Source organism: Laspinema sp. D2d, assembly GCF_025370755.1.
Classification (GTDB): Bacteria; Cyanobacteriota; Cyanobacteriia; order Cyanobacteriales; family Laspinemataceae; genus Laspinema.
On sequence record NZ_JAMXFC010000012.1, the window covers coordinates 1 to 115343 of the forward strand.

Annotated in this window: 76 protein-coding genes and 1 CRISPR repeat array (1 of these 77 running past the window's edge); of the genes, 35 read left to right on the forward strand and 41 right to left on the reverse strand. The window is 48.0% G+C overall.

The annotated features are described in order from the left end of the window. Positions 1–2561, reverse strand: a 2561-nt coding sequence (locus NG796_RS10350; RefSeq protein ID WP_261206485.1) for an NB-ARC domain-containing protein, incomplete at its 3' end; no start/stop codon positions are given. 242 nt (positions 2562–2803) lie between these two features. On the opposite strand from NG796_RS10350, the gene NG796_RS10355 reads away from it, so the two are divergent. The 5 genes from NG796_RS10355 to NG796_RS10375 all read left to right on the forward strand — a co-directional run bounded on the left by NG796_RS10355 (position 2804) and on the right by NG796_RS10375 (position 7264). Next, complete coding sequence (locus NG796_RS10355; protein ID WP_261206487.1) at positions 2804–3007, forward strand: hypothetical protein; 204 nt, start codon at positions 2804–2806, stop codon at positions 3005–3007. Positions 3008–3097: 90 nt separating this feature from the next. Beyond that, the gene (locus NG796_RS10360; RefSeq protein ID WP_261206489.1) at positions 3098–3328 is read left to right on the forward strand and encodes an addiction module protein; all 231 of its coding nucleotides are present in this window, start codon (positions 3098–3100) and stop codon (positions 3326–3328) included. A gap of 33 nt (positions 3329–3361) precedes the next feature. Next, positions 3362–3622, forward strand: a complete 261-nt coding sequence (locus tag NG796_RS10365) for a type II toxin-antitoxin system RelE/ParE family toxin (protein ID WP_261206491.1) — start codon at positions 3362–3364, stop codon at positions 3620–3622. Between the two features lie 233 nt (positions 3623–3855). Next, positions 3856–5586, forward strand: coding sequence for a DUF4157 domain-containing protein (locus NG796_RS10370; RefSeq protein ID WP_261206493.1), 1731 nt, complete (start codon positions 3856–3858; stop codon positions 5584–5586). A gap of 67 nt (positions 5587–5653) precedes the next feature. Further along, positions 5654–7264, forward strand: coding sequence for a phytoene desaturase family protein (locus tag NG796_RS10375; protein WP_261206495.1), 1611 nt, complete (start codon positions 5654–5656; stop codon positions 7262–7264). Between the two features lie 84 nt (positions 7265–7348). On the opposite strand, the gene NG796_RS10380 is transcribed toward NG796_RS10375, so the two are convergent. After that, positions 7349–8404: a glutathione S-transferase family protein gene (locus NG796_RS10380; protein WP_261206496.1), complete on the reverse strand. Its 1056-nt coding sequence runs from the start codon at positions 8402–8404 to the stop codon at positions 7349–7351. Between the two features lie 91 nt (positions 8405–8495). Next, a complete protein-coding gene (locus NG796_RS10385) occupies positions 8496–9002 on the reverse strand; it encodes a hypothetical protein (RefSeq protein WP_261206497.1) in 507 nt (168 codons plus the stop codon). A gap of 351 nt (positions 9003–9353) precedes the next feature. Here NG796_RS10385 and NG796_RS10390 point away from each other — a divergent pair, with 351 nt between their 5' ends. The 6 genes from NG796_RS10390 (at position 9354) to NG796_RS10415 (ending at position 16508) form a co-directional block, all read left to right on the forward strand. Continuing rightward, a complete protein-coding gene (locus NG796_RS10390; protein ID WP_261206498.1) occupies positions 9354–10196 on the forward strand; it encodes a transglutaminase-like domain-containing protein in 843 nt (280 codons plus the stop codon). A gap of 138 nt (positions 10197–10334) precedes the next feature. Continuing rightward, a complete protein-coding gene (locus NG796_RS10395; RefSeq protein WP_261206499.1) occupies positions 10335–11066 on the forward strand; it encodes a 4'-phosphopantetheinyl transferase family protein in 732 nt (243 codons plus the stop codon). 106 nt (positions 11067–11172) lie between these two features. Next, entirely contained in the window at positions 11173–12963 is a 1791-nt protein-coding gene (locus tag NG796_RS10400; RefSeq protein ID WP_261206500.1) for a glycoside hydrolase family 55 protein, read from the forward strand. Positions 12964–13028: 65 nt separating this feature from the next. Beyond that, positions 13029–13628 (forward strand): recombination mediator RecR, encoded by a 600-nt coding sequence (gene recR, locus NG796_RS10405; protein ID WP_261206624.1) that lies wholly within the window; start codon positions 13029–13031, stop codon positions 13626–13628. A 304-nt stretch (positions 13629–13932) separates the two neighbouring features. Continuing rightward, on the forward strand, positions 13933–15522 hold the full coding sequence (locus tag NG796_RS10410; protein WP_261206502.1) for a hypothetical protein: 1590 nt from the start codon (positions 13933–13935) through the stop codon (positions 15520–15522). Between the two features lie 164 nt (positions 15523–15686). Next, the gene (locus NG796_RS10415; protein WP_261206503.1) at positions 15687–16508 is read left to right on the forward strand and encodes a hypothetical protein; all 822 of its coding nucleotides are present in this window, start codon (positions 15687–15689) and stop codon (positions 16506–16508) included. A 72-nt stretch (positions 16509–16580) separates the two neighbouring features. Here the strand turns inward: NG796_RS10415 and NG796_RS10420 are convergent, their stop codons facing one another. Beyond that, complete coding sequence (locus NG796_RS10420; RefSeq protein WP_261206504.1) at positions 16581–18740, reverse strand: energy transducer TonB; 2160 nt, start codon at positions 18738–18740, stop codon at positions 16581–16583. A 199-nt stretch (positions 18741–18939) separates the two neighbouring features. After that, positions 18940–19686: a precorrin-2 C(20)-methyltransferase gene (locus NG796_RS10425; RefSeq protein WP_261206505.1), complete on the reverse strand. Its 747-nt coding sequence runs from the start codon at positions 19684–19686 to the stop codon at positions 18940–18942. Positions 19687–19791: 105 nt separating this feature from the next. On the opposite strand from NG796_RS10425, the gene NG796_RS10430 reads away from it, so the two are divergent. Beyond that, entirely contained in the window at positions 19792–20493 is a 702-nt protein-coding gene (locus NG796_RS10430; RefSeq protein ID WP_261206506.1) for an esterase/lipase family protein, read from the forward strand. Positions 20494–20533: 40 nt separating this feature from the next. On the opposite strand, the gene NG796_RS10435 is transcribed toward NG796_RS10430, so the two are convergent. After that, the gene (locus NG796_RS10435) at positions 20534–22459 is read right to left on the reverse strand and encodes a cation:proton antiporter (protein ID WP_261206507.1); all 1926 of its coding nucleotides are present in this window, start codon (positions 22457–22459) and stop codon (positions 20534–20536) included. 553 nt (positions 22460–23012) lie between these two features. Further along, positions 23013–23276 carry a hypothetical protein gene (locus tag NG796_RS10440; RefSeq protein WP_207090547.1) on the reverse strand — a complete coding sequence of 88 codons (264 nt, stop codon included), beginning with the start codon at positions 23274–23276 and terminating at the stop codon, positions 23013–23015. A gap of 633 nt (positions 23277–23909) precedes the next feature. On the opposite strand from NG796_RS10440, the gene NG796_RS10445 reads away from it, so the two are divergent. Continuing rightward, on the forward strand, positions 23910–24227 hold the full coding sequence (locus tag NG796_RS10445; RefSeq protein ID WP_317619293.1) for a hypothetical protein: 318 nt from the start codon (positions 23910–23912) through the stop codon (positions 24225–24227). Between the two features lie 232 nt (positions 24228–24459). On the opposite strand, the gene cruG is transcribed toward NG796_RS10445, so the two are convergent. The 5 genes from cruG to cruF form a co-directional block, all read right to left on the reverse strand. Beyond that, positions 24460–25638 carry a 2'-O-glycosyltransferase CruG gene (cruG, locus tag NG796_RS10450; protein WP_261206511.1) on the reverse strand — a complete coding sequence of 393 codons (1179 nt, stop codon included), beginning with the start codon at positions 25636–25638 and terminating at the stop codon, positions 24460–24462. Positions 25639–25777: 139 nt separating this feature from the next. Continuing rightward, on the reverse strand, positions 25778–26425 hold the full coding sequence (locus NG796_RS10455) for a DUF3226 domain-containing protein (protein ID WP_261206513.1): 648 nt from the start codon (positions 26423–26425) through the stop codon (positions 25778–25780). A 2-nt stretch (positions 26426–26427) separates the two neighbouring features. Continuing rightward, positions 26428–27591, reverse strand: coding sequence for an AAA family ATPase (locus tag NG796_RS10460; protein WP_261206515.1), 1164 nt, complete (start codon positions 27589–27591; stop codon positions 26428–26430). A gap of 98 nt (positions 27592–27689) precedes the next feature. Continuing rightward, entirely contained in the window at positions 27690–27905 is a 216-nt protein-coding gene (locus tag NG796_RS10465) for a DUF6887 family protein (protein WP_261206517.1), read from the reverse strand. Positions 27906–28011: 106 nt separating this feature from the next. Continuing rightward, positions 28012–28950: a gamma-carotene 1'-hydroxylase CruF gene (gene cruF, locus NG796_RS10470; RefSeq protein ID WP_261206519.1), complete on the reverse strand. Its 939-nt coding sequence runs from the start codon at positions 28948–28950 to the stop codon at positions 28012–28014. A 406-nt stretch (positions 28951–29356) separates the two neighbouring features. Here cruF and NG796_RS10475 point away from each other — a divergent pair, with 406 nt between their 5' ends. From NG796_RS10475 to ruvX, 3 genes are all read left to right on the forward strand, one after another. Further along, positions 29357–30550, forward strand: coding sequence for a F420-0:Gamma-glutamyl ligase (locus NG796_RS10475; RefSeq protein WP_411268799.1), 1194 nt, complete (start codon positions 29357–29359; stop codon positions 30548–30550). Between the two features lie 177 nt (positions 30551–30727). Then, entirely contained in the window at positions 30728–31978 is a 1251-nt protein-coding gene (locus tag NG796_RS10480) for a GNAT family N-acetyltransferase (RefSeq protein WP_261206522.1), read from the forward strand. A gap of 102 nt (positions 31979–32080) precedes the next feature. Beyond that, entirely contained in the window at positions 32081–32545 is a 465-nt protein-coding gene (gene ruvX, locus NG796_RS10485) for a Holliday junction resolvase RuvX (RefSeq protein ID WP_261206523.1), read from the forward strand. A 47-nt stretch (positions 32546–32592) separates the two neighbouring features. Here ruvX and NG796_RS10490 read toward each other — a convergent pair whose 3' ends face one another. Then, the gene (locus tag NG796_RS10490) at positions 32593–32850 is read right to left on the reverse strand and encodes an HU family DNA-binding protein (RefSeq protein ID WP_261206524.1); all 258 of its coding nucleotides are present in this window, start codon (positions 32848–32850) and stop codon (positions 32593–32595) included. A gap of 121 nt (positions 32851–32971) precedes the next feature. On the opposite strand from NG796_RS10490, the gene NG796_RS10495 reads away from it, so the two are divergent. After that, entirely contained in the window at positions 32972–34246 is a 1275-nt protein-coding gene (locus tag NG796_RS10495) for an MFS transporter (RefSeq protein WP_261206526.1), read from the forward strand. Between the two features lie 90 nt (positions 34247–34336). Here the strand turns inward: NG796_RS10495 and hisIE are convergent, their stop codons facing one another. Then, positions 34337–34972 (reverse strand): bifunctional phosphoribosyl-AMP cyclohydrolase/phosphoribosyl-ATP diphosphatase HisIE, encoded by a 636-nt coding sequence (gene hisIE / locus NG796_RS10500; RefSeq protein WP_261206528.1) that lies wholly within the window; start codon positions 34970–34972, stop codon positions 34337–34339. A 20-nt stretch (positions 34973–34992) separates the two neighbouring features. Beyond that, positions 34993–35865 carry a calcium-binding protein gene (locus tag NG796_RS10505; protein WP_261206530.1) on the reverse strand — a complete coding sequence of 291 codons (873 nt, stop codon included), beginning with the start codon at positions 35863–35865 and terminating at the stop codon, positions 34993–34995. Between the two features lie 389 nt (positions 35866–36254). Here NG796_RS10505 and hemL point away from each other — a divergent pair, with 389 nt between their 5' ends. From hemL to NG796_RS10525, 4 genes are all read left to right on the forward strand, one after another. Next, entirely contained in the window at positions 36255–37553 is a 1299-nt protein-coding gene (gene hemL / locus NG796_RS10510) for a glutamate-1-semialdehyde 2,1-aminomutase (protein WP_261206532.1), read from the forward strand. Positions 37554–37730: 177 nt separating this feature from the next. Further along, the gene (locus NG796_RS10515; RefSeq protein WP_261206534.1) at positions 37731–38348 is read left to right on the forward strand and encodes a YybH family protein; all 618 of its coding nucleotides are present in this window, start codon (positions 37731–37733) and stop codon (positions 38346–38348) included. A gap of 195 nt (positions 38349–38543) precedes the next feature. After that, the gene (locus NG796_RS10520; RefSeq protein WP_261206536.1) at positions 38544–40256 is read left to right on the forward strand and encodes an N-acyl-D-amino-acid deacylase family protein; all 1713 of its coding nucleotides are present in this window, start codon (positions 38544–38546) and stop codon (positions 40254–40256) included. A 17-nt stretch (positions 40257–40273) separates the two neighbouring features. After that, positions 40274–40684, forward strand: coding sequence for a DUF962 domain-containing protein (locus tag NG796_RS10525; protein ID WP_261206538.1), 411 nt, complete (start codon positions 40274–40276; stop codon positions 40682–40684). 10 nt (positions 40685–40694) lie between these two features. Here the strand turns inward: NG796_RS10525 and NG796_RS10530 are convergent, their stop codons facing one another. The 6 genes from NG796_RS10530 to NG796_RS10555 all read right to left on the reverse strand — a co-directional run bounded on the left by NG796_RS10530 (position 40695) and on the right by NG796_RS10555 (position 61348). Further along, a complete protein-coding gene (locus NG796_RS10530; protein ID WP_261206539.1) occupies positions 40695–41840 on the reverse strand; it encodes a response regulator in 1146 nt (381 codons plus the stop codon). Beyond that, positions 41837–45586, reverse strand: coding sequence for a PAS domain S-box protein (locus NG796_RS10535; RefSeq protein ID WP_261206541.1), 3750 nt, complete (start codon positions 45584–45586; stop codon positions 41837–41839). Before NG796_RS10535 ends, NG796_RS10530 begins: the two co-directional genes overlap by 4 nt. A gap of 228 nt (positions 45587–45814) precedes the next feature. Next, entirely contained in the window at positions 45815–54595 is an 8781-nt protein-coding gene (locus tag NG796_RS10540) for a PAS domain S-box protein (protein WP_261206542.1), read from the reverse strand. Between the two features lie 1197 nt (positions 54596–55792). Continuing rightward, a complete protein-coding gene (locus NG796_RS10545) occupies positions 55793–56170 on the reverse strand; it encodes a response regulator (RefSeq protein WP_261206543.1) in 378 nt (125 codons plus the stop codon). 466 nt (positions 56171–56636) lie between these two features. Beyond that, a complete protein-coding gene (locus tag NG796_RS10550) occupies positions 56637–59447 on the reverse strand; it encodes a PAS domain S-box protein (protein ID WP_261206544.1) in 2811 nt (936 codons plus the stop codon). Further along, positions 59444–61348, reverse strand: a complete 1905-nt coding sequence (locus NG796_RS10555) for a response regulator (protein WP_261206545.1) — start codon at positions 61346–61348, stop codon at positions 59444–59446. The genes NG796_RS10550 and NG796_RS10555 overlap by 4 nt, the downstream gene beginning before the upstream one ends. A 256-nt stretch (positions 61349–61604) precedes the next feature. Between NG796_RS10555 and NG796_RS10560 the strand changes: the two genes are divergently transcribed. Next, entirely contained in the window at positions 61605–62228 is a 624-nt protein-coding gene (locus NG796_RS10560; protein WP_261206546.1) for a Coq4 family protein, read from the forward strand. A gap of 473 nt (positions 62229–62701) precedes the next feature. Beyond that, positions 62702–62902: a hypothetical protein gene (locus NG796_RS10565; protein WP_261206548.1), complete on the forward strand. Its 201-nt coding sequence runs from the start codon at positions 62702–62704 to the stop codon at positions 62900–62902. A 142-nt stretch (positions 62903–63044) separates the two neighbouring features. Here the strand turns inward: NG796_RS10565 and NG796_RS10570 are convergent, their stop codons facing one another. The 7 genes from NG796_RS10570 to NG796_RS10600 all read right to left on the reverse strand — a co-directional run bounded on the left by NG796_RS10570 (position 63045) and on the right by NG796_RS10600 (position 75500). Beyond that, positions 63045–64529 carry a glutamate synthase subunit beta gene (locus tag NG796_RS10570; protein ID WP_261206549.1) on the reverse strand — a complete coding sequence of 495 codons (1485 nt, stop codon included), beginning with the start codon at positions 64527–64529 and terminating at the stop codon, positions 63045–63047. A gap of 465 nt (positions 64530–64994) precedes the next feature. Next, positions 64995–65642, reverse strand: a complete 648-nt coding sequence (locus NG796_RS10575) for a Uma2 family endonuclease (protein WP_261206551.1) — start codon at positions 65640–65642, stop codon at positions 64995–64997. 114 nt (positions 65643–65756) lie between these two features. Beyond that, a complete protein-coding gene (locus NG796_RS10580) occupies positions 65757–66269 on the reverse strand; it encodes a hypothetical protein (RefSeq protein ID WP_261206553.1) in 513 nt (170 codons plus the stop codon). A gap of 92 nt (positions 66270–66361) precedes the next feature. Then, positions 66362–66595 carry a YgiT-type zinc finger protein gene (locus NG796_RS10585; RefSeq protein ID WP_261206555.1) on the reverse strand — a complete coding sequence of 78 codons (234 nt, stop codon included), beginning with the start codon at positions 66593–66595 and terminating at the stop codon, positions 66362–66364. Positions 66596–66734: 139 nt separating this feature from the next. Beyond that, the gene (locus NG796_RS10590; RefSeq protein ID WP_261206557.1) at positions 66735–68117 is read right to left on the reverse strand and encodes a GTPase; all 1383 of its coding nucleotides are present in this window, start codon (positions 68115–68117) and stop codon (positions 66735–66737) included. Between the two features lie 143 nt (positions 68118–68260). Next, complete coding sequence (gltB, locus tag NG796_RS10595) at positions 68261–72850, reverse strand: glutamate synthase large subunit (RefSeq protein ID WP_261206558.1); 4590 nt, start codon at positions 72848–72850, stop codon at positions 68261–68263. An 860-nt stretch (positions 72851–73710) separates the two neighbouring features. Next, a CRISPR array of direct repeats spans positions 73711–74925; the repeat unit is 37 nt; unit sequence GTCTCAATGACCCCTAATCCCTTTCAGGGATTGAAAC. 53 nt (positions 74926–74978) lie between these two features. Continuing rightward, positions 74979–75500, reverse strand: coding sequence for a DinB family protein (locus NG796_RS10600; protein ID WP_261206559.1), 522 nt, complete (start codon positions 75498–75500; stop codon positions 74979–74981). Between the two features lie 590 nt (positions 75501–76090). Between NG796_RS10600 and NG796_RS10605 the strand changes: the two genes are divergently transcribed. Both NG796_RS10605 and NG796_RS10610 read left to right on the forward strand, forming a co-directional pair. Further along, positions 76091–81583: a PAS domain S-box protein gene (locus tag NG796_RS10605; protein ID WP_261206560.1), complete on the forward strand. Its 5493-nt coding sequence runs from the start codon at positions 76091–76093 to the stop codon at positions 81581–81583. Further along, entirely contained in the window at positions 81580–83415 is a 1836-nt protein-coding gene (locus NG796_RS10610; RefSeq protein WP_261206561.1) for an EAL domain-containing protein, read from the forward strand. Before NG796_RS10605 ends, NG796_RS10610 begins: the two co-directional genes overlap by 4 nt. 134 nt (positions 83416–83549) lie before the next feature. On the opposite strand, the gene NG796_RS10615 is transcribed toward NG796_RS10610, so the two are convergent. Together NG796_RS10615 and NG796_RS10620 are read right to left on the reverse strand one after the other, a co-directional pair. Then, positions 83550–84098 carry a peroxiredoxin family protein gene (locus NG796_RS10615; protein ID WP_261206563.1) on the reverse strand — a complete coding sequence of 183 codons (549 nt, stop codon included), beginning with the start codon at positions 84096–84098 and terminating at the stop codon, positions 83550–83552. 172 nt (positions 84099–84270) lie between these two features. After that, complete coding sequence (locus tag NG796_RS10620; protein ID WP_261206565.1) at positions 84271–84867, reverse strand: peroxiredoxin; 597 nt, start codon at positions 84865–84867, stop codon at positions 84271–84273. Between the two features lie 692 nt (positions 84868–85559). On the opposite strand from NG796_RS10620, the gene NG796_RS10625 reads away from it, so the two are divergent. Continuing rightward, a complete protein-coding gene (locus NG796_RS10625) occupies positions 85560–85988 on the forward strand; it encodes a hypothetical protein (RefSeq protein ID WP_261206566.1) in 429 nt (142 codons plus the stop codon). Here NG796_RS10625 and NG796_RS10630 read toward each other — a convergent pair. From NG796_RS10630 to NG796_RS10645, 4 genes are all read right to left on the reverse strand, one after another. Further along, entirely contained in the window at positions 85985–90298 is a 4314-nt protein-coding gene (locus NG796_RS10630; protein ID WP_261206567.1) for a response regulator, read from the reverse strand. The genes NG796_RS10625 and NG796_RS10630 overlap by 4 nt on opposite strands. Positions 90299–90903: 605 nt before the next feature. Continuing rightward, complete coding sequence (locus tag NG796_RS10635; protein WP_261206568.1) at positions 90904–92415, reverse strand: phytoene desaturase family protein; 1512 nt, start codon at positions 92413–92415, stop codon at positions 90904–90906. 53 nt (positions 92416–92468) lie between these two features. Further along, complete coding sequence (locus NG796_RS10640) at positions 92469–93464, reverse strand: pentapeptide repeat-containing protein (protein ID WP_261206570.1); 996 nt, start codon at positions 93462–93464, stop codon at positions 92469–92471. A gap of 82 nt (positions 93465–93546) precedes the next feature. Continuing rightward, positions 93547–94833: a hypothetical protein gene (locus NG796_RS10645; RefSeq protein ID WP_261206572.1), complete on the reverse strand. Its 1287-nt coding sequence runs from the start codon at positions 94831–94833 to the stop codon at positions 93547–93549. A gap of 818 nt (positions 94834–95651) precedes the next feature. On the opposite strand from NG796_RS10645, the gene NG796_RS10650 reads away from it, so the two are divergent. From NG796_RS10650 to NG796_RS10660, 3 genes are all read left to right on the forward strand, one after another. After that, positions 95652–96413: a glutathione S-transferase N-terminal domain-containing protein gene (locus tag NG796_RS10650; RefSeq protein WP_261206574.1), complete on the forward strand. Its 762-nt coding sequence runs from the start codon at positions 95652–95654 to the stop codon at positions 96411–96413. Positions 96414–96617: 204 nt separating this feature from the next. Continuing rightward, entirely contained in the window at positions 96618–97469 is an 852-nt protein-coding gene (locus NG796_RS10655; protein ID WP_261206576.1) for a metallophosphoesterase, read from the forward strand. Positions 97470–97567: 98 nt separating this feature from the next. Beyond that, a complete protein-coding gene (locus NG796_RS10660) occupies positions 97568–98881 on the forward strand; it encodes a serpin family protein (protein ID WP_261206578.1) in 1314 nt (437 codons plus the stop codon). A 151-nt stretch (positions 98882–99032) separates the two neighbouring features. Here the strand turns inward: NG796_RS10660 and NG796_RS10665 are convergent, their stop codons facing one another. After that, positions 99033–99680 carry a hypothetical protein gene (locus NG796_RS10665; RefSeq protein WP_261206580.1) on the reverse strand — a complete coding sequence of 216 codons (648 nt, stop codon included), beginning with the start codon at positions 99678–99680 and terminating at the stop codon, positions 99033–99035. Positions 99681–99798: 118 nt separating this feature from the next. Further along, positions 99799–100512 (reverse strand): response regulator transcription factor, encoded by a 714-nt coding sequence (locus tag NG796_RS10670; RefSeq protein WP_261206582.1) that lies wholly within the window; start codon positions 100510–100512, stop codon positions 99799–99801. Between the two features lie 124 nt (positions 100513–100636). Here NG796_RS10670 and hisG point away from each other — a divergent pair, with 124 nt between their 5' ends. Both hisG and NG796_RS10680 read left to right on the forward strand, forming a co-directional pair. Beyond that, on the forward strand, positions 100637–101281 hold the full coding sequence (hisG, locus tag NG796_RS10675) for an ATP phosphoribosyltransferase (protein WP_261199970.1): 645 nt from the start codon (positions 100637–100639) through the stop codon (positions 101279–101281). A gap of 85 nt (positions 101282–101366) precedes the next feature. Then, positions 101367–103244 carry an ABC transporter ATP-binding protein gene (locus NG796_RS10680; protein WP_261206583.1) on the forward strand — a complete coding sequence of 626 codons (1878 nt, stop codon included), beginning with the start codon at positions 101367–101369 and terminating at the stop codon, positions 103242–103244. A gap of 240 nt (positions 103245–103484) precedes the next feature. Here NG796_RS10680 and NG796_RS10685 read toward each other — a convergent pair whose 3' ends face one another. Both NG796_RS10685 and NG796_RS10690 read right to left on the reverse strand, forming a co-directional pair. Then, positions 103485–104393: a tetratricopeptide repeat protein gene (locus NG796_RS10685; protein ID WP_261206584.1), complete on the reverse strand. Its 909-nt coding sequence runs from the start codon at positions 104391–104393 to the stop codon at positions 103485–103487. Positions 104394–104811: 418 nt separating this feature from the next. Next, positions 104812–105993, reverse strand: a complete 1182-nt coding sequence (locus tag NG796_RS10690; protein WP_261206585.1) for a tetratricopeptide repeat protein — start codon at positions 105991–105993, stop codon at positions 104812–104814. A 134-nt stretch (positions 105994–106127) separates the two neighbouring features. Here NG796_RS10690 and NG796_RS10695 point away from each other — a divergent pair, with 134 nt between their 5' ends. The 3 genes from NG796_RS10695 (at position 106128) to NG796_RS10705 (ending at position 109332) form a co-directional block, all read left to right on the forward strand. Next, positions 106128–107537, forward strand: coding sequence for an aspartate ammonia-lyase (locus NG796_RS10695; protein WP_261206586.1), 1410 nt, complete (start codon positions 106128–106130; stop codon positions 107535–107537). Positions 107538–107916: 379 nt separating this feature from the next. Then, on the forward strand, positions 107917–108237 hold the full coding sequence (locus NG796_RS10700; protein ID WP_261206587.1) for a hypothetical protein: 321 nt from the start codon (positions 107917–107919) through the stop codon (positions 108235–108237). 135 nt (positions 108238–108372) lie between these two features. Next, positions 108373–109332, forward strand: coding sequence for a DUF362 domain-containing protein (locus NG796_RS10705; protein WP_261206588.1), 960 nt, complete (start codon positions 108373–108375; stop codon positions 109330–109332). A gap of 162 nt (positions 109333–109494) precedes the next feature. On the opposite strand, the gene NG796_RS10710 is transcribed toward NG796_RS10705, so the two are convergent. The 3 genes from NG796_RS10710 to ribD form a co-directional block, all read right to left on the reverse strand. Continuing rightward, on the reverse strand, positions 109495–110895 hold the full coding sequence (locus NG796_RS10710) for a CHAT domain-containing protein (protein ID WP_261206589.1): 1401 nt from the start codon (positions 110893–110895) through the stop codon (positions 109495–109497). 494 nt (positions 110896–111389) lie between these two features. Further along, complete coding sequence (locus NG796_RS10715) at positions 111390–112115, reverse strand: hypothetical protein (RefSeq protein WP_261206590.1); 726 nt, start codon at positions 112113–112115, stop codon at positions 111390–111392. 259 nt (positions 112116–112374) lie between these two features. Continuing rightward, positions 112375–113442, reverse strand: a complete 1068-nt coding sequence (ribD, locus tag NG796_RS10720) for a bifunctional diaminohydroxyphosphoribosylaminopyrimidine deaminase/5-amino-6-(5-phosphoribosylamino)uracil reductase RibD (RefSeq protein WP_261206628.1) — start codon at positions 113440–113442, stop codon at positions 112375–112377. 116 nt (positions 113443–113558) lie between these two features. Here ribD and NG796_RS10725 point away from each other — a divergent pair, with 116 nt between their 5' ends. After that, positions 113559–115343 carry the 5' portion of a mechanosensitive ion channel family protein gene (locus tag NG796_RS10725; RefSeq protein ID WP_261206591.1) on the forward strand. 357 nt of this gene lie beyond the right edge of the window, so the window shows 1785 of its 2142 coding nt (coding positions 1–1785); it begins with the start codon at positions 113559–113561; its stop codon lies beyond the right edge, outside the window.

Below are 115343 nucleotides of genomic sequence, written 5' to 3' on the forward strand. Positions count from 1 at the left end.
GCCAGATTCCACACTTTCAGGGTGTTATCGTTTGAACCGGAAACCACCCGTTGCCCATCGCCGCTGATGGCTACGGCCCCTACCCAGTCACTATGCCCGGTGAGGGTGCGTTCCTCCTCCCCGGTGGCCAGATTCCACACTTTCAGGGTGTTATCGTTTGAACCGGAAACCACCCGTTGCCCATCGCCGCTGATGGCTACGGCATTTACCTCGCCACTATGCCCCGTGAGGGTGCGAATTAAGGGCCCGCCGGGAGGGGCGAGGTTAGGAAAAAGAGGACGAATCCAGGGTTTTCTTTGACATTGTTGCGCCTGGGTCAGCAGTTGGGTGATGGCGGGGAACGTCTCCCTTTGGGGAGTCGCCGGATACTTAGGTAAATGCGGACCAATGCCCGGAATCCGCTCCCAGAAATAGCGATAGGGAGGTTGAGGGGGGGTCATCTCTGCAAAAGACAACAACCGCCCCCAGAGTTGCCCCGCCAGTTGGCTGGTATCCTGCTGCACCACATGGGCGGACAACCGCACCGCCTCCCCCACTAGCCCCAGGGCCCGACTTGCCACAGCCTCTGGAACTGCCTCAAAATCCGCCAACACCGCCCCTACTCCTAGGCGCTCTATCTTCCCCTGCAACCAGGGAAAATCCAGTAACAGCGGTGGGATGTGGTGTGGGCAAACTTGGAGATGGTGACGAATGGCGTAGCGAGCAAAATACTCATCCGCCGTCGCCTCGTGATAGCCTTCGGGATAGCGTTGACCATAAGCGGCGAAAAACTGCTCCTGACGCGCCGTCAAATCCCCCGCCTGTTGGCGCACATAATCCACCTGCAAATCGTGCAGACTCAGCCGATCCGACTCATCCCGCAATAGCAACGACTTCGCCACCAAATCATTCACCACCTCCGACACCGCCGAGGCATTCAGCCCGATCGCCCCCCAGAAAATTTCCAGCACTCCCTCGGGAATCGGCGTATCCTCCGGGAAAATCGCCAAATCCAGATACCGAGTCGCCTTATCTGACGGCAACGCATCTACACTCACTTGCAGCACCTTCAGCAAATCGGGATGAGGATAATTCGGGAACTCGAAGGCAATCCGGGCTAAATCCGCTGCTCTCAATTTTTCCAGCACATTGCGCCAACGGTTTGGCCCGTTCCCACAAACCATCGCCCCGGCGATTGCTACCGCCAAAGGCAAATAGCCACATTCCCGCACCACCTTCACCGCCTCCGATGGCAATCCTCCCCGGTCTTCCCCCGCCCACTCCGCTACCAACTCTAACCCCTGCTCCTCCGACAATAGCCCCACCTCATGACCTTGGTTCGTCAACCCCGTCACTAACTTCCCATCCCGGGTCGTCAATAACAATTGACACCGTGGCCCCAACCCGTAAAACGCCTCCGCGTGGGACTTCTGCCAAACATCATCCAACACCAATAAACAAGCGCGCCCCTCCAACTGTTGCGCCAGTGCCGCTTTCCCCTGGGGCAAATCCTCAAAATAGGGAAGCGTCCCGGTAAAATAGCCCACACAGTCCACCAATCGCGCTTTCACGTTCGGTTCTTGCCCCAAGGTCACCCACAGCACCCCATCGGGAAACCGTTCTCCCACCGCTTCATCCCGCGCCACCGCCGCCGCCAGCACCGACTTACCAATGCCGCCCATCCCCTGCACACCCACCCGCTGGGCCACCCCCGTCATCACCAAAGTTTGGGACTCCGTTCCCAGCAGCTTGGCTTTAATCGCCTCAACCTCCTCTGATCGCGGCAAAAACTTCAGAGGCAAGGACGGCACATTAAACAACCGGGAACGGGGTGCAGCAGTTGCCCCTTCACCCCCTGCCATTCGGTCAATCTTGCCTTCCATGCGCTCTAACTGTCGCGTCTGGCGCAAGAAATTCTCATCTAAGCTACTCAGCACCCGCTCCACATCTTCCCGGTGCGCCAACTTCGGCAAATACTGCTGAATTTCCTGAAGCTGCGCCAAAGTTGCCCCATGCAAATCCAATATCATCCCGGCAAACCCTTTCGGGTCATCCTTCAACACCTGACGCAAATACTTGCCAAAATTCGCCGCCAACTCCCCCGCCAACTCCGCCACCACATCCCCATACTCCGCCCTTTCCCCAGGCAAAATCCCCCGCTCACAGCCCCACGCCACCAAATCCTCACTCAACTCCTGCCACTCGTCCCCCGTCAAAACCTGGTAATTGCTGAACCCTTCCGGTGCTTGGCTAAACAGGTGATAAAGCTGCTCCTCCTGCAACGTTTCAAACACATTGATGCGCTGCACCCGCTCCAACCAATAGTCTTCCACCCTATCCGCTAACCCATGCAATCCGGCGCGCAACTTCGGAAACTGGGGGATGATGTGCTTCTCTAAGGTTTTCCCCACCGTCCGTCCCGCCGCCTTCGCTAAATCCTCATTCCGCAACACCTCCCCATGATTGCGAAACCCCTCTAGCAACGACGTGATCCCATTTGTCACCAAGGTGCCGAGAATCTCACTCGTCACAGTCAATACCACTTTTGTCTCAGGATTCACCGCCTCTACTAGAGCCCACACAGCCCCCAACCCCAGTAGCGCCGTTTTACCCAATAAGCTTCGATTTATCTTGAGCCTCTGCTTCGGATCCATACCCTCTCCCTCCACCACTGCACCTATTTTACTGAAGGTTCATCAACTTGGACACGATTTGTCAGCAAGAAGTAGGTACGAACAGCGCTATCCCGGTTCATGAATTTCACCGCAACGGAGGGAACCCATTAAAATAGAAACTTGAATCTGACTTAACCGGAGTGTGTGACATGGTGTCATCAGAATTAATCTCGACCTTGAGATCGCTGAGTCGTTCAGATCAGTTCTATATCATGCAGATTCTGCTCTCAGAATTAGCCCAGCAGGAAACCAGTCTGATTCAGTCTGAGCAATCTTATCCCGTGTGGTCGCCTTATAGTGCGGATGAGGCAGCAGATACAATGTTAAAAGTGATAGAGAAGGAAATGGGGTAGATAAAAAACTGGAGAAATACTACACCCTACTGAACTCGACCGAAATCTGTTACAATGTCGATTTTAAAGTTCAATGTTCTGGAAAAAATTATGCGGTCAATTGAGCAACTGACTGAGGAAATATTATCCCTGCCTAGTGAAGTGAGAACAGTTCTCGCTGATAAATTAGTGGAGAGTTTGGAGTTCAGTGCTGACTCAGCAATTCAGGCAGCTTGGGTGACTGAAGCCCAGCGCCGGAGAGATGAGGTCCGAAATGGCTCGGTTCAGCCCATTTCCGGTGAAGAGGCTTTAGCGCAAGTCAGACGGCTGATTGAGTCATGAAGTATATTTTTCCTCCTGAAGCTCTGGCTGAATATGCTGAAGCGGTTCAATATTACAACGAACGAGCAGGGGGTTGAGGTCGCGCAAGCATTCATCAGCGCGATCAAAAATACAGTCTATCGGATCAGGGAGTCTCCAACCCGCTATGCTGTAGTTGATGACGAAGATGTTCGGCGATGTATGGCGCGCAGATTTCCGTATAGTGTTCTCTACACAATTGAGCCAGACTACCTCCTAATTTTGGCAGTCATGCATTGTAGTCGTGAGCCTGGATATTGGAAAAGCCGCAAGTAATTAAAGCTCACTTGCCTATTTCCCCTGGAAATAGATTGCAGTAATTAGTCGCCGATCGCCACAGTCAATCCAAAATCAATATTCGCGTCCCCCTCACCGCAGACTTTTGTATAACCTACTCGGTCTCTGCCTCTCTAAAAAATATGCCTTTTGGGGGAGGACATCGGCCTAGGGAATGGGCTAACTTTATAAAATTCTTCTCCTAGAGTGTATTCACTCCGAGAGGCTGGCTTATGATTTACCATCGCGTCCACCACTCCTCCTCCGGAACTGCGGCGGGTCCAAAAAAAGAATTGCCTTGGACTGCCCGTGGTTTTACAGTACAGGCAAAACCAGTCGCCCCCTCTGAACATGAGCAGGCGATCGCCCGTCGTCTCCCTAGTCCCAATGATGAAGGGAGGGCTGATTCTTCCCGGCTGCGCTATCTCATCCCCGATTACGGGATGGCATCTGCTGCTACAGCGATGTCACCAAGGAAAACCGGATTCAGTCAAATCCGAGATCTCCGGATCCAAGCCAAACCGACCCCAGAACATCTACCCGAATTTGTGAGAGAGCAGGGAATCCCCGGACTTCAGCCCCCTCAGATTCAACCTCAGCCGACCGTAGATGCAGTCCCTTTGGTGAATCGAGCCTCATTGAGTTCCGAGGCGATCGCTGGTGGGAACGAGGCTTCAGTGGATCAGGGGGTAGAACAGACTATCGAGCGATCGCGCAGTAGCGGACAACCCCTAGATAACCGGGTTCGTGAGTCAATGGAACAAGCCTTTGGCGCAGACTTTCAAGGGGTCAAGATTCATGCAGATTCCACCGCTGAACGCCTCAGCGGTTCTCTGAACGCCCGCGCTTTTACCACCGGCAGAGACATTTTTTTTAATACGGGACAATATAATCCCCAAACCCAAAGCGGGCAAACTTTACTCGCACACGAGTTAACTCACGTTGTGCAACAAACCGGAAACAGAAACTCCACACCGATTCGGCGATCGCTGATCCAACGCGACCCTCTGCCCCCAGACAATGCCCTTTCCGCCCCCGTTGTCCCCTCCGGTGAGGACGATTGGGAATCGATGATTACCCAACAACTCGAAAGCTTCCTCCAACGCTTCTCTAATATTACTATCATTGTGCGATGGGTGGAAGATACGGGAACCCAATGCCGAGAACGAATGGAACCCGTCACGGTACATCCACCCTATTTTATCAATAAAGATGCGGAGGGCGTGGAACGCAAGCAAACAGCCTTGGACAATCGCCAGAATGCCCGCACAGAAGTCAAGAGTTTGCTTGATGAAATTAGACGCCCAACCACTCATCGCCGGGGTGGAATGGGGAGACGGCGAGCATTAGTGGGGAAATCGACCCCCGAAGACATCCAAGTGATTTTACAGCAAGCGGTCGATCGCGGTTTAGTGGAAGCTCAAGAGGGTTCCAGCCATCCCACCTCGGAGGATTTACGCAACTGGTTAGTTCGCTATGGCATCGGAATTGATTGTTCTGGTTTTGTCGCACAAGCCCTTAATCAGGTCATGGAACAAGTGAGATCTGCACCCTTGTCATCGGCGGAAACTCTCAATCCGTCTAATACGGGTTCGATTTCCCTACGGGGTGGAAACCGTCGTTTTTCCAGGGTCTCACGTCCACAGGACCTCCGTCCGGGAGATACGATGCACAAACCGGGTCATATCCGCATTGTTACCCGAGTGACGACGAATAGTCAAGGGCATATCGAGTTTACAACGGCTGAATCGAGTTCCGTTGATGATGTTGGTCCAACTCGTAACGTTTGGCGGTATGAAAACCCAGAAGTCTTTGAGAATTTGAAACGCTGGAACGGGAGTGACTGGGTTGCTGGAGACGTTGGTAAACAGGTTACATTTGGACGTTATCGGATTTTAGAGGAAGCAACTCAACCGGCAACCCCAGCGGAGACTCCCGTGCCTGCTGCCGCTGCTTCCGGATAGGTAAGCGGAACATCCCCGTTGCTGATATCATGGGTAAATCCTGTCCTGACTGTCTGATTAAGTAACTGTGACGCCTGTTTCTAAACCCTTAGATTCTGTTACTCCTCCGTCTGAAGAAGAACTCACTGATGTTGTGGTGATCGGGAGTGGAATTGGCGGATTGTGCTGTGCTGCATTGTTGGCACATTATGGATTTGCGGTGACGGTTTGTGAGAGTCATAGTATTCCGGGGGGTGCAGCGCATGGGTTTTCTCGCCAGGGATATACGTTTGATTCGGGTCCATCGTTGCATTCGGGCTTGTGTGACTCTGCCTCGGCTCACCCACTTAAGCAAGTGTTGGATGCAATCGGGGAGACTGTACCTTGTCTAACTTATGATACTTGGGGCTGCTATCTTCCGGAAGGAGAGTTGAAGATTGCCGTGGGTGCAGACCCGTTTTGTGAGGTGCTGCAACAGGTGCGAGGTAGTGGCGCGGTTCAGGAATGGCGGAGGCTGCAACAAGTTATGGAACCGTTATCGGCAGCAGCGAAGGCGATTCCTCCGACTGCTTTGCGTTGGGATTGGGGGGCGGCGATCGCCACGGCACGTTTTGCACCGGCTGCGGTCTCACATTTAGGGAACATCGTCAAACTTACCGGGCCCTTTAGTCGAGTCATGGATGAGGTGATTCAGGACCCGTTCATCCGCAACTGGTTGGATTTGCTCTGTTTTCTGCTCTCTGGACTGCCTGCATCGGGGACTAGCGCCGCTGAAATGGCGTTTATGTTTGCGGAATGGTACCGACCCGGGGTTGTGCTAGAGTACCCGATAGGCGGCAGTGGGGCGATCGCAGATGCTTTGGTCCGGGGACTGGAAAAACACGGGGGACGGTTGCGCCTGAATGCTCATGTAGAACAAGTGCTAGTGTCAGGCGATTCCCTTCGGGATAGCTTCGCCTCACGCGCGGTTGGTGTGCGTCTGCGTGGGGGGAAGGTGATTAAAGCGAGTCAAGCGGTGGTGTCTAATGCGTCGGTATGGGATACGTTGAAATTGTTACCCCAGGAGGCGGTTCCCAAATCATTTCGCAGTCGTCGTCAAGCGACTCCGGCTTGTGAGAGTTTTATGCACCTCCACCTCGGCATTGATGCCGCTGGATTACCGGCGGATTTAGCCTGTCATTATATCATTGTTAACGATTGGAGTCAAGGAGTGACAGCCCCGCAAAATGTCGTTTTAGTCTCCATTCCCTCAGTGTTAGACCCGTCCCTCGCCCCACCGGGAAAGCACGCCATTCATGTTTATACACCGGGGAATGAACCTTATCACTTATGGGCGGGACTTGAGCGCAATAGTGCAGCGTATCAAAACTTGAAGCAAGAACGGGCGGAGGTGATGTGGCAAGGATTAGAACGGATTATTCCGGATATTCGTCAGCGATGTGAGGTAACTTTGGTGGGAACCCCATTGACCCATGAGCGGTTTTTACGTCGCGATCGCGGTTCTTATGGTCCTGCCATTGCTGCGGGAAGCGGCTTTTTTCCGGGTCCAACGACGCCGTTATCGGGGTTGTTCTGCTGTGGGGATTCCACCTTTCCCGGAATTGGGTTACCTGCTGTTGCCGCCAGTGGGGCGATCGCTGCCAATACGATCGCACCCTTGAACAAGCATCTAGCAATGTTGAAGGCGATCGGTTTTTAAAATCCCGAGAACCCTAGTATTCAAGGTTCATAAAAACCATTTCAATGATTACTATGAACCTTGAGAAATTACAATTCAAAGTCGTTAGGACGAACTTACAGAATGGCTTAAAACTTCACGATTGTGGGGTTCTTGTAAGTTAGTGATAGTTGGTCCCAAGGGAATAATTCCCCCAGGATTTAAGGGGAAGAGATTGCCGTAATAGTCTCGTTTAATACTATCAAGGTCGCAGGTGTCAGCTACGCCGGGGAGTTGATAGATATCTCGCAGATATCCTCCGAGATTTTGATAGTCTTGGATGCGGCGTTTATTGCACTTAAAGAGTCCGTGATAGACGATATCAAAGCGAAATAAAGTAGTAAATAGCCGCACATCGGCTAGGGTTAATTGGTTTCCACATAAGTATCGATGGGTTGACAAAACAGCATCGATTTCATCTAAGGTATTAAACAGTTCAGTGCAGGCGCTGTCATAGGCAGTTTGACTTTGAGCAAATCCGCAGCGATAGACGCCATTGTTAATGGCGGGGTAAATTTTATCGTTCCAATATTCTATTTTATCTCGCAAGGGTTCGGGATATAAATCGAGTTCAGGATGGGTGCTAAATTCATTAAATTCTGAGTTTAGCATGATGATAATTTCCGCACTTTCATTATTGACAATCGTCTGAGTTTGCGTATCAAACAGGACTGGAACCGTGCAGCGTCCTTGATATCCGGGACGGGCGATCGCATAGAGTTCAGGGAGGGTTTGACAGCCATATTCGGGTTGATCAAGGACCCAGATTCCAGCATCGGGAGAGGGGGAGACGATCGCAACAGAAATGGCCGATTCTAATCCTTTAAGCGATCGTACCACGAGGGTTCGATGAGCCCAAGGACAGCCTAATCCCACATACAGGCGATACCGTTCGTTTGCTGGGGGATAGGGGTTATCCGGTTGGGTTCCTACGGAATTTCTAAACTCGCTCGTAGGGCGAATATATTCCCCCGTCCGATTGCGCGGTGCAAGTTTAGACATCATCTGTTGCCATAGGGTTTCCCAGACAAACTTTCCTAATTTAATAATAACTTTTGACGGCAGTTTTTTCCCTTTTTTCGGGGATTGCTCAGTTTTTACCATTGTAGTTTCTAAAGACATTAATGAATGGTTTACATGGAACAAAGATAGGGAATTTCTTTAGCTGGGTTACAAATTGTTGTTCGTAGATACACCGGGGGTTTTGATGTTTTTATTCTAGTAATTGTTCTTTCAAACCCGAAATAATGTCAGAATTCAGCTTAAGCTTAACCTCGATTAATCGAGTTGTATCTCGTAGAATTAAAGTTTCCTTATCTTCTACAAAAATTTCTGGATCTTTCAAAGTTAAGGTTTGATATTTTAACGCAGCGAGTCCTATTTGCATGACCAAGGTAGGTTGGGACTGGGGATAAATATAGAATTGCTGCCGTTTGGAGTCGAGTTGCAGTTGTCGGACTGTGGTATTGCGTCCATCTGGCATTCCCGGTTTTTGCCAATAGAGAGTAATCCCACGCACATCGGGATTGGCGATCGCAAAAGTTTCGTCAAAGCGTTGGGGTTCCCAATCTAATTCCCGAACATCGCCATTTTCCGATAGAATGCGCTGGCGCAAGGTGATCTCTTTGCCATTGAGATTGCGCCACCATTGCCGGATTGTCTCGAAATTTTCAACCATCATGGGATTACTATTCCCAGACTGCCACGTGATGAATTGCACGATCGCCCTCCTGATTGCTACCAATAATTACCATTTTAGAGTTTAAACCCATATTTCGCTTTGTAAAAACCCTAATTTCCAATTTTGTCCCCAAAACCAACCCCTTAAAATTATCTTCTTAGTTGGGTTTAACCCACTTAAGCTATTAGGTGAGTATTTAAACTCGCACCGGATCTGATGATTTACAAAGATCCATCGGGAGCATATTCGCCTAGGCTACTATAGATATCATATCTTGCTCGCTATTGTCGATGCTCCCCCTCCAAAAAGCCAAAAACCTCCAGACTTCCGCTTCCCTCCCGATTATGCTAAAATTAAACCCAACTCTACCCCATCCCCCCGTTAAAAAATATGAAATTTAAACTAGGGTGTACGCTCAATTATAATGTAGAATCCCTGAGTACCTTTGTCTTTAATATCCGGGTCGTTGAAACCCATTGTCAGAAAATCCTCAGTGAACAATTAATTATCGACCCAGATATTCCCATCGATGAATATGTTACCCCCATCGTAGAGAACCGCTATTTTCGAGTGAATGTCCCTGCGGGCAAAAATTTGAATATTTTCTATCAAGCAACGGTAGAAATGACGCACTTTTATGGGGATGCCACTACCATTGCTGAAGTGCCGCCAGCAGATTTACCCGTGGAAACGTTCCACTATCTTTATCCAAGTCGGTATTGCGAGTCCGATCGCCTCCATTATTTGGCGCTTTCTGAATTTGGAGAGTTGGCACCCGGGTATTCTAGGGTAACAGCGATTTGTAATTGGATTTATGAAAAGGTGATTTATGAGTATGGAACGAGTAATTCTCATACTTCCGCATTTGATACAGCAACCGAACGGATTGGGGTTTGTCGGGATTTTGCTCATTTAGCGATCGCTTATTGTCGTGCCTTGAATATTCCAGCGCGATGTGTAGCAGGATATGCTTATGGGTTAAATCCGCCTGATTTTCATGCGTGTTTTGAGGCATATTTAGGAGGGCGTTGGTATCTGTTTGATGCCACGCGGTTAGCGCCTCAAAATGGCATTGTTAGAATTGGAACGGGACGGGATGCTTCCGATGTGGCCTTCGCGACGATTTTTGGGAATATTGCTTTGAATAAGATGGAGATTTTAATGGAACATATTCCTGAAGAAAACAGTTCAGAGGTTCCGGTATTGACGACTGAAGCAATTTCTATCTCTTGACATTTATCCAGCCATAAAATCACAAACGTCTGGTGCGTTAAATAAAAGGCAGATGAGATTTTTGCGAAAAGAATAACGACTCAAAGTATTTCTAGGAAATAAAAGAAATAGCGGCTCCAATCATTACTACAAACTTGCATGATTATAGAATGGAAACTCTCCCCAGAAAAGATAAAATTATCGCCGCAACAGGTTCATGTTTGGCGGGTTAGACTCGATCGCAATTCTGAAGAAATCCACCAATTTCGAGCCATGTTGTCGGAGGATGAACGGAAAAGGGCCGATCGCTTTCATTTTGAATCTGATCGCAATCGGTTTATTGTGGGACGAGGGAGGTTGCGATCGCTATTAGCAGATTATTTACAGGTTGCACCGGAAGGGATAGAATTTCAGTACAGTGCCAAGGGGAAACCGATGTTGGCAAATGTTGAACAGAATCTGCATTTTAATCTGTCTCATTCGGGGGGATTAGCGCTATATGCGATCGCCTCCGAACCTGTGGGAATTGATTTAGAGCAAATTCGTTCTTTATCCGATGCGGAACAGTTAGCAAAACGGTTTTTTACTCCAGCAGAAGCAGAGGCAATCGCCGCTTTGCCATTGGCACAAAAACAAGCGGCTTTTTTGAATGCTTGGACTCGTAAAGAAGCTTATTTAAAGGCAACAGGTGATGGATTAGCAGGATTGGACGAAGTGGAGGTCTCTCTAATCCCGGGGATGCCTGCCAAATTACTGAGAATTAAGGAGAATTCCGAGTTAGCATCCCAGTGGTTTATCAGTGAACTGCACCTGCATCCCGACTATGTAGCAGCAGTGGCGATCGCGGGTCAAAATTGGCAGTTATGTTATTTTAAAGATGAGACTCAATAAGCCATTTTTACCCTACCCGGCAGCAAATTTTAAAACCTTCATAACATGGCGGTAATTCTATTAAAAGCATCTCCGCTCATCTCCCTAATTTTAATCACAAAATATTATGAATCAACCCAAACATCGCCTCAGTCCTCGGTGGAAAAAATTCTGGCAATTTGTCTGCCTTGCTGGTTGCACGTTGAGTCTGATTTTCGGCGGTTATGCTATCTCTAGTTATAGCAAAAATATCAGCAATTCCCCCGAAAATTCTCCCCCAATTTTGCCGAATTCAGTAGCAGATAATTCAGCAAACTCCTCGGAATCCATCACTGTTGCAACTCAAGCAGCAACCCCAACATCAACGCCACAACCGCCAATTAACCCGAGACAGGTTGCCTCAAATTGTGGCAGTCCCCAGGGAGGACCGACAGATAATCCCATTGCTGAACAGTATTCTAATTCCTCCTATTCCTGGACTAATCAAATTAAGTGGAATTGCGTCTATAATATCCAAGACTTCGATGGAGGGACGATGGTATCCCGGTTTAATGCCGCGCGCGATGCAGCAGCGGAAAATGGGGGAGGGGTGGTTTATTTTCCTGCTGGGACTTATTCTTTTGAAGATAGTATCAGCCTAAAGAATGGCGTAATTCTTCGAGGTGCGATTCCCTCAGTCCCCGATGCCAAAAACTCTGAATTTAATCCCCCCTCTAAACTGCAATTCCCAAAATATGAACCGCAACTTTCTGGCAATGGCACTCCCAATGACACTGCCTTTAAAACCATCACCACTACTGCGGGAGATACGGATAGTAATATTGGATTAGTTCATTTGGATATCAATCGCGCCGCCATTTCCTTGCGGGGAGATTTGGATAATGGCAATAATCAAAATATTGTCATTTTTGGCATTCGCAGTAACAATGTGGCAGAACCTGACCCGCGAGTTCCTGACCCTTCTTTTCAAAGTCCTTGGTTACGGTATAGTTATCGATTTGCTGCCAATATTACAGTTAATGCCAAGGCTAATATTTTAATTAGTCATAATCGGATAAATGACCAAATAACCGACAACTATGGCCAACCGGGGTATCAAGTAAAACCTCTGCAAGGAGAACAAATTCTCACCTACTCAGAAGGGAATAAAGTTCCTTTCCACTATGGTAATCACTATGGAATTGTTGTGAATCGATCAAAATCTGAGGGATTCCAAAAGAATGCCAATCCCAATACAGAACCGGGTCTATTTCGACCGGGAATTGTAATTCGAGATAACTGGGTTTACCACACCATGCGAGTCGCCATTTCTGCCTCGGGAGATGGGTTAGTTATTCAAGATAATCAAGTTCGCGACGAACAGGGAAAACAATGGTGGACGGACCCGACGGGATTAAAAGAAGCAAAAGGTGCAGTCACTTTAGAAAATCGGGCTATTGATTGGTCCGGGTCCAATGTTTTGGTTGAAGGAAATCAGTATGAAGTGTATCGCCATAAAATCAGAAATACTCAATATTTGAGTGTAGATGGAGAGGGTATTTTGATTCAAGAATGTTGCGGGGGAACCGAAGTGAATGGGGCGATTCTCCGGAATAATCAGGGTAATACTTATATTGGACTGTACAAAATCCCCTCTATTAAAAAGGTGGAAATTGTCGGAAATCGAGTCAATGCTGAACTGACGGACATTGAGCTAATTTATGTAAATGCCGACACCAATAATGCTCCTGGGGTGATGGAAGATGTCACCATTGCTAATAATATTGTCAATGGCGGAATATTAGCCAAAGGGACAGGGGGAGGAAAGGGAAATACCTTGGAAAATAATCAGGGAAATAACTCCGCTTCTTTGACGTATTCCTGCCATGTTGCCGCGAAGGGAAATACGGGGTTTCAGGAACCTCCTTGTTTGCCCTAAATTCCGGCTCATTGGGGAACCAAAATGGGTAAAATGGAAGAGTATCTTTTGGAGTCTACAGGAGACTGACCGTTTATACTCGTCCTTTAGCTCGTTTAATCGAGCAACTGCAACGTTTGCCAGGAATTGGCCCTAAATCCGCCCAAAGACTGGCCCTCCATTTACTGAAGCGACCCGATGATGAAATTCAGGCATTGGCGAAAGCGTTAGTGGAAGCAAAACAACAAGTGGGATTTTGTAAAGAGTGCTTTCACTTGAGTGCAGAACCCATTTGTGAAATCTGTCGTGCACCCAATCGCGATCGCGATGTGATTTGCGTAGTTTCCGACTCTCGGGACTTAATTGCCTTAGAAAAAACTCGGGAATTTAGAGGTAAATATCATGTCCTGGGTGGGGTGATTTCGCCTATGGATGGCATTGGACCCGAACAACTGAATATCCAAGCATTAGTGAGGCGCGTAAGTCAACAACAAATCAAAGAAGTGATTATCGCCATTAGTCCCAGCGTGGAGGGAGAAACCACGACCCTTTATGTGGGACAATTACTCAAACCGTTTACCAGAGTCACTCGCATTGCCTTTGGGTTGCCAATGGGAGGAGATTTGGAATATGCCGATGAAGTCACCTTAGCGCGTGCATTGGAGGGTCGTCGAGATTTAGACTAGAATGATGCGCCAGTACCGCAGAGATAAGAAACCGGGTTTCTGTGCAAAATTTCTGCCAATCTGGAGCAAATTTGAGCGGTGAAACCCGGTTTCTTGTCCCCCTCATCTCATCCCTCACCGGAGATTTTAAGCAATCGCTGATACCCCACTGATCCGGGTTTGAGTTAGGATGGATTGAAATTATGACGAATCCAGTGCCAGAAACTTGACTGTTTCTATTTCTTTCGGGCAAATTCCGCCCGGTTAGCCTGTAGAGTCAATGCTACCACAGGCTTTGCAATTATCAACCCAGTATTAATCCGTCATGAGTCAATTCCTCTCTCCCGTTAAAGGACCGTTTGTATTGGGGCTCATCGAGTCATTCAATTCTGTCCTGTTGCCTCCCTACTTACTCGGATTTGTTCTAAGCCTCATTGTCTTGACATTTATCACGATATTTCTACGGTGGGGAGTTTATCAACATTTAATTTATTTAGCCTCTCGGGTTAGAGGGTTAATTTATGACACGAATCCCCCTAAAAAACCAAGAATTGTTGAAGAAATAGAGCTAAGATGCAAGGAGTCTAATCCTGCCTTAGAACACATGAATACCGGGGCATTAATCGACCAGGTTTATAGTAAATATCTCCTCAAAAATGAACAAATCGATTATTTCTGCCGGTTTTTACCCAATCTTTTACTCTCCTTGGGTCTGTTGGGAACGTTCCTAGGAATTACCATGAACCTGGCCGAACTTAGCCAAACTATTAATGAGTTTGGTGTAGGGAGTATTGATGCCTTGGTCCAACAAGTTCAACGACCCTTGCAAGGGATGGGGGTAGCGTTTATTAGTAGCTTAACCGCTGTCGCTTGTAGTGCGTTGTTGACCGTGGTTAATTTACTTAGAAATACCAGTATTGCCAAATATCAACTCATCAGCGCGTTAGAAGATTATATTGATAATATTTATGGCCCTGCGTTAAATCGCCGATCGCCTTTAGATAAAGCAGTCGATCGCCTTGAAACTCTCTTCTCTAGCTTTGTCAATCAGTTCTCTGTCTCCGTCAAAGAAGCGGTTTCCTCCTCATTAGGGGAAAGCGTAGACCAAATTACTGAAGGCAGCCGACAAGCCAATCATCTCGCGACTCAAGTTTATAATCGCCTGATGGAATCCTCTAGTTCTATGATGTCCGGTGCAACCATGTTTCGGGAGTCGGCACAAATCTTTGAAAAGAGCCAATTTGCCAATAAACTGGCGAGTTCCACGGATAATTTAGCCAATACCCAACGGGATTTAGCGCGTTCCGCCTCGGTATTAAATCAATCTACCCAGGCATTGCAACTGGCGATCGCCTCTTTGCAAACTACCAGTCAGGAAACGATTCATCTATCGGAAGAAATCGCCGGATTAAGCAAGAATTCAGGTCAAGTTTTGAATCTCACTCAAAACAATCAAAAAGCATTAGCCGATGTGGTGGGAGAAATGCAGCAAAGCGCTCAAATTTTCCATTCAGTCATCAAAACCTTAGATACCTTACAAAAGCGGTTAGCGACCCGAACCGATCGCTTTGTCGAAGTTCATACCGAACTTTATAAATTAGTCGAAACCCTGAAACTGTTTACTGAAGAAATGAGAGGAGGAATGCAAACTTTAGGCGATCGCCTCATCGCCTCCCTCGGCGATCGTAATGCAATTAATCCCGCCACTGATCCTGTTACCACTCGCATTTCCAAACTCGGTAATGACCTCAATGCGGTACAATCACAACTTGCCCAAGTTGTCAAACATTTAGAATCCGAAGAACAATCCGCAATGGCACCCACTCGGTTGAGTCCTCCTCCTGCCAACAATTCCCATGACCCCTTTAACCCACAACTGGTTAACTGGGAGGAAGAAGAAAATCCTGAAAAATGAATAAAAACCCACACCCTAAAGGGTGGGGCTACAGGGACAAACCCTGCCTACGCAGGCTCAAACAAAATTGAATGTTACCCCCCCCCATTTTTATCATAAAATCTCACCCCCAAAGCAAATTTAAACCCGCACCAATTCACCCTGATTAACGGAGAAAATACCCCATGAAATCCCGGTCTAGGCGGCATGAAATGCCACCAGAATTTGATATTTGGCCCGCATTTACGGACTTGATGTCAAATGCTTTTATGATTCTCAGCTTCTTGCTGCTGCTGGCGATTATCAAACCCTTAGTCTCCATTTCCAGTATGCGAGAAACCGAAGAAGCCCTCCGCCAACAGCTTCTGAGAACCCAAATTGACCTCACCAGTGCCCAAAACCGCGCCACCTTAGCGGAATCCCAACTTGCCCCCTTAGCGGCCCAAAATCGCGCCTTAGCCGCTCAAACCCAAACCTTACAAGGGCAATTGCAACAAGAAATGGCGACGCCAAAAGCCCCGCCAATTATTGTGATTCGGGATACCGGGGCTTATCAATTTTCCTCGGGGAGTGCGGAACTCCCCAATGCTTTAGAAACTTATGTCCGCAGTCAATTAGTCCCCCAAATTGAAGCCAACGCCGCAGCTTATAACATCAATGTTATCGAAATCATTGGACATACGGACGGACAACCGAATAATGCCAGTTCCAGTAATTTAGACCGTTCTTTAGCACAAGTTGCTGTGGGGACAACCCAAGTTGAACAGTTAGTTCCGGGTTCAAATGCGGATTTAGGATTAATGAGGGCGTTAGCTGTGGTGCAAATTTTACAAACCATTCAACGCACCGAAGGTAAGCTGCAAGGATTACAATTTCGCCCCTATTCGGCGGCGCAATTGGTGTCTCCCACAGGAGATTTTGGGAATGCCAATCCCAACCCGGATGAAAGCAGAAGACGGATTGAAATTCGGTTTACCCGCTTAGGTGAAGAAACGAACGTGCAATAAAAAAGCCCTGCACCCTTCAGGGTGGGGCTATAGTTATAAAGCCCGCCTGCGCGGGCTAAAACAGAATTCGGGTTAAATTTCAGAGTCACTTTCACCTTCTTCCTGCTCAGATTCTCCCTCCATCTGTGCCCCATCTTCTGTCGGTTCTGACTCTTCCGGTTCTGACTCCAGGTTATCCACATCCACAGGTGCCTCGGGTTCTGCTTCAGATGCCTCCGGAGTGGGCAACTCCTCAGAGTCTTCCGTTGGGGGATTCTCTACTCCTTCTGGAGTCAATCCCTCTTCTTCCCCTGTTTCTGGCGTTTCTACAGGTGGGGTTGGCTCATTTTGGGGTTCAACCTGTTCCGGAACCGACTCTTGCACAGGTTCCGGTTCTACCGCTTCCACAGGGGCAGCCGGTTCCTGGCGGGTTTCACTGGGTACAGGCCCTGGGGCGGGTTTAGGTTGGGGTGCGACATTCACCGGCTTGGGGGGTTCAGCTTCCGGTGATGGAGCCCGCAGTTGTTGGGGTCTACTTGCCGGGGGCTGTTGGATCTGCAAGGGGGAATTGTCTCGTGGGGATTCGGCATCCAATACCGGCGGGACATTTTCTCGCGGGGATTCGGCATCCAATACCGGCGGGACATTTTCTCGTGGGGATTCGGCATCCAATACCGGCGGGGCATTTCCTGCCGGGGGTTGGGGATTACTCAACTGCGGTTGGCGAGTTTCTACCGGAGGGGTGGGGTTTGTCCCTGGGGACGGCGCATTGGTACAGCGTTGAGGATCATGCTGAAACTCAAAGGCATACTGGTGTACCGTCGGTTCACTCACGGGGGCAAACCTCATGTCTTGGACAAATTTTCGAGCAAAGCTATCGAGAATGTCCTGTCCACTTCCCAGTAAACGCCGGGGCCCATCGATAATTTGTCCGTCAGGATTGACCAACACGCCAAACAGAGCACGCCCTTGTAACTGTTGGGAACAAGCTTCTAGGGGATATTCCGTGGATACCGCGATCGCCTTGTTGGTCCTGACTTCACCGTATTCTGATTCTAAGTTCTCAACCCACTTAGCATAAGCCTCTACCCCTTCTAACATGGCATTTTGCCGATCGCTCACTAACCCCGTGGGATTCTCCGGTTTGTTTTGGGCTAAAATTCGGTCCCAAACATTTCGGGTTTTTTCCACCAAGGCATCATTCTCCGTCCCCGACTCACCGGGAACCGCAGAACCTTCTCCAGGGCGATCGCCCCCCGTGGGAGCATTAGAAGGACCCACAGCTTGAGCACCCGGGTCAATCCCCTCTGGTTGACTGTTTCTGGGTTCAGTCTGCAAATCGACTGCACGTCCAATTTGCTCGGATTGAGGGCGAGAGGGATTTGGTCCCATCCCCGGATTAACCCCAGCAGGTAAATTACCGGAGGGATTGTTAAACTCTGGAGGGGGTGAGGGATTGGCATTCTCTGCACGCGCGATCGCTTCTGGCCCTGGGACATTTTCAGGGATAGGAAGGTCCAAAAACTCCGAGGCATCCACCGCTTCGTTCATTCCACTGAAAGGCCGTTGCGCCTCTCCAGAAGCCGGGAAACTCCCCTGGGGAGGGGGGGGAACATCTTGTAATTGAAATTCTTGCTGGGGCGGTGGCGGGATCTGACGATTTTGTTCCGCTAACAGCCGTTGTTGCCGTTCTCGTTGCTCAATTTCTCGCTCGATTTGGGCCCGTTCTAATCGTTCTAAAGCCAGTAACTGCTCGATCGCCATACTATTAGACGACCCTGAAGACTGACCATTGGTTAACCCCTCACGAAACCCGCTGGGGGATTGATAATCCTGCAAGGAGGGTAGGGGCGTTTTCAGATCGCTCAAAGAGGGTGCAGGGGGCAGATCTAACGGCAGATCATATAACGGATTACCGGGCGGTAGCGTCAGGGGTTCAAGCCCCAATTTGCCGGGGGAAGGGGGCAGAGGTCCCAATTCGGGCAACGCGGCGACATCTTCCGAAGAGGAATTCAGACTGCCGGACCCGGTAGCTTGTGGCGATGAAAAATCCGGGAGGCGGCTGATTTCTTCCGGAGTCAGGTTGACCAAATCTACCGTCGTCCAGGGATTGGGTTCCTTCCCGCTGCTAAAGGGCAAGCGGTCCCAGCTAATCCCAACCAGTCCGTGGATGCCCACAGAGGCCAAAACTGCCACGACGGTTGGCTGAGATAAGAAGTCAATCAGGGAGTTTTTCGGCAAAGAATAAGACATGGCAGGTAAGCTTAGGTCTAGACGGGCAGACTGCGATTGTGATGCAGCAGTTTCACACCGCCTGCCGCGTTAATTCAGACATTCGATGCCCCCATCAACCCGGATATGATAGCACTAATGACTGAGATTCGTGTGCGGCAAGACAAGAGAAATTGCCAAAAGAAGTGAGCACTTGATTGGTACAGATCCTGATTACGCCTTAAAAGTTGCAGGCTGATTCTGGAGGGAAAGTCGGGGGTGCAACTTGGATAATCGCCAAGGAAAAATAAGGGAGTTTCAAATCGCGGCGATCGCGCAGTTGGCGATGAATTTTTTGCTCAGATCCCGTGACTCGTTCGACAATTTGGGTGCGATCGAGTAATCCCCGGTCCTGTAACAGGTCCCAAACGCGATCGTAAACCGAACTCACTTTCATTAACACCACCACATCCGCCCAGTTTAGCGCGTTTTCCAACTCTTCGACCCGATATAAGGCGGGCAGAACCGCTAACCGTTGAGACCCAATGGTTAAGGGAATTCCTAGTTCTGCTGCTGCCGCTAAGGGTGAACAAATCCCAGGAATCGAGTGAACCTGGACCTCGGGATGCTGCCGTTGTAGGGTCTGGGTTAAATAAGTAAAGGTACTATAAAAACTAATATCTCCTTCTGAGACAAAAGCCACATCTTGGCCCAATTTTAGATAGTCCCAAACGCGATCGCTCGCTTGTTGCCATGCCTGATTTAGCAATGCCTCATCTCGCACAAAGGCAAACTCTAACGGCAATTGCACCTGTTCCAGACGCATCCATTGGCTGATAATCCCTTCCGCCATCCCCGGTTTACCGCTGGGTCCTACAGGGAAAGCCACTACGGGTACAGCTTGCAAAACTTTTAATCCCTTAATCGTCATCAGTTCCGGGTCTCCCGGTCCCACCCCAATTCCATATAACCTGCCAACGGGCGTCATTCCTTGTTTTCCTTCTGTTATGGCTTGATTCTCTTAGCAATTCAGATTTGCCGGTACAATCTAATCGTTAAAACTTGTTAAATCTGGTTCCATCCCCCCTGCATCATGCCCTTACCGACCGTCATTTTACCGGGTTTTTTCGCGGCTGCATCGGAATATCGGGAGTTTGAACGCTTACTCAACGAACAGGGATTTCCCGCCCGCTTAGTCCCCCTGCGCAAGCGCGATTGGGTCCCGACCATTGGCGGACGCTCGATCGCCCCGATTCTCCGCCAACTCCATGCCACCGTTCAGCAAGCCTTACAGGAATTTAACGCAGAGAAAGTTAACTTAGTCGCCCATTCTGCCGGGGGATGGATTGCCCGAATTTACCTGGGAGAAAAGCCTTATATCATTCATGGAGATGTTGACGAATCGGCTCAATTGTGGTATGCAAATCCCGTCGTCAGTACCTTAATTACCCTTGGCAGTCCCCATATTAGCCAGGAACGGTGGACCCTCAAAAATTTGGATTTTGTCAATACCGTTTATCCCGGGGCCTTTTATCCCCATGTGCGTTATGTCTGTTTGGCAGGAAAGGCCGTTTATGGTGCTCGCAAACGGGGACAATGGTTAGCCCATAATAGCTATCGGATCACCTGTGGCATTGGGGAAACTTGGGGAGATGGGATTACCCCGATAGAAGCGGCGCATCTGGTGGGGGCGGAAAATATTATCCTAGAGGGGGTAATGCATTCCCCGCGATCGCCCCTGAACTGGTACGGGTCCCCGGAAATTTTACCCAGTTGGGTCTCCTATTTAGAATAAAACTGGATTCACACCGCCCGCACCCAAGGCGCACCCTGATTTATTCCACCGAAACTTTTTCCAGAGTTTCTTCCAACGCCAGGGACGAAATCGGCACTTCCTCCACCGTGGGCAACTTTTCCACCGTCAGCCGAGACTGACTCGACCCCGAAAGTCGCTTCAAGAGCTTGGGTTTCGGGTCATAGAGGAGATAAATAATCAAATCTCCCGGTTGCCATGCATCAGTTGCGGAGACGACCAAAAGCTGTTTCTCTCGTTCAATTAATAAGGGGACTAACTCCCCAGAACGAATCAAAGCTTGTAAATGAGCCTGTTGAAAGGCACAGCTAGGCTCCTTGAGTACGGTTTCTCCCAGCTTTACTTGAGAATCGCTCAGATAGTCGTTCCAAGTCTTGAGTTGTAGTTCGGGGATAAAGGCGTGCTGAATTTTACTGGTTTTATTCCCCGTCTTGTTCCCTTGCGGGTCGGTGGGAAACAAGGCTAAAACCCGAGGCGGGGAAAACTCCTCAGCGGTGCGTTGTGCTAAAACTCGATTCACCTCCCCATTACTGGTCATCGCGAGGAAAGTCCCCATCGAAGCCAGTCCCGCTTCTTCTAGGACTTCCGTATCCAGGGCGGAACTTAAAAAGACGGGTAAATTTTCCCGTTCTGCTTCCTGACAGGCTTCGGGATTAGTATCCAGAATGACCACGGATTCCCCCCGTTCTTGGAACAGTCGGGCAATTAAGCGGCTTAAGGGATTAGAACCGACAATCACCGCGCCTGTGGCTTTAGTGGACATCAGACCCAGGATTTTGGCGACGGAACGGGCGGTGAGCCCTTGTAAAACTACGGTCAAAATAATCGTGAGGAAGACGAGGGCTTTGATGGAGTCTCCCCCGTTAATTCCGCGATCGGTGAGTAAAATTGCAAACAAAGAGGCGATCGAGGCGGAAACAATTCCTTTGGGTGCAATCCAACTCACGAACAATTTCTGACGCCAGTTAAGCCCACTATTAATCGTACAAAGCCAGACATTAATTGGACGCACGACTAACATCAAAACCGCCACAGTAACAAGACTCCCCCAACCCAGAGCGACGACACTAGCTAGGGACAAATCGGCGGCTAAGAGGATGAATAAAACAGACACTGCTAAAATAGTCAACTGACCTTTAAACCGCCGCAGGAGTCTTTCATCAGGCACTGCGGAAGCTCGCAAGACAATCCCAGCAACTACGGTTGCCATCAGTCCAGACTCCCCTCGGATCTCTTGAGCGAGGCCAAATAAGCCCCAGAGTCCAGCTAATACGACTAAATTTTTCAGGTCCTCGGAGAGAAACTGAGCCCGTTTGAGGAAATAGCCCAGAGTCCAACCGCCCACAGCCCCGATCGCACTGCCAATCCCCAGGCGAAGGGACAATCCGGCAATCAGTCGCAGGGGGTCGGCATCGCCATTTAAAATTACATCCAGGACTAAGACAGCCAGAATTGCCCCAACGGGATCGATGAGTACCCCTTCCCCTTCGAGCAATGCGGCCACGGAACGCTCGACCTGGACTTGTTTAAGTAAGGGTCCGATGACGGTGGGTCCGGTGACGACGACTAAAGCTGCATATAAAAATGAGATGGACCAGGGAAATTCACTGAAGGCATGAGCGGCAATGCCTCCCCCAATTAGGGTAATTAGGGTACCAATGGTGACGAGGTTTCGTAGGCTACCTGAGACTTTATCGAGTTCTTTCAGTTCGAGATTCAAACCGCCCTCAAACAAGATTAAGGCAACGGAAAGGCTGACAATGACTTCGAGTCCATCTCCTAGGAGGCTGGGATGCAGTAAGCCAAAACCATCCGGACCTAAGAGAATGCCGAACAGCAGCAAAAAGACGATCCCTGGAATTTTCAGGTAGTCCGCCAGAACTTGAGCTCCGATCCCTGCAATGACTGTTAAGACAATCAGCAGGGTAATATCAAAAGGCATTTCCATAGGCTTGTGTGATAAGAGCGAACGAGCTTTCGGTGATTTGGCCCGATCGTCAAATGAGGATGATATGGGTTGTCCTTGAAGGGGCAAGCTTTCAACGGGGCGATCGCACCGCATAAAACAGCGATATCCAGCTATTCAAGGGACAACGTTTGGCTCAATTCTGTTTGTAGGCACCTAGGGGGCAACCTTCTATCCTCAAAGCCGGTTACAAAGGAGGGGAATTGATTTGAGTCGAGTTGAGGGCAACCTTCAAACCGGCGGATGGGATGGGCTTTTTGCTCAGGAAAAACCCTGAGATTGGATTTTGAGTTAGATATTGACCACCAGGATATCACATCTGTTGGAGTTTCTAGCAAGGGATTAGGATCCTGGGTTAATGGAGCCTCGGTTGGGGGCGATCGCGCTTCTGAGTCTTTGGGGGTGAGTTCCCACCCACAGCGATCGCCCCCTCACCAGAGACTAAGGGGGCAAGGAAAGAGGCTACGGCTGAGTTGAGTGGGTAGCAGTCGCCCAACTCCACCGGGCATCATAAAGACTCGTAATTTCCGGGTCTTTATTCTTCGGTAAAGCTGCGATCGACACTCGACAGAAAGACGGGTTCCACCCGAATGCCCAAGATCGTAGCGGGTCGCACGACCATATACTCTCCTTGAGCAGTTTTGATGGGCACGTTGATAAACTCTTTTCCGTCGGAGTTGGGGACCAATACCCCTTGATACCATTTCTGGAACTCTTGGATCGTGGAAAAACGCACCTGTTCCTTGTGTCCACCCTCGATCAGGAGGGAAACGCCTATATAATCTGGGGTTCTCGGCATACGGCAAGAATTATCCTCAAAGCACCGAGATTATTATGAGCGTTCAAGGGGGCAATTTCATCGGTGTTTTCAGAAACTATCCGGATCCCTCAAATTCTTTAGACACCCTCAACCCCTGCGATCGTCTATTCTCAGTCCGAGTCAGGAACGCTAAAAGCCGAAAGATTCACAACTTGAGTTAACCCTCTTGATGTTCCCTGTCAAGAGTTGCTGTCGTTCTCCTCAGAACCAATTTAAAACCAACCCTTCAAATCGCTGTTGCTTAAAATGTTCGCCAAATATAATCCCATTTCATCCCTTACTTGGTGAGTTATTTCCTCTTTTGTACAACGGTCTAGGGTCGCTTGAAGAGATCGCCTGTTCCAGACAATAAAGACTTCTGGGAAAATTCTAAAAGCCTCCATCCCTGACACCTTACTGGTAGCCAATATTAATCAAATGGCTATAAGTCCCCGCCGTTCGATCGGCCAGAGACTTTTTATTGGTTTAACTTATCCCTTTGATTAGGATTCCTTTTAAAATCAAGATTTCCTAACAAAACTTTCCCCCTGGGCACAGGTAGATTTACCCAAGCTGGTAAAGGCGCTAGAATGAACCCAAAGTTCTGACCTTCTGACCTCGGAGTTGGCTTATATGGACACAACTGCCCATTCCAATACTGAATCCCTTGACAACTTACCCCGTGAGGTGAGGGTCACTCAACTCCAGTATCTGATGCAAACCTTGGAAATCGCCGATCGCATTGCCACCAAAGGCTATTTGATCACGAGTTCCGAACTAGCAGACCTCATGGATGTCAATGCCAGCGCCGTCACCAGTCGCGGTGATAACTGGCCCTGGCGTAACTGGATCGTCTCCCGGGTGCGACGAGAAGGAAACCAAATTCTCTGGCAACTAGAACGAATCGATTTATTTAATGGATCGGGTGAGGATGAGGGAGATGGAGAATAACTCCGAATCAATGATTCAATAGGGTTTCTCAGTCATTGCTCTACTGTCCGGGGTCCTTTGTTCCGGCTTTAGAGTCAAAGGTCAAACCTCTTTTTCTTTCTTTCGTTTGATCATGCCATATCCTCAACCGAAGCAGACCCTGAAGGCCCAGCCTTCGGGGAACCTCTTCCACGACTTGAGATCAACCACCGGGACCCAGCAGGCAACGGCTCATTCAGCAGTCAAATTCCTGCTATTTTGGTCTATATTGTCGTCCGCGCCACTGAGTCGGGGTGTGAATCGCGGACAGAATAATTCTCAAAACAGCCAGAGGGTCGGCGACGGGAGACAGCCAGAACAACCAAGCCGCCGTTTTTGGGGCCTGAGTTCGGTCATAAGAAGGGGCGATCGCCAAATTCAAAGCACAGCGAATCCCCAACAACAATAAATTTAACCCCAACAGCAACCGCGACCCTTCCCACCCCAATAATAAATACCCCAACACCACCAGCAGCGGGAACCCTTGTACGGATAGCAAAAACCAAACATCTCCCCAAGTTTGACCCCATGACGCCGCATCCTTGAGGTCCAAACTGCGCCCCCACTCACGCCAAGTTTCTGCCGCCCCCTCATACATCCGAACCTTAATCACCTTCGCCCCATCCATAAACCCGACCTTAAACCCAGACTGGGCAATATTTCGAGCCAAAGTCACGTCATCACAAAACGACTGACGGGCGCTGCGATACCCCTCCACTGCCGCCAATACCGATCGCCGACAGAGGAAACATTGACCATTCGCCATCACCCGTTCCGCCGAACTCGCCTCGGTATTCGTCGGACCAAAGCGATACACCAGAGTCATTAATAGCGCCGGTTGTAGCACCATTTCCCCCGCCTCCTTGAGAATAAACTGCGGGGAAAACGACACCAAATCATACCCTTTTGCCTCTGCCGCCTGCACCACTGCCGCCACTAAACCCGGGTGAGGTTGAGTATCCGCATCGATGCCTAAAAACCAGCGACTACCGGAGGAACTGGACAAAAATCCATAATTCAAAGCCCAAGGACGGCCCACCCAATCCCCCGGCAAAGGGTCATCAGTCACCAACCGAATCCGGGGGTCCGTTTCTGCCGCCGCCTTGACTAACTCTTGAGTACCATCGGTGGAGTTGCTATCCACAATAATGATTTCCCGGACTTCATAACTTTGCCGAGTCAATCCAGCGAGACAGGGCCCGAGGCGATCGCGTTCATTTAAAGTCGGCACCACCACACTCACTGCACCATACATCTTCTGAGTTGGTGTAGTCGGTTCAATCGGAGGCTGCCGAAACGCCCCTTTAATCAGCCGAGAAAGCAGAATCGCCGTCGCAGGCAACTGCAACAGTAACAGAATGGTCGATAAAATAGAGAGTGACAAATCAGACAAAATATGGTAAAGAAGCAATTCAGATACAAGGGAAGGAATCGAGAGTTACCAGCGATCGGGATATCTCGAACAATCCTTACAGGGTATCACTTTACTGCAATTTGCCGATTATCGCTGAGAGATTGATTAAATTCATCCCTTACAAATTATATAAATTTTTAAACCAATTAATAAATACAGTAGACCGGGGATGGGTGGGATTAAGAATTCGCTCCATAATGGCATTATGTAATTGTCGTCCGGGGGGATGTTGCCAAGCCAACCAGGTATAAATATTAGCCTTATCAATATGAGACTCAATCAATGGAGCACCTTTTGTTTTAGCTTGTTGGACCACCGATTGAGCATACTCCCATAAGAATTCACTCTCCTCGGGAATCAAATAGGATAAAAACGTTTCTAACATCCCTTGCATTTTGTTATCCGGCATAATCCAAACCCCCAACTTTTTATCATCGGGTAGGGGATGAATTAATCCAGATTCTGGAAGTTCATCAGGTAGATCCGGGATAATTTCCAGACAATTTGTGCGGATACTCTGCCACCGTCCTGCTGGATTATCATCGGCATCGACCATGATGCCTAAAGCCTCCAAACCAGAACTTTTCAATGCCGTGGAAATTTCGTCTTTATTAATTAATTGTTGCCACCCATCGTAAGCTTCAATCTGAACAATTGGATTTCTAGTCGTCCCCCAATCGATGCCATTAGCTTCGATGAGGTAAGGAATCACCCGTTTATCTTGCTCTCCTTCAACCAGCAGCAGATTTTTGTGAATCGTTGCCATACCTAACGAACCTCAAATCCTCGTTCTGCTGCCACTACAATTTCCCGGTCTGTAAAGACTACACTGGTGTTTTTACCTCGTTCTATGCGGTGAATCCTAATTCCATTTTCATCGGCTGATTTCTGATTAGCAATCGTGGCAAGACTCATCCAACAATCACTATTATGGGTGGTGGCGAAAACCTGCACATTCAATCGAATAGCGGTTTTCCAAATCATTTCCCACATTTTAGAAAGCGCAGTAAAGTGAAGTCCTGTATCGATTTCATCAATTAATAAAACACCTCCTTCTGCACAGATAGTTGCTAAGGCAATTCCTAAAATCCGCCAGATACCATCTCCCATACTCCCAATCGGTATCCGGCGATCGCTATCCGAAAGACGCACCACAAATCCCCCCCGTGAGTCTGAGTTTCTATTAATTCGAGACCTCACTGATGCAATGCGCTCAATTCGCGGTTCAACAATTTGGAGGGCTTCCTGTACCAGTTTTTCTTCAGGATTTAATACAATTTTTTCAAATAAATCAATCATCTTTTCTTTGGTTAAAGATGATGAGTTTACAAATTGGATTCGGCTTTTTGGGGGTCCTGAATCACTCAGTCTGCTGGTCTCATAGTGAATAGAATTAACAGGAAGCCCCCCAGAAAATAATAAACTAATTTTGCGTTGTTCCCTTTCTTCTCCCCGATGCCATTTAAGTTGAAACTCTAGTTCATTCCCCTCATCGATTAATAACGCCAACTTATCTAATAACGCCAAATCATCAAGAGGATACCCTTGATAGCCACCAGGAGGTTCAGGCTCCCTTGGGCCATTTTTGAATTGAACTAATCCTGACAAGGTTTCCGTACTATCTTCCGTAGTTCCAGAAATTGAAAAAACCTGATTGGGTTCAATTTCATGTCCATAAAATAGATGGCGAATTTCAAAAACCCGTTCTCGCTGATTCAAGCCACCCTCTTCCCCTTCTAAATATTCCCCTCTTCTGTTCATCACTTTCATCAGGGTCTCGACTGTCCCGCGAGAGCAGAGCGCTTCAACCGCTTCTAGGATAGAGGTTTTACCGCTGTTATTTTCCCCAACTAATAAATTGATTCTACCCAGGTTTTCTAGTTTAAAGGATTGGAATCCTCTAAAATTTTCAATGGCTATGGTTTTAAACATAAATTATAGACAAGGGTCATTTGTCATTTGTTAGTCAAGAAAGCTAGTTTGTATTACTGTTGTTGGAACGACGCTCTCTCATCTCTTGCGTTAATCGTTTATGAATCGGTTAAATTGATTTTTGCTTTCAAAATAGCGGTGATTTCACGTTCAGGATTGGCTAAATCGAAAGGATGAGGGTAGCGAACTGTTTCCGAACTACGCCGACTGATTAACACTTGTAATGCTTCGCGGAATGCCTTTTCTTCATTTCGATGCTGAGACAGGTATTGTTTGAGTTCAGCATTGGTCATTTGATGCAAATTTTCACTCATAGAACAAGCTACCAAATCTTCGGTCAATCTACCGCTATCACTGGACTAAAAAAGGCGCGCTATGGTCGGACCATAACACACCTTAAATTCTACAAGCAATGGAGGGTTATTTGGCGGCGACTTCTACGGGAGGTAGGGAGACTTGAGAGAGGGTAGTTGCTGGAATTGGCTCGATCGCCTCCTCGGTTTCTGCTGCTTCTAAAGGAGAGGCAATCCACCATAACACCACCGCCGGAACCACTCCCAGAACCATGCTGAGTAAGGTGGGGATAACGAAGCGTGAATCTAATGCAACTAAGGTGATCACGGCACCAAAGGCAAAGTTAACAATGTAGGTGATTAATGGTAATCCTAATTGTGAACGGGATAATCTAATCGGTGCTTTCCCCCAAAAGAAGGCGGCAACACTCATGAAGATTGCGCCGGTTCCCATCCATCCGCTGAGGTTGCGGTAAGGCATTCCGAAAAAGGCTCCTTCTTCTTGGAATTGCCAGAAGGGGAAGGCGGTTTGACTCATGGCGGGGTCGAGTACGAAGTCCCAGGCGGTAAGCAGGAGTGCACCCAGTGCGATCGCCCCAATCTGTCTAACCCACGTTGGTAGTTGAATCGATTCTAATCCCGCACGGGCTAAAACATAGCAGACGAGTCCCATATAAAACCAGGACAGAGGAATCGTAAACGGCACTAATCCGGCAATTTTATAGCCTAAGCCACTCAAATATTGATAGTGTCCGAAGGGGAAGCCGGTACTGGTCCCCAGCAGTTCACTCCCGAGGGAGAGAACCACTGCCGGGACCATAAAGGTTAACCACAATCGCGTTCCTAGTTCTCTATAGGCATAAAGGGCGACTGCGGCAGCCCCTAAGATGATATAGGAGACTCCCCCTCCAGCCATGCTCCATTGAAATACTTTCTGGCCGAATTCGGACAGGTTGATGATGAATTCTGGATTGGGTAATACCAGCAGCAGTCCGGCAAGTCCAAAGGCCATTGATACGGTATGGCTAATCAGGCACAGACGTTCAGCAGTTACAAGTTGCTTCATGGGAATCTAAAATATTCTGATATTCAGAAAACGCTTCATATTAGTTTACAAATGTTTAGGAAAAATAGGGTTATGACATTTCCAAGGGATCAGGTCCGGTAGGGGGCAGATTTCTAGCAAACGGGTTGCTTCATCCTAAATATAGGACAAGTCCAGAGAAAAAACGCTAAATGTAGAGAAATTGAGTAAAATTGATCCCTTGTCTGGAAATCATTACGGTTTTTGTGGGGAAGGGTGGGGCGTCGGTGGCGGATCCGGAATTAAGCCGATCGCCAGGGAAATATCCGTGGTAAACATTTTTTAGCTTACTTCAGCATGGGATTGCCCGGAATGGACCGGCTGCCTGGTTGAGGTGGAGTCAGCTACCTGCGCGATTTTTGTACATTTTGAGAACAGGGGGAAACTTGTGGCGATCGCAACCACCATCGGAATCACACTCGGCGCGGCAGCATTGGTCCTGGGAACCGCTGCGGCTGCCATCGAATACCAATACCGCAGAAGACCGGGAAATCAACTGGATTTGACCCCGGGAGAATGGCGCGAGGAAGTGTTATCTCCTGAACGGCATCAACTCATTGGGGAAATGGAACTGATCAACCGCACCTCCACCCTAGAAATTATGGTGCCGGAAGTCCATACGGAGGTTAAACTTCTCTCAGGCAGTAGCTTAGAAGGAATCACCACCCGGACAGAAGTGATTCCCATGCACCCGGATGAAAAATCCCGGGATGATAACTATTGGTTTGGCTATATTGTCAAAATTGGCAAAAAAACTCGCATGAAAGTGGCGGTTGATATTCAGGGACCGAATCTCGATCGCCTAAAAGCGGCCTGGATTGCCGTCACTTATGTGACTTATGGACCCGAGGGCCGGATTCCCAAAACCCGCCATGTCGTGGTGCCTTTCAAATATCCCGACCCCTCGGAATCTACCAATTGGCGCAAAATTCCTGAAGCCAATTCGGAAATTTTACCGATTAAAACCCATTTATTGACCAACTTGGATGATCCCGTTGATATCGTTAAGCGGTATGTGATGCCTCATGCTCAACCGGGGGATATCGTAACCATTGGGGAAACCCCCGTGGCGATTATGCAGGACCGCTGGCATCATCCGAGTACCGTTAAGCCCGGATTTGTGGCAAAACGCCTCTGTTATTTCTTCCTGCCGACCTCTAGTTTAGCCACCGCCTGCGGATTGCAGACCTTGGTGGATATCGAGGGACCTGTACGGGTCGCCTTGGCCTTTTTCATTGGGGCGATCGCCAAAGTCTTTGGGAAACCTGGGGTCTTTTACCAATTAGCCGGAGAACAAGCCAGGTTGATTGATGACGTCACCGGGACCTTGCCTCCCTACGATCAATTTATTGTCCTCGGTCCCGATAATCCCCAGCAAGTCGTCGATACCATCAAACAACAGACGGGATTATCTGCTGCTATCGTAGACGTGAACGATTTAAAAGCGGTTAAGATATTAGCAGCCTCCTCCGAGCTTTCTACTGATATCCTAGAGCAATCCTTACGGAGCAATCCTGCCGGGAATGCCGACGAACAAACCCCTGTGGTGTTGATTCGTCCAGGCCGGAAATCTCAATCCTAAAACAGCGATAGATGATTACGGAGGAAGGAACAGCGCCGATCTTCTGCCTTCCTCCGTCAGGGGGGCGATCGGGCAGGGTGAACGATAGCCACCTGTGCTGTTCCACGAGGGTTGCAAAGCCTAAAAAGCTGTTTGCACGGTGCTGTCAAGCTATGTTGAATAAACAGTCCCTCCAAAATGACCTCACACCTGCCCCAAAATCAAACTCTGACGATCCGCCCCCTGCAATACCGCGACCTGGAAACGGTGGCGGAACTTGCCAATGCAACTGAAATTGAGGCGGGCAGTCCCAGCAGTTCTATAGACAATGGGTCCCTGGATATTGGGACTCAAATTGATACGGTTCGCCGCTGGTATTGGCCCCTGAAGTTGCTGAGTGTGTTTCCCAATCCACTCCAAAATCGGTTGTGCGTTCGGGTCGCCCAAGACGATCGCAAAATTCGTGGTGCCATTCAGATTTCTCCGTTTAACCATACCCGCAGCACTTGGCGCGTAGATCGGGTAGTCGTTCCCCCCAGTTCGGAAAAATTGGGGATTGGGTCCCAACTGATCCGCCATTGCTTAGAGTCTATCTGGGAAGCGCGGATGTGGCTGCTAGAAGTGGATGTCAATGAAAAAGATGAACTAGCGCTGTATCGGCATAATGGGTTTCAGCCGTTGGCGCAGATGACCTATTGGGCGATCGCCCCGGAATTGTTGGAACAGTTGGCCCAACGGGAACCGGATTTACCCAATTTGATGCCGGTGAGTAATGCCGATGCTCAACTGCTGTATCAATTGGATACTGCTGCGATGCCGCCTTTAGTGCGTCAAGTGTTTGATCGCCATATCCAAGATTTTCATACCAGTCTGATGGGTGCGATCGCCCAAGGCATCCGCCAATGGCTGCATAAAACCGAAACCGTGAGTGGGTATGTGTTTGAAACCCAGCGCAAAGCGGCGATCGGCTATTTTCAAGTCCGTCTCAGTCGCAATGGGTCTCAACCCCATGTGGCGGAATTAACGGTTCATCCCGCTTACACCTGGTTATATCCCGAACTGCTGGCCCAAATGGCCCGGATTGTGCAAGAATTACCGGCCCAATCCCTGCTGTTAGCCTCCGCCGACTATCAACCAGAACGGGAAGAATATTTGCAACAAGTGGGTGCACAGCGGATTTCCCACAGCTTGCTCATGTCGCGATCGGTGTGGCACAAGCTGCGCGAATCTAAGCCGGTGTCTTTGGAATTGCAATTATCCGAGGTCCTGCAAGGGTTACAAGGCACTCGCAAACCCATTCCCAGCCGGATGTCTTGGCTATCCAAGCCCCCCTCTCCCTCCACCAGTTCTGGGAAACAAGAACCCTCCCAATCCTCGATGGAGGATATCGGTTCTTTGTTACCGAGTGAGCAATTGGATATGACCTTGGATGATGATACCCTGAGTTAGAGTCTGGGTCATTAGTCAGAATCTGGCTAATGACTCGACGGCTAACCCTTGAGCATTCATGAGTATGAATGAACGCTCAAGTCTGTCAGGTTTGATGAGGGAATGACACAGAAAATTTCAGCACTTGGATTAGATATTGGTCGCAAACGGATTGGCGTCGCCGGTTGCGATGGAACAGGTTTAATTGCCACAGGAATTACCACCATTGAAGGGAAATCTTTTGCCGATACTCTCAGTCAACTTCAGGCGATTATTGAAGAACGCAGAGTCGAGGTGTTAGTCGTAGGGTTGCCTTATTCAATGGATGGTTCCATCGGCTTTCAAGCGCGCCAAGTTCAGAAATTCAGCAAACGTCTCTCGGCAGCCCTCAATTTACCCATCGAGTTTGTAGATGAGCGCCTCACTTCCTATTATGCCGAGCAAATGATGATTGAACAAAATGTTTCTCCCTCTCGTAACAAAGGATTAATTGACCGGAAAGCGGCGGCTTTGATTTTGCAACAATGGTTAGAGGACCGGCGCAAAACTATTAAGGCTGAAACTGGAGAACCACCCAAAAACAGTTAATCAAGTGGGGCGGTTGGGTCAGATAATTAGCCCGGATAAAATGGGTTTTAAAGGTCTCCGCGATAGGTTGACGCCCAACCGAAGAGTTTTCTTAAGCGTTGAGAAGGGTTGAATTTAAAAACGCTCGTTTCTCCTTCAGGACGAATGTAAAACGTGCCAAAATTCTTGAGAGAAACACTTTGTCCTTGTTTGAGAGATTCGTAGATTTCAACTAAGGTTGCCTCTAGTATTGCCTCGACAGCATCGGGGTCTTTCTGGACTCGTTGAGCTATTTTAACAATCAGTTCTTTTTTGTCAATCGACATTTTTGTAGATTTAGTTCAGGGGATAATCGGTTAAACTGAAAGAAAAATTAAAAGATTTATCGGCGATCGCCATCAGGAAATCGTCGATTAAAGCATCCTATCCCCTTTTTTTAACTCCTGTATGAAACGTTTATTTAAGCGTCTGTTGGATTGGTTGCCTACACTTCCCCTACAAGTTTGGGTTTTAATTTCCGGTCGGTTGTTGTCGGGAATTGGGAGTGGATTTACGTTGTTTTATGCCCCGATATTTTTCGTTAATGAGGTCGGATTAACTAAAACTGCCGTGGGGTTTGCTTTAGGCATTGGTTCGATCGCCGGAATTCTGGGGCGGATTATCAGTGGTTCCTGTCTGGATTCCCCGCATTGGGGCCGCAAACGGACCTTACTAGCAGCCGCGATTATTTCGGCGATCGCCTCTGCGGTATTAGCGGTTGCCAATGGCTTTAACATCCTCGTCTTAGGGAATATTCTCATGGGGTTTGGGATTGGCTTATATTGGCCCGCTACTGAGTCCGTGGTGGCGGATTTAACCAGTGGAGGACAACGCCATGAAGCCTACGCAATGGCCCGATTGGGAGATAGTTTGGGGTTACAAGTAGGGGTAATTTGGGGCGGTTTTTTGATTTCAGTAACCGGGGAATATCGGTTACTGTTTATCATTGATTCTGCTTCATTTGTACTATTTTTCGGATTGATTTGGATGGCGATTACAGAACCTCAGCGCCAGGGGGGTGCTTCTAAACCTCCCTTGCAAGGATGGATGAGTGCCTTGCGCGATCGCACCTTAATGGTGTATGCCTTGGTGAATATTATTTTTACCACCTATATCGCCCAAATTCAAACCACGTTACCGCTATATCTGAGTGATTTTGTGGAATCAGAAGACAGCGGCAGGGGATTTTCTGCTGGAACCATTGGGGGATTATTTACTTGGCATTTAGCCCTTTGTATCTTGATGCAATTGCCCGTTTCCCGAGTCTTCAAAGACTTGCGACATTCCAAAGTTTTGGCAATTTCTGGCATTTTATGGGCAGCCGGATTTATCTTTATTGGCATTACGGGAACGATTTCAAATTCACCTTTAGTCACCGCCACGATCGCCCTGGGTATTCTGGCGATCGCGATCGTGGTTTACAATCCCGCTGCCTCCTCTTTAGTGGCAGAAATGGCCCCGGCTTCTCTGCGGGGAGTCTATTTATCTCTGAACTCTCAATGTTGGGCGATCGGTTATTTTATCGGCCCTATTTTAGGGGGATGGGTGTTAGATTTACCCCGTCCCCTCTCGGATGGATTATGGCCTGGATTAGTCGTCAGTGTGGGGGTTGTGATCTGGATTTTACAAGTTCTTGACCGGATGTTGGTTCAGAGAAAACGGCTGAGTGAATCGCAAATTTGATGAATCCGGAAACGCCTGAAGGCGTTACTAAAACAAGAAAAATTATCATCTTTATTAGTTCTTAGTAACGCCTTCAGATGTTATTATTTTTTATCGCCGACGTTGTTGCAACTTACGATAAACCTCTCGTAAATCTACATTGTGTTTCGCTAAAGCAACCATTGAATGGTAGAATAAATCAGCGACTTCCCCGGCGATCGCATCGGCATCATCATCTTTACAAGCCATCACCACTTCGGCCGATTCTTCCCCAATCTTCTTGAGAATTTTATTATCCCCACCCGCGATTAATCTAGCCGTATAAGAATCTTCTGAGGGATTGTCCCGGCGATCGCAAATCACCGCAAATACCTGAGATAGCGTATCTGCCGGAGGCGCAGCAATTTGGCCCTCAACTTGATGAAAACAACTGCGTTCCCCCGTATGGCAGGCAATATCACCCACTTGTTCAATGCCGATTAATAGACAGTCACTATCGCAGTCATAGCGTAGCGATCGCACCTTTTGGAGATGTCCCGATGTTGCCCCTTTGTGCCACAATTCTTGACGCGATCGACTCCAATACCAGCATTCCCCAGTCTCCAGGGTTTTTTGCAACGATTCCGCATTCATCCAGGCCATCATCAACACGGTTCCATCCAGATAATCCTGGGCGATCGCCGGAACTAGACCCTGTTCATTATAGCGAATCCGATCCACCGGAATCGCCGTTTTACTGCTTACCATTTCAGTCTCCGACATAACAGTTATGTAAACTTAACATCTTTGATTTTCTGACTCCAAGCATCACCGTAATGCTGAACTTCTAAAAAATTTGCATTTTGCGGCGCAGGCTTGTAAACTCGAAAAGTTCGGGCAATGCCCAAAGTCGCTGCACTTTCCAAGGGTCCAAAAAAGCGCGAATCCTGGTCCAAAAAGTACGGTTGATTGGCCCATTGTTCCATTTGATGCCGATTCAGAAAAAAACAGCCCGAATGGGGATTTTCTGCCCGCTTAATGGTAATCGGTTGACCCAGAACTTTACCCGTTAGCACTAGATTATCACTAAAATAGTGAGCAAAATTATCTTGTTTGCCCGTTTTAAATTCTAACTCGGGGTCAATGTAAAATTTTTTAACTGGCTGTTTTTTCACCCGTTCAAAGCGATTGGGTTGTAGCACAGCATGATTGCCGATGTAACCCGTAAACCAGGATAATTTTTGAAAAAAATCCGGGTCACTTAAAATAATATCATCTTCTAAATAACAATAATAATCATAGCGGCCTAACTGTTGTTTTAATACCCCGTGACATTCAAACCCCAACAACATGGGATGACAAGCAAAAGACTGATGGGTATAGGAATCCGCAGTCACCGGCAATTGTTCCAGCAGATGTAACCCTTGAGTCGTGCAGATGATAATCGAGAGTTCTACAGAAGTTTCCCCATTTGCCGGGAGGGTATATAACTGCTGATTGTACTGAAAATAGAACTGCGATCGCTGATTATAAGTACCCTGTAACGATTCAATGCACTGAGTCAGGGCTTGAATCCTAGGCTGGGAGTCTGGGCTTAACGATGCATAACCGCCCCCTCCATTGGGATTGAAAACATGAGGAATGGTCACTAAAACCCGCATAGTCGCTGTCTGTAAAACTCTGTTAACACTGGGTAATCAGATTTCTGGGTAGGGAGGAGATCAAGGGGAGAAGAAAACGGATTTCATCGCCCCAATTGGGTGAAAAGCCGATAAAGATTGTGTCAATAAACCCAGTTTCTAACCGCTCTCTAGCGAGGTTAAATCCGTTGATCATAAAACCCCCAGCAAGAGGCTTGCACTACAAGACTATCAGCCTTGGAGCCCTTGTCAGAATGATTTAGACTCGCGTTAAGAGCGCACTAGCCCTCGGGACTGCGATCGGGGTAGGATTAAACATTATAACTTGGACGCTCCTCTTAAACACTTCCCACCCAAAAGCCGTATTCTAAACAAAGTCAACCGTTAAGCCTCTGGCAAAGGAGACCCCTTTGGTTACAACTACCTTCAATACCACAAAATCCGAAGAAATTTTCGCAGCCGCCCAAAAACTGATGCCCGGAGGGGTCAGTTCTCCCGTGCGTGCCTTCAAATCCGTAGGGGGACAACCCATCGTTTTTGATAGAGTCGAAGGCGCGTATGTTTGGGACGTAGACGGAAACCACTACATCGACTATGTGGGAACTTGGGGACCCGCCATCTGTGGACACGCGCATCCCGAAGTAATTGCGGCCCTCCATGATGCCTTAAATAAAGGGACTAGCTTTGGTGCACCCTGTTACCAAGAGAACGTCCTCGCTGAAATGGTGATTGATGCGGTTCCCTGCATCGAAATGGTGAGATTTGTCAACTCGGGAACCGAAGCTTGTATGGCGGTTTTACGCCTGATGCGTGCCTTCACCGGACGAGAGAAATTAATCAAATTTGAAGGCTGTTATCACGGGCACGCCGATATGTTCCTGGTGAAAGCGGGTTCCGGCGTTGCCACCTTGGGACTGCCCGACTCTCCCGGCGTTCCCAAATCCACCACCGCCAATACCCTCACCGCACCTTACAACGACTTAGAAGCGGTTAAAACCTTATTTGCGCAAAATCCTGGGGAGATTGCGGGGGTAATTTTAGAACCCGTTGTCGGCAATGCGGGATTTATTCCCCCCGATGCTGGATTCCTCGAAGGATTGCGGGTCCTCACTCAGGAACATGGTGCATTACTGGTGTTTGATGAAGTCATGACGGGATTCCGGATTGCATATGGTGGTGCCCAGGAAAAATTCGGCGTCACCCCTGACTTAACTACCTTGGGTAAAGTGATTGGCGGGGGATTACCCGTAGGGGCTTATGGTGGACGCCGCGACATCATGGAAATGGTGGCCCCCGCTGGTCCAATGTATCAAGCCGGGACCCTTTCAGGAAATCCGTTAGCCATGACGGCAGGAATTAAAACCCTAGAATTGCTCAACAAACCCGGAACTTACGAGTATCTGGACAAGGTTACCCAAAAGTTGAGCGAGGGACTGCTGAAAATTGCTAAAGAAACGGGCAATGAAGCTTGTGGCGGTCAAATTAGCGCGATGTTTGGCTTATTTTTCAATCCCGGACCTGTGCATAGTTATGAAGATGCCAAAAAATCCGACTTGAGCAAATTTGCCCGCTTCCATCGTGGAATGTTAGAACGGGGAGTTTATTTAGCGCCTTCTCAATTTGAAGCCGGATTTACCTCGTTGGCTCATACGGATGAAGATATTGATCGCACCTTGGCGATCGCCCATGAGGTCATGTCTAGTCTATAGCTAATCCCACCCAACCGGATTTTCTCTAGCCGTTGAGAATCAAGACAATCAGGATGAGTAAACGTCCTGATTGTCTTGATTCTCATTGTCTTTTTTTTGTGTTAATTTATAGCAAATTTCAATTTCCTGGACTGGAACACTAAAGATAACCATTACTCACTTAAAACAGCAAACTCCATGAAAACCCCACAACAGCCACGCCAATTCCGAGGCAGTTCGCTTTTTTGGTCTGCATTACTGACCCTCCCCATCGCCTTCACCCTGCCGGAATCTGCCTTGGGACAACCCGTGAATGAACAGGAACTCCAAAACATTCTCGAAACCCGACAGATTGCTCTCGATGCCTTAAATAACCGGGATTTTACCAGTATTCAACCCTATCTACATCCCGCTTTTACGATTACAACGGTAGATAACCAGGTGTTTCATACCGTCAGCGAATTTGAAACCTATTGGAATGAACAATTTAACGGACCGATTGAACGGCTGACCATGAGTTTGGAAGGAGAAACCATCCGAACTTTTTTATCTCCCCAAATAGAAGTCGCCTCGGGAGAAGCTCTCTCTACCTTTTATTTCCGAGATGGAAACGAGGAAACAATGCCCCTGCGCTGGACTGCGGTTCTCCAAAAAGTGCAGAATACCTGGACTATTCAATCCCTCCATTTTTCCGCTAATTTATTAGATAATCCCGTTTTAAACTACACTGAAAAACGAGGGAATTTGATGGCAGTTGGAACCTCAGTGGCGGGAGTTTTAGTGGGGGCTCTGTTGATGTTTGTACTCCGGCGGTAAAGGGCATTATTAACTCATTATACTCCTGACGTGGTTTAAGCTCCTCGTGACGCGCTTAAGCCACATCACAAGACACTCATTTAAGGGCGATTGACGCGGTATCTAGCGGTGGCGATAAACCCGACTAATCACACGTGAGTTTTTTACTTACACAACCCTAAGCAAGGCATTTTTTATTTCAAATATTCTAAAAATATGCTAGATTTATTAATTAAAAATGGCTTAATTTTTAATGGATTAGGTTCCCCTCCAGTTCGGGGAGAAATTGGAATTAAACAGGGTCAAATAGTCGCTATTTCCCCTCATCTTTCCCTAGAGGTGGCTCAAGTCGTTGATGCCTCGGGACTGTGGGTCACTCCTGGATTTATTGATATTCATACCCACTATGATTTAGAGCTAGAAATTGCCCCGGGATTGAGTGAATCGGTTCGGCATGGGGTTACCACTGTGGTGATTGGCAATTGTAGTTTATCCGTGGCGGTGGGGGAAGCGCCAATGTTGGCGGATATTTTTCAGCGGGTTGAAACTTTGTCCTATCGCTTGATTGCAAAATGGTTAAACCAGTCTATGTCTTGGCAAACTCCCGGGGAATATTTGCACCATTTACAACAGTTACCCCTCGGTCCTAATGTTGCCCCCATGTTAGGACATAGTGCGGTTCGTGCTCATGTGATGGGATTGGAACGGAGTCTAACGGTTGACCCCACAACAGCCGAACTTAACCAGATAGAACAAATCGCTGAATTGGCTTTAGAAAATGGATTTATTGGCATTTCTATTGATATGTTTCCCTGGCATCGCATGAGCGGAAAATGGCGGGGTTGTACCATTCCTTCCCAACACGCTAAACTTCCGGAATATGCTCGATTGGCTGCGCTATGTCGGCAACGGGACCGGGTATTTCAAGTCACCCCAAATTTACAGCGGTTGGCTTCTTTTTTAGATATTATTGCCCTGGGTTCTGGCATCGGTCAACCGCCTTTACGGTTGACGGTTCTCTCGGCATTAGATGCGGTGCATAATCGGCAGATGTGGCGGATATTTTCTCCCCTGTTATGGATTTGGAATCGCCTTTTGCGGGGGAATGTGCGCTTTCAAACTTTGACGGAACCGTTTACGATTTATTCTGATGGTCCGGTTACGCCTTTATTTGAGGAATTCTCCACGGGTGCACAATTGAATAGTTGTGATTCCAGACAGGAACGGCAGGAGTTATGGGCATCGGAAACCTTTAGAGATCAATTTCGGAAAGACTGGTTAAATGGGTGGCGCAAATCCTTTCACCGGGACTTGAATTTGATGGAAATTTTAAACTGTCCCGAACCGAGTTGGCAGGGGTTGAGTTTTGCGGCTGTTGCGGAAAAAATGCAGCGGGATCCGGTGGATTTGTTTATGGATTTGTTGCAGGGTTATGATACAGATTTACGCTGGGTGGCGACGGGTGCAAACGATCGCCTAGAACCTCGGTTAGCGATGATGAAACATCCGGATATTTTGCCTGGGTTTACCGATGCCGGTGCTCATGTTAGGAATTTGGGTTATTATGATGGGGCTTTATCGTTATTAAAACAAGCGGTAACGACCCATTTTATGACTCCAGAGGCAGCAATTCATCGGGTGACGGGAGAACCAGCGCAGTGGTTTCGCCTGGATGCGGGGGTGTTGAAAGTGGGGGCAAAAGCGGATTTGGTGTTATTGAATCCCCAGGGGTTGAATCAGGCGATCGCCCCTCAAGTGGAAATATTCGACCCGATTTTAGATGGGGAACCTCGGATGGTGAAGCGGGGTTCTGATGAAATTATTCACACTGTATATATCAAGGGGGTTCCGGTGGTGTCTCAGGGGCAAGTGAGTCCTCGTCTCGGTTCTGAACCCCTGGGAACAGTGTTGTTTCCGGTGGTGGAATGAGGGGAGGAATGGATTAGATGAAGGGGGATCAGGGAAAACAAGGGAAAGTGAGAGATAATCAGAGCGATCGCCTAGAGGATGTTCCCTTTACCGAGTATTGGGATATTTTTCTGCTTAAACATCAACATCCCATGAATGTGGCATTGCACGTTGTGGGGATTTTTATTTTTTATGGGTTACTCTTTGCCTCCTGGGGGTTTCAGAATGCATGGATCTTGTTGGGGTTACCCCTGACGCAGTTGACGGGATTAATGGGTCATTTTTGGTTTGAACGCAGTGAGATAGAACTCCGGGATGCTGTGTTTTCCTGGCGGGCGTCTTTCTGTTTGGGTCGAATGTTATGGCGCATTTTATTGGGTAAGTATAAAGAGGATGTACGACAACGGGTTGAACGGTTTGGGGACAGCTTTAGAAGGATAACGAGTTGATGTTTTAGGGTTAAGCGAGACTGGGGAGGGTGAGGGTAAAGAAAAAAGTAGTGCCGGTATTGAGGTGCGAGTCTAGCCAAATGCGTCCCCCATGTCCTTCTACAATTTTTTTGCACAGACTCATCCCAATGCCGGTACCGGGATATTTATTATAAGCATGAATACGTTTGAATATTTCAAACACTAGGGGATAATCTTCTTCGGCGATGCCAATGCCATTATCTTGAATTTTAAATTCAGCAAAATTATTAGGTTTAAGGGTGAGAGAAATATTAATTTGCGGAATCTCTTGGGGACGGCGAAACTTAATGGCATTACTGAGGATATTTTGAAAAAGCTGGATCAGTTGGGTGCGATCGCCAAGGACGATGGGGAGGGGTTCGTGGGTGATACAAGCGCCACTGCCGTTGATATCTTCTTGTAAATTGGCTAAGGCTTCGCCTAAGATGACTTCGCAATCAATGAGTTGTAGTTCTGCTTTACCGACTCGGACCCGGGAATAAGAAAGTAAATCCTGAATGAGTTGATTCATCCGCTGAGTGGCTTTAGAAATTTCACTCAGATAATGCTCTCCTTTTTCATCGAGTAAGCTATCATATTTCCATAATAACATATCGGCATAGCCCATAATTAATTGTAAGGGAGATTGCAAATCATGGGAAGCCACCCCGGCAAATTGCTCTAATTCAGCATTGGATCTTTGTAATTCCTCATTCAGGGTTTGTAACTCTTTATTTTTTTGGATGAGTTGGTGTTGCAGACGCTCGATAGTGAGTTGTTTATGGATGCGCGCCAGGACTTCTTCGGTTTGAAAGGGCTTGGTAATGTAGTCGGCCCCACCGGCACGAAAGGCTTTGACTTTGGCGGTAATATCATCCAGTGCACTGAGGAAAATTACCGGAACTTTGCAGGTGAGGGGGTCTGCCTGGAGGGATTCGCAGACTTCATACCCGTTTAAATCCGGCATCATGATATCTAATAAAATCAAATCCGGGACCACTTTTTGACAGGTGTCTAATGCCATTTTTCCATTTAACGCTTTGCGGATGTTATATCCTTTATTCAGGAGCATGGAGGACAGAACTCGTAAATTATCGGGTTGATCATCCACAATTAAAATAACCGGCTTATTAATATCTTCTGAAAAGGGAATCATAACTCCTCCGAGTAGGTTAAATGCATAATTTGATGGAATTGAAAATTTTCGGCTAACTTGCTTAATGCCTGACCGAGAGGCTCAAACTCGGGAGGCATTTCTTCGATTAATTCTAAAATCATGTCATCGCTGCATTGAGCAGCGGCGTCATAAATTTGCTCTAGCCATTGCGTTGGCATTTGGTCTAAATAAGATTTGAGTTGAGCCGGTGAGATATCATCAGCTTCAGTCGGTTGTTTTAACCGTTGCGAGGCTGGAATATCGGTGGTATAAATATAGCCTGCATTCAAATGGTATCCGATTTTTTCTAACAGTTCCTCTTTTTCTAAAGGTTTGCGTAGAAAGTCATCACATCCTGCTGCAAATACCGCCGATCGGTCCTCTTCAAAGACGCTGGCGGTAAGGGCTAAAATAGCGGGTTTCTGACTTCCGGCGGTGGCTTTAATTTGTTTGGTGGCTTCATAGCCATCCATGACGGGCATTCGGATATCCATTAAAATTAAATCAGGCTGCCACTCTAACCATTGCGCGATCGCCTCTTGTCCATTTTCAGCTTCACACACTTCAAATCCGATATTACCCAGGAGTTTGACCAGCAACAACCGACTTTCTAACATATCATCCACAACGAGGATACGTTTACTCGATTGATTCGGGGCTAAGGCAATCACTGAACCCTTAGATTGAGTCTGGGGAACATCACTAGGACTCACCTGTTCGATCTGAATTTCAAAGATAAAGTTACTGCCAACTCCTACCACGCTACTCACTTGAATATCACCCCCCATCATGCGTACAAATTGACGACTAATGGGTAACCCTAATCCCGTTCCTTGGCCGGATTTGCGTCCTGTTTCTGTTTGCCCAAAACTTTCAAAAATGAGGTTCATGTCTTCCAGTGCAATTCCTGCGCCGGTATCTTCGACTTCAAACTGGAGAAAGCAAGCACCGGAATTCCCCTGATTCACCGATTCAAACTCTCCACTGCTGCGATGAACGCGCAAGGTGATAGAACCCGTTTGGGTAAATTTAATGGCGTTCCCCAAAATGTTAATTAATACTTGCCGCAATTTGGCTTGATCGGCGCGGACGTACAGGGGAACATCTGGATCAATTTCGGTGAGCAATAGCAAATTTTTTTCATGGGCTTTAAACCGCAACATATCTTCTAAATCGCGCAGCATCTGCCCGAGATCAAAGGGTTCGGTTTTTAACGTTGTTCTCCCCGCTTCAATTTTAGACATTTCTAAAATGTCATTAATTAGTTCCAGTAAGTGAGAACCCGCACGATTGATAATTTCTATTTGTTGTTGGTGTTCCGGTTGGAGGGAAGGGTCTCCAGCCATCACCTGCGCAAAGCCGAGGATCGCATTGAGTGGGGTTCTCAATTCATGGCTCATATTGGCGAGAAATTCACTTTTGGCATGGTTAGCCATTTGTGCGGCGATCGCCGCTTGTTTGAGGGCTTCTTCGGCTTGTTTGCGATCGCTGATATCGCTGCCAATGCCTAGAAATCCAGTAATCTGACCCATCGCATCTTCTAAGGCGGTGATGGAAAGCCACACCGGGAAGCGAGAACGATCCTTGCGCAGGTAGGTCCATTCGCGGATATCCGGGACCCCCTGACGGGCTTTGGCAACGATCGCATCAAATCCGGGCGCTATGGGATAGCCGAGTTCCGTGGTTAAGCTGTTAGCACGTTCCTGAAGTTCCTCCCAGGTGTGGAGGATCACAACATTGGCTTGAGTGGTGACTTCTTGAGCCTTATAACCGAGTAATCGTTCCGCCGCCGCATTGAAGGTGAGAATTGTGCCTTGGGGGTCTGTGGCAATGATTGTATGATCGGCACTGTTGAGAATGGCGCGTTGCAGGCGGTTAGTTTCAATCAGTTTGGCTTGGGTTTGTTTAAGCTGGGTAATATTGCTGGCGGTGCCTGTAATCCCAATGATAAAATCGGCTTCATCCCGTAAGGGAATCGCATTGAGCATCATGTAAATCGGCATTCCCGATTGAGTAACATGAATCGTTTCATATTGAGAAATGTTTTGTTTTTCCAGGAGAATTTGGCGGAAAAATTCCTGGTCCTGACTCCAGCGACTCCGATGAATCAAATCCATAAAGGGTCGCCCGATCACCTCTGCCGGAGTATAGCCATAAATGTCTCGAACTGCCGCATTCACAAAGGTAATTTTTCCTTGGGTATCGAGAGTCCAAATTAAGTCTTGGGAGGTTTCAACCAAGTTGCGATATTTGCTTTCGCTGCTTTTTAGGGCAGTTTCTGTTAAAATTCGGGCGTTAATTTCTTGTTGAAGTTGCTGGTTTTGTTGGTTGAGTTTGGCCCGGGCTTGTTTTTCCCGTTTCAGAAAATTGGCTTGAGCGATCGCAATGCCCACTTGAGCCGCAATGGTTTCAATTAGTTCAATGTCTCCGCTACTCCAGTCCCGGGGGCGATCGCACTGATGCAAGACTAACGCCCCATTCGGGTTTCCTTTATAGGAGGTTCGCACTAACAGCATGGATTTGACCTCAAACTGAGGATATCCCGCCAAAAGAGGCTGAAATAAAGGATCGGTTTCTAGGTCATTAATAGCGACAGCGCGATCGCTTTGTAAAAATTTTTCGGTGTAGAGAGTTTGATCCAGGGGCAGTTCCAACTCCGAGTTCCATTGATACTCCTCAGCTACGGCAAAAGCAGCCACTTGCAAAGGGGGAGTTCGGGTTTCTAAGTAGGTATGAATTTCAGTGCAACTGACCCCAAAGGCATCTCTAATTTCTTGGGCGGCAGTATCCAGCAGTTTTTCGAGTTGTAATTCCGAGCGAATTTTTTCGGTGATGCCTCGGAGGAGTTCGCTCCGCACTAATTGGTTTTGTAACTGAATTTTGACCTGTTTGCGAGTGGTAATATCTAAAACAGTGCCAAAGAGTTGACTCGGTTTGCCATTAAGGTCGAGAATCACTTCTCCTTTCGCCTCTACATAGCGAATTTCTCCGTCAGTTCGCTGGATTCGCACCTCCATTTGATAGGAACTTCCTGTGATGATCGCCTGCTTTAACGTTTTAGAAACCTGGCTCCGGTCCTGGGGATGAATGGTTTTTAATATTTCGTTATAGCTGGGTTTAACTTGATATTTAATCCCCAAAACCCCAAACATTTCATCAGACAGGATTAAATGCCGGGTCAACCAGTTTAATTCCCAGTTACCGACTCCGGCTACTCGTTGGGCGGTGGCTAATGACCTTTGACTTTTTTGTAATGAAAGAATTAATCGATCTTTTTCCCGTTCCGCCGCATTCCGTTGCTGAATTTCCCAACTGAGTTGAAAGTTTCGCTCTCTTAATTCCTTCTCTAATTGTTGCAGTTTAACTTGATGCTCAACTCGGACTAAAACTTCGGCTTCCTGAAACGGTTTGGTAATATAATCGGATCCGCCCACGGCGAATCCTCTAACTTTATCAAACGGTTCATATAAAGCGCTGATAAAAATAATCGGAATATGGCGGGTTTCCTCTTGGGATTTAAGCTTTTTACACACTTCATATCCATTGATGTCCGGCATCATGATGTCGAGTAAAATGATGTCGGGAGTGTTGACATCCACGGCCTGAAGTGCTAATACGCCATTGGGTGCAGCGCGGACTTTATATCCATGACCCGACAGTAAATCCACTAACAGTTTTAAGTTAGCCACCGTGTCATCAACAACCAGGACTTCACCTTTATAAGACCGCTCTCCCTCTGTTTTCATTCGTGAATACCTCGCCGATACAATCAAGATGGAAAATGGGTGGAAACTCGAAATCCCGGGTCTAGGCAGTTGGAGAATTCTGGTAGGAATTTAGGGCGATCGCAGATATCCTGAATCGGCTCTGTCTCTTCTGTGTGAACGGAATCAGCTAGAGTAGGCCATCTTCAATCCACTGCTTCCCTAACTCCTTCTGGGGGTTTAAGACTCCTTTGCCTTCGGTCTTTCGGGTCACTCTAGGACCGATTTGATCAAGGTTAAGATTTGCTCAAACTCAAAATTTTGGGTCCAGTTCGTTAAGGTATTGGCAAAGGATTCATGGCGATCGCGAATGTCATCCAACAGGGTGTCCATTAATTCTACATCACAGGATTTCGTCGCTAGGTCAAAGGACTTTAACCAGTCCCGGGGAATATCACGCCAATCGCTTTCGGTTAGAGGGACCGGGGCAACCGGGACGGTTTGCACCAAGGATACGGCGGGGTCTTCATAGAGAAAGCGGACCCCTAACTGTTGAGACAAACAGTCAAACAGTTCTGTATCCCGAAACGGTTTGCGGATAAATCCATCAAATCCATAAGAAAGCCCAACGGCACTTTCTTGCTCAATATAACTGGCGGTTAAAGCCACGATCGCCGTTCCTTGACCTTTGATCGACCTTTTAATCTGTTGAGTAGCCTCATAGCCATCCATGACCGGCATTCTTAAATCCATAAAAATTAAATGCGGTTCCCATTCTTCCCAAAGCTTAACCGCTTCTTGACCATTGCTACTCTCTAGGAGGTCAAATCCCAAAGGTTTGAGGCATTTAATCACAAAAGTGCGATTATCCGGGCGATCGTCGGCGATTAAAATTCGGTATTGGGTTTGGTTCGGTTCTAGGGCCACGGCGCGGCGTTGCGGGACTGTCGGTTTAGGCTCCATCTCCGCTGCTACTGTCACGGGGATTTCAAAGCTAAAGGTACTCCCTTCCCCAAGCTGCGATCGCACCTGAATCGATCCCCCCATCAACTCCACAAACTTGCGAGAAATGGACAATCCTAAGCCCGTTCCCTCGCGGGCTTCCAGTCCCGTACTCGTTTGCACAAAGGCTTGAAACAGATGGGTGAGTTCGTCCGGGGCGATCCCAGGTCCCGTATCCGACACTTCGCACCGCAGATTCAAGGGTTGAGGTTCCCGGGAATCCGGATCGGAGACACTGGAGGAACCGTCCCAAGATACCCCCCGCAGGGTGACTGAGATCCGGCCTCTGTGAGTAAATTTAATCGCATTCCCAATCAGATTAATCAGGACTTGCCGCAATTTAATCTCATCGGTGCGGATATATATCGGGACCTCCGGGGACTGTTCTACAACGAACTCCAATCCTTTGCTATAAGCTTTGAGCCTAAACATAGATTGTAAATCTTCTAGGAGGTCAGAAACCTTAAAATTAGTGGGGGAAAGGGTCGTCCTTCCGGCCTCAATTTTTGCCAAATCCAAAATATCATTAATTAACGTGAGCAAATGCTCTCCACTGCGATGAATAATCGCGACATTTTCTTTGGCATCCTGGGATAACGAGGGATTGGAGAGGAGCAATTGGGCAAACCCGAGAATGGCATTAAGGGGCGATCGCAATTCATGACTCATATTCGCCAGGAAGGCACTTTTAGCTTGATTGGCCGCATCCGCCGCTTCTCGGGCTTTTTCCACCTGTTGATAGAGTTCCGCTTGGTTGATGGCGATCGCCAGTTGATTGGCAATGGCGAGGAGCAATTCCATCTCCGAACTATCCCAGGGCGATTCCCTTAAATTCCGCGCCAAACATAAGGCTCCCCAGACCCCCGTCCCCATTTGTAAGGGCAACATCAACCAGTGCCCCGCAAAAGTGCCGATCAACTCCACCCGGGGATCATCCGCATGGGGTATCCAACCGGATAAAATCACGGGTTGCAAGCGTTTAATTTCCTCAGTAATGGGGTTGCCGACATCGGGAATATCCAGGTCCAGGGTACTTTCCAGGGTATCAAAGGGACGATATTCCGCCACATTGCGCCACAACCCTTCTTCGGGGAAATATTGCAGAATTTTCACCATATCCGCCCCTAATAGCCGTCCGCTTTCATGGGCGGCACTAAATGAAATGGTCGTCAACTCCAAAGAATTGCGAATACTTTGTACAAATTGCCGCAAGACTTGCTCTCGCTGCATCTGCGATCGCAGGATTTGTTCTGCCTGCTTCTGAAGGCTCACATCCTGGATTTGGGCGATAAAATGTAATGGGTCCCCTTCCGCCGTGCGCACCAATGAACCTGTGAGCAGGACCCAGATAGAATGCCCCTGTTTGTGAATGTAACGTTTTTCTAATTGATAAGACGTGATTTCACCCCGCATCAGTTGGGTGGCATAGTTCAAGTCCAGATCTAAATCTTCGGGATGGGTAATGGTTTGAAAGTCCAGGGTTAACAGTTCATCATGGGAATAGCCGATAATGTCGCACACAGCGCGATTCACTTTCAACCATCGGCCATCGAGTCCGACGATCGCCATGCCAATCCCGGCATAGTCAAAGGCGGTGCGGAATCGTTCTTCACTTTCACTCAGGGCCAGGACGGTGCGCTTGGGTTCCGTAATATCGAGGACCGTTCCCCGCAGATAGATTACCCTTCCCCGGTCGTCTCGAACCGCTTCCCCGCGCGCTTCTAAGTAGCGGCAAATGCGATCGCCCTCGATAATCCGCAGGTCCATTTTATAGGACCGGCCCTCAACTATGGCCCGATTCAGATTCTCTTGCAGTTGCACGCGATCCTCGGGATGAATCGTATTAAAATGCGCCGGATAGGCCGATTCGGGGGCCGCTGGATTGACCCCAAACATCTGAAACCATTCCTCCGATGCGGTGAGTTGTTCCCGGTTCAGGTCCAGTTCCCAACTGCCAATATGGGCGATCCGTTGCGCTTCTCGCAATGCCGCCTCACTCTGGCGCAGTTTGGCTTCAATCTGTTGGCGATCGGTAATATCATGGACCGTGCCGACCCACTTTACCAATCTGCCTTCTCCATCAAAAACGGGTTCCCCCCGCACTTCTATTTCCCGAAATTCCCCACTCGGGCGCTGAATCTGCTGCTTTAGTTCCCAGGGTTCACCGGCCCTCAATTTGTCTTGAATCTCCCGCTGTTCTAACCAGGGAGTCTCGGGATGAATCCGGGGGTGAATCAGTTCCAGGGCGGGTGGGGTTGGAGTCGGTTCTAATCCATAAATCCGATAGAGTTCTTCAGACCATAGGGTGCTTTGATTCACCGCATCAAATTCCCAACTGCCGATATGGGCAATCTCCTGGGCTTTGGCTAAATTGGCTTCACTGTGGCGAAGTTTCTCTTGCCCTTCTCGGGATTCGGTGATATCTCGGGCGGTGGCATAAATCAGCTCACCGATGGGCATAGAACGCCATTCTAACCACCGATATGAACCATTTTTATGGCGATAGCGATTAATGACATTGATAACCTCTCGGCCATCAATTAAGTCTCCCATCGCGTTCACTGTCCGATCAAAATCATCGGGATGAACCAAGTCATAAATTTTAAACTGTCTCCCTTCTAGTTCAGCAATGGTGTATCCCAGGGTTCTTTCCCAACCCAAACTCGCCCTGCGGTAGTAGCCATCAATGTCCCCAATGCAGAGTAAATCCAAAGACATCGTAAAGAAGCGATCGATTTCTTCCGTTTTTTCCTGGAGGTTGAGTTCCAGTTGTTTTCTTAGGGTAATATTTTGAATTTGCTTGATGGCATAAAGGGGCTGGTTATCACTGTCCCGCACCAGGGAAACGCTCAACAATCCCCAGATGATTTTGCCATTTTTATGCTGGTAGCGTTTTTCCAGATGGTAATAGGAAATTTCCCCTTGGATCAGTTCCTCTAGGTGACTCAAGTCACTTTCTAGGTCCTCGACATAGGTAATATCTTGAATGGTGCGGGCTAATAGTTCCGATTTGGAATAGCCTAACATCTGACAAACAGCGGGATTGACATCTACTAACTGCCCATCGGGAGCGACTAAACACATTCCCACGGCGGCACTTTCAAAGGATTTTTTAAACCGTTCTTCGCTTTCGCGTAAGGCTTCAGTTCGTTCCGCAACTTGCACTTCTAAGGTGTGGTTGTAGTCGGTTCTGAGTTTTTCAGCTTGTTTGCGATCGCTGATATCCGTAAAGGCATTAATCGCATAAATAACCTGCCCGCTTTCATCAAAAATCGGGGTGGAATACACCTGTAGCGGAATCCTCTGCCCTGCCCGTTCAATTTCTAAATCTTCGGCCATCACCGCTTCCCCTTGCAGCGCCAGGATGCCCGGGAGTTGGGCTTGGGGATACAGGCAATTAGTCCCGGCTTGATAAATTTGATATAAGCTGGAGACTTGTTCTAGGGAAAGTTGCGGGGCAATGGGACCGAGCAAATCTTGTCCCGCCTGATTCATATAATGATATTTTCCCGTAGGATCTAAAGCGGAAATACCAATAGGGAGGGCTTCTAAAAATTGGTTGAATTTGCTTTCACTTTGGCGCAGGGAGGTATAAAGTTTGGCATTTTCTAAAGAGATGGCCGCCTGGACGGATAAAAATTTTAAAACTTCTAGGCGATCGCTAGGAAAGGCTCCCGAAATGAGATTATTCTCTAAATAGATAATCCCACTGAGTTTAGTCCGGTCCAAAATGGGCATACAGAGGATGGATTTCGGCTGCTGGGCGCGAATATAGCGATCGCCTCGAAATGGCCCCTCAGATGTAGCATTGTTCAGGGCCACGGTCTCCCGAGTCCGAATCACATAGCGGACGATCGCCCCTGATAGGAGGTCCTGATCCCCGGTGCCATCTACGACCGCATTCAACGGGATTCGCGGTTGAGTCGTCACCTGATTTTCATCAATAGCCGCTTGAATCATCCATTCCCCGTTTTCTTCTCCAATTAAATAGCCGATTTGTGCCCCGGCATTTTCAATCAGAATTTTCATTAATGCCCCTAGCAGCTTTTCGATTTCTATCTCCCGCGTTAGGGCTGCGGAGGATTTTAAAACACTCCCTAAATCCAACACCACTTCGGGTTTACTGCTGGTTGAATTAATGGTATTTGACTGAGTTTCAGTCAGATTTTGCACCCCCTTTTGCTTGTCGGGTTTGTCTAACCACTGGTGATATTTTGCGCTTAATTGTTGGAGTTTTGCCCCAGCTTGCCATTGTTGATACAGGACATAAGCCTGCGTGATGTAAAGTTCAGCAATTTGGATCATTCCCTGGTGATGATAAAACTCACCGGCTAACTCATAAGCCAAGGCTACTTCCTGGAGAAAATGATGCTCCCTAGCCCCCACAATAGCGCGCTCATATAATTCTGCTGCTTGCCAATTTTGACCGAGAACCCGGGCCTTTTCTGCGGCGACTAAATCATATTTATGTTGATAGGTCATCGGTCCAGAGTGTGTCCAGTTTTGCAGGCGATTTTGATGGATTTCGACTCGTTGAAGGACGTCCTGTTGCTCTGACTCTTCCAGAGAGGGATATAATGCTAATCGAGCGAGGGAATCATAAAAGGGCAGTTGACCCAAGGGCATCAAGGAGGCGATCGCGGCTTCATAATGGGCGGCGATCGTCAGACTCTCCACCGCTTTTTGCCCCTCTGTTAAATAATAACTGAGTATTCCTTGGGCCAGATGGAAGCAAAATAAAGAAGTATCGCTATTATTTTGGCTTAAAATGAGCAGGTCTTGGGTCTGATCAAACGCTTCCCCATTTAACTGCCCCACTTCGAGGGCATTTCCCCGCAGATTTAACGCCAACTGCAACCAAATTTTAGTATAGTACCGTTGAATATCCTGCTGATTTTTTTCAATAACTTGCAAAGAGTCTTGATGCTTTTTGATAACTTTCTCTAAGGGTTCCCCACTCAGCAAGGAATAACAACTATATTGCATGGTGGCATAACAGGTATATTCTAAATCTCCCGTTTCCAACCCCAGACGTACCGTGGCCCTTAAACCGGCGATCGCCTCCGGGAGGGGTTCTTTCCAATGTCGGATAAATCCATTAAAAATATGATGGACTTTACAGCGACTTTCTGCACTTTCAAACTCCTCTAACAATTCTAACGCTAATTGCCCTAACTGATACCCTCGTTCTATTTCCCCTGCACCACAAAGATTAAATCCATAATAGGCATAAGCAAAAGCAGCTAAGGGCGATTTTCCATATTCCAAGGAGAGTTTGACCATCGTTAAGGCCATTCTCGGCACCCATTCTGGAGTGACAATAATCGCCGTCCCCCAAACGCTCATTAAAATCTGCATGGCGGCTATTTTATCCGGTTCCTCCATCAAAGGAAGATGGGATAATTCGGTAATATCCCACTGGATCGGGGCTAATTCAGCCAGGGAAACCCCCAACATTTCCAAAACCATTAAACTGGTATCAACCGCTTTTTGAAGCTGGTTGATGGCACTATACAATTGAATCAGAATCTGATAAACCTTGACCCGTTCTAGGAGGGTTCGGCCCTGGTTGAGCACCACTGCTGCTAGGGCTTCTACTTCAGGATAATGGGTCATTAAATATTCCGCTTCTACGGCTTCCAGATGAAGCTGGAGGGTGAGGTCATAATGGGTCTGCCAACTCTGGGAGGGTAAGAGACTCAAACCGGCGTTGAAATACTGCGCTGCCAGACTATAAGCACTGGCTAATTTGGCTTTTCTACCCGCCCATAAATTAAGGTAAGCCAGGTCGAGTTTCTCCGGTGTTTCTGTCATCAACCTACTTCCTTGGTTGAGGTGATTAACCCTAATAAATAGCGTTTCGGCCAGCCAAGTGGAGGGGTCCTGGGGGGATTGGGTTGCGGAAGGGGTGCTATCCCGAAGCAAGCGACCAATTTCTAAGTGTTTTTCCGGTCGTTGGGCTTCGGGAATTAAAGCGTAGGCAGCTTGTTGAACTCGGTCATGCAAAAATTTAAACTTAATTTTTCCGGTGTCAATTTCGGGCAGTAACCGCAATAGTTTATAATTTTCACTTAAGGGAATCACGAATCCACTTTGGAGGGCGGGAAATAACTGGGTAAATACTTCTTCAGGTTGAGCGCGCGCAATCTGGCTTAAAGTCTCTAAATCAAAGGGACTGCCAATGCAAGCGGCAAGCTGTAAAAGGATTTGGGTTTCAGGGCTAAATTTGACCAGTTGACTCGCCATTAAAATGACGACATTATCGGTAATCTCGCGGGCTTCAATTTCCGCCAAATTCCAGTCCCAATTTTGGCGATCGCTACTTAAATAAATTAACCCTTCCTGATAGAGGGAATTCAAAAATTCCAGGGTAAAAAAGGCATTACCTGCGGTTTTTGAATAGACTAAATTGGCTAAAGGTTGCACCAAGGCGTGAGGGGAATGCAGGGTAGCGGCCATTAAGTCTGCCACATCAGAAGCCGTCAGATTGTCCAGGGTAATCGTGATTAAGTTGGGGAATTCGGTTTCCAGATGTGCCTTTGTCATCATCAAGGGATGGGTCCCATCTACTTCGTTATCCCGATAGGCCCCAATCACTAACAAAAATTCCAACTCGCGATCGCTTAAAATGGCCTCCAACAGGGTTAAGGATGCCAGATCCGACCACTGGAGGTCATCGAGAAAAATGACCAGGGGATGTTCGCGATCGCACAGGGCTTTTAAAAAGTTTTGAACCACCCAATGGAGACGATTTTGGGCTTCTTGTCCCCCCAAATCTGCTACGGGAGGTTGAGGGCCGATAATCTTTTCTAAATTCGGAATCAACTCAATTAAAACCTGCCCACTATTACCGAGGGCGGCTACAATGCGACTACGCCATTCATGAAAAACTGCCTCGGGTTCCCCTAAGATAAAATTACAAAATTCATTAAAGGCTTGTCCTAGCCCTAAATAAGGAATATTTCTTTGGTATTGGTCAAATTTTCCGGCAATAAAGTTACCCCGTTTAGCGGCGATCGGTTTATGGACTTCTCGGACTAAAGCGGATTTACCCACCCCGGCATATCCTGCTACAAAAATCAGGTCCAGATTTCCCTCAGCGGTGCGATCAAATGCCGTTAATAAGGTCTGAATTTGAGCCTCGCGTCCATACAACTGTTGGGGTAATTGAAAGCGGTCCGAACGGTCTTGCTGTCCCAAATTCAAGGGTTTGATAGTGTTTGCGGTCTGAAGCTGGCGCAAACATTCTTCTAAATCTGCCTTCAATCCCCATCCTGATTGATAGCGTTCTTCGGCATTTTTAGCCATTAATTTGGCAACTAAGTTACACAGGGTCTCTGGAATTTGGGGTTGAACAGTTTGCAGCGCGATCGGGGGTTTGGCAATATGACTATGGACCCATTCCATCGGGTCCTGACTCTGAAAGGGTAAGGTTCCGCTTAAGAGATTGTAAAAGGTTACCCCGAGGGAATAGAAATCCGTCCGATAGTCAATGCAGCGATTCATCCGCCCGGTTTGTTCCGGGGACATATAGGATAAAGTGCCTTCGAGACGGTTGGCATTTTGAAAAGTCGGATTTTCATGGGATAACACGGCTGAAATCCCAAAATCAATAATTTTTACGGTTCCCGTCTCGGGATTTAAGACAATGTTACTGGGGTTAATGTCTTTGTGAATGATATTTTGTTGGTGAATTTGTGAGAGAATCTCGGTGATGGCAATGGCTAAGTTTAAAAACTCTCGCAGTTCGAGTTTTCCGGCAATTTTTAATCGGCTTAAGGATTCAGCCCCAAAATCTTCGAGGAGGAAAAAGGGACTGGTCCCCTCATTGCTGAACCCATAGACTCGCGGAATTCCAGATAAATTGAGCGATCGCGTCACTTCATATTCGCGCCAAAACCACCCCAAGCGTTCGGGAGAGGAATAGGCTTTCTTGAGCATTTTCACAATGACTGCTTGTCCCGAAGCTTGAAAATAGCCCCGATAGACTTCAGAATTACTACTTTCGTAAAGTTTTTGGGTTAAAGAAATATCCGAAAGGGTAATCATTAGACCTCTATTTCCAGCAAAAAACGTTGATTGAGTTCTGGGCAAATTCCACCGGCGATCGCTTGGAGGGTCGCAGTACAGTAGGGGGAAGACCCGAGGGTTTCTTGACCCCTTCCCCAGTCCTTAAACTTCCTAAAAAATCTCGGATTGATCCCCGGTTTCCCCCCCTTTGATCCCCCTGCCGTCGTCTTGAAAAAAGGGGGACGGGAGGGCGATCAAACCTGGAATGAAAGCAAGAGGTCTATTCTGACTTAAGAGAGGGCGAGGGTTAAACCCCGTTTCTGGAGTAGGAAATCTAAATACTGTACTGAAACAGCGATTTGGGCGATCGCACTAAGCTAATCTGTTTCCTCCCCCGAGGATTAACTCGGAGTTAGGGGCGTTTGATTTCAATCCACCGTGAAGCCTTTTTCTGAAACAGGACTGACCCATCTACTGAAGTAGATACATGAAGGTGCGTTTCATGTCCTACCCCACCGACGGGTGATCTGCCGATGAAAAGCCTCACTCCTGTCCTGAGTCAGCCTGCACAAGTTTTAGGGGAACTCTCCCCCCATTCATTCAGGTAACCGGATGAATCGAGAGGATAGAAACCCGGTGGAAAATCAGACAACGGTCCCCAAGGATAAATTCCGCACCTCTCCAGGAAAATAAAGCTTCCTGTTTCTAGGTGGGGCGATCGCAGTTGTCGCTATTATTATGTCCCCGAGGGCATGGGGTATAACGATGTCGGCAACTGCTTCCCTGAATTGAGTGATTAGTTAGCAACGGAATTGGCTTAGAAATCAGCACCGATTGGGCTGGATATCTTGTTCTTGACAGAGGAAGATTTTAAACGTATAATTTCCAATCGGTCATAAGTTACATTGGGTCTCCTCAGAGAGACAAAAGGTAATATAGCTATTTTAATTATAAACCCGAGCGTTCCTTCGTGAATACCCGAAGTTAGACAAGGGGATTTCCCCTAACGAGCAAACGAGCTCCTACAAAACGCTGGAGGTCCTGTTTGTAGAGAAATGACCCTCTGAAGTGGGTCAAGATGGGGTCAGAACCGGGGCGTTTTAGCCGGTCCCGATTCTCTAACGGAGGGAATCATTATAGGGGGGTTATGAATACCTCACGAGCGTATCCAGAGAATATAAAGAACTGATAAAGACCCCCCGAGGAACTCAGGGGAAGAACATATCCTTGCGCCGGTTATTCCCAGCCTAGTAAGGTGGCAATGGTCTGGGATAGGGTCAGGGAATTGAAGGGTTTAGAAATAGCACCGGCGACTTTTAACTGATTTAGCTGATGCTGGGTAAACCAAAGGGCTTTGGCAGTCAATAAAATGACGGGAATTGACTCGGACTGGGGGTTTCTTTTGAGGCGATCGAGAAAAGCAAAGCCATCCATTCCCGGCATAGAAATATCCAGAATGATCGCATCCGGTTGCTCCGTGGCCGCCAGCTTTAACCCGTCTTGAGCGGAGGGCGCTAATAAAACCCGCCATCCCCCGAGGTCTTCTAAGCAAATTTGCACCACTTCTCGAACGGTAATTTCATCATCAACCACTAAGATTAGTTTCTCATTCATAGCCACCTCTAAGCCCAATAAACATTAGGAAAATGGCAATCAACTGGGTTACACTTGGAGACGCGGGGCTAGAGTTTCCAATTTGATGCGATCGGAGAAAATCCTTCCAATTTTTCCGATTCTTTTCTGTTCACGGTGTTCCCCCTGAAACACTTTTTTGGGGTAGTTTATCTTAACCTGAATGTAGTCTAGGGAAGGGGCTAGAATGCCTTTCCCCTTCAAGAAAGGATTCTCTATGATCTGGGAGAATTTGTCAATCACTGAATTTTATCAACAAAGGCCGGTAGGGCGATCGCTAACCTGGTGTTTCATCCGGATTTGGCCTGTAAACGTCATGATTTGAAGACAAAACCCGGGTTCCCTAGCGGAAACGGGCGATCGCCTCTGTGCAAGATTCATCACGGCTTGAGCGGCTCACTATCACGGTTTTAAATCACACAGTTAAGGGAAATTTATCAATCTTTTCTCAACTGGGAGGATCCGGGAGGGTAAAGTAAAAGGTACTCCCCTCCCCGAGGGTACTTTCGACCCAGATGCGGCCTCCATGTTGATGGACGATGCGCTTACAAATGGTCAATCCTAAGCCGGTTCCTCCTTTTTGCCGGGAGTCGGATGCATCGACCTGTTGGAAGGGGTTAAAAATCATCTCTAGTTTATCCGGTGGAATGCCTCGCCCGGAATCGCGGACGGCGAAGAGAACCCCTTGCCATTGGGATTGAACGGTGAGGGTAATGATACTTTGAGGGGGAGAAAATTTAATTGCATTACTCAGCAAATTGGTCAAAACCTGCTGTAGGGCATCGGGAGAGGCCCAGACTGTGGCGGTTCCGGGGGGTAAGGAGAAGCGGACTCCTTCCTTGTCGCCGATCGCCTGAACCCCTTCTACAGCTTGGGCGATCGCATTGGCTGCATCACATCGTTCCTTGACTAATTCCAGACGACCGGACTCCAGACGTTCTAAATCTAGTATATCATTCACCAGACGTACCAAGCGATCGCTGTCAGTGAGGGCAATTTCTAGCATTCGCTGGACTCGTTCGGGCTTATTTTGATACATTCCACTGGCGAGAAGTCCGATCGCCCCGCGAATGGAAGTGAGGGGCGTGCGGATTTCGTGAGAAACAATGGAGATAAATTCATTTTTCATCCGCTCAATTTGACGGCGATCGCTAATATCCCGGGCGATCGTGGAAATCCCGATAATCTTCCCCCGGCCATCTTTCACCGGAGAGATGGTCAAGGCGACATGAATCGGCGTATCATTCTTCCGCATCCGCACGGTTTCAAACTGTTGCACGGATTCACCTTGGGCAATTTTGTCCAGCAGATTGGTTTCCTCCGAGTGGCGATCGCTCGGTACAATCAGGGTCAAGATGGACTGCCCGATCGCCTCGGCGGGAGAGTACCCGAATAACTTATAGGCACTGGCATTCCAACTCACTACGGTCCCATCCAGGGTTTTGCTCAAAATTGCATCTTCAGAATCCTCCACGATCGCTGCCAGTTGGGATAAAGCCGCTTCTGTGCGTTTGCGATCGCTCACATCGCGCAAAATTGCGGTAAAAATTTGTTCCCCATCAATCTCCAGCTTAGAAATGGAAGCTTCGGCTGGAAACTCGGTCCCATCGGCACGACGGGCGGTAATTTCCGTGCGTTCTCCCATCGCTTGTGTACGCCCCACGGTTTTGCCAAAATTCTCAACTTGGAGACGGTGATACAGCACAAAACGACTCGGCATCAGCAGGTCCAAGGGTTGACCCAAAACCTCGGCGGCATCATAGCCAAAAATGCGTTCTGCACCTTGATTAAACAACGTAATCTTTTGATTGCCATCCACGGAAATGATCCCATCGCGGGCAATTTCCACTAACCCCGCTAATCGCGCTTGAGACGCTTGAATCGCTCGTTCGGCAGTTTTGCGATCGGTGATATCCATTGCTAATCCCGCCACTCTCACTAATTTTCCGGTTTGATCCCGAATGGGAAAGGCGCGAGAGTGAATCCAGCGTAAGGAACCATCGGGAAGCACAATCCGATATTCTTGATCATATTCCCCGTTAAAATATTTTCGCTTCACCCCCTGTTCCACTCGGGGACGGTCTTCGGGATGAAGGGCATCCAGCCAGTCGTTCGGGTTCTGATACAGGGTTTCACAACGGCGACCCCAAATCTTTTCATAAGCCGGACTAATATAAATGAGTTGGTCATGAATCACGTCCGCACTCCAGAATACATCTCGAATATTTTCCGCCAACTGCCGGAACCGAGACTCACTTTCGCGCAGGTCGGCTTCCGCTTGCTGGCGACGGGTAATATTGTTGTTAATTTCTAGCACTTGTAGCGGTTGCTGAAATTCATCATACTGCAAGACCCAGCGGGAAGCGACGATCAAGGGAGTGCCGTGAGGTGGGGTATGGGTAATTTCCCCTTCCCAGTATCCCACGCGCAGGAGTTCGGCTTCGATTTCAGGGAGGGATTGGGGAAATTGGGAGGCGAGGAGTTGGTGATACATTTGCCCGATCGCCTCGGATTTGCTGATTCCATACATTCGTTCTGCACCCCGGTTCCAGAAGGTAATGTATCCCTTGAGGTCTCGGGTGAGAATGGTATCATGAGCTAAATCTAACAACTGGGCTTGTTGTTGCAGGAGTTGCTCGGTCTGCTGACGTTCCCGGAGTTCCTGTTGCAGGCGATCGGTGAGGGCACTCAGTTGGGCGGTCCGTTCCCCGACTCGGGTTTCGAGTTCCCCATTGGTTTGTTGCAGAAGGGCTTCAGTTTGTTTGCGATCGGTGATATCCGTTGCCATACTAATGGCAACTTGCCGCCCATCCCCCAGGGTTCCCAGGGAGGCACAGGTAAACTGCCAGGTTCGATGTTGGCCGGTTTTGGTGGTGATGGTGTATTCTGCGGTGCAGATGCCTGGGTGCAAATCATAGAGCTTGGCAATGGCAGTTTGCACGTCCTGGGAGCAGTTAGGATGGGCTTGTAGAGTCCAGTGGGCGATGGTGGGAATGTCTTGATGACTGTATCCAGTGAGATCGGTCCAGACTTTGTTAATTTGGATGATTTCCCCATTTTGGGTATGGATCATCAGGGGAAGGGGTGCGAGATTGAGAATGTTGCGAACCTGATCTTGATCCGCCGAGAGGGCAATGGAGACCCGGGATTCCTCCGGGGCGAGGGGCTTCCCCCGCAGGCGATCGCATTCCTGGCGAAGTTCTTCCAGTTCGGCAATCAGTTGTCCTTGGCTTTTATCCCAGTCGGAAATGCCGTTCATGGCTGGTTTTCCTTTGTTTTGTGTTTGAGGGCTTCCAGTTGTTGCCGAAAGCGATCGCGTTCGATCCGGCTGGTAATGCGCGTGACTAATTCGGGCCCCACAATGGGTTTACCAATAAAATCATCGGCCCCAACGGCGAAGACTTGGCGCAGGGATTGAGCATCAGTATGAGCGGTGACAACTAAAATCGGCAGATCTCCCCAGTTGGGGTCTTGTCGCACGACTTGACAGAGGTCAATTCCATTAAATTTTGGCATTTCTAAATCCAAAATCAGCAGATGGGGACCGACTGCGGTTAAAATCTCCCAAAATTTTTCGGGATTGTCTAGGGTGGTGACTTCCAGTCCCCAGGGTTGCAGGAGTTCTTTCATGACGGCAAGGGCCGCTGGGTCGTCATCCACGATTAAAACTTTGGCTTCTGGGGTTGCTTTGGGCGGCAGGACTTGGGCGATCGCTTTTAAAATTTGGTCGCTGGTGGCGGGTTTGAGCAAAAATCCCCGTCCTCCGCAGCGAGAGACGGCAACGCGATCGGCTAGGTTATCCAGGGCGGTAAAGACGAGAATCGGCAGGGTGGGAAATTGGTGGGCGACTTCCTGCAACCATCGCAGTCCCGCTTTTTCCCCGGGGGAAGTGCTGGTTTCAGGACAGGCGATATCCAAGAGAATTAGGTCCGGGGTGGTCCGGGCGATCGCTTTTCGCCCTGCGGTGAGGGTGAGGGCGCTTTCTACCCTCATTCCCAGGTTCGCCGCTTGGGCGTTGAGGGCGGTGGCGATCGCGCGATCAGCGTCAACCACTAGCAGGGTCTGCGCTTTGGCTGGAGAGGGGAGTTCTAGGCTGCTTTCCGTGGGGGGTTTGGTCAGTTCTTCCCTTAACCCTCGGGTCCATTCCTCCAACTGCTGGGTTTCGGCAGGACCTAGGGGGGTGGGTGACATCAGTAGGTATTCAATTTTCCGAGCGAGGTTGGAGCCTTCTAAATAGCCGAAAGGACCCAAGGACCCGGCGAGTTTATGGGCTTCCTGGATGGCTTGTTCTTGGAGTTCGTCGGTGAGTTCTCCCCCAGCGAGGGCGTTATAAGCTTGCCGCAACAGGGCAATTTGTTGGTTTAATCGGGGTCGATATTTTTCCAGAATCTGGGCAATGGAGGCGATCGCTTCTAATTGTTTGCCCGGGGTGGGAGTCTTCTGCTTAGGGGCTGTTTCAACTTCCGGGGGTTCGGGATTGGACTCCGTGGCGGGTTTGAGTCGATACCCGAGTCCATACACGGTTTCAATGGGGTCTTTGTCAATGCCGATGGCTTTGAATTTCTGCCGCAGGTCTTTAATATGAACGGTAACGGCATTTTCTGTGGGGGAATCATCAAAGGACCACAGGCGATCGATAATCGCACTGCGACTAAACACCCGTTGCGGATTTCTCAAAAATAGTTCCAAAAGTTTATATTCTGTCGCCGTTACCCCCAAAGGTTGTCCATTCCAGGTGACTTCCCCAGACACGGGGTTTAAGCACAACTCTAACCAAGTTAGGGTCTCCGTCACTGGGGTAGTCCCCCGCCGTAACAAAGCCCGAATCCGCGCCATGAGTTCCGAGAGATTATAGGGTTTGACCACATAATCATCCGCCCCCGCATCCAACCCGGTGACAATATCCTGGGGAGAGTCCTTTGCAGTCAGCAGCAGGATGGGTTTTTGATACCCTTGTTCCCGCAGTTTTCGGCACAAGCTAATTCCATCAAGTTTGGGAATTACTAAGTCCAGTAAAATGAGGTCGCACTCCAAGAGCGTTGCCAGTTCCAGGGCTGTTTCCCCATCCGCTGCCGCTTCTACGCTATAGTTCTGCTTTCTTAAGGCAACAGAAAGTGCGGCACTCGCGGGTTCGTCATCTTCGACTAAAATTATTTTCATGACTCTGAGAATTTGGATCAGTTGCTATCTCATGGGATTTCGGAATCAGCATCTCCTCCTACGAGCGATCGGGGGATAGGGTGGTTTGTTTTGGGTTAGACCAATTTTACTCCAGGGGTGAGGGCGCTTTTGCACCCGTTTACAAAAAGTATAATTTTGGACGAGTCTTCTGAGGCGATCGCCCGGTAGACTCGGGTCGCCGATCCCGGATGATCTCGATTAAAATAGCAGCAGTCTATCTTGTGGTTTTCCCGCTATGGGCATTCAAGTTAAACAGCTCTATCGCGCTTTTCAACTTTACCAGAAATCCGGGAAATTAGGTGATTTTGCTCTATTAAAGGCGGATGCTTTCGGTGCCAAAGCTCATCGGAATTTGGCCCCCAAACTGGCAGGGGTCACGGGATACTATCCCGAAATTAATATCGAACAATTGTTAACCTATCCCTCCGGCACGTTTGGGCGCGAGTATGCAGAACATCTCACAACAAATCGCCTCAAACCTTTTAATGTCAGCCCCGAATTCGATGCGATCGCCCAACGAAATGTCTTCGCCCTGCGCTATGCCGTGACTCACGATATTTTTCACTGTTTGCTGGGGTTTGATACCAGCTATGCCGGAGAAATCGGCGTTTTAGCCTTTGCGGCAGCCCAAGACTATAGTCCATCTCTCCAAGTCAGTCTCACCCTGGCTCAAATTCTCTATCCTCTGTTCGCCCCTCGCCAGCGCGGGGCGATTTTGGCGAATTTAGCCCAAGGACAAGCATTGGGAAAACAAGCTGAGTTTTTACTCGGTTATCGATTTGAAGACCATTGGCACGAACCGATCGCCGAAGTGCGTCTACAGTTAGGATTACCCGAAACGGGTGCACAAAACTCCTGAGAGCAAATCCGGTTGTCAAAGTAGTTTTTCTCTATTAGTCCGCGTAGGCGGGCTAAGTCCGTATAGCCCCAGGCTTGACGCTGCGGGTTTTGATAGACTTTGAATATTGGATTTCCTAGGAGACTACAGGGGCGATCGCAGCATTAAACGTTAATGTTCGGGGTTTCTAATTCTTAAATTTTTATGTAATTTTTATCAGGCATTGCGAAAAAATGTAACAGTTAATCCTTTTTTAAAAGAAATGTGATTACAATAAAGTCAAATCAGTGATTCCCCATTCAACCGTAACTTTATCCCGATAATGGAGAGAAATTCCAGTTGGAATGGGAGGATAGGATTGAGTGATTTTAGGCGTTCATGCCTATGCACCTTTGTTTGAAATAGGATTGCCAATGATCGGTGAAGAATTACTCATTAATTCACAACCCATCACTCAATCCCATGTCGTCAGTTTGATCAGTAGAGGTTGTTTTATGTCATCTGATAACCAAACCGTGCCCCATCTGCATACTCAAAAGGAAGTAGAAGAGGCCGTCAAGGAGTATAAAAGTAGTGACCTCAGCGGGACTGAGTTAATTTCTTTATGGCAAGCGATTCACGATGCCTCGTTGGATCTGGCCTCAACTAAAGCCGTTGAAACCGAGGACGAAGTGCCTGGAGATGATAGTTATTAAGATAAATTGAGTAGATTAGAGACAAGCGTACTCCAAATCTCCCCCAAGCTGGGTTAAACTCAATCCCTTTATCCCAATGGGGATGCCGCCGATACTGAACTGGCGATCGCAGTTCGGTTCGGCGGCACAAGGTGTTCCAGAGTTACGGTAAATCCGTATTTCCCATCAGGTAGCGATCGCACTCCCGTGCCACCCCGCGACCTTCATTAATCGCCCAAACTACCAGACTTTGACCCCGACGGCAATCCCCTGCCGCAAATACCCCGGGAAGACTGGTTGTATATTTCTCATGGTCTGCCTTGACATTGCTGCGGCCATCCCGTTCTAATCCCAAGGAATCTAATAACGGTTGTTCTGGACCCAAGAACCCCATCGCCAACAACACCAACTGAGTTGGAACAACCTTTTCCGTTCCCGGAACCGGCTTCGGTGTATAACGGCCTTGCTCATCCTTGAGCCATTCTACCACCACGGTATGTACCGCCTTCACCCGGCCTTTATCATCTCCTTCAAACTTCGTCGCCGTTGTTGTATAAACCCGAGGGTCAGCCCCAAATTTGGCCGCTGCCTCTTCTTGTCCATAATCTAACTTATACACTTTGGGCCATTCGGGCCAAGGATTGTTAGCAGCCCGAGTTTCTGGAGGTTTCGGCAAAATTTCCAACTGCACCACACTGTTACATCCATGACGCACAGAGGTTCCCACGCAGTCAGTTCCGGTGTCACCGCCACCGATAATCACCACATCTTTGCCTTCAGCAGAAATAAAGCTACCGTTTTTATGTCGGTCTAGCACAGCTTTAGTATTGCCGGTGAGAAAGTCCATTGCGAAGTAAATCCCCTGTAAATCGCGCCCTTCAATGGGTAAATCCCGGGGTTTGGTCGCGCCGGTACAAAGAATCACCGCATCATACTCCTGCATCAGTTGTTGTGCGGTGATATCTTTCCCAACTTCTGTATTACAGACAAATTTTACCCCTTCATCTTCCAGGAGTTTAATCCGGCGTAATACCACTTGTTCTTTGTCCAGCTTCATGTTAGGAATGCCATACATCAGCAATCCACCGGGGCGATCGGCCCTTTCATATACAGTGACCCCATGTCCCACACGGTTCAACTGCGCTGCTGCCGCCAATCCCGCAGGACCGGAACCGATCACCGCAACTTTTTTACCCGTGCGTTTTTCCGGGGGTTCCGGGGTAATCCACCCCTCATCCCATCCTTTATCGGCGATGGTATTTTCGATATTTTTAATCGTCACTGGGGGGTTCGTGATGCCCAGGACGCAGGACCCTTCACAAGGGGCGGGACAAACGCGACCCGTAAATTCTGGGAAATTGTTCGTTTTGTGGAGGCGATCGAGGGCTTCATGCCACAGACCCCGATACACCAGGTCATTCCATTCGGGGATCAGGTTATTCACCGGACAACCGCTTGCCATCCCACTGATCAAAGTGCCGGTATGACAGAACGGAGTGCCACAATCCATACAACGCGCCGCCTGGGTGCGTAGCTTGTCCTCCTCCATGTGGAGGTGAAACTCATCCCAATTACCAATGCGATCGAGGGGATTCAGTTCAGACGGTAATTCGCGCAGGAATTCAATAAAGCCAGTGGGTTTTCCCATTGTTAGTGTCCTCTGTTCAAGATACGGTCAGGGTTAGGGTTAAAAGGCGGGATGGGCAGACGGTCAAAACTGGACCAGCGATCGCTGACAAGCCGTTTGATTCTACAGGTTTGCCGTATTTTATCATTGCCTTCCTTGAAAGTGAATATCGAATTGTTAAGCAAGGCCCTACAGATTTCCTCTTCAAAAATCCAGCCAATCCTCATCCCAAGCGGGTTCTCTTCCCCTCCCCCCGAGAACTCTCCCCAGCTTCCAAATGTTATCATTTTCCAACATTCTGCCCCTCCCAAGGGCATCATCCAACTGGGTTGAGGCGCAGTTGTAGGGTGCATCGGATCACATATTTATTGCGTTTATCGCCAAATTCTGAGCTTTGACCCACCGGGGCGATCGCAATTGAACTCGTCTAATCCAGTTCATGAGCCTCCCCAATTAACAGTCTTAGTATAACTCATTTCTTCTTCCCTAGCTTGCCTCAATCCTCCCCTTCACCCAAGCGCGAAAAGCCTTGATTGCTTTATTTCTACCTTCAACTTTACTCCGCTCTAAATACTGAGGAATCACCTCCCCCAAAGGCAACCCAGGGAAATGAGGACTTTCATTCACCTGAACATATTGCCCCCCTTGCAACACATTAATTTCCACCCGCGTCCCGTCAAATCGCCAGAGTTCCCCCACCCCTAATGCTTCATAGTTATTAAAGCGAGTCCGAGCCGTTATATCAATTTCAATCGCTAAATCCGGCGGTGGATCTACCGTTAAATCAATCCGTTTTTTACCTCTAATAGTTTCCTCATTTTCAATGTAGAAACAGCTCTCAGCTTCTAAACCCTGTTGCATCCTTTCACTTTTAAATGTAGTAGAAGCCAGATTTCTAAATTCAATATCTAGTTCTTCCAACAAAACTTCTACCAAATTGCTAATAATAACTTTATCATCTTCATGTTCCGGTAACGGCACCATAACTTCTAATAATGCCTGACTATAATTAATCCGCACACCCGGGTTTTCAGCATACTCCTCTAACAGTTGTTCGTACATCGGCCAACTAACATCAGTCATTAGGAGTTGTCCACCCGGTGAAAGCCTGATTTGTTTAAGTTGAACTTGCATAGTTTTCTCCAATAGAATGGGTCGTTTTAACTTAAGATTTGGTCTTCATTATTTATTCTAGCTTAACCTCGGACCTTCGGTTGTTCTTGAGAGGTCGCCGATCGCCCCACAACTTTAAAAAGGCGACCGCCTCGTCGTCGATGCTGCCATACTCTGAAAATAACCCCTCATTGGATTCAGAGTCAAATTCTCCCCTTCCAGCATTTGAATCACCAGATTTTCCCCCTCAACCGTCATCCCAATTCCCTGATCCGGTAAATCGTCACTGAATCGAATCGAACCACCTGGGTTAAACAGCAGCACTTTCTCCTGAGTCAGAACCGCAATCACATCAGCGATCGCCACAATTTGAACCATATAATCAGTCAACGGTAAAGCAACAATAATCCGACCCTCATCCAGACTAATCGCCGCTAACTGTTGATCCACCCCTATCCAGACAGTCAGGCAGTCGGGCGATCGCACGATAATAGGTTCCAGGATATCGCTTCTCCAACTCAGTCCATAACATCCCAACGGAACCCCCAAATCAATCGCCGCAAACTTTTGAGCGCAATCATGGGAAATAACTCGCCGACAGCGGTCAATTTTATAAAAGTCTAATTCAGTAATGGCTAAGATTTGCATTCAAATACTAATATTTTCAGGCTCTGCCTGGTAATCCTAAAGCCAATGCAGGGAAGGAGGTTGTAGTTATTGGATACATCAGAGAGTGAAATCTATAAACTCGTACTAAACTCATAAACCGGAGTTTCTATCACTCGCTTAGGTTTTTCTTGTCCCCCAATCATTTGCTGAATTCGCTCTACTGTCTCTGGAGAAAAGAACGATTCCCCCGTTTCTTCACAAACTCGGGCGGGCACATTTTCAATCATAAAAAATTTTTCATTCACTTCTAAAGTGTAAGTTACTCTTTTTTCTATCAATGTTTCTTGGGGAAAATTATCAGTCATAATTAGGGATTCCTTGTTTCAAACTTAATCCATCGCTTTGCATCGACTTCATTGCAAGCATCCAATCCCTGTATGAATTATGGACCGTTTTTGTGCCGGTCCATTTTTTTTGAGACCCCGCCAAGTGTCCGACGCGGGGTTATACAGAACTTTTTACTATCCAGTTACTTGGGTTTTCTAGGTTATTGAGAATTCTTTGGGCATAGCCAATAATAGTGTCTTTATTAGCCCTCGCTAAGTCTAGTCTAGAAGATGATGATTTAATAGCATCACAAATTTCTTTGGCAATTTTTTTAGATTGTTCTTCTGCAAGAGGTTTACCACTTCCATATCCGATATTTGATAATCCCCAGATCATCGCTACTCCAGTTATCAACCGATGTTCTAGTTCCTCGATACTCATCTCCATCATAATGATATCACCTTTATCCGAAAACATCAACAGGCTTCCCACGACCGATCCCAGTCCTGCTCCTACTTGGAGTGCCACTATTGCAGCAGGAATAGCTCCTCCGCTTCCAGCCGAAATTCCCAGTGCGATAAGAGCTGACATCAAACCACCCAACGGTCCCATAACTCCCGCTCCTGCACTTCCCCTACTTAGACGCTCGAACCAGTTTGCCTTTGTAGTTTGACTTAGTTTGTTGTCCAGTTGCTCTTCTGATATATCTGGAGTTTCTATTAAAATTTCATATATTTTTTCCGTTTGCACAATAAAGCACTCCCAAGAAATTTCAACTTCTTTGTAAATTTCTTGAATTACTTTTTGCTTTTTCTCTTGATTATTTATCTCCATTTTGTTGACATTTATTTTTGCTGCTTCTCGACAACTTACGATCGCATCACCTAAGTAACTACAAGATAATTTCCGAATGGCTTTCTGCTGAATCTTTAATTTTTCTAAACCCCTCTCAAAGCCAGTTTTCTGATGGGAATCTAGGCGGCTTAAAATAATATCGTATATTCGATTGACTTGAGAAGGTTTATCCCAATGAGCATCAAAAGTAATTACATTATCAATTGAGTGTCTTTTTAATGTTGCTTCCCATTGATTAATGCGATTTTCCACTACTTCTTTGCCTTTTCCTTCTCGGATAACGTGGTATTGATTAAGAACAGCTATTACTTTAGAATTGATATTTTGAATCAAAGAAATTTCTTGGTCATGAGCCGTGTTGGGGACCTGTTCTAAACTCACAACATAAATTACAATATCGCTATCATTTATTGCTTCTAAAGCTAGAAAATCTCTTTCATGTTCTTTTTTAAAATTTGGATATAAGGATCCCATGTCTACACCCTTTTGTATAGAATTCAAATATAGGGAAATTGCACCAGCGTTTTCAAATCCTGGAGTATCTATAAAGGTTACGGGCAAACTTTTAAAATCGAGTCGAACTGCCTCTGGAGTAGCACCAGCTCTATCTTCTACCTTCCCTGCCTTACTCTTGATAAAAGTGCTGATTAGAGTTGTTTTGCCTGTGTTGGCCTGACCAGCGATTGCAATTTTGATGGTTTCCATAGTTAGTAACTGTTTTGTTTCAAGAGTGATGATTAAGAGGGTAGCCAGTTTAGAGAAATACTCCTGGCCTCATAAGCCAGATTCAAGGGCCTTGTTTCAGGGGCAAAAGAGGGCAGACAACTGCCCACCCTCCTAATTATCTCCTAACTACCCCCAATCCGGGCAACATCTCGGGCATTTTGTTCAAACGCTGCATCCAATGCGTCATCGCCGCTTAAACCCGACGCTAATGCACTTTCCAACGCTTGCAACACCCGCTTGTAATCCCGTGGCATCACTTTGACAAACTTAGGCACCATTTCCTCCCAGTTTGCCAACACTTCTGCCGCTTTGGGACTGTTGGTATAATCCGCGTGTTTCTGGATCATCTCGCGGACGATCGCAATTTCACTCGGTTCCTCCAACTTCTCCATATCCGCCATCTGGGTATTACACCGGGTGGCGAAATCTCCTGCTTCATCCAGGATGTAGGCAACTCCGCCACTCATCCCTGCTGCAAAGTTACGTCCGGCAGGTCCAATCACCACGACTTTACCGCCAGTCATATACTCACATCCATGGTCCCCGACGCCTTCGACAACGGCATGAACCCCAGAGTTGCGGACGGCGAACCGTTCCCCGGCAATCCCCGACAGATACAGTTCCCCACTGGTTGCACCATAAAGTGCTACGTTTCCGGCGATGATGTTCTCATGAGGGACTAAGGTGGATTTCTTGGACGGATAGACGATAATTTTACCGCCACTGAGTCCTTTGCCGATGTAATCGTTGCCGTCCCCTTCCAGTTCTAGGGTGACTCCTTTGGGTACAAAGGCCCCGAAACTTTGTCCGGCACTTCCTTGGAAATGCAGGTGAATCGTGCCGTCTGGCAATCCATCCCAATGTTTCTTGGTGATTTCGTTGCCGAGAATTGTGCCAACGACTCGGTTAATATTGGTAATCGGCAGGGTTGCTTTGACTTTTTCGCCTTTGTCGATCGCACCTTTGCACAGATCCAGCAACACTGTCATATCCAAGGATTTCTCTAATCCGTGGTCCTGTGCCATCTGGCAATAGCGACCCACTTCTGGACCGACTTCCGGTTGATAGAGAATGTTAGAAAGGTCGATTCCTTTCGCTTTCCAATGGTCCACTGCCTTTTTCGGTTCCAGCAAGTCTGTCCGTCCCACCATTTCATTCAGGGTCCGGAACCCAAGCTGGGCCATGATTTCCCGCAGTTCTTGGGCGATGAATTTCATGAAGTTGGCCGCATATTCTGGGTCTCCCATGAATTTGGCCCGCAGTTGCGGATCTTGGGTAGCAATCCCTACGGGACAGGTGTTTTTATGGCAGACACGCATCATAATACAGCCCAAGGTGACCAAAGGTGCGGTGGAAAATCCGTATTCTTCGGCACCGAGTAAGGCAGCGATCGCCACGTCTCGTCCTGTCTTCATCTGTCCATCGGTTTCCACCACAATCCGACTCCGCAGATTGTTTAAAACCAGGGTTTGATGGGTTTCCGCCAATCCTAACTCCCAGGGTAAACCGGCGTGTTTAATCGAGGTTTGGGGGGATGCACCTGTTCCGCCATCAAATCCGGAGACAAGCACCACATCCGCGTGTGCTTTGGCGACCCCTGCCGCGATGGTTCCTACACCGACTTCCGAGACTAACTTCACATTAACTCGGGCGTTGCGGTTGGCATTTTTGAGGTCATGAATCAACTCCGCTAAGTCTTCGATGGAGTAGATATCATGGTGAGGCGGGGGCGAAATCAACCCGACCCCAGGGGTGGAGTGGCGCACTTTGGCAATCCAGGGATAGACTTTCAGTCCGGGTAATTGTCCCCCTTCCCCGGGTTTAGCACCTTGTGCCATTTTGATTTGAAGTTCCTTCGCCTGAGACAGGTATAAGCTAGTGACGCCAAACCGTCCGGAAGCAACCTGCTTGATTGCACTATTTTTGGAGTCGCCCTGTTCGTTCGTCCAAGTATAACGTTCCGGGTCCTCGCCGCCTTCGCCGGTGTTGGATTTGCCACCGACTCGGTTCATTGCGATCGCCAATGCTTCATGGGCCTCTTTAGAAATCGAACCATAACTCATCGCGCCGGTTTTGAACCGTTTCATGATGTTCTCAATCGGTTCTACTTCTTCTAAAGGAATCGGGTTTTGTGCTTTAAATTCCAGCAACCCGCGCAAGGTGAAGAACTTCTGATTTTGTTCATTCACTTTCGCTGCATATTTCTTGTAGAGTTCGTAATTACCCTCACGCACTGCTTGTTGCAAGGCATGAATGATTTCCGGACTCAGCAAGTGCGCTTCACCGTCTTTGCGCCACTGGTATTCGCCACCGACATCTAAAGTGTGACCATTGGCATCGCGATCGGGGAAGGCGTGAGAATGACGCATAATAGTTTCATTGGCGATCGCCTCTAAATCCACCCCTTCAATCCGCGAAGCGGTCCAGGTAAAGTAGCGACTAATCACCGACTGATTCAACCCGATCGCCTCGAAAATCTGTGCGCCGCGATAGCTTTGAATCGTCGAAATCCCAATCTTCGAGGCAATTTTCACCACCCCTTTGGTCACCGCTTTGATGTAATTCTTGACAGCGGTTTTATACTCCACATTCACGAGTAATTTCTCGCGAATCATGTCATCAACGGTTTCAAAGGCGAGATAGGGATTAATCGCCCCACAACCATACCCAATCAAGGTAGCGAAGTGATGGACTTCCCGAGGTTCGCCAGATTCCAGGACTAATCCCACCTGGGTGCGAGTGCCTTCGCGAATTAGATGGTGATGCAGTCCGGCAACCGCCAATAATGCGGGAATTGCTGCCTTTTCCTTGTTGGTGCCGCGATCGCTGAGGATGAGGATATTCGTACCCGAGGCGATCGCCTCACTTGCCCGAGCAAAAATCTCTTCCAGGGCCGCTTCCAATCCCTTCACCCCAGTAGTCGGGTCAAATAACATCGGAATCGTTGTGGATTTAAACTCCCCTTCATTCACTGCCTTGAGTTTTACCAAGTCTTCATCAGTGAGAACCGGGGTTTTTAACTCAATTAAATTGCAGCTTTTCGGCGTAGGTTTGAGTAGATTTCGTTCTGAACCAATGGTAGTTTCTGCCGAAGTAACAATTTCTTCCCGAATCGAGTCAATCGGGGGATTGGTAACTTGGGCAAACAGTTGTTGGAAATAGTCATACAGCAATTTCGGGCGATCGCTTAACACCGCTAACGGCGTATCTGTTCCCATCGACCCGATCGCCTCCACCCCATTGGTCGCCATTGGCGTCATCAACAGGCGCAATTCCTCAAAAGTGTACCCGAACGCCATTTGTCGTTGAATCAACGGCACTGGGTCAATTTCCCGCAATTGGGGAGCATCTTTCAGTTGAGAAAGGGCGACCAAATTCTCATCAATCCACTCTTGATAGGGATGTTCATTGACAATTTGGGTTTTGATTTCTTCATCGGAAATAATCCGACCCTGTTTCATATCAACGAGGAACATCCGACCCGGTTGCAGGCGACCTTTATAAGCGACTCGTTCCGGTTCAATCGGTAATACCCCCGCTTCCGAGGCCATAATCACTAAATCATCCTTAGTGACGTAATAGCGAGAGGGACGTAAACCATTGCGATCGAGGACTGCCCCCATCATTGTGCCATCAGTAAAGGCGATCGAGGCCGGACCATCCCAGGGTTCCATCAAGCAAGAATGGTACTTGTAGAACGCCTTTTTCTCCGGACTCATGGACTCATGGGCGGTCCAGGGTTCAGGAATCATCATCATTACCGCATGAGGCAAGGACCGTCCAGAGAGGAACAGCATTTCCAAAGCATTATCGAAAATCGCCGAATCGCTGCCTTCTAAGTCAATCACCGGATGCAGCTTTTTCAGGTCCTCCCCAAACAGTTCCGACTCAAACAGAGACTCCCGGGCGTGCATCCAGTTGATATTGCCCCGCAAGGTATTGATTTCCCCATTATGGGCAATGTAGCGATAGGGGTGGGACCGTTCCCAACTGGGGAAAGTGTTGGTACTGAAGCGGGAATGCACCAGGGCCAAAGCACTCTCCATCGTCTCATCATGGAGTTCGGGGAAATAGTCCCCCACCTGGACCGGCATTAACATCCCTTTATAAACCAGGGTGCGGCAGGAGAGACTACAAACATACCAGAACGAGTCTAATTCACTGATATGGATTTCCCGTTCTGCCCGTTTGCGGATGACATACAGCTTGCGATCAAACGCCAAGTCATCGGCGATATTGGCACTGCGTTGGATGAACACTTGGGAAATAAAGGGTTCGCTAGATTTCGCCGTATTCCCCAAAGAGGAGTTATCCGTGGGTACATCCCGCCATCCCAGAACCTTTTGCCCTTCCTCAGCGACAATTTTTTCAAAAAGCTGCCTACCTTGCTGGCGAATGGCAGGGTCCTGAGAGCAAAAAATGTTGCCCACGCCATATTCCCCGGCGATCGGCAACTCGATGTTTTCTGCTGCTGCAACTTTTTTCAGAAACGCATCCGGGACTTGGATTAAAATTCCGGCACCATCCCCGGTATTATTTTCGCAACCACAAGCACCCCGGTGGTCCAGATTGAGGAGAATGGTCAGGGCCTGTTCAACGATGGAGTGGGATTTTTGACCTTTTTGATGAACAATAAAGCCAACACCGCAGGCATCGTGTTCAAACTGAGGGTCATAGAGTCCCTGTTTTTGTGGCAGTTTTTGATGGTTCATAAATGTCGTTAAGGATGGAAAATCAGGTAAAAAGCGCGGTCAAGATTAAAGACCCGCAGCTTTAGCATGGGCGTTGGGATGTTGAGTCAAAGAAACCCTACGGGAGTAGGGGTCAGTTGCGATTCACCGTTCCGGGGTCGGAAGTATGTTGGCGATACGGGACCAGACGGGAGGCAACGAGAGGGTGTGATGGTTAACTTGTTCCGTGAGTTTGGGTTTAGGGATTCTAGCCTAGGTCTGATGATTTTTAGTCAAAAAGACGCTAAGGTATCCGTTCTTAAGGAAAATTCTAACGGATCTACTCTGAAGCGCCGGATCGGTTTTCTATGGTTTTTTGACATTTCCCACGAGGGAATCAGGGTTTGCGAGGGAATTCGCGTTTCTTTGACAAAATTTAACAGTTGGCAAGGGGCGATCGGCTGGGGGATGAGGGCGCAAATCCAGCAAGAGTTCAAACCCGCGCCCCATAGAGCAAGTGGGTTTAACCCGATTGACCGCCCGGTTCTGTTAAACTTAACGATAGGGGAGTCCTTTTGCTCCAGTGAGTCCATGTAGAGAGAATGCATCAGAGGCTTTAAAACCGAGGGACCCCACCTTAATTTTTATCTCCTTTGCGCGAACCCTAAGCTGTAGAAAACCAGGGGACAAAATTTGAGACTGAAATCCTGACTCGATAAGGCATTGAGTCTTTTTCCCGTTCTACCCGGTTCGCGCAAATGCTAAAAACTATACGGGGAGAGGATTTGAGGAGAAAATGAAATGGACCTATTTACAAATGACAGGCTGTAATGGTATTTTAAATATAGGTTCGCGCAAATGCACCTTGAAAACTTTATATAGCAACGGTTTCAAGTACGGGCGTCTCAATGACCCCTAATCCCTTTCAGGGATTGAAACAACTGAAAAGAAAATTGATATTTCACGCTTGTTCCCCGTCTCAATGACCCCTAATCCCTTTCAGGGATTGAAACTGAGGAAGAATTGCGGGGCTTTCTCCAGTCCGAAACCAGGTCTCAATGACCCCTAATCCCTTTCAGGGATTGAAACATATAAAAGGGTAACTTGGCACAGAACCTATCCTGTCTCAATGACCCCTAATCCCTTTCAGGGATTGAAACAACTTCACTAGAGGCATATTCAAGCGCCTCCCAAAGTCTCAATGACCCCTAATCCCTTTCAGGGATTGAAACCAATTGCAAACGCCCCTGAAAGTTTTTTGCTTTTAGTCTCAATGACCCCTAATCCCTTTCAGGGATTGAAACATGGATCCTTGGTGGCTCAAACCTTAGCGGCAGTCGCACCGGTCTCAATGACCCCTAATCCCTTTCAGGGATTGAAACCGGCAAAGGTGGAGAAGCGGCTAATGGTGAACATTTGTCTCAATGACCCCTAATCCCTTTCAGGGATTGAAACGAATTACTTCCTTATCTTGGGCGAGACACCTCGGGTCTCAATGACCCCTAATCCCTTTCAGGGATTGAAACTCAATAGCGGCATTTGTTCTCTTAGAATTTCCCACCCGTCTCAATGACCCCTAATCCCTTTCAGGGATTGAAACATATAAAAGGGTAACTTGGCACAGAATCAGATACGTCTCAATGACCCCTAATCCCTTTCAGGGATTGAAACGACCGGCATTCCATTCTTCAGGGAGTGAACTAATAGAGTCTCAATGACCCCTAATCCCTTTCAGGGATTGAAACTATGAACAAGATTACTTTGCCCCTTTGAATCTGCGTGTCAATGACCCCTAATCCCTTTCAGGGATTGAAACTGCCACATTTGGGAATGGCTGATGTTTTTTGCCCCTAGGTCTCAATGACCCCTAATCCCTTTCAGGGATTGAAACTAATGCCCAAGAATGGACAAAAGAAAAATTCTGGGTCTCAATGACCCCTAATCCCTTTTAGGGATTGAAACATATAAATAGGTAACTTGGCACAGGGAGTTACCCTGTCTCAATGTCTCAATGACCCCTAATCCCTTTCAGGGATTGAAACGGGTCAAAAACGTTAATAGCAAATACGACACCCGCGCCGTCTCAATGACCCCTAATCCCTTTCAGGGATTGAAACTTGCAACTGTTCCAACCGATGAATCTATTCCCCCAGCATTGCACCTTCGCGAATCATTCCGAACCCAACCCACTTACCCCGGGCATCCACGGAATATCCGTCACTCCGGGTTCATAGCCGAGTTGTTTAATTAGGGTGGTCACCTGCCCTCGATGATGAGTTTGATGGTTGAACAGATGCGTCACCAAAATCCACGCAGGCATCACGTGCCGTTTCTGGTCCGACTGGCTGACATATTCAAACGGTTGACTTAACCAGTCCGGGTCCAGGTTCTTGGACCAGTCTAAAATTTGCTGGTCTGTCTGTTCCCGTTGGGCTCTCAATTCCACAAAATCTGCATACAATTCTTGTGAGAGGGATGTCCCAGAAAATGGCTGATTGGTAAATCGCCCCATCCAAACTTTATCCCCATAGAGCAGATGGTTCAAGGTTCCGTGAATTGACTTGAAAAATGCTCCTCTATCTTGCTTGCGTTGTTCGTCGGGAATTGACTCGCAAACTTGATAAATATTCTGGTTCATCCAGCAATTATATTCAGCCATCAGTTGATAGGAGTTCCGGTGGTGCATCATCATGGGTGCTTAATACGGTATTTTGATTATCCGATGAAGTTGGACCAAACTACTGCCGGAAGGAGGCGATCGCTAATTGGTCTGATTTTCAGAAATATTTCCGCATTGAGGGGCTTCCGGGAAGAATTGGGGTTCTCAAAAAGTGTTTGGACGATTGGACCCTTTTTGAGGTATTTTATAATTGACTATTACAGAGGGTTATATTAGACCTCTTGGAAAATTCCGGATTGCTCCCCCTCCTTTTCCCTCTTCAGATCCCCCTCGCGTCCTGGTGATTAAGGGGGCGGCTAGAGAAATAAATATTTAGATTCCCCTGCTGTCGCCTTTATTAAGAGGGAGGCTATAGGAATAAATATTAGACCTCTTGCCAAATCCTGTAGAGATCCCCCCAACCCCCCTTAAAAAGGGGGGCTTAAGAGAATCTTATTGATTAGAGGGCGGGAAGAGATTTAGGCAAGTGGTTTAAGGTTGACTTGAAAATTAGATTGTTTTTATTGGTTATTAATTTTAATTAAAGTTATTAAATCCCGGGTCTATCATTGCGCTTCTTTAAAAATTTTTTAAGGCAAACCAGTCAATATTAGGGACAATTCATGGAGATGATTCAGGGTCAATATGAGCCGGTTTTAGTCATTTTTTCATTGATTATTGGGGCGATCGCTTCTTATACGGCGTTGGATTTAGCGGGACGGGTTAATCCCAATTCTTCGGTGCGATCGCGCTTAATCTGGAGTGTGGGTGGGGCGGTGGCGATGGGAACTGGCATCTGGTCGATGCATTTTATCGCGATGTTGGCGTTACAGTTGCCGGTCCCGACCGCATATAATATCCCTCTCACGCTGTTGTCTTGGGTGGATGCCATTGTAGCCTCAGCTTTGGCGATGTTGCTGTACCATCGTCAACAGTTGAAGGTCCCCCTCCTGGTAGGAGGGGGAATGGTTATGGGATTGGCGATCGCTTCGATGCATTATCTAGGGATGGCGGCAGTCCAGGTCCCGGCAAGGCTGGTGTACAATCCTTGGGGGGTCGCCCTGTCGGTGGCGATCGCCATTTTGGCTTCGACGACTGCGTTAGGGTTAGCCTTTCAGGTGCGCAATTCTCTGAGTCTTCACCGGGAATGGGTGAAACTGGGGAGTGCCGGGATTATGGGGGTGGCGATCGCCGGGATGCACTATACCGGAATGTGGGCCACCTGTTTTGCGGCCCTTTCCCACCCGGAAGCGATGCGGATTGAAGGGGCGGACCAATCCTGGTTGGCGATGCAAATCGGCGTGGGGACACTGATTTTGCTGATTGGCACTCTGATTACCTCCCTGGTCGATCGCCGGTATCAATCCCGTCTTTTACGAGAACAGGCCCTCCAAGAAAGTGAAATCCGATTCCGAACTTTAGTGGAAAATATGCCTGTTGGGGTATTACTTCTGGATGCCCAAGGCAATATTTTATTAAGTAATCCCCTGGCGAGTGAACTGTTGGATGTCCCGGAATCAGGGTTGCAAGGGAAAAATGCCTTCGAGTTCAACTGGCAGATTCTTTCGCTGGATGGCACTATTTCGATTCAAGAACAGCATCCCCTTCAGATGGCGATCGCCCAGGGTCAACCTGTGCAGAACCAAGTAACGGGAATCTGTCGTTGGGGGAGAAAAGATACCGTATGGTTACTGCTGAATATGGACCCCCAACTCGACTCATCGGGCCAGGTAGAACGAGTGGTTTGTACCTTTAGTAATATTAGCGCTCGCAAACAAAGTGAAGATGATATCCGGCTACTATTACAGACGAGTCAAGCCATCCGTCAGACACCGGATTTAGAAAGTGCTTTAGTCTCTGTATTACGCTCAATTTGTATTACTATTAATTGGGATGTAGCAGAGGCTTGGCTTCCCGATGAGAATCAGCAAATCCTCAGCTATCGTCCCGGTTGGTATTACCCAGAACCTGATGTAGAAGAGTTCCACCTGCAACGGCAACCCCTAACCTATCGGTTTGGGGAAGGACTTCCCGGGCGGGTTTGGGAGTCGCGGCAACCGGAATGGATTGAAAATTTGACGGACAAAACTGAACCCCTGGTTGATTCTTTAACGGCGGTTAAACAGGGATTAAAAGCCAGTTTTGCTGTACCTATTTTTCGAGGCCATGCGATTTTAGCGGTCTTAACCTTCTTTAAACGCACGGAAACTCCCCGAGATGACCGGGCGATCGCCTTGGTGGGGGCGGTTGCTACCCAACTGGGTTCCTCCATTGGTCAAAAGGTGGCAGAAGCGGCCTTGAGTGAGAGTGAACGGCGGTTACAATTGGCACTGGAAGGGAGTGATTTGGGCATTTGGGATTGGCAAATTCCTACGGGAAAAACCTATTTTGACCCGCAATGGAAACGGATGCTGGGGTATGAGGTGGAGGAAATTGGCAATCACTATCAAATGTGGGAGGACTTGTTACATCCCGAGGACCATAAACCGACGCTGCGGGCGTTAGAAGATCATTTAGGGGGGATTCTTCCAGTGTATGAACGGGAATTACGAATGCGATCGAAGTCTGGGGAGTGGAAATGGATTCTCTCACGCGGTAAAGTAGTAGAACGAGACCCATCTGGCATCCCCTTACGCATGAGCGGTACCCATAAAGATATTACCCCCCGAAAAGCTGCGGAAGCTGCTTTAGATGAGAGTCAGCGTCGGTATCAAACCCTAGCTGAAGCTTCTCCAGTTTGTATTTTTCACACGGATGCCCAGGGAAATTGTCTTTATGTTAACCAGCGGTGGACTGAGTTAACGGGACTTTCTTTAGAACAGGCGATCGGGAAAAGTTGGATTGCCAATCTCCACCCCGATGATTTGAAGCGGGTACAATCGGAGTGGTTTTTAGCGGCGGAAACTCGGGTTCCGTTTAAGTCAGAATATCGGTTTGTGCGGCCCGATGGGATTGTAGTCTGGGCGATCGGTCAGGCGATCGCCGAAATCGGGGAGGATGGCACATTGAAAGGCTATCTGGGCACCATTACGGATATCAGCGAACGCAAACGGGCCGAAATTGCCTTACAGCAGCAGCTTAAACGGGAACGTTTGGTGAGTTCGATTCAGGAACGGATTCGATCCTCTCTCGACTTAGAAGAAGTTTTAGATACTGCTGTCAAAGAAGTTCGCCGATTTTTAGCCACGGATCGAATTTTAATCTACCGTTTTAACCCCGACTGGGGTGGGGTGATTGCCGTTGAGTCCGTGGGTTCTGCCTGGATGTCCGTCAAAGGAATTGAAATTGAAGACCGCTGTTTCATTGAGACCCACATTCCACTATACGCTCAAGGTCGAATTCGCAGCATTGATAATATTCACACCGCTGGACTCTCCAAATGCCATGTGCAACTCCTCAATCAGTTTGCAGTTCAAGCCAATCTCGTGGTTCCTCTGCGGCAAGGGGAACAATTATGGGGATTGTTGATTGCGCATCACTGTAGCGGCGAAAGACAATGGCATGAATCGGAAATTGAATCCCTCCGTCAGCTTTCGGTGCAATTATCCATCGCAATTCAACAATGTACCTTGTTTGAACAAGCTAAAACTGAACTGCTGGAACGTAAGCGGGCGGAAGATGCCCTGCGAGAAAGTGAGGAACGGTTTAAATTAGCCGTATCCGGGACGAATGATGGGATTTGGGATTGGGATTTAAAAAATGACCAGATTTATTACTCCCCAGTCTGGATGCAAATTTTAGGGTATGAAGAGGGGGAATTACCGTATCGGGTTAGCACTTGGTTTAACAAAGTCCACCCCGAGGATTTGTCCGTGGCGATGCAAACCCTACAAGACCATGTGCAAGGGCAAAATCCCCATCCCTTGTATTATTATCATACCCACCGCATGGAACGGAAAGATAAAAGCTGGATTTGGGTGGAAGTCAAGGGCAAATGTATCCGGAATGAAGAGGGGGAAGCCTACCGACTCACGGGAACTTTAACGGATATTACAGAACGCAAAAAAGCGGAAGAAGCGTTACAGGAAAGTGTCCAACGGGAACGCGCCTTATCCCAAGTGATTCAGCGAATGCGCGAGACCCTGGATTTGGAAACGATTTTTTCGGCAACGACACGGGAATTACGCCAGGTACTCAAGTGCGATCGCGTTTTAGTGCACCATTTTCATGATGACTGGCGAGGTGAGGTGGTGGCGGAATCCACCGGCCCCGAATGGATTTCTTTAATGGAAAACATCCAAAATTTCCCCGAAACTGCGGTGAAACTCAACGGGGGCGACGTTGAGTTTCCAGGGGAACAGGAGGTTGGGCTGGAAGATTGCTATATGCAATCGGCCCGAACTGAAGAGTGGAATTTAGGCTTGACTTATTTGGCCGTTGAAGATGTGTATAAGGCGGGCTTTGATGAAGCTTACCTCAAGATTTTAGAGCAATTTCAAGCCAAAGCCTATATTATTGTGCCAATTTTTTCGGGGAATAAACTTTGGGGATTATTAGCCAGCTATCAAAATAGCGGTCCTCGCCACTGGAAGGAAGCTGAAATTAAAGTTGTGGTTCAAATTGGCAATCAGTTGGGAGTCGCCCTCCAGCAAGCGGAGTTACTGGAAAAAACTCAGCGACAATCCCACGCCCTCCAAAAAGCTGCCCTCGCTGCGGACGCTGCCAACCGGGCAAAAAGTGAGTTTTTGGCGAATATGAGCCATGAATTGCGAACGCCGCTGAATGCAATTTTAGGGTTTACGCAAGTCATGGCCCGGGATTCCTCCCTGAAACCGGAAAATCATGAGCATTTAAAAATTATTAATCGGGCCGGAGGTCATCTTTTGGCTTTGATTAATGATGTATTAGAAATGTCCAAAATTGAAGCGGGCCGAATGAGTTTTAATCCGGTCAATTTTGATTTGCTCAATTTGCTGAAATCTTTAAATGAGATGTTTCAGCTTAAAGCAGAATCTAAGCAACTTCAGATTATTTTTGAGGGATGGGATACCCTTCCTCAGTTTGTGAAAACCGATGAGAGTAAGTTACGCCAGGTTCTCATTAATATTGTGGGGAATGCGATTAAATTTACCGAAACGGGTCGCGTCATCCTCCGGATTGAGGTGAAAGATGGGCCGACGGTCCTCAATTCTGGGGAAGGGGATTTTTCGGACGCCAGTAATCGGGGTCAGTTCTTATATTTTGAAATTGAGGATACGGGCCCAGGGATTGCGCCAGAGGAGATGGGAAAATTGTTTGAACCCTTTGGACAGACTGAAACAGGACGTAAATCTCAGCAAGGGACTGGCCTGGGTTTACCAATTAGCCGAAAGTTCGTACAATTAATGGGAGGCGATATTCAGGTCACCAGTACCGTGGGTCAGGGAACGGTGTTTGCCTTTGCGGTGGCGATCGCACCGAGTAGCGAGGCGGAGGTTCAAACTCGTCAAACCAAGCGTCGTGCAGTGGCGATCGCCCCCCAAGCTCAGGCGAATGAATCTCGCATTTTAGTCGTAGACGATGCCTTTGAAAGTCGTCTATTGTTAAAGACAATCTTGAAATCCTTGGGATTTCAAGTGCAAGAGGCAGAGAACGGCCAAGGGGCGATCGCGGTTTATCAAACTTGGAAACCTCACTTAATTTTAATGGATATGCAAATGCCCGTCATGGATGGTTATGAAGCCACCCGATATATTAAAAGTACCGCTCAGGGTCAAAAAACGACCATTGTAGCTTTAACCGCTAGTGCTTTTGAGGAAGAAAGAAAAATGATTTTAGATGCGGGTTGCGATGACTTCATCCGTAAGCCGTTTCAAGAAGAATTTTTGCTGGAAACTATCGGCAAATATTTGAATATTGACTATATTTTTGAAGACCTTTCTTCGGACCTAAATCGCCCCCAATCCGATAGTTGTAACCCCCCCTATTCTCTCACGCCAGAGGCTTTACAAGTGATGCCTAAAAGTTGGATTCATCAGCTTTCTGATGCAGCCATGCAATGTAGTGACGATTTAATTTTACGCTTACTCGAAGAGATTCCCCCAGATTTGGCCCCCTTATCCCAAGCCTTAGCAGCGTTAGCCCATAACTATCAGTTTGATCTCATTGAGGAATTGACTCAACAGGAGGGCCAATGAACGCCGAACCTGTTCCCATGCTCCAAAAAGATATTCTGATTGTGGATGATACCCAAGATAATCTCCGCTATCTAGCTACAATTTTAACGGAAGAAGGATATAAAGTTCGCAAAGCCTTAAACGGTCAGATGGCCCTCAAAGCCTGTCGCGTAGTTGTCCCTGACCTGATTTTACTGGATATCATGATGCCGGATATGAGCGGGTATCAAGTTTGCGAAATCTTAAAAGAAAATGAGGCCACTCGCGAAGTTCCGGTCATTTTTTTGAGTGCTTTAGATGATGCGTTTGATAAGGTCAAAGCCTTTAATGTCGGCGGTATTGATTACATTAGTAAACCCTTTCAATTAGAAGAAGTTTTGGCTCGCATTCAAACTCAACTCCTCCGACGGGCTGCGGAATTAAAAATTCAGCAACTTAATGCCGAATTGGAAACACGGGTCCAAGAACGGACCCTCCAGCTAGAACAGTCGAATCAAGAGCTAGTTCAGGAAATTAAGGAACGGAAGCAACTTCAAGAACAGTTACTTCATTTAGCCCTTCATGACCCCTTGACAAATTTACCCAATCGTGCTTTATTTATGGAACGATTGGACCAGGCGATCGCCTTCCGAAAAGCTAACCCAAACTATCAGTTTGCCGTCCTCTTTTTAGACTGCGATCGCTTTAAAGTCGTCAACGATTCTCTCGGTCATATCGTCGGAGATGAACTCCTGATTGCCATTGGCAGACGCCTCCAATCCGCGCTCCGAGAAGAGGATACCTTAGCCCGGTTAGGAGGCGATGAATTTGCAGTCCTGGTAGAAGAACTCCCCACCCTCGATCGCGCGCAAAGCATCGCCGATCGCATCTTAAACTCTTTAACCGAACCCTTTCAACTCTCCCGTTACGAAGTCTTTATTAATGCCAGTATTGGCATTACCCTCGGGAGTTTTTATCACGAAAAACCCGAATATCTCCTCCGGGATGCGGACACCGCCATGTATCGCGCCAAAGCCCTAGGAAAAGGCCAATATTACCTCTTCGACCCCGCCATGCATGATGAGGCGCTAAACCGTCTCCAGCTTGAAAATGACTTGCGACGGGCCGTAGAACGAGAGGAATTTAAAGTTTATTACCAGCCCATTATTTCCCTAACCACAGGCAAAATTTATGGCTTTGAAGCCCTTGTACGATGGCAACATCCTACCCGGGGATTTATCTCTCCCATCGATTTTATTCCCGTCGCTGAAGAAACGGGTTTAATTGCCAGTATTGATCTGTGGGTATTACAAGAAACCGTTCGACAACTCCAAGCATGGCAACATCAAAACCTGATCAATGACTCGGTAACTTGTAGTGTCAATTTATCAGCGCGCCATTTTCTGCAATTTTCATTTATCGAGCATCTCCGGGAACTGCTAGAAGCATCGCAAATTAATCCTCAAATGATTAAACTGGAAATTACTGAAAGTGCGATCGCCAATAAAAACCAAGCTACCCTGGATATTCTCCATCAAATTCGTGACTGCCATATTGAATTAAGTATTGATGATTTTGGCACCGGCTATTCTTCCTTAAGTTACCTGGAAGAATTTCCCGTCAATGTCCTCAAAATTGACCGTTCATTTATCAATCGCATTGATGGCAAAGAACATCAGTGCGGATTGGTTCCCGGGATTATCGGAATTGCTCACACAATGGGCATGATTGCGATCGCCGAAGGGGTAGAAACTCCCATCCAATTAGAAAAACTCCGAGGATTAGGCTGTGATTTCGCCCAGGGTTACCTCTTTTCCAAACCTTTAGATCCAGACTCAATCGCCGAATTGTTAGCCCGTTCTCCCCAGTGGTAAACTTAGATCATTCGGTACTTTTAAATTGCAGAAACCAGAAACAGGGTTTCTGCCGTTCTCTTTGTTCCTGCAAGAAACCCAGTTTCTAACCCATACTCTGTACCCTCAAATAGGATACCCGGCGATCGCCGGGATCACCCTTTAATTTGCTGTAATTGCTCTAACAAGCGGCTCACTTGAGCATTCGGTTCTAAAAATGAAAATAGATGCTTAAACCGTAACTTGCCCTCGATATCGAGTAGATACTGGGCGGGTAACGGTGCACCCAAAGCTTGTCCCGTCCCATACGCCCGAAACACTAAACAACTGGGATCGCACAACACCGGCATTTTCAAGCCCAAATCCCGGATGACGATTTGACTTTGACGTTCATCGGTACTGGTGATTAATAGCACTTCCGCACCGGCTTCTACAAATTGCTCATAAGCCGTATTCATGGCTTTAATGTGAGGAAAACAAAGGGGGCAATATTGTTTTTCTGTAAAAATGCGAGTAAAATAGAGAATGACAGGCTGTTTTTCTCGGTATTCAGAAAGACGAATCGAACCCTCCCCATTGACATAAGGAAGTTGAAAGTCAGGGGGACAAACTGCCGGGTAGAGTTTATTGAGAGCAGGAACCGGGAGAAAATTATTGAAAAAGCGTTGATTGAGTAATCCTCTAAAATCCGTAGATGTCAACATGGTTTAAGCCTCTTGAGTCAATTCATTAAAGAAAATCATTCATAAATTTTAAACCCAACTCAATCCCTGCTGAAGTAGCTGGGGGAAAGAGTTGGGTTTCAAAGGGTTAAAAGGCGATCGCCGATCAAGTTTCCATCGCGATCGCCTCCGGTACCAATCCCAGCAATGGGAATTAGATCGCGGCAAAGAATTCTTTAGACTTCTTGGGATCCGGGTTCATCGTTTTCGCACCGGGTTGCCAACCTGCGGGACAAACTTCATCAGGGTGAGTTTGAACGTGCTGGATAGCTTGCAGAATCCGGAGGGTTTCTTCGACATTACGGCCAAAAGCCAGGTTATTGATAGTGGCGTGCTGGATCACACCGTCTTTGTCGATGATAAACAGTCCACGCAAAGCGATACCCGCTTCAGGATCGAGGACATTATAAGCGGAACTAATTTCCTTCTTGATATCGGAAACCAGAGGATAGTTCAAGTCGCCGAGTCCCCCAGATTTGCGATCGGTTTGGATCCAAGCCAGGTGAGAAAATTCACTGTCAACCGACACACCCAACACTTCGGTGTTCAGTTGGCTGAAGTTTCCATGACTGTCGCTAAACGCAGTAATTTCCGTCGGACAGACAAAGGTAAAGTCTAAGGGATAGAAGAACAACACCACATATTTACCCCGGTAGTCGGAGAGTTTGATGGTTTTGAACTCTTGATCCACAACGGCAGTGGCGGTGAAATCGGGGGCCTGTTGGCCGACGCGGATACATCCTTCGGTCATTGTTTGATTCTCCATGTTATGAGGGTTAACTGGCGCGAACAGGCTATGGCGTAGGCTTGGAAAGCACGCTCACGGCAATTACTGCGCCCGATTCTTTACGAACCGTTACAAGAATATCATAATCATAACGATTTTGAGTAGAGTTAGTCGGGAGGATGGGGGAGATGGGGAGATGGGGAGGATGGGGAGGATGGGGGAGATGGGGAGGATGGGGGAGATGGGGGAGATGGGGGAGATGGGGATTTGCCTTTCTATTAATTACATCTCCGGTCCCCTCCCCTTGGCAAGGGGAGGGTTAGGGTGAGGTTCTTATGACCTGGCGATCGCCAGGTTACCCATTCCTGGAGGCGATCGCACCTGTATGGAGGTGGAGGAACCCTCTTTCTTGGTGACGCACTTCAGTGCGTCACCAAGACCCCACCCTAGCCCTCCCCTTGCCAAGGGGAGGGGACCGGAAGTAATCTTAAATGTAATGTGAGGCTAATCCCCTAAGCGTAAAAACCTCATCCTCCCCATCCTCCCCATCTCCCCCATCCCCCCCATCCTCCCCATCTCCCCCATCCTCTATAATGAAGATGGAAATTGCCCCAACCTGAGTTACTTCCGGCGAGCGGAACGGATGGAAATGCCGAGCGTCTGTAACTAATAGAGATTACGAAAAAAGCTTTTTAAACCCGAAGGGGAAATAATCTATGCAACTACCCACTCGCCCCCTTATTGCGCCGCTGTTCGCAGTGCTCTTAGCTGCGATCGCCCCCCATCCACTTCATGCAGAAGTCGTCCAACTGCAACCCCAGTTCAGTAGCGATCCGATTCAACTCCAAGGGACATCCGGTGGAGTGCAAAAAAGTGACTGTGGCAGCATTTCTGAGCAACCGAGTCAAACCTTGGAAGTCGGACAGCAGTTCCCCTATCTCCGCTTAAGGGTCGAAAGTGCTGGAGAACCCACTTTATTAATTGAAGGTCCCACGGGACGGTTCTGTGTACTGGCCGATAGTACCGTGGGAGAAAAGCCGGAAATGTCTGGTTTATGGACTGTTGGGACTTATCAAATCTATATTGGTGACCTTGGGGGAGGACAGCATAGCTATACCCTCTCGATTACCCAAAATCCCAACTAGCTGGCTTCCCCCTTGGAGAGTTCTCGGTTCAGTGCAATTTTGACCCGTTGGTATTCCATGATCAGATCCGAGAAGATGTCGGTGACTTCTGGGGGGGGAGGGGTGTTGGTGTTGTGGTGCGATCGCCCGATAGACTCAAGTTGCTGACTCAGATCGGCCAAACTCATTGCACCCACTGCCGCACTCGTTGATTTCAGGGAGTGCGCTGCTTCTTGCATTTCAAAACTATCATCTTGGGCGATCGCCACGGTGAGCAGATCAATCAGCTTGGGAGACTCCTCTAAATAAATCTCGATTACCTCTTCAAGGGCATCAATTTCGCGTAACGAGGCTAACATTGCCAGATTCAGAACCGGGTCAGCGATCGCCGTTGCGGGAGAACCTGGAGGATGTTCGGGTTCAGACTCGGATAATTTTGACCTAGGACTATCGGAATCTCCAGGGGATAAAGTAGGTGTCGAATAATGGGGGGAATGGTCGGAATCCACCGGACAGAGGGCCAAAGCTTCCACCAGTTCCGGCATTCGGATCGGCTTACTTATATAGTCATCCATGCCCGCCTCCAGACAGAGTTCGCGATCGCCCTGCATCGCATTCGCTGTCATGGCAATAATTCGCGGTTTGTGTGGGAGTCTGCCGTTGAGCGCATCTTGACAAATTTGGCGAGTCGCGGCTAACCCGTCCATTTCTGGCATATGAACATCCATCAGGACCACATCATAATGTTGCCGGTCCAATGCTTGCAATACTTCAATCCCATTTCCGGCCACATCAGCGCGATACCCCAACCGATGCAAAATTTGCAGGGCCACTTTTTGATTGACTAAATGATCCTCCGCCAGCAAAATGCGTAAGGGTTTTTGTTGAGACATTTGGGGGTCAATGGCGAGGGCGTTCAAATGAACGGGACGCGAAAGAATCGGCACCCCTCCAAAGATTCCCGCCAAGACATTGTACAGATAGGATTGTTTAATCGGCTTATTCAGAAACGCGGCAAAGGGGACCTTATGCGGCAGATCCACCTCCTGTCTGCCAATGGAAGTCAGCATCACCAGGGGGAATTCCCGATTTTTGACAATTCCTCGAATGTAGGAAGCTAGGGTAATGCCATCCATTTGAGGCATTTGCATATCCAGAATGGCAATGTCAAACGTTTCCGAATTTTGCAGCCAATCTAGGGCCTCCCGGGCGGAACTCGCTGCCTTGGGCTTCATCCCCCAAAACAAGACTTGACGGGTTAAAATTTGGCGGTTGGTGGCATTATCATCCACAATCAGCACCCGCTTACCGGCTAAGGAGGGTTGAGTGCCATTTAGGTCCACCGGCAAGGGATTGAGTGCTGGGGTTGCCATCACCGTGAAATAGAATGTCGAGCCTGTTGGAGGGATATCGGGATGGGGGGATTTGGCATCGGTCAAGGTAAAGATACTTTGCTCGGGGTCTGGAAGAGGGGAGAACTGTTCCGGAATGGCGGAGGCGATCGGCCATTGAAAGGCCGGGTCCGGGTCCCCACCGACGCCCTCGCCACTGACGACCCACATCCGACCCCCCATCAATTCGCTCAGACGCTTGCTGATGGCTAAACCCAACCCCGTGCCGCCATACTCCCGAGTAGTTGAAGAATCCACCTGGGAAAAGGACTTAAATAGGCGATTCATCCGTTCCGGGGGAATGCCGATGCCGGTATCGGATACGGTAAATTGAATTTGACAGGGGGGGTTGCCGGTGCTGAGATCTGAGTTCAAATCCTTGTGAAGATGACCGTTTGGAGTCTCCGGAGACTTGAGGATTAAGCTATCAGTCGGGATTCCTACAGGCTGTTGGGGGTGAAGGGTCGAAGCACTCACTGAAACCACCACTTCCCCTTTTTCCGTGAATTTCACCGCATTACTGAGCAAATTCACCAAGATTTGACGGACTCGGGTGACATCGCCGATAATCATTTCCGGAGTGGAAGGTTCGATGAGATAGGCTAACTCTACTCCTTTTTCGGCGGCTCTGGAGGCGAGTAAATCTAGGGAATCTTCAATACAAGAGCGCAGGTTAAAGGGTTGCTGTTCTAGGTCGAGTTTCCCAGACTCGATTTTTGAGAAGTCGAGGATATCGTTAATAATAGTGAGCAGGGCATCCCCACTGGCGCGGACGGTTTCAACAAAATCGCGCTGTTCAGGGTTGAGGTCCGTATCCAGGAGTAATCCGGTCATGCCAATGACGGCATTCATGGGGGTGCGGATTTCGTGGCTCATGGTGGCTAGAAATTCGCTTTTGGCCCGAGTGGCAGCGAGGGCCTCGTCCCTAGCCCGGGCTAAATCCGCAGCGGCAGCACGACGCTCGATTTCGCTGCCTATCCATTGAGCCATGAGTTTGAGCAGTTCCTTATCCACGGCTTTAAACGGGCGTCCTAGGGGAGTGCTACTAGAAAAGCTGAGAGTGCCATAGATTTTGCCGCCAACAATTACTCTTGTCCCGATATAGGCTTCTTGGGGAAACGGGGTTTGGGTGGGGTTGTTGTGCCAGCGTGTGACACTAACCGATTCAAAATAGAGGGGTTCTTTGAGGCGGAGGGTTTCACGACAGTAGGTTTGATTTAAGGGGAAGCGATCGCCCGGTTGCAGGGTGTCCTCTGGGGATTCAACTGCGATGATTTCATAGCGATCGCCTTTAATCCGCGATAAAATCGCCACCGGCAGTCCAAACCGCCGTTTTCCCATGACCAGTAACCGTTGCAACCGTTGCTCAAAGCTGAGTTTACGGGAAGAGGTGATTTTATAAAGCGCTCTAATCGAGGCTTCACTTTCCCGGAGTTCCTCATCGGTTTGATGGCGTTCGGTAATATCCCGCGAAATGGCGACTAATTCTTCGATTTCATCCGTCTGGGGATTGCGAACTGTGCGACTGGTACTTTCAAACCAGAGGTAATGACCATATTTATGGCGGATCCGGTAGCTAACGGTATAACTGACTTGACCCTTGACCATTGCCAAGTAGGATTTGGCGAGGGTCTTGGCATCCTCGGGATGGAACAATTCATAGAGGTTACAGCCGATGAGTTCGTCCGGTTCATATCCCAATAAGGAATGACAAGCGGGGGAGACATAAATAAACTGGCCTTTTGGGGTATGCCGGGAAATCATATCCGTGGAGTTTTCCGCCATCAATCGATAGCGTTCTTCACTTTCTCGGAGCTTATACTGGGACTCTTGCAGGGCTTTGAGCATCCCATTGATGGTCATTCCTAAACTGGACAGTTCATCGTGTCCCGCAATTTTGACCCGCATGGACAGATCCCCTTTATCGCCGATGCGTTCGACTTTTCGGCTAAGGACTGTCAGTCGCGAGAGGACTAATTTTTCAAATAACAGTAGGGTTAGACCACTAAACCCCAAACTCATCCCTAACAAAGACCCAATAAAATAGCGGACGCTGGTTTTCCCTTTGGCGTAAATCTCTCGATTGTGGTTGACTTGGAGGAGTAAACGGTTATTGCTGGCGATCGCCGGAATGGCGGTATAGGCGGCCATTTCTCTCTCGCTGAGAGCCTTGACCACGATGGGCAACTTTTGCGATCGCCCCAAATCCATCCCCTGGAAAGGTTCTGCGGGAGTCGGGGATGGAGAAGACCCCTCTAACTGGGTTCTTACCTCGTCCAATTGCGGTGGCAACGCACTCATTGGATAAACACTCAGAGATAATTGGGTCAAATCCGCGAGGCGATTGATTTCCTGTTGATTCAAAAAGCGTCCCACCCATAAAGTCCCCCGGTACGGACCCTTTCCTTGACTGGTGAGAATGGATTGAGCTGCAATCAGGGCCGGTCCCTGGGGAAGGAGGACAATTCCACGGAGGGGGTGGTTATGGTGTCCGGTTTCGGCGAATTTTTTCTCAAGTTGTTGTTGATAAGCCGAGGCTAAATCTTGAAGTACCCCTGGCATGGGAATTTCAGCCTTTTGCTCTAAATCAAAGGCTTTGGTAAAAACAGGTTTTCTTTGTTCGTCCAGAATTAGCAACAGATTCAGCTTTAATTGAACAAAGGTTTCATTACCAAAATTGGAGTTAACGTAGTTGGGGTCTCCCGGGGTGATAAAGCTGTAGGTATCATCCCATTCCGCATGATATCGAGCGATGGATTCCAGTTCGTTAAGGGTCTCCTGGAGGGACTGCAAGCCTCGGATCGCATCTTGGCGGACGACTTTCTGTTCTAATTCTTTGAAGTCTCCCAGTAAAATACTCGATGCTGTAGCGTACAGCACGACATTGAGACCTAACAGGGTCGTGCCGACTATAACCAGTATTTTCTTTCGCAATTTCATAGAATGCTCACACCCTCATCTTCGTTACTCAACCGATCCACCAAAACGGGTGTTCCGGCGAAGAAATCGTTTATGTTGGCACGACGTAACTGCACGGAATAAGAGTGGCGCGATCGCTCCATAATTCTATAGATCTGTGATCTGTTCGCTATCTGGCCTACTGTATCGCCTCGTTGGGAAGTGGCGGCATTCCCCACCCCCCTAGAGCGTCGGTTCCCGATGGGATCAACCGGACAAGAAACTCAGTTTTTAGTCCCAATTTGGTGTCCAGGAGTAGAGCTGTTTTTAAAGAAACCCAGTGCTCTTTCCTCTACTATACCGACGCTCTAGGCCCGGTGTGATGACAAAAAAAGCAGCCTCATCCTTAAAAGGGGTCGATCAGCGATCGCGTATCTTACCCAGGAGGTTAGCCCAGGGTTGAAGTCCTGCTGATCCGGGGTGCCTTGGTTAGCTCGATCATCCCGTTGCCGGACTGGGGGAGCCTCAGACCTATAATGCCCAATCCCACTCCTGAATCAGCATCATTTGATTATCGCTTATGGGTGTAACGACCTCCAGGGACGTCCAGAATCTAGGGATTTCCCCTCCCTAAGCGGGTCCTGGGGTCAAGTCCGATGAGTTTTCAGTAATTGTGCGGTTTGCTCGGGTTCCACTAAGGTATTGGCACAGAGGATTCCCGATGCGGCTACCGCAGGAACCCCAATGCCGGGAAGGGTGCTATCCCCCACTCGGTATAATCCGGCAATGGGGGTATGAATACTGGGAAATGTTCCTTTGCCTGCGGCGATCGCTGGACCATAGGTGCCGCGATCGCGCCGCAGGAATTTGGCATGGGTGAGGGGAGTGCCAATCAGTTCGAGCACGATGCGATCGCGCAGATCGGGAATAATCCGTTCTAAGGCTCTAAATAGGGATTGGGCTCGAATTCGCTTGCGCGCTTTATAACTGACATCGGACTGCCAAGACTGGTAGGGTTCCATCGTATAAGCATGAATCCCATGATGGCCTGGTGGGGCCAGTTTGGGGTCCCAGACCGAGGGAATGGAAATCATACAGGTATTCCCGGGTTCGGTGAGGTCGCGATCGCGCTCATGAACCACCACGTGATGTCCCGTCAGTCCGGTTAATCCCTCCGCTTTTATCCCCAGGTGCAGGTGCATAAAACTATCTAAAACCGGAGTTTCTAGGGCTTCACGGCGATAGGACTCGGGGAGGTCTTCCGGTGTGAGGAGATGGGTATAGGTATCCCAAATTGTGGCATTGGAGATGACAATGGGTGCTTTGAGGATCGTGCCATTTCGCAGGCGCACTCCGGTAACTCGCCCTCCCTCGACTAGAATGCGCTCGACATGAGCATTCAGACGCAGTTCTCCTCCCCATCGGGTTAATCCCCGCACCAGGGCCTCAATCAGGGCGGTACTCCCCCCTATGGGATAGTCGATCGCGCTGCGACTGCGTTCCCCGAACATAAAGGCAACTTCTGGGGCGATCGTGCCGTGCGCTTTAAATCCGGAGAGTAAGAAGCATTCTAGGTCAATTAAACGCCGAACAAAGGGGTCTTTAATATCGCGATCCACGAGTTGACCGACGGACCCTTGAATCTCCTGAATATGGGGCAGTAATTGGAGTAAGGCGGGCCAGTATGACAGGAGAACGGGTAACAGCTTGCGATCGCTTCGTAAGATTAAGGTAGGAATGCCTTTGAGGGCGTCATACAAGGACAACATCCGCCGTTCAAACCGTTGGAGTTCCTTGGCTCCTGTGGGCGTAATGGCGGCAATTTCCGCCCGATAGCGATCGCAATTACCGTAAATCGGCAGGGTAATTTCCCCGAAGTGATAATGTCCCAAGGGGTCATAGGCGATGGTTGGCACCGATTCTCCCAACAGTTCCAGGACTTGGCGCAGGGGGTTGAGGCTTTGGGAATCTCCCAATCCGCAGTAAAAGGAGGGTCCGGAGTCGAAGTGAAATCCCTGGCGCGAAAATCCATGTGCTGCACCTCCGGCGATCGCATGACTCTCACAAACCATTACGCGCTTACCATAGCGAGCGAGTAAGGCTGCTGTGACTAACCCGCCAATTCCACTCCCGATGGCGATCGCATCATACTCTCTCATTTGCTTGTTCTCCCTGGACTCTTCACTCACGGTTTGATTAAGGGGCGATCGGTTTAATTCTGCACATCCCCATTCGGCATCGTCGTCTGGCTAAATATCGCCCCGGCAGTATTAGCGCCGCTCATTTCGGCACGGATTAAGCTGGCGTGGGTCAAATTAGACCGCATTAAATTCGTTCTTGCCAAATACGCCTCACATAGATTCGCCTCATTCAAGAGCGCGTGAGACAGATTTGCCCGACTTAAATCTGTCCGGGAGAGATTCGCCCGGGTTAAATTTGCTCCCGATAAGTTAGCTTTCCCCAGTTTGGCATCGGTGATGATGGCTACATCCAGTTTAGCTCCCTCCAAATTCGCCTCACCCAACAGCGATCGTTCTAGCTTGACATTTGTCATACAAGCCCCGCTCAAATCCACATAAGACAAATTGGCATCACTCAGAAACCCGCCATTGACAATCGCTGAGGCCATTTTCGCCCGTTCCAAATTGGCCCCACGCAAGTTCGTTTCTGTGAGATTTGCTCCACTTAAATCCGCCTTTGTCAAGTCCGCACCGCTGAGGTTAACCCCGCGCAAATCCGCACCCCGTAAATCCGCACCCCGTAAGTTCGCCGGACTGTATATCCGCCGTTCCTCCCGAAAGTTAGCCCCACGCAAACAGGCTCCACGCAAACAAACCCCGCTCAAGGTAGTTCCGCGCAAATCCGCATCACTCAGGTTCGCATCCAGTAGATTGGCTAAATTGAGATTCGCTTTGCGAAGATCCGCACCTTGGAGGGTCGCCCCATGTAGGTCCGCATCGCTAAGATTTGCACCCGAGAGATTAGCTTGATTAAGATTAGCACCACTGAGTTTGGTACTGACTAAGTACGCTGCACTCAGGTTGACTCGGCTCAAGTAGGCAAAAATTAGATCGGCTCCGTGGAGGTCCGCTCCCCGTAATTTTGCGCCTATCAAATCCGCTCCGCGAAGGTTCGCACCCCAGAGACTGGCTCCGTTAAAATTGGTTTCCCCGGCTGTATAGCGCCGCAATAATTCTTCAACATTCATCAAAATTATCCCTCTTTGCCCGCTTTTTCCCCTGACATTAATCCCTGGATTTAGGATTGCCCTTGTTTCTCCCGGTTGGTCTTTATGAACCTGAGTTATCTTCTCGCTCTATGGGTTGGTTTCTTTCAGCTTCTTCTAAGTTTATCAGAAGTTCTAAGAATTGAGAAGTAGCTTGTTTGACTTGCGTGATTAAATCTCCCATCGTTTCATATTTGACTGAAATTCCATCTTCAATGTCCAGGGTTTCGAGTTCGTCGCTAATTTCCCGTTCAAGATGATTTAAGCGATTTTCAATAAATTGAACAATTTCTTGCACATTCTGGTTGACTTTTAGATTGAGTTTTTTCTCTAGTTCTTGTTTTTGTTGAACCGGATCGATTTTTTTGAGGGCGCTTAAGGAAAATTTGCGATCGCTGCCGTTCAGACTTCCCAAATTCTGGGAGATGGGCGGTGATACGGCGCTCAATATATCGCTATTTTCCTCACTTTCCTCCCTAATCTCACTGTAATCGTTATCGTCATCATCTGGAGTGAAACCTTGACGAGCGCTGCTATCTTCTTCCATTTCCTCTATTTGGGGGGAAGCATTCCAGCGATCGCTCCCAGGGGCGATCGCCTCCGACAGAAGAGGGAGTTGTCCGAGTGGAAAATATAACGGCCTCATGTACTGCACAATTACGCCCGCAGATTGATAGTTTTCATCCGCTTCAGGCAGGTTTTTGGCAGTTTCATATAAGTGGGATTCCAGGGCATCAATACTGGGACAGAGTTCATAAATTTGCTGGAACAGTTCGTCAAGCTGGATTTTTTTTAAGTTGAGCCAGTCTTCATCCCGATTAAATTCAAAGAGGCGATCGAGTGCTGAAAAGATCAGGATTTTGGCCCGTAACGGACTCGTATGCTGTACCACTTTGAGCCGCAAATCAAAGATTTTTTCTCGGCTGATGGGACCGAGGGATTCAGGTGGCTTTGGCAGGTCAAAATCAGTCTCATGACTAAAATCAGACACAATAACTAGGGTATTCGCTAGATCCGGAGAAGGAGGAAAATCAGACAATCCTGGCTGAGTTGACCCATCTTCATAAAATTTACCCAGAGTCGAAATTAAAAGTTTAGCCACCACGGCATATTGTTGAGGTTTATTAATATTGCTAACAATTCCATTTAAAGAAAATTTCAAATTATCTAAAGTCCCGGTTACTTCGCAGACTTCAATAATTAAGTCTCGTAAATTCAAAGCAGCCAGTAAGTCAGCATTATTTTCCCATCTTCCTTGACAAAGACAAAGCATGAGTTTTTTAATGCGGGTTAGATTGGTTTCCTGCTCTAAGTTCCGAATAGCTTCATCGAGCAACTGTAAATTTTTCATATTGGCCTCCAGATATGTATTGCCAATTAAGGACTGAGGTTGACTGGGATAAAGACGCTACAGACAAAGGGTTACAGTTACTTATTAAACCATGAGAGGGAGGGGGACTAAAGATTTTTTCAATTTTCTCAAGGGAACGGTCCCGTTCCTGGGCGATCGCCTCTTCCCCACCCCAGGAGAAGGGGTCTCGGGTATCCGTGACTATGAGGGGAGAAAACCTGGTTTCTTTGGGATAAATTGGGGTGAAAGTCCCCCATATACCCCAAGAACCGGGTTTTTGAAGCGGAATAATTTTGAGGGTGCCGATGGGTTAAGTCAATGAGGGGTTTTACCCCTACGGATCCTAAAAAAAGGGGAAGTTCTCTTTGGCGATCGGCTTTACAATCCGCGTTTAAGGGCACCACAGGAGTCCAAAAATTCCGCTTGCTCTATAGAGGATCATTAACAGGAGTTGCAACAGTTAAAATCCGAATCAAAGTTAGGGAAAATCAGCCATTTTATCAGGTCAGATTAAATCCTTATAAATGCCATTATTTTAAAAGTAATGTATTTTTATAAAAAACTTTAGTTAAAAAGCTTATTTCAAAAATACTAATTTTTTAATTATGCCAAATATTGTATTTGTTTACAAAAAATATCTTTGCAAGTTCTATAAACTTATAAAAAAATTGAAATTGTGAGCCAAAGCATTCCCACCTTAAGTATCAAACCAATTGACTTAGGGCAAAATTGTGGGTGAGACCCCCGGGACAACCCGAACTGTTTCCCCAAGTGTCTAGCACAAATCGGCGAAATTACGGATAGAGAAAAATAATCCTTTGATTAAAAACACTAAAGCAGGGGCCGGAAATAATGAAAACGCTCCCATCTCACCATCATGGAATGAATTGTTTTTACCCAGTCCGGCAACAGGTCACTCCCATATTTTAAAATATTTGAATAATTACCCCACTTTAGGAGACTCTCCACCGATGATCGACCTCTACACCTTTCCAACTCCCAATGGACGCAAGGTTTCTATTCTGTTAGAAGAGTTAGGTCTTTCCTACAATGTCCATAAAATTGATATTACCCAGGGGGAACAATTTTCTCCAGACTTTGTAGAGATTAATCCAAATAGCAAAATTCCGGCAATTATCGACCATGATACAGAAATAACTGTCTTTGAATCGGGGGCTATTTTGATATATTTGGCTGAAAAAACTGGGAAATTATTCCCAACAGAGACTAAATCTCGCTATCAAGTTATCGAATGGTTAATGTTTCAAATGGCAAGTGTAGGGCCGATGTTTGGTCAATTTAATCATTTTAATCGGTTTGCGCCGGAAAAAGTTCCTTATGCGATCGCGCGGTATGAGCAAGAAACGTTACGACTGTATGGAGTATTAGATAAACAATTGGCCGATCGCCCCTATATTGCGGGGGAAAATTACTCCATTGCGGATATTGCGCTTTATCCCTGGGTTGCCAGTTACGGGTTTATGGGGTTGACTTTGGAACAACATCCCCATTTGAAACACTGGGTAGAAATACTACAGGAACGACCGGCAGTACAACGAGGCATGGCAGTCCCCACATAAATTACTTTTTGTAAAGAGAAAATTGCGCCTAAGACAAGAACTTGGGTTAATTTTATAGGGGATGGGAGAAAGGACTTCAGTCGTGACCCTGAACAGGGGATAATGACTGAAGTCGTAACTACAAATAGGGCCAAACACTGTTGAGGGTTGATTTGATAAAGTTTGTTATGCTGGGATTATCTGTCCACTAGGATAATTACAGGTATGCACGGGTTTCTGACCGGATCTTTAAAAATTGAACGGTTAAACGTGGCGATCGCCGACTTACCCACCCATCTGATTGGAACAAAATTAGTCCAGTTATCCGATTTTCATTATGAAAAGGAGGGATTGTCAGATCAACTCTTGGCCGAGGCGATCGCCGCTTCCAATCATGCCGACCCCGATTTAGTCCTGATGACTGGGGACTATGTAACCCATAATCCTGACTGTATTTACCCTTTGGTATTGCAACTCAAGCATCTCCAAAGTCGCAAGGGTATTTATGGGATTTTAGGCAATCATGATATCAAGTTGCCTCACTCTAAGTCAACCATTATAACAGCTTTTGAGAAGATTGGAATTCCTATTCTTTGGAATGAAGTGGCCTATCCTTTGGGGAAAGGTTTAGCCCTTTTGGGGATGGCAGAGGTGCAGTCGGGTCAGTTTAATACTCGGGCAGTTTTTCCCGGAATTAATCAGTCAATTCCCCGCATTGTTCTTTCTCATAGTCCAGATACTGCCGCTTATTTACAAACCCTGCGGGTGGATTTACAGCTATCCGGTCATACTCATGGAGGACAAATTATTTTACCCAAAATTGGGCCGCTTCCAGCTTATTTCAAATGCTTTCGTGAAAAAGTTCCTAAAGGGTTGAGACAATGGATTCCTTATTTATCCAAAAACTCTTATAAAGTGGTGGAGCGATGGGAGTGGTCTCAAGGGTTACATCAGGTCGGAAACAATCAACTTTATGTGAGTCGAGGATTGGGGACTTATTTCCCGGGACGGTTATTTTGCCCCCCAGAAGTCACCATTATTACGTTGCATAAAGATGAGGATAAAACCAGGGAATAAAGCGGGTTTTACCCCGATGATATTCCCGAACTATAATAGCTTAGGGTGCTGTCTATAAGGTTCTGATTTAAAAATGATACAGAATGTAGTGGACTGGTATGAAAAAAGATTGTATGGATGCGGTAAGACCGATCTCGTTATTGGGTGCAGTGGCGATCGCGACCCTGGGTTGGATGGCCCGATTGGAGGGTTCTGAACCTCCTTATCCCTTGATTCCTGCTCTCAATATGAGCCATCCGCCAGCGGCTGGACCCTTGTGGATTAGTTTAAATGGAGTATTAGAAAATCCGGTGACTACTCAACCCATTATTACAGCGAATACTCGCTTTGGCCTCAAGTTATTGTCTCAAATTTATCAACAAGAAAAAGAGAAAAATATATTTATTTCTCCCTTCAGTTTAACTCTCGCTTTACAAATGCTCAATGGGGGTGCAAAGGGAGCAACTTATGAGGCGATCGCCTCAGTTTTGGAAACTCCAGGGATAGATCAAGAGCAAATTGACCTTACCCTATCCGCACTCCAATCTTACCTGAAAGAAATCGATTCAGATGTAGATTTATCCCTTGCCAATTCGGTTTGGATGAGGCCAGGGGACTCTTTTAATGCTAATTTTATTGACAGGACCCAAACCCATTACCAAGCAATAATTCGGGAAATTGATTTGAGTAACCCTGCCATTGCTGCCCCAGTAATTAATGGATGGGTAGCTGAAGAAACTCGCCAAAAAATAGATCATATTTTAATGCCTACGGACTTAAATAGTAGTACAATTGCTATATTATTGAATGCTATTTACTTTAAATCGGCCTGGTTGAGTCCATTTTCTGAATCAGACACTCGGGAGCATCCTTTTACCTTAGCTGATGGACAGAGCAAACTTCATCCCTTGATGTTTCAAACTCAAGACTTTGCTTATTATGAAAATGCTTTATTCCAAGCTATTGCCTTGCCTTATGGCAATACAGCGGAAGTAAATTTATATATTTTTCTGCCAAATCCTGAAGTTGGATTAGATTCTTTTTTAGAACAGTTGACTCCCGAAAATTGGAATGGATGGCTTAAAGAATATTGGGAACATAAACCTATAAAGTTGGGTTTGCCACGCTTTAAAATAGAATATGACGTTGAATTGAAAGATATTTTAACTGCGATGAATATGGGAATAGCTTTTAGCCCAGAGGCAGATTTTAGCTCCATTACTTCAGGACCTTTTTTCCTTAGTAAAGTTAAGCATAAAACGTTTTTAGAAGTGAATGAAGAAGGAACGGAAGCATCGGGAGTAACGGCAGTAGTAGCGACGCGCAGTATGCCAAGGCAAATGATTATTGATCGCCCTTTCTTTTTTGCAATTCGCGATGATACCACCGGCACTGTACTGTTTATGGGAACTTTAGTTAACCCGACACTTTAAAGGCCATAAATTACAGGCTGCCATTTTAAAAAATTTGTTGATAGAATTAAGGATTGGGAGCATTTTTCTTTCGGGCTAGAGTAAGGAAAGAAGATGCTCCCAGGGACAGACGAAACAACTGAAGCGGTTACTAAAAACTACTCAGAAAACCTTAACGATTTATGGTTACAGGTTCGATGTATTGGGTATTGGCACGAATGAAACAATTGCTCGTTTGTTCCGGTCCGTTGCTACTTTCTACAAACATCCAAGGTTGATTGTTGGAATCAAAGGTTAAGACAAATCCACCGGGAGAAAGTGCGGCTTGAAAGGTAGAATCAGGGGGTAATGTTCCTGTTACGGGCCAACTGCCAATATTTAAGGCCCCGGCAGAGGGATTCCACACTTGATCAATGGGTTGATCGCCCATGCGACAGTTCAACCCGTTGGGGTCTGGGTCTACGACTCGCCAATTGATATGATTAGATTTACCTGTATAATCCCCTTGGGCATTGGTTTGAGGTAACACCGAGGAGGCGACTGGAGGCATTTCATCTGGTGTGTCGCTGCCGCGATCGTCTTGAATGGGGGGTGAGGTGGGATTGACTACGGGAGATTGGGGGGATTGGGTAGATGGGGGGGATGGGGGAGAGGGGGGAGATTGGGGAGATTGGGGGGATGGGGGAGATTGGGGGGATGTGGTACAGCTTACGGTAGTCAGGGTGACGATCGCCAGTAAAAGTGGTAACCCTAAAGGCTTAAATCTACTCCGATTGTTGCCCAATTGAGTCAGAGTTTTCCACAAATAATCCAAATGCATAACTTTCTGTTTCCCTATGCTAAATCAGTGAATAGTTCAATTTTCTGTTCGTCAGACTTAATTCGGGATATCCTGATTCCCGACTCTAATTTCTTGGCGGAATAATCCCCTCGAAAATCTAGTCGGGGCCTGATAATGAGGAGGATTCACCCCCGGACCCAAATCGATACCCTTTTCCATAAACGGTATGAATTAATGGTACCTCCCCACGGGCTTCTATTTTGCGCCGAAGTAGGCGAATTTGGGCGGCGAGGACGTTGCTACTCGGTTTTTCCCCAGTAGGCCATAAATGTTGATAAATTTCGCTATGGGTGAGTAATTGTCCGCTGTGGCGCATAAAATATTCCAGGAGGGTACTTTCTTTTTCGGAGAGTTCGATGGTGCGCCCGCCTCGATATGCTAACTGGTTTTCGCGGTCGAGTTCCAAGTCATCCGAGTGAAGGTGAGTCTCAGGGTCAGGGGTTTTCTGGGTAGCCGATCGCCGCAGTTGTGCTCGCACTCGTGCTAATAATTCTAGCAATTCAAACGGTTTCACGAGATAATCATCGGCCCCAGCATCCAGTCCTTGAACGCGATCGTCTAAGGTATCTTTCGCCGTCAGAAATAGAACCGGCGTCACATCCCCTTGACGGCGGATTTCTTGACAAATGGCTAACCCCGATTGGTGGGGTAACATCCAATCTAAAATCAGCAAGTCATATCCCCCTTGGCGCGCTAATTTGGCCCCGGTTGCGCCATCGGAGGCGACTTCTACTTGATATCCTTCCCGGGTCAGAACCCGAGTTAAAGGTTCCGTGAGTTGGACTTCATCATCCACTAAAAGAATTCGCATTATGTATGATTGGTGAGGGTTAAAGGTTAGAAACGAGGGTCAGAATCCCGGTTTGTTGTCCCCGATTCTAAATCTTGTCCCCATTCCCCAGTAAAATCTAAAACCGATATTCTCATTTTGTCTTATGCTGACCGTCGCTTTACCGAAAGGATCGTTGTTAACTGATAGCATCCGACTGTTGCAGTCGGTGGGATTGGATTTTAGTGCATTTCTGGATTCATCGAATCGACAGTTGCAAATTTTAGACCCGACGGGGACCGCCAGGGCGCTGTTGGTGAGGACCCATGATGTGCCGGTTTATGTGGAGTACGGTCAAGCACAGTTGGGGGTTGCCGGTTATGATGTGTTGAGGGAAAAACAGCCGCGAGTCGCCCAGGTCCTGGATTTGGGATTTGGCAAATGTCGGTTATCGGTGGCGGTGAAGGAGTCGAGTCCCTACCGGCGATCGCTGGATTTACCCGCTCACGGACGAGTTGCTAGTAAGTTTGTTCATTGTGCCCGGGAATACTTTCAACGGTTGGATTTGCCGGTGGAAATCGTGCCTCTATCGGGTTCTGTAGAACTGGGACCGATTACGGGGATGTCGGAGGCGATCGTTGATTTGGTCTCCACGGGACGGACTCTCAAGGAAAATGGCCTAATCGAAATGGAAGTGTTATTTGAGAGTTCGGCAAGATTGATTGCCCATCCGATTAGCTATCGCCTCAATACCGATGGCATCTGCGATCGCATTGCCGCCATCCGCGAAATGACCACAACCGCTGTGTAATCCCGGGGATTCCCCAAACCGATCGCCTCGGGGGTTGCGCTACAGTGGGAGGACATCTGTTTTCCATTGTCCATAAGGTTTATTGATGACTCGCTTATCACCGCCCCCAACTCCCAAAGAAGGTCGATCGCCCCGTCGTGAAAATGATTGGCGTTTATTTCTGCGCTTGGTTCCTTATGCCCGTCGCAGTGGTCGTCTGTTGGGGATTTCCCTGATTTTATTAGTCCCCTTAGCCTTTGCAGGGGCGGTCCAACCGATTATTATTGGACAGGCGATTTCCCTAATTCGGGGCGAACCTACCAATCTCCCGTTTTTGTCAACGGTGACCCTGCAACAAGGTTTAAATCTCCTTTCTGGGTTACTCTTGTTGACGATTACGGTTAGATTTGCCTTACAAGCCATTCAGTCTTATTTCGTTCAGGAAGTCGGGCAGAAAATTACCGCCGATATCCGCAATGATTTGTTTGATCATGTCACCTCTTTGGCGGTCCGGTTTTTCGATCGCACTCCTGTCGGACGCTTGATTACCCGCCTGACTAGCGATGTGGAAGCCCTCGGAGAGGTGTTTTCTACGGGCGCAATTGGGGTCGTCACGGATTTATTTTCCATTGCGATCGTCTTAATCATCATGTTCTATCGGCAATGGCAATTAGCACTCCTGCTATTACTAATGCTGATTCCGATCGCTTCCTTAATTATTTATTTTCAACAGCAATATCGCCAAGAAAACTATAAAGCGCGAGAAGAACTCTCCTCCCTCAACTCTAAGCTACAAGAAAATATTGTGGGCGTTGGAGTGGTCCAAATCTTTCGCCGGGAAGCTTTTAATGCGGAAATTTTCCGGGTGAATAACCAGCATTATATTAAAGCGGTTGACAAAACCATTTTTTATGATTCGGCTGTCTCTGCAACCTTAGAATGGATTGCCTTTGTGGCGATCGCCGGAGTCTTGTGGTTAGGCGGTCAACTGGTCCTCGGCGACACCCTGACGGTGGGGAGATTAGCAGAATTTATCCTATTTTCCCAGCGCTTATTTGACCCCCTGCGCCAATTTGCCGAGAAATTCACCGCGATTCAAGCTGGATTTACTGCCATTGAACGGATTAGCGATATTTTCAACGAACCCATCGAAATTCGCGATCCGGATGTGAAGGAAAGGACCGTGGATGCCCCGTGGCAAGGTGCAGCCCCAAGAAGCACGTCTCGGGCGATCGCTGACTCTAACAACCCTCATGCTGGGGAAATTCGCTTCGAGAACGTTTCTTTTGCCTATAAAAATGATGAATATGTTCTCAAAAACCTCGACTTTACCATCAAACCCGGTGAAAAAGTCGCCCTAGTCGGTCCTACAGGGGCGGGAAAAAGTTCCATTGTCCGGTTGTTGTGTCGGCTATATGAAGCGAGTCAAGGTCAAATTCTCGTCGATGGCGTCAATGTTCGAGATATGCGTCAAGCCGAATTACGCCAGCATATTGGTGTAATTTTACAGGATGGATTTTTGTTCGCCGGGGATGTGAAAAGTAACATCAGCTTGGGAGAAACCTATAGCCTAGCTGAGATTCAATCCGCCGCAGAACGAACCAATGTCGCCAGTTTTATTGAGGATTTACCCCAAGGATACAATACCCAATTACGGGAACGAGGGACTAATTTATCTGGGGGACAAAAGCAATTGTTAGCCTTTGCTAGGGCAGCAATTCGTAATCCGAAAATTTTAGTCCTCGATGAAGCAACCGCTAGTTTAGATGTAGGAACGGAGGCATTAATTCAAGATGCCTTAGACCATTTATTACAGAACCGCACAGCGATTATTATCGCCCACCGTCTCTCGACCATTAAAAATGTTGATCGCATTCTCGTCCTCAAACAGGGTCAACTGGTGGAACAAGGCAGTCATGAGGAATTGCTGCAACAAGGTGGACTCTATGCCGGGTTATATCAGTTACAGATGTTAGGAAAGTAAGAAGATTTTTCCGGTTTGTAGTAATGACTGCGGTTGTTACTACAAACCGGAATAACGCCTGAAGGCGTGACTACGAACTAAGATAAAGCAAAAAAATTATATATATTGCGGCACAGATTCCCATGATACTAATATACACAAAATACGATCGCCTGTCAAGAGGCGATCGCCTTTTTATTGTGAGTTAGCGCCAGATTAGTATAATCAGGTGCTACTCGGATGGAGGTCTAGGGCAGAGGGTCAAGCCTGGATTTCATGTAACAACGCTTGGAAGCGGAGGTCATGGCGAATCGAGTCCCAAGTTCCATCCAGACGAGTCCGTTCTTGATAGTCCTCTGGGGCTTGGGAAATATAAGCGTGCAAATGTTCGATCGCCCGTTCAATTTGACCGAGGAGGAGATGACAGGTGGCCTTGGCATAATGGACTTCGGGAAAATCCGCCTCAATATCCAGGGCCTCGGCATAGTTGGCGATCGCCTTTTCATACCGGCCAAACCGTTGCCAGGTTTCCCCGCGACGATACCAGGCCCAGCGATCGTGCGGACGGAGGTCTAAGGCGCAGTCATAACTATCAAGCGCTTCTTCATAGCGATTATGTTTGGCTAACACTTCCCCGCGACGATACCAGGCCCAATAGTCATCCCGGCGTTCTTTGAGGGCCTGGTCAAAGCTGGCGACTGCCTCCTCAAGCCGTCCAAGTTCCCCCAATGCTTTACCCCGTTGATACCAGGCCCAATAGTCCCGGGACCGCAATTCTAAGGCTTTATCATAATTGGCAACGGCCTCTTCATGGCAGTTGGTATGTCTTAAGGCATTCCCCCGGCGATACCAGGCCCAATAATCATTAGGTTTGCTTTCCAGTGCCTGGTCATAGGAGGCAACAGCCTCTGGATAGCGTTGGATCGCCGCCAGTGCATTGGCGCGTTCATAACAGGCCCAATAATCATGGGGTCGGATTTCCAGGGCGTGGTTATAACTGGCGATCGCCTCTTCATACCGTTTCGAGTCGTGGAGAACGCTGGCCCGCTTATACCACTCTTGATAATCCTGCGGTTGGTCTGCTGATTGGGGCTTGAGTGCCGTCGCGGTGGCGCTGTTGCCTAGATCTGTTGAACTGTCTAATCCCATTGAGTCTTGATTTTCGCTCATATTAGCGCTCCAAAGCAGAAAATATCTGCGCTTTGTGGATTGGTTCCCTCGATTCGGGCTATCTGTGTGCCATTTAGCTGCTTGTCTGCCCTTTCGATAAGCGTTTATACTGACCTGGCTAAACTTTTAATCCGAGGTTGCTGGGGGTCCATTTATTGTAAATCCCCTCTAAAATCTTAAGGGATTTTTGACCCTTTCTATTGAATTAAATTGATATTTTTCTTTCACGAATTAAACGCATTTTATTCCCTAATTTGAAGGGAGTTTTGTCAGTAAATCTTGACAATTTCAACCCGATGAATCGTCGGTTTCCTTGATACCGTAAACAGGGGATGAAACGTGAAAAATTTAAGCCGGTGTCTTTCAACGTTCCACCCCAAGAGTCTAAGCTCTTAGTGCAAGATCAGCCGAAAGAAAGTTACATTAACCCGGGAAAGGTGCGATCGCCCCGCAGACCCTCAAATTCCATATCCGTGGCAATTTTCTCAAGATAGGAGTCTCCGCCCCAATGAATCGCCTGTTCCAAGCTGGCAACGGCCCCGAGTCCATCCCCTTGGCGGATCAAGTAGCGGGCCAGGTCGTACCAAATTGCCCCATCTTCGGGTTCAATCGTCAAGGCTTTTTGGAAGCTCATCACCGCCTCATCGTAGCGACAAAGCTCCCCGAGAGCAATTCCCAGGTCATGCCATACCCAAGCGCTTAAGCCCTCATACTCTTCACCCCAACGGTTCCAGTTCGGTTCACACTCCAAGGCGCGGTCAAAGCTTGCCACCGCCTCCTCGTAGTTGCCTAACTGACTATGGGCATTCCCCAATTGATACCAAGGCCAGAAATTATCCGAGTAGATAGAAATAGCGCGTTCGTAGCACTGGAGGGCTTCTGCGGGCCGGTCTAGGTCATCCAAAGCAATGCCGCGATCGTACCAAACCAAATCATTCTCAGGGTCAATCTCCAATGCCCGGTCATAGCTGGCGATCGCCGCTTCCGTCTCTCCTAACAGGTCCAACATTTTCCCCTGGTGATACCAGGCCATTTCTGCGGTAGGTTTCATGTCCAGAGCAAAATCATAACTTGCTAACGCCTTGTCATACTCCTGCATCATCTCCAGGGCAATCCCTCGACGATACCAGGCCCAATAATCCGTAGGCCGTACTTCCAGGGCGCGATCGTAGCTGGCGACTGCCTCCTCATAGCGACGGGCCTGACCGAGGGTAATCCCCCGTTCATACCAGGCCCAATAGTCTCCCGGACGGGTTTCTAGGGCGCGGTCATAGCTGGCGACGGCCTCCTCATACTCCCGCAATTGCCGGAAAGCACTTCCCCGTTCATACCAAGCCCAATAATCACCCGGACGGGCTTTTAAAGCGCGGTCATAGCTGGCGACTGCCTCCTCATACCGCCCCAACTCATCTAAAACATTGCCAATTTGATACCAAGCCCAATAATCTTCCGGGCGATATTCTACCGCTTTATCGTAGCAGCTAAGGGCATCTTGATAATGGCCCGCATCCCGCATGGCATTGGCCTGTTGATACCATTCCCAATAGCTATCGGGCCTACATTCTAAAGTGCGCTCATAGATAGAAATTGCGCGACTCATTGTTTGACTCATACTTTTAGTGCAAAATCTATTAAATCTCTCCAATATTAAGGATACTGCGATCAAAGCTCACTCGGCTCGGTAAAATTACTTTGAATTAGTTAAATTTTCAACAATAAGCCCAGAAAGATTTGATGAGCGAACAATCCGAATTAGACTACCGCATAGAACGGGATTCGATGGGAGAACGGCAAATTCCCGCCGCTGCCTACTATGGGATCCAAACCCTCCGGGCCACGGAAAATTTTCCCATCAGTGGACTCAAACCCTTACCCACCTACCTGGATGCCTGTTTGCTAATCAAAAAAGCCACCGCCCTTGCTAATGGGGAACTCGGCTGCATTCCCCAGGAACTAAGTCAGGCGATCGCCGAGGCTGCGGATGAAATCCTCAAGGGCGCATTACGGGATCAATTTGTGGTAGATGTTTACCAAGCTGGTGCCGGAACCTCTCACCACATGAATGTAAACGAAGTGCTGGCAAATCGCGCCCTAGAACTTCTGGGTGACTGCAAGGGCAATTATCAGCGGATTAGCCCGAATGATACGGTCAACTACGGGCAATCCACCAATGATGTCATACCCACCGCCATTCGTATTGGCGGACTTTTGGCCTTGCAACATAGTCTTTATCCTGCCCTCAACGCGGCGATCGCTGCCTTAGAAGCCAAAGCAGTGGAATTTGAGGATATCGTCAAATCCGGCAGAACCCATCTGCAAGACGCCGTACCCGTCCGACTTGGGGAAAGTTTTCGTGCCTGGGCTTATATACTTACGGAACACCGGACGCGCATCGAAACTGCGGGGAAAGAACTCACCGTACTGGGAATAGGGGGAAGTGCGGCGGGAACGGGTTTAAATACTCATCCCGAGTATCGCGAACAGGTGGTGAAGATTCTCTCAGCGTTGATTAATATTCCTTTGACTCCGACGCCGCACTTGATGGCAGCCATGCAAAGTATGGCCCCCTTTGTCAGCGTTTCCGGTGCATTAAGAAATTTAGCCACGGATTGCCTGAAAATTTCCCATGATTTGCGCTTGATGGATTCGGGACCGAAAACGGGACTCAAGGAAATTCAATTACCCCCGGTACAACCCGGGTCCTCGATCATGCCCGGGAAATATAATCCGGTGATGGCAGAGATGACTTCGATGGTGTGTTTTCAGGTGATGGGATATGACAGTGCGATCGCCCTAGCCGCACAAGGGGGACAATTAGAACTGAACGTAATGATGCCGTTAATTGCCTATAACCTCATTCACAGCATTGAAATTTTAGGTCATGCGATCGGGGCACTCAGCGAGTTTTGTCTTCAAGGCATTACCTGCGATCGCAGCCGTTGTGAACATTACGCTGAGGGTAGTTTAGCCCTCGTCACCGCCCTCAACCCCCATATCGGCTACCTCAACGCCGCCGCCGTCGCCAAAGAGTCCCTAGAAACCGGGAAATCCTTACGGCAAATCGTCCTAGAACGGGGTTTAATGACCTCAGAACAGTTAGCGGAGGTTCTGGATTTACAAAAAATGAGCGCCCTCCCGCATTAAAACTCGAACCCGGACATCCCGCCACGACTTCACTCGTTCTCTCCCCAGGACTTACCCATTAGACTGCTTGCAAAATTTCTTAAAGCCCCCCAGGAACTAAACATTTCTTCCTCTGGCTTCCCCCAGGAACTAAATATTTCTTCCTCTGGCTTCCCCCTTCTTAAGGGGGACGGGAGGGGGATCGACCGGGGACGGGAGGGGGATCGACCGGGGATCAATAAACCTGGGGAAGAACTTCAGAGGTATGGGGAAGTGCGGAATCAACCGTAAACCTGCTGACTTGCAAGCCTGTTTCGTCTGGGACAGCCTACCTGTTAAATTAAGTACAGGTGGCGGCATACCACCGAAATTCACACAATTGTCAATATGGAGTGCAATTATGGCGAGAGGTTCATTTGCCACAATGCAAGCTCAATCGAGTACAGAAGTGACCTTTTATTATGAAAATGGTCATACAGACTCATTTAAGGTTCCGGTTCCTGGCGCTCAATTTCAGCAGCAGTTACCCCAGTTGTTAGCCCAACCCTGGATTACCTTGCATCTCGTCGATAATACGGTGATAGTCTCAATGGCTAAGGTGGTTAAGGTAGAAATTAATCCCCCTGTTCCCGAACTGCAAGGTCCCGGCGTTATCAATAACGGAGAACGCGTGACGACGATGCAGCGGGGTGCTACGGGACGCTTACCACAAAATGGTTGAATTTTCAATCGAAGATCGAGGGGATTTTTGAAGTGGGTCAAGGTCATGCCTGGGAGGGGATTCATCACTCTAAACTGTTTACCCCTCCCGGGTAGTGGTTGACTCTTTTTTAATAAAATTAGCTCAGTTTATCTCATGACAATCGTTAGTTTAATTCGCGCCAATTCTTACGAAAAAGTAGCTCTTAGAGCATCTATAGAGACTGTTTTAGCGCCTCTAGGAGGAATGAGTGCCCTTGTCAAACCCGGCGATCGGGTTTTGCTGAAACCTAACTTGCTCACCGGGTCTCATCCGACTAAAGAATGTGTCACTCGACCCGAAATCGTCTGCTGTGTAGCAGAAATGGTGATGGAAGTGGGAGGAAAACCTTTTTTAGGAGATAGTCCAGCTTTTGGGAGTGCCCGGGGGGTAGCGTTTGCCAATGGATATCAAGAGATTGTGGACCAATTGAATTTACCGATTGTGGAATTTCATGGGAAGCGATATCCAACGAATGCCACGGAATTTAATCATTTACGATTATCGAAGGAGGCAATGGAAGCCGATGTTGTGATTAATTTACCCAAGGTGAAATCCCATGTTCAATTGACGATGACAATGGGGGTTAAAAATTTATTTGGCTGTGTTCCCGGAAAAATGAAAGCCTGGTGGCATTTGGAAGCGGGAAAGGATGTGAATCGCTTTGGGGAAATGTTAGTAGAAACGGCGCGGGTGATTTCTCCTAATTTAACGATTGTTGATGGGATTATCGGCCATGAAGGGAATGGTCCAAGTGGGGGAGAACCCCGACTGCTGGGACTGTTGGCGGCGTCGGAGAATGTGTTTGCCTGCGATCGCGCCCTACTAGAGGTGCTGAATGTCCCACCAGAACTGGTCCCCACTGCTGCGGCATCGTTACGATTGGGGATCTGTCCAGAATTGGCAGAGATTCAGTTTCCTTTGTTGAAACCTGTTGACTTCAATATTCAGGATTGGAAGCTGCCAGATGCCTTAGTTCCCATTGATTTTGGAATGCCTCGCGTTCTCAAATCTACGTTCCGGCATTTGTACATTCGGTTTATTAAGGAACCGATAAAATTGTATGGGAATCGGTAGAGTTAAGACGTTAGTTTTAAAAAAGATTCATCGCCTAAAATTTGCGATTTGAATCCGGGACGAAGAGGAAAAATAAACCGGCTTTCTGCTGCTAGTTGGGGATAAATTCCCCAATCTTTAGCCCAGAAACCCGGTTTACAACTGTTGCTAAAACAGGAAAGTTTAGGCTTCTCCAATTAAGGTAAAGGCTGCCCAGTCTCGGGGGTTGGGATACTGTTCCATTGTGGTTAACATGGCCGTTCTTAGGGATTGGGCTTTATCACAGGTTTGGCGGAATTGGTAATAAAATTCTTTCATAAAATCTAGGTTGGAGGTGGTGGGGGGTAACCAGAGAGACATTAGTAAACTGGGTACTCCAGCGGTGATAAAAGCTTGAGATAATTCCACAACTCCATCCCCCCAAATTCGACCTCTGCCGGTATCACAGCCACTCAAAACCACGAGTTGAGCGGTGAGATTTAAGTGTAAGATGTCATTAATTGTCATCAGTCCATGAGTGTTGGGACTGGGTGCAAAGGCGATCGCCGATTGCAATCCTTCGATGTCATCAAGAAAAACATGGGTAGCCAGATGAATGATATTGGCAGACCCCATTTTTTGGAGGATAGCTGATTTCGTAGCCCGATCGCCCGTAATCGGTTGAGTTTTCAGGACCTGGGCGATCGCCTCCGCTTCCAGTTGAGTCCCCGGAATTTGCAGCAATTGTACCGGCGGTTCCCCAAATTCCAAACAAATGCTAGGCATGGTAGGGTTTCCAACGACGAGGCATTCTTGAAGGGATTCCAGGGTCAAGCAGCAATGAGGGCTGCTATTTCCTCCCACCGTCTGAAATGCGAGTTCCCGTTCAACGAGGGGTTCTCGTTGCCGCTGAGTCACCCCCAGGGCTTGAATGGAGGGGGCGGTGAGTAGGGTATGCTTTTCGATGGGATATTGACCATTGGAATCGATTAATGCCGCAAAGGGAACCAGGAATAAAAAATCCTGGGGAATAATCGTCACCCGTTTTTGGGGGTCCTTGGGCAACAAATCGGCGATCGGTGCTATGAGAATTTGATACAAGAACTGGAGTTGTTGGCGACAAAGCAACCGTTCGCGATCGCTATAGCCCACATTAATTAATTCCCGGACGCTACGAACCAGACCCGCTAGGGACGTGTTATCTTCGTACCAGACCGATTGCAGGTCTACTTGACGAAAGTCAATTTTCCCCGAGGGCGAAATAACCCAAATAAATAGTTCAGTCGCATAAGCGTACAGGGTCTTGATCCCGATTTGCAGCCGCGACATTTCATAAAATTGTTGATAATCATAAATCAAGGAATAATAAACTAAAGTCGAATTGTGAGCTTTAGCAATTTGTTTAATTTTATAAAGACTCGGGGGTTCTACGGAACCCAGGCACTTACCCTCTGGTCCTAATCGGGTGGCTAAGAGATGCTCAACTGCTTTGGATCGTCCTTGTTCTGCCACTTCTAAGGCCGCTTCAGTTCTGCGTTGAACTACTAAAATTCGTTCAAAACCTCGGTAAATATCCGGTTGTCCTTCATGCGCAAAAATGTTCATGCTTTGCCCCTAAGTTCAGCATTCAATACGATCGCCTTGACCGGAAGGAAACGCCGCGTTATTTTTAGGCGATCCCTTAAATCATAATCGATTTCAGCCCTCATGAATAGGTCGGTTTCAGGCTTTTTTTCGAGGTTTTTGTTGCGTTTTGTTGCGCGATCGCCCCCTTGCGGAGAGCGGGGTTAGGGGCTCAGAAAAATTGAGGGTTGATGATGACACAAAATCCAATATTTTTAGGTCTGCAAACCCTGATCAATTCACCGGGTTCGGCAACTGGGAGCGGATCGTTTCCGGCGCTTCTATGCAGAGAAAACCCAGGGTTAAAAACCGGATGGATAGAGTATGAGGACTTTTAATCAATGGCTGTCGTCTCGGGGAGTAGGTCCCTTCACTCCTCGCGGTTGGCGATCCAAAAGGGACCTCATCCCTGCTCCATATTTGAGGAACACCCAAACTGAGCAGGATCTGGGCAGATATTAAGTTGGGGATTGCCCCTAGGGGATCAGTGGCGGTTCTGGAGTGGATGGCTCAAAAACTGGAGCACCCGTGGGATTTAGGGTCGGTACCGCAGGGGACAAGGGTTTTGCAGAAAGGGTATTGGCGACCAAAACATACCCTAAGTAAGCGGGTAAAACCATCGAAGCCACGGCGGCGATCGCACCAACCACATTCAGCCACCCTGTAGCCGGTCCATAATGAGAGCGATAGGGGTCAAAATTGATCCCCTCCTCCTTAATCATTGTTCGCCATGCGATCGCCCGCTTGAACCGGACCCGGCGATCGTCCAGCTTTTCCAAAAGTGTCCAACCGGCTTGTAGTTCTTCCTCACACAATCCCTGGAAAATTTGGGGATCGCGAAACAAATCGAAACTGGCCCGCACGATTTTATACTCCCACTCACCATTGTGGGAATCCCGAGAAGACCCAACACTCGCCTCGGGCACAGGGGGACGCAAGGCAGCAATCACCGCCGTTACCTCCTCGGGTTTAGGCGGTACAGAAAATTGTTCTGCACTCTTGCCGCCATTCAGAGGCAAGGACGTGGGTGGGTGTTCGACTTTTGTTAAATTTCGATGATTTTGATGATCCGTCACAAGTTCTTCCTCCTCCTGATCTTGTTGCCGTAACAGTAGTTGCCTCCAGCGCAACCAACCCCCGGCAACCACTGCCTCAATGCCGAGACTCCCCACAAATACGCTCCACAACACAATGACTTGCATATTTTTCCTTGCCTCAAGGGTGTGAGATGAAGGATGAGGGATGAAGGGGACCGTCTCAGGGCGCAAGGATTAGCAAATTTCTCAAATTTTATTTGGGGGTTAAAATTTGGTGATTTTTATGCAAAACTCTACCCCTTGCTGCGGACTTATCCAGGATGGGAGAGGATTAAGCTAGGCTTCTTTCCCACCCTAAGCTCCAAAAAAGCTGGGTTATGGCGCTTGAATGGTCCCTTAAAACTTCATCGTTTAGACTTCACCCTTATTCCTTTAGTTTTAAATACCCTTCCACTAAACAATCGGTTCCAATCGTCCGCCATTTTACCCGGTCTAAGGTTAAGGCATCACCCATCCGAGTTAAGCCCAAATTCCCGACGGGCGAGGGTGCTGATTGACCCCCGACAATTTTGGGGGCAATAAACGCGAGAACTTTTTGAACTGCGCCATCTGCGATCGCCCGCGCTGCCAACAGTCCACCACATTCCCACAGAACCGACAGAAACTCCCGCTGATAGAGATACTCCATCGCGATCGCCGGAGTTAAGGGATCAAGCTCTATCACTTCAACGCCTTTATTCAAAAGCCACTGCTGCATATCCGGATTTGCTCCGGGCTGAGTCAGCACTAGGGTCCCTGCCTCGGAAACCTCCCACAGATGGGCCGATTCGGGCAAATCTAGGGTACGAGTCATCACCACGCGTAAGGGGTTCTGAGTGCCGGTATGGTGACTGGTGAGCTGCGGATTGTCCTGACGCACCGTATTTCCCCCGATGATAACGGCATCGCACACCGCACGCAGGGTATGCACTTCATGACGCGCTTCGGGACTGGTAATCCAGGTGCTGTGCCCGGTGGTGGTGGCAATTTTGCCATCGAGGGTCATGGCATATTTTAAAATTCCAAAGGGACGATGGTAGATGACCCGATGGAGAAAAGCTTCATTCAGCTTGCGGCAGGCTTCTTCTTCGACTCCTACCACTACTTCAATTCCTGCCGATCGCAGGCGCTGGATACCCCCACCGGACACCCGGGGATCAGCATCAACCATCCCCACCACCACTTTGGCGACTTTCGCTGCAATCAAGGCTTCAGAACAAGGGGGGGTGCGTCCATAATGATTGCAAGGTTCTAGGTTGACATAGACTGTGGCACCTTGGGCCTGTTCCCCAGCTCCTTGCAGAGCAAAGACTTCTGCATGAGGCTGTCCCGCACCGGGATGAAAACCTTCTGAGATGATTTGGCCCTCTTTGACAATCACGGAACCCACTAAGGGGTTCGGTGCCGTCTTTCCTAATGCAAGTTGAGCCAACTCAATACAGCGACGCATCATTGAGCAATCAAAGTCGCTAAACTCACTCTCGCCACTGGGGTTTGAGGGGGTAAAGTCTGGATTCGGGAGTCCTGGCACTTGAGAGGTCACGGGCAAATGTTCCTTTTCCTGCTGTCATGATGAAGCTTAACCCTGAGTTTATCGAAAAGACTGACGTTCCAACAGCCACGCAGTATAATCAAGTCGAAGCGAGGTTAAGTTTTGTGAAGTTAAAAGCTGAAAAAATTATCATGGACATTCAAAACAGTCAAGATATAAAACCAGCTAGGATTGGCCGATCGCCCAGAGTGGGCGGAAAGATTGCGAAACAGATCGGGCAATGGGCGGCGATCGCAGCGCTTCAGGTGGTGACCCTCCAATCCTGTCCCGTTCCAGCAGCGATCGCCCAGCTTCCACCGGAACAATCTAACCCCGAGGCTTCCCCAGAATCCGAACCCCTTGACCCTGCCGCCGAATCACTGCGTCACTCTTCGTCCACCACCGCAGCCCTCTTATCTGTATTTCCCAATAACTGGCTCTCCAACGACTGGTTTTCCCCCTATCTGAATCGTCCTGTCCGCCTCGATGGCAGGACCCTATTTCCCGTGGCTCCCATTGAACTATCCGAGGGGTCTCGGGTAGAGGCGATCGAGCGACAACTCCAGCAGTTGCTTGAAGCGATCGAAACCGAACTAGACGAAAATCCCCAGACTCAGAACCCTAACGGAACCTATTCATCCGCCGAAATTACCACCTTCATCAATCAAAATCTGCAAATCTACAACAATCCTCTAGGCGGGTTACCCGTCATTTATGCCCGGTGGGGGGGAGCAGAAACCCAACAAATTCGACTCCTAACCGTAACCGCTGTAGATGCGGAACGCTTAGGAATGCCTCTGGAAATGGTAGCCGATCGCTGGCAACAACAGATTCGCCAGGGACTGTTACGAGCGTTATTAGAGCGTCAACCCGACTATCTCAAACAACAGGTCGTCTGGTCTGTTTCCATCGGTTTAGCGATGGTCCTATCCAGTTTGATCCTGTTTTACTATCAGAAACAATTTAAACGGAAACGGGAGCAAATCCACGCCACTCCTTATCCCCTTCCCCAAGAGAACCCCCCAGTTCCTCCCCCGGAAGTTCAGCAATTAGAAGACGCTGTTCCCGTCGCCGAATCGGAATCCCTTGAAGTGCAGCAACAAACCGAATCCATGCGGGAGTTGCAGTACAAAATGAAGCAGCAACAACAGCTCAATGTCAACGATATCCAACAACGATTGGCGCAATTTGGGCAAGTTGTTATCTGGGGAGGAGGAACCTACAGTATTTTGGGCTTGTTTCCCATGAGTCGAGGCGTCCAAGTGCTGATTTTGTCTTTACTTCCTGTGCCTTTGCGGTTGCTGGGGGTGGTGTTGAGTACATACGTGGGGGTGCGCTTGAGTGCGATCGCCATTGATCGGTTCTTTAGCGTCTTGCAAGAGGGTAAATTAGTAGATTTGAATGCATCCCGACGGTTAGCATTGCGGTTTTCCACCTTTTCTGGAGTGTTTAAAAGTCTCAGTGCCGTGGGGTGGGTGAGTATTGGCATTCTCATGGCTCTATCGGTGATTGGCTTAGATATTGCGCCAATTCTCGCCGGGGCGGGGATTATTGGTTTGGGGATTTCTTTGGCTTCTCAAAGTTTAATTAAAGACACAATTAATGGGTTTTTGATTTTGTTTGAAGACCAATATGCGATCGGGGATGTGATTCTGGTAGACAATGTAGGCGGACTCGTGGAAAATATGAATCTGCGGATTACTCAACTGCGCAATGGTGAAGGACAGTTAATTACGATTCCCAATAGTGCAATTTCTATTGTTCGCAATCTGTCTAAAGAATGGGCAAGAGTGGATCTCACGATCACAGTGGCTTATCAGAAT

Coding starts and splice junctions, on each gene's coding strand:
- NG796_RS10690 (WP_261206585.1), bottom strand. CDS start 105,993: ATGAGTCGCGCAATTTCTATCTATGAGCGCACTTTAGAATGTAGGCCC.
- cruF (WP_261206519.1), bottom strand. CDS start 28,950: ATGAAGCAACTTGTAACTGCTGAACGTCTGTGCCTGATTAGCCATACC.
- NG796_RS10555 (WP_261206545.1), bottom strand. CDS start 61,348: ATGAAAATAATTTTAGTCGAAGATGACGAACCCGCGAGTGCCGCACTT.
- NG796_RS10480 (WP_261206522.1), top strand. CDS start 30,728: ATGACCTCACACCTGCCCCAAAATCAAACTCTGACGATCCGCCCCCTG.
- NG796_RS10440 (WP_207090547.1), bottom strand. CDS start 23,276: ATGCCGAGAACCCCAGATTATATAGGCGTTTCCCTCCTGATCGAGGGT.
- NG796_RS10445 (WP_317619293.1), top strand. CDS start 23,910: ATGGACACAACTGCCCATTCCAATACTGAATCCCTTGACAACTTACCC.
- NG796_RS10460 (WP_261206515.1), bottom strand. CDS start 27,591: ATGTTTAAAACCATAGCCATTGAAAATTTTAGAGGATTCCAATCCTTT.
- NG796_RS10630 (WP_261206567.1), bottom strand. CDS start 90,298: ATGAAATTGCGAAAGAAAATACTGGTTATAGTCGGCACGACCCTGTTA.
- NG796_RS10610 (WP_261206561.1), top strand. CDS start 81,580: ATGAACGCCGAACCTGTTCCCATGCTCCAAAAAGATATTCTGATTGTG.
- NG796_RS10705 (WP_261206588.1), top strand. CDS start 108,373: ATGACAATCGTTAGTTTAATTCGCGCCAATTCTTACGAAAAAGTAGCT.
- ruvX (WP_261206523.1), top strand. CDS start 32,081: ATGACACAGAAAATTTCAGCACTTGGATTAGATATTGGTCGCAAACGG.
- NG796_RS10505 (WP_261206530.1), bottom strand. CDS start 35,865: ATGCGGGTTTTAGTGACCATTCCTCATGTTTTCAATCCCAATGGAGGG.
- NG796_RS10635 (WP_261206568.1), bottom strand. CDS start 92,415: ATGAGAGAGTATGATGCGATCGCCATCGGGAGTGGAATTGGCGGGTTA.
- NG796_RS10670 (WP_261206582.1), bottom strand. CDS start 100,512: ATGCGAATTCTTTTAGTGGATGATGAAGTCCAACTCACGGAACCTTTA.
- NG796_RS10380 (WP_261206496.1), bottom strand. CDS start 8,404: ATGTCTTTAGAAACTACAATGGTAAAAACTGAGCAATCCCCGAAAAAA.
- NG796_RS10430 (WP_261206506.1), top strand. CDS start 19,792: ATGCCCTTACCGACCGTCATTTTACCGGGTTTTTTCGCGGCTGCATCG.
- NG796_RS10435 (WP_261206507.1), bottom strand. CDS start 22,459: ATGGAAATGCCTTTTGATATTACCCTGCTGATTGTCTTAACAGTCATT.
- NG796_RS10365 (WP_261206491.1), top strand. CDS start 3,362: ATGCTGAAGCGGTTCAATATTACAACGAACGAGCAGGGGGTTGAGGTC.
- NG796_RS10655 (WP_261206576.1), top strand. CDS start 96,618: ATGCACGGGTTTCTGACCGGATCTTTAAAAATTGAACGGTTAAACGTG.
- NG796_RS10615 (WP_261206563.1), bottom strand. CDS start 84,098: ATGTTGACATCTACGGATTTTAGAGGATTACTCAATCAACGCTTTTTC.
- NG796_RS10575 (WP_261206551.1), bottom strand. CDS start 65,642: ATGCAAGTTCAACTTAAACAAATCAGGCTTTCACCGGGTGGACAACTC.
- NG796_RS10490 (WP_261206524.1), bottom strand. CDS start 32,850: ATGTCGATTGACAAAAAAGAACTGATTGTTAAAATAGCTCAACGAGTC.
- NG796_RS10640 (WP_261206570.1), bottom strand. CDS start 93,464: ATGAATGTTGAAGAATTATTGCGGCGCTATACAGCCGGGGAAACCAAT.
- NG796_RS10395 (WP_261206499.1), top strand. CDS start 10,335: ATGATTATAGAATGGAAACTCTCCCCAGAAAAGATAAAATTATCGCCG.
- NG796_RS10620 (WP_261206565.1), bottom strand. CDS start 84,867: ATGACCGAAGGATGTATCCGCGTCGGCCAACAGGCCCCCGATTTCACC.
- NG796_RS10355 (WP_261206487.1), top strand. CDS start 2,804: ATGGTGTCATCAGAATTAATCTCGACCTTGAGATCGCTGAGTCGTTCA.
- NG796_RS10665 (WP_261206580.1), bottom strand. CDS start 99,680: ATGCATTTGGATTATTTGTGGAAAACTCTGACTCAATTGGGCAACAAT.
- NG796_RS10455 (WP_261206513.1), bottom strand. CDS start 26,425: ATGGCAACGATTCACAAAAATCTGCTGCTGGTTGAAGGAGAGCAAGAT.
- NG796_RS10550 (WP_261206544.1), bottom strand. CDS start 59,447: ATGAACGGCATTTCCGACTGGGATAAAAGCCAAGGACAACTGATTGCC.
- NG796_RS10700 (WP_261206587.1), top strand. CDS start 107,917: ATGGCGAGAGGTTCATTTGCCACAATGCAAGCTCAATCGAGTACAGAA.
- NG796_RS10660 (WP_261206578.1), top strand. CDS start 97,568: ATGAAAAAAGATTGTATGGATGCGGTAAGACCGATCTCGTTATTGGGT.
- NG796_RS10400 (WP_261206500.1), top strand. CDS start 11,173: ATGAATCAACCCAAACATCGCCTCAGTCCTCGGTGGAAAAAATTCTGG.
- NG796_RS10685 (WP_261206584.1), bottom strand. CDS start 104,393: ATGAGCGAAAATCAAGACTCAATGGGATTAGACAGTTCAACAGATCTA.
- NG796_RS10695 (WP_261206586.1), top strand. CDS start 106,128: ATGAGCGAACAATCCGAATTAGACTACCGCATAGAACGGGATTCGATG.
- NG796_RS10530 (WP_261206539.1), bottom strand. CDS start 41,840: ATGATTCCCTTTTCAGAAGATATTAATAAGCCGGTTATTTTAATTGTG.
- NG796_RS10410 (WP_261206502.1), top strand. CDS start 13,933: ATGAGTCAATTCCTCTCTCCCGTTAAAGGACCGTTTGTATTGGGGCTC.
- NG796_RS10370 (WP_261206493.1), top strand. CDS start 3,856: ATGATTTACCATCGCGTCCACCACTCCTCCTCCGGAACTGCGGCGGGT.
- NG796_RS10525 (WP_261206538.1), top strand. CDS start 40,274: ATGAAGGGGGATCAGGGAAAACAAGGGAAAGTGAGAGATAATCAGAGC.
- NG796_RS10520 (WP_261206536.1), top strand. CDS start 38,544: ATGCTAGATTTATTAATTAAAAATGGCTTAATTTTTAATGGATTAGGT.
- hisIE (WP_261206528.1), bottom strand. CDS start 34,972: ATGGTAAGCAGTAAAACGGCGATTCCGGTGGATCGGATTCGCTATAAT.
- NG796_RS10680 (WP_261206583.1), top strand. CDS start 101,367: ATGACTCGCTTATCACCGCCCCCAACTCCCAAAGAAGGTCGATCGCCC.
- NG796_RS10625 (WP_261206566.1), top strand. CDS start 85,560: ATGCAACTACCCACTCGCCCCCTTATTGCGCCGCTGTTCGCAGTGCTC.
- NG796_RS10465 (WP_261206517.1), bottom strand. CDS start 27,905: ATGAGTGAAAATTTGCATCAAATGACCAATGCTGAACTCAAACAATAC.
- NG796_RS10590 (WP_261206557.1), bottom strand. CDS start 68,117: ATGGAAACCATCAAAATTGCAATCGCTGGTCAGGCCAACACAGGCAAA.
- NG796_RS10360 (WP_261206489.1), top strand. CDS start 3,098: ATGCGGTCAATTGAGCAACTGACTGAGGAAATATTATCCCTGCCTAGT.
- NG796_RS10645 (WP_261206572.1), bottom strand. CDS start 94,833: ATGAAAAATTTACAGTTGCTCGATGAAGCTATTCGGAACTTAGAGCAG.
- NG796_RS10600 (WP_261206559.1), bottom strand. CDS start 75,500: ATGATGATGCACCACCGGAACTCCTATCAACTGATGGCTGAATATAAT.
- NG796_RS10545 (WP_261206543.1), bottom strand. CDS start 56,170: ATGAATGAGAAACTAATCTTAGTGGTTGATGATGAAATTACCGTTCGA.
- NG796_RS10580 (WP_261206553.1), bottom strand. CDS start 66,269: ATGCAAATCTTAGCCATTACTGAATTAGACTTTTATAAAATTGACCGC.
- NG796_RS10515 (WP_261206534.1), top strand. CDS start 37,731: ATGAAAACCCCACAACAGCCACGCCAATTCCGAGGCAGTTCGCTTTTT.
- NG796_RS10715 (WP_261206590.1), bottom strand. CDS start 112,115: ATGCAAGTCATTGTGTTGTGGAGCGTATTTGTGGGGAGTCTCGGCATT.
- NG796_RS10560 (WP_261206546.1), top strand. CDS start 61,605: ATGGGCATTCAAGTTAAACAGCTCTATCGCGCTTTTCAACTTTACCAG.
- NG796_RS10540 (WP_261206542.1), bottom strand. CDS start 54,595: ATGATTACCCTTTCGGATATTTCTTTAACCCAAAAACTTTACGAAAGT.
- NG796_RS10605 (WP_261206560.1), top strand. CDS start 76,091: ATGGAGATGATTCAGGGTCAATATGAGCCGGTTTTAGTCATTTTTTCA.
- NG796_RS10390 (WP_261206498.1), top strand. CDS start 9,354: ATGAAATTTAAACTAGGGTGTACGCTCAATTATAATGTAGAATCCCTG.
- NG796_RS10415 (WP_261206503.1), top strand. CDS start 15,687: ATGAAATCCCGGTCTAGGCGGCATGAAATGCCACCAGAATTTGATATT.
- ribD (WP_261206628.1), bottom strand. CDS start 113,442: ATGATGCGTCGCTGTATTGAGTTGGCTCAACTTGCATTAGGAAAGACG.
- NG796_RS10570 (WP_261206549.1), bottom strand. CDS start 64,529: ATGGGAAAACCCACTGGCTTTATTGAATTCCTGCGCGAATTACCGTCT.
- NG796_RS10565 (WP_261206548.1), top strand. CDS start 62,702: ATGTCATCTGATAACCAAACCGTGCCCCATCTGCATACTCAAAAGGAA.
- NG796_RS10585 (WP_261206555.1), bottom strand. CDS start 66,595: ATGACTGATAATTTTCCCCAAGAAACATTGATAGAAAAAAGAGTAACT.
- NG796_RS10710 (WP_261206589.1), bottom strand. CDS start 110,895: ATGAACATTTTTGCGCATGAAGGACAACCGGATATTTACCGAGGTTTT.
- hisG (WP_261199970.1), top strand. CDS start 100,637: ATGCTGACCGTCGCTTTACCGAAAGGATCGTTGTTAACTGATAGCATC.
- NG796_RS10420 (WP_261206504.1), bottom strand. CDS start 18,740: ATGTCTTATTCTTTGCCGAAAAACTCCCTGATTGACTTCTTATCTCAG.
- gltB (WP_261206558.1), bottom strand. CDS start 72,850: ATGAACCATCAAAAACTGCCACAAAAACAGGGACTCTATGACCCTCAG.
- NG796_RS10535 (WP_261206541.1), bottom strand. CDS start 45,586: ATGAAAACAGAGGGAGAGCGGTCTTATAAAGGTGAAGTCCTGGTTGTT.
- NG796_RS10495 (WP_261206526.1), top strand. CDS start 32,972: ATGAAACGTTTATTTAAGCGTCTGTTGGATTGGTTGCCTACACTTCCC.
- NG796_RS10425 (WP_261206505.1), bottom strand. CDS start 19,686: ATGACGCCCGTTGGCAGGTTATATGGAATTGGGGTGGGACCGGGAGAC.